108 protein-coding genes, 3 tRNA genes and 1 riboswitch (2 of these 112 running past the window's edge) are annotated in these 112,182 nt (G+C 60.6%); of the genes, 48 read left to right on the top strand and 63 right to left on the bottom strand.

Features of this window, described 5'->3' with window-relative positions:
- Positions 1–640, top strand: partial view of a DMT family transporter gene (locus AC13F2_RS10320; RefSeq protein ID WP_482964554.1) — the 3' portion only. It extends 254 nt beyond the left edge of the window; the window shows 640 of its 894 coding nt (coding positions 255–894); its start codon lies off the left edge, out of view; its stop codon occupies positions 638–640.
- On the opposite strand, the gene AC13F2_RS10325 is transcribed toward AC13F2_RS10320, so the two are convergent.
- A complete protein-coding gene (locus tag AC13F2_RS10325) occupies positions 637–807 on the bottom strand; it encodes a hypothetical protein (protein WP_196847718.1) in 171 nt (56 codons plus the stop codon). The two genes, AC13F2_RS10320 and AC13F2_RS10325, sit on opposite strands and share 4 nt — an antisense overlap.
- A 215-nt stretch (positions 808–1,022) precedes the next feature.
- On the opposite strand from AC13F2_RS10325, the gene acnA reads away from it, so the two are divergent.
- From acnA to AC13F2_RS10345, 4 genes are read left to right on the top strand one after another with little or no spacing between them, the layout of a single operon-like run.
- Positions 1,023–3,698, top strand: coding sequence for an aconitate hydratase AcnA (gene acnA, locus AC13F2_RS10330; protein ID WP_397489841.1), 2,676 nt, complete (start codon positions 1,023–1,025; stop codon positions 3,696–3,698).
- Positions 3,695–4,114: a rhodanese-like domain-containing protein gene (locus AC13F2_RS10335; RefSeq protein ID WP_482964555.1), complete on the top strand. Its 420-nt coding sequence runs from the start codon at positions 3,695–3,697 to the stop codon at positions 4,112–4,114. The genes acnA and AC13F2_RS10335 overlap by 4 nt, the downstream gene beginning before the upstream one ends.
- A gap of 17 nt (positions 4,115–4,131) precedes the next feature.
- On the top strand, positions 4,132–4,851 hold the full coding sequence (locus tag AC13F2_RS10340) for a prolyl hydroxylase family protein (protein ID WP_482964556.1): 720 nt from the start codon (positions 4,132–4,134) through the stop codon (positions 4,849–4,851).
- A gap of 60 nt (positions 4,852–4,911) precedes the next feature.
- Complete coding sequence (locus tag AC13F2_RS10345; protein WP_482964557.1) at positions 4,912–5,433, top strand: hypothetical protein; 522 nt, start codon at positions 4,912–4,914, stop codon at positions 5,431–5,433.
- A 592-nt stretch (positions 5,434–6,025) separates the two neighbouring features.
- On the opposite strand, the gene ruvB is transcribed toward AC13F2_RS10345, so the two are convergent.
- The 3 genes from ruvB to ruvA are packed head-to-tail and all read right to left on the bottom strand — an operon-like array spanning position 6,026 to position 8,044.
- The gene (gene ruvB / locus AC13F2_RS10350) at positions 6,026–7,051 is read right to left on the bottom strand and encodes a Holliday junction branch migration DNA helicase RuvB (RefSeq protein WP_196847713.1); all 1,026 of its coding nucleotides are present in this window, start codon (positions 7,049–7,051) and stop codon (positions 6,026–6,028) included.
- A complete protein-coding gene (locus AC13F2_RS10355) occupies positions 7,044–7,442 on the bottom strand; it encodes a GFA family protein (RefSeq protein WP_482964558.1) in 399 nt (132 codons plus the stop codon). The genes ruvB and AC13F2_RS10355 overlap by 8 nt, the downstream gene beginning before the upstream one ends.
- Positions 7,439–8,044, bottom strand: coding sequence for a Holliday junction branch migration protein RuvA (ruvA, locus tag AC13F2_RS10360; protein ID WP_482964559.1), 606 nt, complete (start codon positions 8,042–8,044; stop codon positions 7,439–7,441). The genes AC13F2_RS10355 and ruvA overlap by 4 nt, the downstream gene beginning before the upstream one ends.
- A gap of 295 nt (positions 8,045–8,339) precedes the next feature.
- Between ruvA and aroC the strand changes: the two genes are divergently transcribed.
- The 4 genes from aroC to katG all read left to right on the top strand — a co-directional run bounded on the left by aroC (position 8,340) and on the right by katG (position 14,361).
- Positions 8,340–9,407, top strand: a complete 1,068-nt coding sequence (gene aroC, locus AC13F2_RS10365; protein WP_482964560.1) for a chorismate synthase — start codon at positions 8,340–8,342, stop codon at positions 9,405–9,407.
- Between the two features lie 240 nt (positions 9,408–9,647).
- Positions 9,648–10,214, top strand: a complete 567-nt coding sequence (ahpC, locus tag AC13F2_RS10370; protein ID WP_103024527.1) for an alkyl hydroperoxide reductase subunit C — start codon at positions 9,648–9,650, stop codon at positions 10,212–10,214.
- Positions 10,215–10,383: 169 nt separating this feature from the next.
- On the top strand, positions 10,384–11,973 hold the full coding sequence (gene ahpF, locus AC13F2_RS10375; RefSeq protein WP_482964561.1) for an alkyl hydroperoxide reductase subunit F: 1,590 nt from the start codon (positions 10,384–10,386) through the stop codon (positions 11,971–11,973).
- Between the two features lie 195 nt (positions 11,974–12,168).
- Entirely contained in the window at positions 12,169–14,361 is a 2,193-nt protein-coding gene (katG, locus tag AC13F2_RS10380; protein ID WP_482964562.1) for a catalase/peroxidase HPI, read from the top strand.
- A 99-nt stretch (positions 14,362–14,460) separates the two neighbouring features.
- Here the strand turns inward: katG and AC13F2_RS10385 are convergent, their stop codons facing one another.
- Genes AC13F2_RS10385 through AC13F2_RS10395 form a run of 3 tightly spaced genes read right to left on the bottom strand, consistent with a single transcriptional unit; the run spans position 14,461 to position 16,890 of the window.
- Entirely contained in the window at positions 14,461–15,021 is a 561-nt protein-coding gene (locus tag AC13F2_RS10385) for a Smr/MutS family protein (RefSeq protein WP_482964563.1), read from the bottom strand.
- Entirely contained in the window at positions 15,018–16,211 is a 1,194-nt protein-coding gene (mltA, locus tag AC13F2_RS10390) for a murein transglycosylase A (protein WP_482964564.1), read from the bottom strand. Before mltA ends, AC13F2_RS10385 begins: the two co-directional genes overlap by 4 nt.
- 25 nt (positions 16,212–16,236) lie before the next feature.
- Positions 16,237–16,890: a Tim44/TimA family putative adaptor protein gene (locus tag AC13F2_RS10395; RefSeq protein WP_482964565.1), complete on the bottom strand. Its 654-nt coding sequence runs from the start codon at positions 16,888–16,890 to the stop codon at positions 16,237–16,239.
- Between the two features lie 253 nt (positions 16,891–17,143).
- Between AC13F2_RS10395 and secB the strand changes: the two genes are divergently transcribed.
- The 4 genes from secB (at position 17,144) to AC13F2_RS10415 (ending at position 21,201) form a co-directional block, all read left to right on the top strand.
- Positions 17,144–17,677 (top strand): protein-export chaperone SecB, encoded by a 534-nt coding sequence (gene secB, locus AC13F2_RS10400; protein WP_103024521.1) that lies wholly within the window; start codon positions 17,144–17,146, stop codon positions 17,675–17,677.
- A 30-nt stretch (positions 17,678–17,707) separates the two neighbouring features.
- Complete coding sequence (murJ, locus tag AC13F2_RS10405; RefSeq protein WP_482964566.1) at positions 17,708–19,318, top strand: murein biosynthesis integral membrane protein MurJ; 1,611 nt, start codon at positions 17,708–17,710, stop codon at positions 19,316–19,318.
- 10 nt (positions 19,319–19,328) lie between these two features.
- A complete protein-coding gene (gene trpS, locus AC13F2_RS10410) occupies positions 19,329–20,342 on the top strand; it encodes a tryptophan--tRNA ligase (RefSeq protein WP_482964567.1) in 1,014 nt (337 codons plus the stop codon).
- A 166-nt stretch (positions 20,343–20,508) separates the two neighbouring features.
- Positions 20,509–21,201, top strand: a complete 693-nt coding sequence (locus AC13F2_RS10415) for a DUF4136 domain-containing protein (RefSeq protein ID WP_482964568.1) — start codon at positions 20,509–20,511, stop codon at positions 21,199–21,201.
- Between the two features lie 127 nt (positions 21,202–21,328).
- On the opposite strand, the gene dut is transcribed toward AC13F2_RS10415, so the two are convergent.
- Positions 21,329–21,814, bottom strand: a complete 486-nt coding sequence (gene dut / locus AC13F2_RS10420; RefSeq protein ID WP_482964569.1) for a dUTP diphosphatase — start codon at positions 21,812–21,814, stop codon at positions 21,329–21,331.
- A 306-nt stretch (positions 21,815–22,120) separates the two neighbouring features.
- Between dut and AC13F2_RS10425 the strand changes: the two genes are divergently transcribed.
- Positions 22,121–22,435 (top strand): hypothetical protein, encoded by a 315-nt coding sequence (locus AC13F2_RS10425; RefSeq protein ID WP_482964570.1) that lies wholly within the window; start codon positions 22,121–22,123, stop codon positions 22,433–22,435.
- A gap of 9 nt (positions 22,436–22,444) precedes the next feature.
- Here the strand turns inward: AC13F2_RS10425 and AC13F2_RS10430 are convergent, their stop codons facing one another.
- Together AC13F2_RS10430 and kdsA are read right to left on the bottom strand one after the other, a co-directional pair.
- On the bottom strand, positions 22,445–23,488 hold the full coding sequence (locus AC13F2_RS10430; protein ID WP_482964571.1) for a phytanoyl-CoA dioxygenase family protein: 1,044 nt from the start codon (positions 23,486–23,488) through the stop codon (positions 22,445–22,447).
- A 13-nt stretch (positions 23,489–23,501) separates the two neighbouring features.
- A complete protein-coding gene (gene kdsA / locus AC13F2_RS10435; protein WP_482964572.1) occupies positions 23,502–24,347 on the bottom strand; it encodes a 3-deoxy-8-phosphooctulonate synthase in 846 nt (281 codons plus the stop codon).
- Between the two features lie 215 nt (positions 24,348–24,562).
- On the opposite strand from kdsA, the gene AC13F2_RS10440 reads away from it, so the two are divergent.
- From AC13F2_RS10440 to AC13F2_RS10460, 5 genes are read left to right on the top strand one after another with little or no spacing between them, the layout of a single operon-like run.
- Positions 24,563–25,549 (top strand): KpsF/GutQ family sugar-phosphate isomerase, encoded by a 987-nt coding sequence (locus AC13F2_RS10440; protein ID WP_482964573.1) that lies wholly within the window; start codon positions 24,563–24,565, stop codon positions 25,547–25,549.
- A 44-nt stretch (positions 25,550–25,593) separates the two neighbouring features.
- A complete protein-coding gene (locus tag AC13F2_RS10445; protein WP_482964574.1) occupies positions 25,594–26,403 on the top strand; it encodes a 3-deoxy-manno-octulosonate cytidylyltransferase in 810 nt (269 codons plus the stop codon).
- A gap of 45 nt (positions 26,404–26,448) precedes the next feature.
- Positions 26,449–27,057, top strand: a complete 609-nt coding sequence (locus tag AC13F2_RS10450; RefSeq protein WP_482964575.1) for a histidine phosphatase family protein — start codon at positions 26,449–26,451, stop codon at positions 27,055–27,057.
- Positions 27,054–28,763, top strand: a complete 1,710-nt coding sequence (locus tag AC13F2_RS10455) for a capsular polysaccharide export protein, LipB/KpsS family (RefSeq protein WP_482964576.1) — start codon at positions 27,054–27,056, stop codon at positions 28,761–28,763. The genes AC13F2_RS10450 and AC13F2_RS10455 overlap by 4 nt, the downstream gene beginning before the upstream one ends.
- Positions 28,760–29,977 carry a glycosyltransferase family 4 protein gene (locus AC13F2_RS10460; protein ID WP_482964577.1) on the top strand — a complete coding sequence of 406 codons (1,218 nt, stop codon included), beginning with the start codon at positions 28,760–28,762 and terminating at the stop codon, positions 29,975–29,977. Before AC13F2_RS10455 ends, AC13F2_RS10460 begins: the two co-directional genes overlap by 4 nt.
- On the opposite strand, the gene AC13F2_RS10465 is transcribed toward AC13F2_RS10460, so the two are convergent.
- Positions 29,962–30,618 carry a sterol desaturase family protein gene (locus tag AC13F2_RS10465; RefSeq protein WP_482964578.1) on the bottom strand — a complete coding sequence of 219 codons (657 nt, stop codon included), beginning with the start codon at positions 30,616–30,618 and terminating at the stop codon, positions 29,962–29,964. The two genes, AC13F2_RS10460 and AC13F2_RS10465, sit on opposite strands and share 16 nt — an antisense overlap.
- A 125-nt stretch (positions 30,619–30,743) precedes the next feature.
- Here AC13F2_RS10465 and AC13F2_RS10470 point away from each other — a divergent pair, with 125 nt between their 5' ends.
- On the top strand, positions 30,744–31,496 hold the full coding sequence (locus AC13F2_RS10470; RefSeq protein WP_482964579.1) for an SDR family NAD(P)-dependent oxidoreductase: 753 nt from the start codon (positions 30,744–30,746) through the stop codon (positions 31,494–31,496).
- Between the two features lie 6 nt (positions 31,497–31,502).
- Here AC13F2_RS10470 and AC13F2_RS10475 read toward each other — a convergent pair whose 3' ends face one another.
- Entirely contained in the window at positions 31,503–32,990 is a 1,488-nt protein-coding gene (locus AC13F2_RS10475) for an LTA synthase family protein (RefSeq protein WP_482970468.1), read from the bottom strand.
- A 231-nt stretch (positions 32,991–33,221) separates the two neighbouring features.
- Here AC13F2_RS10475 and AC13F2_RS10480 point away from each other — a divergent pair, with 231 nt between their 5' ends.
- The gene (locus AC13F2_RS10480) at positions 33,222–34,475 is read left to right on the top strand and encodes a capsule biosynthesis protein (RefSeq protein WP_482964581.1); all 1,254 of its coding nucleotides are present in this window, start codon (positions 33,222–33,224) and stop codon (positions 34,473–34,475) included.
- Positions 34,476–34,502: 27 nt separating this feature from the next.
- Here the strand turns inward: AC13F2_RS10480 and AC13F2_RS10485 are convergent, their stop codons facing one another.
- The gene (locus AC13F2_RS10485; RefSeq protein WP_482964582.1) at positions 34,503–36,197 is read right to left on the bottom strand and encodes a bifunctional phosphopantothenoylcysteine decarboxylase/phosphopantothenate synthase; all 1,695 of its coding nucleotides are present in this window, start codon (positions 36,195–36,197) and stop codon (positions 34,503–34,505) included.
- Between the two features lie 185 nt (positions 36,198–36,382).
- Between AC13F2_RS10485 and AC13F2_RS10490 the strand changes: the two genes are divergently transcribed.
- Positions 36,383–36,772, top strand: a complete 390-nt coding sequence (locus tag AC13F2_RS10490) for a hypothetical protein (protein ID WP_103024509.1) — start codon at positions 36,383–36,385, stop codon at positions 36,770–36,772.
- Here the strand turns inward: AC13F2_RS10490 and AC13F2_RS10495 are convergent.
- Genes AC13F2_RS10495 through AC13F2_RS10510 form a run of 4 tightly spaced genes read right to left on the bottom strand, consistent with a single transcriptional unit; the run spans position 36,735 to position 41,221 of the window.
- Complete coding sequence (locus AC13F2_RS10495; RefSeq protein ID WP_482964583.1) at positions 36,735–37,820, bottom strand: hypothetical protein; 1,086 nt, start codon at positions 37,818–37,820, stop codon at positions 36,735–36,737. The two genes, AC13F2_RS10490 and AC13F2_RS10495, sit on opposite strands and share 38 nt — an antisense overlap.
- A complete protein-coding gene (locus tag AC13F2_RS10500) occupies positions 37,817–38,950 on the bottom strand; it encodes a hypothetical protein (protein WP_482964584.1) in 1,134 nt (377 codons plus the stop codon). Before AC13F2_RS10500 ends, AC13F2_RS10495 begins: the two co-directional genes overlap by 4 nt.
- The gene (ubiB, locus tag AC13F2_RS10505) at positions 38,917–40,485 is read right to left on the bottom strand and encodes a 2-polyprenylphenol 6-hydroxylase (RefSeq protein WP_482964585.1); all 1,569 of its coding nucleotides are present in this window, start codon (positions 40,483–40,485) and stop codon (positions 38,917–38,919) included. Before ubiB ends, AC13F2_RS10500 begins: the two co-directional genes overlap by 34 nt.
- A gap of 4 nt (positions 40,486–40,489) precedes the next feature.
- Positions 40,490–41,221, bottom strand: a complete 732-nt coding sequence (locus AC13F2_RS10510) for a class I SAM-dependent methyltransferase (RefSeq protein ID WP_375246989.1) — start codon at positions 41,219–41,221, stop codon at positions 40,490–40,492.
- 56 nt (positions 41,222–41,277) lie between these two features.
- On the opposite strand from AC13F2_RS10510, the gene mutM reads away from it, so the two are divergent.
- Positions 41,278–42,093, top strand: a complete 816-nt coding sequence (gene mutM / locus AC13F2_RS10515) for a bifunctional DNA-formamidopyrimidine glycosylase/DNA-(apurinic or apyrimidinic site) lyase (RefSeq protein ID WP_482964586.1) — start codon at positions 41,278–41,280, stop codon at positions 42,091–42,093.
- Positions 42,094–42,137: 44 nt separating this feature from the next.
- Here the strand turns inward: mutM and AC13F2_RS10520 are convergent, their stop codons facing one another.
- Complete coding sequence (locus tag AC13F2_RS10520) at positions 42,138–42,809, bottom strand: glutathione S-transferase family protein (protein ID WP_397489793.1); 672 nt, start codon at positions 42,807–42,809, stop codon at positions 42,138–42,140.
- A 264-nt stretch (positions 42,810–43,073) separates the two neighbouring features.
- The gene (locus AC13F2_RS10525; RefSeq protein WP_482964587.1) at positions 43,074–43,727 is read right to left on the bottom strand and encodes a Crp/Fnr family transcriptional regulator; all 654 of its coding nucleotides are present in this window, start codon (positions 43,725–43,727) and stop codon (positions 43,074–43,076) included.
- Positions 43,728–43,966: 239 nt separating this feature from the next.
- Here AC13F2_RS10525 and AC13F2_RS10530 point away from each other — a divergent pair, with 239 nt between their 5' ends.
- Positions 43,967–44,758: a response regulator gene (locus AC13F2_RS10530; protein ID WP_103024502.1), complete on the top strand. Its 792-nt coding sequence runs from the start codon at positions 43,967–43,969 to the stop codon at positions 44,756–44,758.
- A 64-nt stretch (positions 44,759–44,822) separates the two neighbouring features.
- Here AC13F2_RS10530 and AC13F2_RS10535 read toward each other — a convergent pair whose 3' ends face one another.
- Positions 44,823–46,433, bottom strand: coding sequence for a CHASE domain-containing protein (locus AC13F2_RS10535; RefSeq protein ID WP_482964588.1), 1,611 nt, complete (start codon positions 46,431–46,433; stop codon positions 44,823–44,825).
- A 262-nt stretch (positions 46,434–46,695) separates the two neighbouring features.
- Between AC13F2_RS10535 and AC13F2_RS10540 the strand changes: the two genes are divergently transcribed.
- The 3 genes from AC13F2_RS10540 to AC13F2_RS10550 are packed head-to-tail and all read left to right on the top strand — an operon-like array spanning position 46,696 to position 48,729.
- Entirely contained in the window at positions 46,696–46,887 is a 192-nt protein-coding gene (locus tag AC13F2_RS10540; protein ID WP_103024500.1) for a NepR family anti-sigma factor, read from the top strand.
- Positions 46,887–47,492, top strand: a complete 606-nt coding sequence (locus AC13F2_RS10545; protein ID WP_103024499.1) for a sigma-70 family RNA polymerase sigma factor — start codon at positions 46,887–46,889, stop codon at positions 47,490–47,492. The genes AC13F2_RS10540 and AC13F2_RS10545 overlap by 1 nt, the downstream gene beginning before the upstream one ends.
- Before the next feature lie 58 nt (positions 47,493–47,550).
- A complete protein-coding gene (locus AC13F2_RS10550; RefSeq protein ID WP_196847670.1) occupies positions 47,551–48,729 on the top strand; it encodes an AI-2E family transporter in 1,179 nt (392 codons plus the stop codon).
- 55 nt (positions 48,730–48,784) lie between these two features.
- Here AC13F2_RS10550 and AC13F2_RS10555 read toward each other — a convergent pair whose 3' ends face one another.
- Positions 48,785–49,396 carry a superoxide dismutase gene (locus AC13F2_RS10555; protein ID WP_482964589.1) on the bottom strand — a complete coding sequence of 204 codons (612 nt, stop codon included), beginning with the start codon at positions 49,394–49,396 and terminating at the stop codon, positions 48,785–48,787.
- Positions 49,397–49,570: 174 nt separating this feature from the next.
- Here AC13F2_RS10555 and glmM point away from each other — a divergent pair, with 174 nt between their 5' ends.
- Genes glmM through thiD form a run of 3 tightly spaced genes read left to right on the top strand, consistent with a single transcriptional unit; the run spans position 49,571 to position 51,977 of the window.
- Positions 49,571–50,908: a phosphoglucosamine mutase gene (gene glmM, locus AC13F2_RS10560; protein ID WP_482964590.1), complete on the top strand. Its 1,338-nt coding sequence runs from the start codon at positions 49,571–49,573 to the stop codon at positions 50,906–50,908.
- The gene (locus AC13F2_RS10565) at positions 50,908–51,147 is read left to right on the top strand and encodes a DUF1272 domain-containing protein (protein ID WP_482964591.1); all 240 of its coding nucleotides are present in this window, start codon (positions 50,908–50,910) and stop codon (positions 51,145–51,147) included. Before glmM ends, AC13F2_RS10565 begins: the two co-directional genes overlap by 1 nt.
- A complete protein-coding gene (thiD, locus tag AC13F2_RS10570) occupies positions 51,144–51,977 on the top strand; it encodes a bifunctional hydroxymethylpyrimidine kinase/phosphomethylpyrimidine kinase (protein ID WP_482964592.1) in 834 nt (277 codons plus the stop codon). Before AC13F2_RS10565 ends, thiD begins: the two co-directional genes overlap by 4 nt.
- On the opposite strand, the gene AC13F2_RS10575 is transcribed toward thiD, so the two are convergent.
- On the bottom strand, positions 51,974–52,849 hold the full coding sequence (locus tag AC13F2_RS10575; RefSeq protein ID WP_103024493.1) for an LOG family protein: 876 nt from the start codon (positions 52,847–52,849) through the stop codon (positions 51,974–51,976). The genes thiD and AC13F2_RS10575 overlap by 4 nt on opposite strands.
- Before the next feature lie 55 nt (positions 52,850–52,904).
- Positions 52,905–52,980 (bottom strand) — tRNA-Trp (locus AC13F2_RS10580).
- 85 nt (positions 52,981–53,065) lie between these two features.
- On the opposite strand from AC13F2_RS10580, the gene aat reads away from it, so the two are divergent.
- Complete coding sequence (aat, locus tag AC13F2_RS10585; protein WP_482964593.1) at positions 53,066–53,749, top strand: leucyl/phenylalanyl-tRNA--protein transferase; 684 nt, start codon at positions 53,066–53,068, stop codon at positions 53,747–53,749.
- Here the strand turns inward: aat and AC13F2_RS10590 are convergent.
- The 4 genes from AC13F2_RS10590 to AC13F2_RS10605 are packed head-to-tail and all read right to left on the bottom strand — an operon-like array spanning position 53,653 to position 55,720.
- Positions 53,653–54,186 carry a DUF2155 domain-containing protein gene (locus AC13F2_RS10590; protein WP_103024590.1) on the bottom strand — a complete coding sequence of 178 codons (534 nt, stop codon included), beginning with the start codon at positions 54,184–54,186 and terminating at the stop codon, positions 53,653–53,655. The two genes, aat and AC13F2_RS10590, sit on opposite strands and share 97 nt — an antisense overlap.
- Positions 54,187–54,188: 2 nt before the next feature.
- On the bottom strand, positions 54,189–54,587 hold the full coding sequence (locus tag AC13F2_RS10595; protein ID WP_103024491.1) for an NADH:ubiquinone oxidoreductase subunit NDUFA12: 399 nt from the start codon (positions 54,585–54,587) through the stop codon (positions 54,189–54,191).
- 48 nt (positions 54,588–54,635) lie between these two features.
- Positions 54,636–55,169: a DUF192 domain-containing protein gene (locus AC13F2_RS10600; RefSeq protein WP_482964594.1), complete on the bottom strand. Its 534-nt coding sequence runs from the start codon at positions 55,167–55,169 to the stop codon at positions 54,636–54,638.
- Positions 55,136–55,720, bottom strand: a complete 585-nt coding sequence (locus AC13F2_RS10605) for a regulatory protein RecX (RefSeq protein ID WP_482964595.1) — start codon at positions 55,718–55,720, stop codon at positions 55,136–55,138. Before AC13F2_RS10605 ends, AC13F2_RS10600 begins: the two co-directional genes overlap by 34 nt.
- 130 nt (positions 55,721–55,850) lie before the next feature.
- Here AC13F2_RS10605 and AC13F2_RS10610 point away from each other — a divergent pair, with 130 nt between their 5' ends.
- The 6 genes from AC13F2_RS10610 to AC13F2_RS10635 all read left to right on the top strand — a co-directional run bounded on the left by AC13F2_RS10610 (position 55,851) and on the right by AC13F2_RS10635 (position 63,253).
- Positions 55,851–57,584 carry a fatty acyl-AMP ligase gene (locus tag AC13F2_RS10610; protein ID WP_196847661.1) on the top strand — a complete coding sequence of 578 codons (1,734 nt, stop codon included), beginning with the start codon at positions 55,851–55,853 and terminating at the stop codon, positions 57,582–57,584.
- 138 nt (positions 57,585–57,722) lie between these two features.
- Positions 57,723–58,931, top strand: coding sequence for a toxic anion resistance protein (locus tag AC13F2_RS10615; protein ID WP_103024487.1), 1,209 nt, complete (start codon positions 57,723–57,725; stop codon positions 58,929–58,931).
- Between the two features lie 10 nt (positions 58,932–58,941).
- Positions 58,942–59,700, top strand: coding sequence for a conjugal transfer protein TraF (locus AC13F2_RS10620; protein ID WP_221597264.1), 759 nt, complete (start codon positions 58,942–58,944; stop codon positions 59,698–59,700).
- Positions 59,700–60,002: a polyhydroxyalkanoic acid system family protein gene (locus AC13F2_RS10625; RefSeq protein ID WP_196847659.1), complete on the top strand. Its 303-nt coding sequence runs from the start codon at positions 59,700–59,702 to the stop codon at positions 60,000–60,002. Before AC13F2_RS10620 ends, AC13F2_RS10625 begins: the two co-directional genes overlap by 1 nt.
- 156 nt (positions 60,003–60,158) lie before the next feature.
- Positions 60,159–60,713 (top strand): biliverdin-producing heme oxygenase, encoded by a 555-nt coding sequence (locus AC13F2_RS10630; RefSeq protein ID WP_482964596.1) that lies wholly within the window; start codon positions 60,159–60,161, stop codon positions 60,711–60,713.
- Entirely contained in the window at positions 60,710–63,253 is a 2,544-nt protein-coding gene (locus AC13F2_RS10635) for an HWE histidine kinase domain-containing protein (protein WP_482964597.1), read from the top strand. The genes AC13F2_RS10630 and AC13F2_RS10635 overlap by 4 nt, the downstream gene beginning before the upstream one ends.
- Before the next feature lie 17 nt (positions 63,254–63,270).
- On the opposite strand, the gene AC13F2_RS10640 is transcribed toward AC13F2_RS10635, so the two are convergent.
- The 4 genes from AC13F2_RS10640 to AC13F2_RS10655 all read right to left on the bottom strand — a co-directional run bounded on the left by AC13F2_RS10640 (position 63,271) and on the right by AC13F2_RS10655 (position 69,103).
- Entirely contained in the window at positions 63,271–63,993 is a 723-nt protein-coding gene (locus AC13F2_RS10640; protein WP_482964598.1) for an energy transducer TonB, read from the bottom strand.
- Positions 63,994–64,106: 113 nt separating this feature from the next.
- Positions 64,107–66,578, bottom strand: a complete 2,472-nt coding sequence (locus AC13F2_RS10645) for a TonB-dependent receptor (protein ID WP_482964599.1) — start codon at positions 66,576–66,578, stop codon at positions 64,107–64,109.
- 258 nt (positions 66,579–66,836) lie between these two features.
- Complete coding sequence (locus AC13F2_RS10650; protein WP_482964600.1) at positions 66,837–67,778, bottom strand: isopenicillin N synthase family dioxygenase; 942 nt, start codon at positions 67,776–67,778, stop codon at positions 66,837–66,839.
- 11 nt (positions 67,779–67,789) lie between these two features.
- Positions 67,790–69,103, bottom strand: a complete 1,314-nt coding sequence (locus tag AC13F2_RS10655; RefSeq protein WP_397489777.1) for a NupC/NupG family nucleoside CNT transporter — start codon at positions 69,101–69,103, stop codon at positions 67,790–67,792.
- Between the two features lie 126 nt (positions 69,104–69,229).
- On the opposite strand from AC13F2_RS10655, the gene AC13F2_RS10660 reads away from it, so the two are divergent.
- Positions 69,230–69,913: a queuosine precursor transporter gene (locus AC13F2_RS10660; protein WP_103024478.1), complete on the top strand. Its 684-nt coding sequence runs from the start codon at positions 69,230–69,232 to the stop codon at positions 69,911–69,913.
- Here AC13F2_RS10660 and AC13F2_RS10665 read toward each other — a convergent pair.
- From AC13F2_RS10665 to folK, 10 genes are all read right to left on the bottom strand, one after another.
- Positions 69,910–70,425: a DUF421 domain-containing protein gene (locus AC13F2_RS10665; protein ID WP_482964601.1), complete on the bottom strand. Its 516-nt coding sequence runs from the start codon at positions 70,423–70,425 to the stop codon at positions 69,910–69,912. The genes AC13F2_RS10660 and AC13F2_RS10665 overlap by 4 nt on opposite strands.
- Positions 70,426–70,469: 44 nt before the next feature.
- Positions 70,470–71,861, bottom strand: coding sequence for an HlyD family type I secretion periplasmic adaptor subunit (locus AC13F2_RS10670; protein ID WP_482964602.1), 1,392 nt, complete (start codon positions 71,859–71,861; stop codon positions 70,470–70,472).
- On the bottom strand, positions 71,858–73,609 hold the full coding sequence (locus tag AC13F2_RS10675; protein WP_482964603.1) for a type I secretion system permease/ATPase: 1,752 nt from the start codon (positions 73,607–73,609) through the stop codon (positions 71,858–71,860). The genes AC13F2_RS10670 and AC13F2_RS10675 overlap by 4 nt, the downstream gene beginning before the upstream one ends.
- Positions 73,602–75,062 carry a TolC family protein gene (locus tag AC13F2_RS10680; RefSeq protein WP_482964604.1) on the bottom strand — a complete coding sequence of 487 codons (1,461 nt, stop codon included), beginning with the start codon at positions 75,060–75,062 and terminating at the stop codon, positions 73,602–73,604. Before AC13F2_RS10680 ends, AC13F2_RS10675 begins: the two co-directional genes overlap by 8 nt.
- A 76-nt stretch (positions 75,063–75,138) precedes the next feature.
- Entirely contained in the window at positions 75,139–75,996 is an 858-nt protein-coding gene (gene fghA, locus AC13F2_RS10685; protein ID WP_482964605.1) for an S-formylglutathione hydrolase, read from the bottom strand.
- Between the two features lie 2 nt (positions 75,997–75,998).
- Positions 75,999–76,640 carry a CoA transferase subunit B gene (locus AC13F2_RS10690; protein WP_482964606.1) on the bottom strand — a complete coding sequence of 214 codons (642 nt, stop codon included), beginning with the start codon at positions 76,638–76,640 and terminating at the stop codon, positions 75,999–76,001.
- Positions 76,640–77,350, bottom strand: coding sequence for a CoA transferase subunit A (locus tag AC13F2_RS10695; RefSeq protein ID WP_301641749.1), 711 nt, complete (start codon positions 77,348–77,350; stop codon positions 76,640–76,642). The genes AC13F2_RS10690 and AC13F2_RS10695 overlap by 1 nt, the downstream gene beginning before the upstream one ends.
- The gene (locus AC13F2_RS10700) at positions 77,350–78,462 is read right to left on the bottom strand and encodes an S-(hydroxymethyl)glutathione dehydrogenase/class III alcohol dehydrogenase (protein WP_196847646.1); all 1,113 of its coding nucleotides are present in this window, start codon (positions 78,460–78,462) and stop codon (positions 77,350–77,352) included. Before AC13F2_RS10700 ends, AC13F2_RS10695 begins: the two co-directional genes overlap by 1 nt.
- Positions 78,463–78,518: 56 nt before the next feature.
- Positions 78,519–78,594 (bottom strand) — tRNA-Lys (locus tag AC13F2_RS10705).
- Positions 78,595–78,662: 68 nt separating this feature from the next.
- The gene (folK, locus tag AC13F2_RS10710; protein ID WP_482964607.1) at positions 78,663–79,148 is read right to left on the bottom strand and encodes a 2-amino-4-hydroxy-6-hydroxymethyldihydropteridine diphosphokinase; all 486 of its coding nucleotides are present in this window, start codon (positions 79,146–79,148) and stop codon (positions 78,663–78,665) included.
- A 53-nt stretch (positions 79,149–79,201) separates the two neighbouring features.
- Here folK and AC13F2_RS10715 point away from each other — a divergent pair, with 53 nt between their 5' ends.
- Positions 79,202–80,623, top strand: a complete 1,422-nt coding sequence (locus tag AC13F2_RS10715; protein WP_482964608.1) for a M20/M25/M40 family metallo-hydrolase — start codon at positions 79,202–79,204, stop codon at positions 80,621–80,623.
- A 21-nt stretch (positions 80,624–80,644) separates the two neighbouring features.
- Here AC13F2_RS10715 and aguB read toward each other — a convergent pair whose 3' ends face one another.
- Together aguB and AC13F2_RS10725 are read right to left on the bottom strand one after the other, a co-directional pair.
- On the bottom strand, positions 80,645–81,508 hold the full coding sequence (gene aguB / locus AC13F2_RS10720; protein WP_482964609.1) for an N-carbamoylputrescine amidase: 864 nt from the start codon (positions 81,506–81,508) through the stop codon (positions 80,645–80,647).
- A gap of 38 nt (positions 81,509–81,546) precedes the next feature.
- Positions 81,547–82,398 carry a class I SAM-dependent methyltransferase gene (locus AC13F2_RS10725; RefSeq protein ID WP_301641753.1) on the bottom strand — a complete coding sequence of 284 codons (852 nt, stop codon included), beginning with the start codon at positions 82,396–82,398 and terminating at the stop codon, positions 81,547–81,549.
- 105 nt (positions 82,399–82,503) lie between these two features.
- On the opposite strand from AC13F2_RS10725, the gene msrA reads away from it, so the two are divergent.
- Positions 82,504–83,040: a peptide-methionine (S)-S-oxide reductase MsrA gene (msrA, locus tag AC13F2_RS10730; protein WP_482964610.1), complete on the top strand. Its 537-nt coding sequence runs from the start codon at positions 82,504–82,506 to the stop codon at positions 83,038–83,040.
- 244 nt (positions 83,041–83,284) lie between these two features.
- A riboswitch (yybP-ykoY riboswitch) is annotated at positions 83,285–83,471 on the top strand.
- A 2-nt stretch (positions 83,472–83,473) separates the two neighbouring features.
- Entirely contained in the window at positions 83,474–84,052 is a 579-nt protein-coding gene (locus tag AC13F2_RS10735; protein WP_482964611.1) for a TMEM165/GDT1 family protein, read from the top strand.
- Between the two features lie 80 nt (positions 84,053–84,132).
- Here the strand turns inward: AC13F2_RS10735 and AC13F2_RS10740 are convergent, their stop codons facing one another.
- The 11 genes from AC13F2_RS10740 to AC13F2_RS10790 form a co-directional block, all read right to left on the bottom strand.
- Positions 84,133–86,610 carry a fimbria/pilus outer membrane usher protein gene (locus tag AC13F2_RS10740; protein ID WP_482964612.1) on the bottom strand — a complete coding sequence of 826 codons (2,478 nt, stop codon included), beginning with the start codon at positions 86,608–86,610 and terminating at the stop codon, positions 84,133–84,135.
- Positions 86,611–86,625: 15 nt separating this feature from the next.
- Positions 86,626–87,381: a fimbria/pilus periplasmic chaperone gene (locus tag AC13F2_RS10745; protein WP_482964613.1), complete on the bottom strand. Its 756-nt coding sequence runs from the start codon at positions 87,379–87,381 to the stop codon at positions 86,626–86,628.
- A gap of 119 nt (positions 87,382–87,500) precedes the next feature.
- On the bottom strand, positions 87,501–87,674 hold the full coding sequence (locus AC13F2_RS10750; protein WP_158246650.1) for a hypothetical protein: 174 nt from the start codon (positions 87,672–87,674) through the stop codon (positions 87,501–87,503).
- Between the two features lie 56 nt (positions 87,675–87,730).
- On the bottom strand, positions 87,731–88,288 hold the full coding sequence (locus tag AC13F2_RS10755; RefSeq protein ID WP_482964614.1) for a hypothetical protein: 558 nt from the start codon (positions 88,286–88,288) through the stop codon (positions 87,731–87,733).
- A gap of 151 nt (positions 88,289–88,439) precedes the next feature.
- Entirely contained in the window at positions 88,440–89,471 is a 1,032-nt protein-coding gene (locus AC13F2_RS10760) for a hypothetical protein (RefSeq protein ID WP_482964615.1), read from the bottom strand.
- Positions 89,468–89,722 carry a hypothetical protein gene (locus tag AC13F2_RS10765; RefSeq protein ID WP_482964616.1) on the bottom strand — a complete coding sequence of 85 codons (255 nt, stop codon included), beginning with the start codon at positions 89,720–89,722 and terminating at the stop codon, positions 89,468–89,470. Before AC13F2_RS10765 ends, AC13F2_RS10760 begins: the two co-directional genes overlap by 4 nt.
- Positions 89,723–89,895: 173 nt before the next feature.
- The gene (locus AC13F2_RS10770; protein ID WP_103024460.1) at positions 89,896–90,504 is read right to left on the bottom strand and encodes a hypothetical protein; all 609 of its coding nucleotides are present in this window, start codon (positions 90,502–90,504) and stop codon (positions 89,896–89,898) included.
- Positions 90,505–90,642: 138 nt separating this feature from the next.
- Positions 90,643–91,269, bottom strand: coding sequence for a response regulator transcription factor (locus AC13F2_RS10775; RefSeq protein WP_103024459.1), 627 nt, complete (start codon positions 91,267–91,269; stop codon positions 90,643–90,645).
- Between the two features lie 84 nt (positions 91,270–91,353).
- Complete coding sequence (locus tag AC13F2_RS10780; protein WP_482964617.1) at positions 91,354–91,647, bottom strand: Hpt domain-containing protein; 294 nt, start codon at positions 91,645–91,647, stop codon at positions 91,354–91,356.
- Positions 91,640–92,011 (bottom strand): response regulator, encoded by a 372-nt coding sequence (locus AC13F2_RS10785; protein ID WP_196847633.1) that lies wholly within the window; start codon positions 92,009–92,011, stop codon positions 91,640–91,642. The genes AC13F2_RS10780 and AC13F2_RS10785 overlap by 8 nt, the downstream gene beginning before the upstream one ends.
- Positions 92,008–94,173 (bottom strand): ATP-binding protein, encoded by a 2,166-nt coding sequence (locus AC13F2_RS10790; RefSeq protein ID WP_482964618.1) that lies wholly within the window; start codon positions 94,171–94,173, stop codon positions 92,008–92,010. The genes AC13F2_RS10785 and AC13F2_RS10790 overlap by 4 nt, the downstream gene beginning before the upstream one ends.
- A 237-nt stretch (positions 94,174–94,410) precedes the next feature.
- Between AC13F2_RS10790 and AC13F2_RS10795 the strand changes: the two genes are divergently transcribed.
- Together AC13F2_RS10795 and AC13F2_RS10800 are read left to right on the top strand one after the other, a co-directional pair.
- Entirely contained in the window at positions 94,411–94,839 is a 429-nt protein-coding gene (locus tag AC13F2_RS10795; protein WP_482964619.1) for a DUF2231 domain-containing protein, read from the top strand.
- Complete coding sequence (locus AC13F2_RS10800) at positions 94,836–96,167, top strand: PQQ-dependent sugar dehydrogenase (RefSeq protein WP_482964620.1); 1,332 nt, start codon at positions 94,836–94,838, stop codon at positions 96,165–96,167. The genes AC13F2_RS10795 and AC13F2_RS10800 overlap by 4 nt, the downstream gene beginning before the upstream one ends.
- 9 nt (positions 96,168–96,176) lie before the next feature.
- Here AC13F2_RS10800 and AC13F2_RS10805 read toward each other — a convergent pair whose 3' ends face one another.
- Genes AC13F2_RS10805 through AC13F2_RS10815 form a run of 3 tightly spaced genes read right to left on the bottom strand, consistent with a single transcriptional unit; the run spans position 96,177 to position 99,606 of the window.
- Complete coding sequence (locus AC13F2_RS10805) at positions 96,177–96,488, bottom strand: hypothetical protein (protein WP_482599247.1); 312 nt, start codon at positions 96,486–96,488, stop codon at positions 96,177–96,179.
- A complete protein-coding gene (gene ctaD / locus AC13F2_RS10810; protein WP_482964621.1) occupies positions 96,485–98,962 on the bottom strand; it encodes a cytochrome c oxidase subunit I in 2,478 nt (825 codons plus the stop codon). Before ctaD ends, AC13F2_RS10805 begins: the two co-directional genes overlap by 4 nt.
- The gene (locus tag AC13F2_RS10815) at positions 98,959–99,606 is read right to left on the bottom strand and encodes a cytochrome c oxidase subunit II (protein WP_482964622.1); all 648 of its coding nucleotides are present in this window, start codon (positions 99,604–99,606) and stop codon (positions 98,959–98,961) included. The genes ctaD and AC13F2_RS10815 overlap by 4 nt, the downstream gene beginning before the upstream one ends.
- Positions 99,607–99,648: 42 nt before the next feature.
- On the opposite strand from AC13F2_RS10815, the gene AC13F2_RS10820 reads away from it, so the two are divergent.
- Positions 99,649–100,197, top strand: a complete 549-nt coding sequence (locus tag AC13F2_RS10820) for a DUF2231 domain-containing protein (RefSeq protein WP_234003226.1) — start codon at positions 99,649–99,651, stop codon at positions 100,195–100,197.
- On the opposite strand, the gene AC13F2_RS10825 is transcribed toward AC13F2_RS10820, so the two are convergent.
- Both AC13F2_RS10825 and AC13F2_RS10830 read right to left on the bottom strand, forming a co-directional pair.
- Positions 100,164–100,655: a CopD family protein gene (locus AC13F2_RS10825; RefSeq protein WP_103024449.1), complete on the bottom strand. Its 492-nt coding sequence runs from the start codon at positions 100,653–100,655 to the stop codon at positions 100,164–100,166. The two genes, AC13F2_RS10820 and AC13F2_RS10825, sit on opposite strands and share 34 nt — an antisense overlap.
- Before the next feature lies 1 nt (position 100,656).
- Positions 100,657–101,418, bottom strand: coding sequence for a cytochrome c oxidase assembly protein (locus tag AC13F2_RS10830; protein ID WP_482964623.1), 762 nt, complete (start codon positions 101,416–101,418; stop codon positions 100,657–100,659).
- 157 nt (positions 101,419–101,575) lie between these two features.
- Here AC13F2_RS10830 and AC13F2_RS10835 point away from each other — a divergent pair, with 157 nt between their 5' ends.
- Positions 101,576–102,277 (top strand): NAD(P)-dependent oxidoreductase, encoded by a 702-nt coding sequence (locus tag AC13F2_RS10835; protein WP_248284442.1) that lies wholly within the window; start codon positions 101,576–101,578, stop codon positions 102,275–102,277.
- A gap of 44 nt (positions 102,278–102,321) precedes the next feature.
- Here the strand turns inward: AC13F2_RS10835 and AC13F2_RS10840 are convergent.
- Positions 102,322–102,412: transfer RNA gene (locus AC13F2_RS10840), tRNA-Ser, on the bottom strand.
- A 242-nt stretch (positions 102,413–102,654) separates the two neighbouring features.
- Between AC13F2_RS10840 and AC13F2_RS10845 the strand changes: the two genes are divergently transcribed.
- Entirely contained in the window at positions 102,655–103,707 is a 1,053-nt protein-coding gene (locus AC13F2_RS10845) for a peptidylprolyl isomerase (RefSeq protein ID WP_482964624.1), read from the top strand.
- A gap of 77 nt (positions 103,708–103,784) precedes the next feature.
- On the opposite strand, the gene AC13F2_RS10850 is transcribed toward AC13F2_RS10845, so the two are convergent.
- From AC13F2_RS10850 to AC13F2_RS10860, 3 genes are all read right to left on the bottom strand, one after another.
- Complete coding sequence (locus tag AC13F2_RS10850) at positions 103,785–104,150, bottom strand: VOC family protein (RefSeq protein ID WP_196847603.1); 366 nt, start codon at positions 104,148–104,150, stop codon at positions 103,785–103,787.
- On the bottom strand, positions 104,147–106,237 hold the full coding sequence (locus AC13F2_RS10855) for a RelA/SpoT family protein (RefSeq protein ID WP_103025131.1): 2,091 nt from the start codon (positions 106,235–106,237) through the stop codon (positions 104,147–104,149). The genes AC13F2_RS10850 and AC13F2_RS10855 overlap by 4 nt, the downstream gene beginning before the upstream one ends.
- Positions 106,238–106,298: 61 nt before the next feature.
- Positions 106,299–107,282, bottom strand: a complete 984-nt coding sequence (locus AC13F2_RS10860; protein ID WP_482964625.1) for a hypothetical protein — start codon at positions 107,280–107,282, stop codon at positions 106,299–106,301.
- Between the two features lie 169 nt (positions 107,283–107,451).
- Here AC13F2_RS10860 and fumC point away from each other — a divergent pair, with 169 nt between their 5' ends.
- Entirely contained in the window at positions 107,452–108,837 is a 1,386-nt protein-coding gene (gene fumC / locus AC13F2_RS10865) for a class II fumarate hydratase (protein WP_482964626.1), read from the top strand.
- A gap of 39 nt (positions 108,838–108,876) precedes the next feature.
- Positions 108,877–112,182: the 5' portion of a hydantoinase B/oxoprolinase family protein gene (locus AC13F2_RS10870; protein WP_482964627.1), read on the top strand. Its footprint extends 261 nt past the window's final position; the window shows 3,306 of its 3,567 coding nt (coding positions 1–3,306); the start codon lies at positions 108,877–108,879; the stop codon falls past the right edge of the window.

Below are 112,182 nucleotides of genomic sequence, written 5' to 3' on the forward strand. Positions count from 1 at the left end.
GTTCTTTTACGCGATCACCAAACTGCCGCTGGCCGAAGCGATTGCGATCAGTTTCGTGGCACCGCTGATCGCGCTCTATCTTGCGCGCGTAATGCTGGGCGAGGCGATCCGGCGAGAGGCAATCTATGCCTCCATACTGGGCTTTATCGGCACACTGATCATTATCGGCGGCAAGATCGGCCAGGCGGATTTCGATGCCGACACGGCGCTGGGGCTCACATCGATCCTGGCGTCCGCTTTGCTCTATGCCTACAGTTTCATACTGATCCGGCGGCAATCGCAGGTTGCCGGGCCAGCCGAAATCGCGACCTTCCATTCCGGGGTATCGGTAATCATCCTGGGGCTGGCGGCGCCGTTCCTGTACGAAATGCCAAACCTGGAAATACTGGGCGATCTGGCCGCTGCTGCCTTCCTGACCGTGGCCGGGGCGATGGGTCTTGCCTGGGCTTATGCGCGCGCCGAAGCGCAGGTGCTGGTGCCGCTGGAATATTCGGGCTTCTTGTGGGCATCGCTGTTCGGCTGGCTGTTCTTCGCCGAACCGCTGACCATGCCGACGACCATCGGCACCGCAATCATCATCACATCATGTTGGGTAGCGACCCGGAAACGTCGCGTCGCGATCGTGCCAGAGGTTCCCTAGCGGCTTGGTCGCTGTTCGGTAGATCGCTCGGTCTCGCCAGCCTGGGCGGGCCCGTCTGCAAAAGTGAAAGCAGCAGCAAAGCAACCGACAATGCCAAGCGCGGCAGCGATTACTGCAAAACGAAGCGGACCACGTGAGCGTTCGCCCGCATCCGATAGCGGAGACATGTGAAACTCCCTCATTCAGCCTTTTGGCCAATACGGCCTTATTGCCATGATTTAGCCTTAATAACCAGAGAAAGCTGCGCGAAGTTCCGTCAAAGCCGCACACCACCCTGCCGCGCACTTGATTTTTGCGCAGGTTCAGCGCAGGTGCGCGGCACATTCTGCCGCTCTGTCCATTGGTCAGATGACGGCTCTCAACTGAAAGGACAGACGCGCGCATGACTCAGGTCGGCAAGGACACGCTCGGAACCCGCTCAACCCTCACCGTGAACGGCAAGGATTACGCCTATTACTCCTTCGCCAAGGCGGAGAAGACAATCGGCGACGTGTCGAAGCTGCCCTTCAGCCTGAAGGTCCTGCTCGAGAACATGCTCCGCTTCGAGGATGGCGGCTTCACCGTATCCACCGACGATGCGCAAGCGATCGCGGACTGGCAGAAGAACCCGGCCACCGGCAAGGAAATCCAGTATCGCCCGGCACGCGTGCTGCTGCAGGATTTCACCGGCGTCCCCTGCGTGGTGGACCTTGCCGCAATGCGTGACGCCATCAGCAAGCTGGGCGGCGAAACGTCCAAGATCAATCCGCAGGTTCCGGTCAATCTGGTGATCGACCACTCGGTCATGGTCGACGAATTCGGCCACCCCAAGGCGTTCGAAAAGAACGTCGAACTCGAATACGCCCGTAACGCGGAACGCTACGACTTCCTCAAATGGGGTTCGAAGAGCTTCCGGAACTTTACCGCAGTGCCCCCGGGTACCGGCATCTGCCACCAGGTGAACCTGGAATATCTGGGCAAGGGCGTGTGGTCGTCCGAAGGCGATGATGGCAAGCTGGTCGCCTATCCCGACACCTGCGTCGGCACCGACAGCCACACCACCATGATCAACGGTCTCGGTGTGCTGGGCTGGGGCGTCGGCGGTATCGAAGCCGAAGCCGGCATGCTCGGCCAGCCGGTATCCATGCTCATCCCCGAAGTCGTCGGCTTCAAGCTGACCGGCGCCATGGCGGAAGGCGTGACCGCCACCGACCTGGTGCTGACCTGCGTTCAGATGCTGCGCGAAGTCGGCGTGGTCGGCCGGTTCGTGGAATTCTACGGCGAAGGCGTCGCTAACCTCACGCTCGCCGATCGCGCGACGATCGCCAACATGGCGCCCGAATACGGCGCAACCTGCGGCTTCTTCGGCATCGACGAGAAGACCCTCGAATACATGCGCCTGACCGGCCGCGACGAAGAAACGATCGCGCTGGTCGAAGCCTATTCGAAAGAACAGGGCATGTGGTTCACCCCCGAGAACGAGCCGGTCTTCACCAAGACGCTCGAACTCGACATCGCGAAGGTCGTGCCCAGCCTTGCCGGGCCCAAGCGCCCGCAGGATCGCGTGGCGCTGCCGCAGGTGGACGAGCTGTTCAACAGCGATCTCGCCACGGTGTACAAGAAGGACAAGCCGGCGCGTGTCGAGGTCGACGGCAAGGACCATGACATCGGCGACGGCGACGTTGTCATCGCCGCCATCACCAGCTGCACCAACACATCGAACCCCGATGTGCTGATCGCTGCGGGGCTGGTTGCCAAGAAAGCCAACGAAAAGGGCCTGAAGCCGAAGCCCTGGGTCAAGACCTCGCTGGCTCCCGGATCGCAGGTCGTCACCGACTATCTCGAAAAGAGCGGACTGCAGACCGATCTCGACGCGCTCGGGTTCGATCTCGTCGGTTATGGTTGCACCACCTGCATCGGCAATTCGGGCCCGCTCGCTCCGCCGATCTCCAAGGCGATCAACGGCAACGACATCGTTGCGGCGTCGGTCCTTTCGGGCAACCGCAATTTCGAAGGCCGCGTATCGCCAGACGTGCGCGCGAACTTCCTTGCCAGCCCGCCGCTCGTGGTCGCTTACGCCCTCAAGGGCACGGTGACGGAAGACATCACCGACACGCCGATCGGCCAGGATCAGAACGGCAATGACGTGATGCTGGCCGACATCTGGCCGACCAACGAAGAGGTGCGCGAGCATCGCGCGGCCAATATCGACCGCGAAATGTTCGTCACCCGCTATGCCGACGTCTACAAGGGCGACGAGCACTGGCAGGCGATCAATGTCGAGGCGTCGGATACCTACAGCTGGAACCCGACCAGCACCTATGTAGCGAGCCCGCCGTACTTCGAAGGCATGGGCATGGAGCCTGCGCCGGTCACGGATATCGCCGGTGCGAAACCGCTGGCGATCCTCGGGGATTCGGTAACGACCGATCACATCTCGCCTGCTGGTTCAATCAAGGAAGACAGCCCGGCCGGCGAATACCTGAAGAGCCATCAGGTCTCGAAGCAGGACTTCAACTCCTACGGTTCGCGTCGCGGCAATCACGACGTGATGATGCGCGGCACCTTTGCCAACATCCGTATCAAGAACGAAATGGTTCCGGGCGTCGAAGGTGGTTACACCACCTACAATGGCGAGCAGATGGCGATCTACGACGCCGCCATGAAGCACAAGGCCGACGGAACGCCTCTGGTAGTCATCGCCGGCAAGGAATATGGCACTGGCTCAAGCCGCGACTGGGCGGCCAAAGGCACCATCCTTCTGGGCGTTCGCGCGGTTATCGTCGAAAGTTTCGAGCGCATCCACCGTTCGAACCTCGTCGGCATGGGCGTGCTTCCGGTGCAGTTCAAGGATGGCGAAACCCGCGCTTCGCTCGGCCTGACTGCGACGGACAGCTTCTCGATCACAGGGCTGGCCGATCTGAAGCCGGGCCAGGATATCGAAGTCGATGTGACCCGTGAAGACGGATCGACATTCACCTTCACCGCGCTGTGCCGCATCGATACGGCGAACGAGATGGAATATTACCGCAACGGCGGTATCCTGCAGTACGTCCTGCGCAACCTGGCTGCGGCTTGATCGCACGGTCACTCCTCGCAGTAACGGCGGCGGGCTTGCTCGCCGCCTGCTCTGCGGGCGCACCAACCGATGCAGACGCCGGATCAACCCAGGACCAGGCCGGCGTTCTCCTGATCGCGCCCAAGGCGCTCGCCCTGCGGCTTGATGCCGGCGACGCCATTCAGCTTATCGACGTGCGCACGCCGGAAGAGTTTGCGGATGGCCACATCGAAGGTGCGATCAATATTCCGGTCGATCAATTCGATCCAGCCACCCTGCCCGATCCGCAAGGTGCCGAGCGCATCCTCTACTGCCAGTCCGACCGTCGTTCCGGTATCGCGGCAGAGAAGCTGGCGGCAAATGGCGAGACGGCCGTGCATATGAAGGGTGGCATCCGGGCCTGGGAAGGCAACCACCTGCCGGTAACGCGTGACTGAGCGGCCAAGTATCTGACATGGCGATCCTTGGCCGCCTGTCCCGGCTATTGAGGCGCGAGCCTGTTGATGAAAGGGCCGATCCGGCGATCCTTGCTGCGATCGGAACCGAGGTTCGCGAGAGGGTGCAGGCCCATCCGAAAATCGAGGACATGGGCGGCGACAAGGCCGATCTGTTCCTGCTTCCGGAGCTGTTGTCTCCCAGGCAATGCCGCAAACTCATCGCAATCATCGACAGTCGCATCCAGCCGTCGGTTCTCTTTTCGGAAACAGTCGCGCCGAGGGGGCGCACCAGTTCCACGCATTTCTTCTCGCAGGATCTGCCGGAAACGAGGGCACTTGCCACCAAAATCAGCGAGATAACGGGTATCGGTTCACACCATGCCGAGCCGCTGCAGGGGCAGCGGTATCGTTTGGGCGAGGAGTATCGCCATCATCGCGATCACTTCCGGATCGACAAGCCGCATTGGCAGATCGAGCGGCGGCGCGGTGGCCAGCGCACATGGACCGCCATGGTCTACCTCAACGCGGTCGAGGAAGGCGGTGAAACCGACTTTCCCGAACTGGATTTGAAGATCGCACCCGAGCCCGGCTTACTGGTGTTATGGGACAATATGGACCGCCAGGGCATGCCCAATCCTGCAACGCGGCATGCCGCCCTGCCGGTTCTGGCGGGACGCAAGCATGTGGTGACGCAGTGGTATCGTCAGGGCGAATGGAGCATGCAACAGCGCGGCTGACACCGCCGCCGGGCGAAGTGTCAGCTGGCGCGCTTGATCCGAAACCTGCGGCGGCCGAGAATGGCTGCAGCGGCCATACCGAAGAGAGCCATCATCGGCGGTGCCGGAACATCGGTACCGCTCGTTGTTCCACTGGTCGTACCCGAACTGGTCGAGGTGCTGGTCGACGAGCTGCCCGACGTCGACGAACTGGTCGATGAACTGGTGCTGCTGCTCGTGCTACTGCTGGTCGACGAGCTCGTCGAACTGCTGCTGCTCGTGCTGCTGGTGATATTGCCTGAGGTCGACGTGCTGGTCGACACATCGCCGGAGGTCGAGCTGGTCGAGCTGACTTCGCCGGTGGACGTGGAGGACGACGTCGTGGTGCTTACTTCACCGCTGGAGGACGACGAAGAGCTGCCGCCACTCGAGGTCGAGCTCGAACTGCCCCCGGTAGAGGTGGATGTCCCGCCGCTCGAAGTCGAAGTCGAGCTTCCCGAGGTGGTCGAAGTGACGACGACGCTGCCGCCGCCGCTGGAGCCGCTGAAGAAGCCGCCGAAGAACCCGCCGCCAAAGCCGCCGCCGAAACCGCCACCACCATAGCCACCGCCCGGAATGGAGCGCGCGGAGCCGCCGCCGCCGATCGGTGCCGCTGCAGGCAACGGCGGTACCGGTACAGGTACCATCGCCTGACGATAGACGGGCGGACAGATGTTATTGGGATCGTAGGCCGCCTGCGGAGAATCTGCGGGCACGCATTCAGCCTGCCGCGGAGGAATGGTGCGAGCGCGCGGCACGGTCGGCCGGGGGACGGCGCGCGGCTTCTGCTTCACATATTTGGCCTGCTTGACCGACTTGGTCTTGTATTGCGGACTGTTGGAAATCGGCTTCTCGGCAACGTGGACCGCGCCGCCTGCAAGCAGGGCGCCGCCCGCTGCAGTGGCCGATAGTTTGGCAAGAGCTGACTTGACCGACATCGCTTCGAATTCCTTTTACGACCGGGCCAGGATGTTTGGGAAGCCCCCATCCCCGCCGCGATCCTATAGTGTTTTCGTGAATCCCCCCGGGTCTTCACGCATAATTATTGATCGCTATTGCGCCCAGAAAGTGAATTTTCTCGACAAATGCGAGGCTTGAAGACGACCCGTCCCGTTTCGGGACCGAATCCACCCCTTGGTTAAAACCGCCGATGCGCTCACTTGTCGAACATGTCGGACTGCGGTTTCGATGGTGCCGCGAGGCCCAGGTGCAACCATCCGCCATCGTTGAGGCAGCGCCCCCGCGCCGTGCGAGCAATGAGGCCGAGCTGGATGAGATAGGGTTCGATCACCTCCTCCACCGTATCGCGCGGTTCGGAGAGGCCCGCCGCCAGCGTCTCGACGCCGACCGGCCCGCCCTTGTAGGTCGTTGCGATCATGGTGAGATATCGCCGGTCCATCGCGTCGAGGCCGAGACTGTCTACCTCGAGCCTGGTCAGTGCCTCGTCGGCCACTCTGGTGGTTACGACCGGCTCTTTAAGAACTGATGCGAAGTCACGCACGCGTCGCATAAGGCGGCCTGCCACGCGCGGCGTGCCGCGCGATCGGCGGGCGATTTCACGGGCGCCGCCTTCGTCGATGGCCATGCCCAGCAATCCTGCCCCGCGGCTGACGACCTTGAGCAGTTCGTCTTCAGTATAAAAATTGAGCCTGACGGGAATGCCGAACCGGTCGCGCAAGGGAGTGGTCAGCAAGCCCTGACGCGTGGTCGCCCCCACGAGCGTGAACGGGGGCAAGTCGATCCGCACGCTGCGCGCGCTCGGCCCTTCGCCGATGATGATATCGAGCGCGCGGTCTTCCATCGCCGGATAGAGCACCTCCTCGACCACCGGATTGAGCCGGTGAATTTCGTCGATGAACAGTACATCGTTGGGTTCGAGATTGGTCAACAGAGCCGCAAGATCGCCGGCCTTGGCAATCACCGGGCCGCTGGTGGCGCGAAAGCCCACGCCGAGTTCCTTGGAGACGATCTGCGCCAGCGTGGTCTTGCCTAGTCCCGGCGGCCCAAAGAAGAGCACATGGTCCATCGCTTCGCCGCGCCCGCGAGCCGCCTCGATGAACACACGAAGGTTCTCGCGCGCCGCTTTCTGGCCGACGAACTCGCTGAGCGACTTGGGCCGCAGCGCCGCGTCCGGATCTTCCGGCTGCCGCTCGGGCGAATGCAGGGGGACGGGTTCAGTCAAAATGTTCGGTACCCTCGCTGGTGATCGCTACCCAGCCGTGCTTGCGTTCTTCGTAAACGGAATATTCCGGCGGCGGAAATGAAGGATCGGCAAAGCGCCCGATCGGAATCGCCATCATGTCGGTAAAGGGCTGCGCGATATACCAAAGTTCCGACCCGCAGACCGGGCAGAAATGATGTTCGCTAGTTCGGCCGCTTTCGGCTTTCCGGGTGAACATCCGAGCCTTGCCGGACGTCGTCACCCTGTCCGCCGGAAACCGGGCCTGAGCGGCAAAGGACGATCCGCTGCGCTTCTGGCAATCTAGGCAATGGCATACGGAAATGCGGAACGGCTCACCATCGCAGGCCGCGGTAAGCTGACCACACATGCAAGTGGCGGTGCGGACGCTCATCCGGCTGCCTTTTTCAAAGCGACGCGGATCAATTCGCCCTCGCCAGCGCCCTCGCCCAATTCGCCCTGAGCTGCGGCGACTGCACGGGCAGCTACAGCCGGTTTGAAGCCGAGGTTTTCAAGCGCGCTCACCGCGTCGGCGTTGGCGCCGCCAGCAGGGGTTGGTGCCAGGGCGGCGCTTCCCATGCCGCCGCCGGGCAAGGCCCCTGCCTTGTCCTTGAGTTCGTTCACGATGCGGCCCGCCAGCTTGGGCCCAACCCCCTGGGCCCTTGCGACCATGGCAGCATCGCCATTGGCGCAGGCCTGCTGCACCTCGCCCGTGGAGAGTGCGGAAAGGATCGCCAGTGCGACCTTGCTGCCGACCCCCTGCACCTGCGTGAGAAGGCGAAACCAGTCCCGCTCTGCCGCCTCGGCAAAGCCGAGCAAGCGCATGTCGTTTTCCGACACCTGAAGATCGGTATAGACCGTGCACGCTTCGCCCACATTGCCGAGTGCGTTCAGGGTCCTGGCCGAGCAATGTACAAGATAGCCGACGCCGGAGACGTCGATCACCGCCCAGTCGACACCGGTTTCGTCCAGCAGGCCCTTCAGCTTAGCAATCATGTTTTGTTCCTGCCGAATCGCCACCAATTTGGCTAGCCCTGCCGCGCATTTGTACGCGGCATAGTGTCTGGCGATTGTTCAGATCCCTGCACGTGGAGCCGAGACATGGACCACGTGTTACACTGTACAAGGCGAAAAAACTCCGCTGGCGTGAAAGCCCTTTCGCGCGATGATACCGAAGGACGAATGGTGCGACGAGGAAGGCATGGCGGCATCATGCCAGGTTGACGGGATGTAGGAAAATCTTCGCTGCTCCACCGCTCGACAGCGGCCACACTTGCGCTAAGACAACCGCATGAGCTGGAACACCTTCGGACGCGTGCTGCGCTTCACCACCTGGGGCGAAAGCCACGGCCCCGCCATCGGAGCGGTGGTCGACGGGTGCCCCCCCGGCATCGCGCTGGCTGAAAGCGACATCCAGCCCTTCCTCGATGCGCGCAAACCCGGGCAGAACAAGTTCACGACCCAGCGTCAGGAACCCGATGCGGTCCGGATCCTGTCGGGCGTCTTCGACGGCCAGACGACGGGCACGCCGATCAGCCTGATGATCGAGAACACCGATCAGCGGTCGAAAGACTATTCGGAGATCGCCAACACCTATCGCCCGGGCCATGCCGATTATGCCTATGACGCGAAATACGGCTTTCGCGACTATCGCGGCGGCGGACGCAGCAGCGCGCGCGAAACCGCAATGCGCGTGGCGGCGGGCGCGGTGGCCCGCAAGGTCATCGGCGAAGTTTCGATCATTGCCTATGTCGCGGAGATCGGCGGTGACGCGATCGATCCGGCCAATTTCGATGCGCAGGAAATCCAGCGCAATCCCTTCTGGTGCCCGGATGCGCACGCGGCCAAGCGCTGGGAAGCGCTGGTCGACAATGCGCGCAAGGCCGGGTCATCGCTTGGCGCGGTAGTGGAATGCGTGGCAACGGGTGTCCCGGCAGGATGGGGCGCGCCGATCTATGCCAAGCTCGATGCCGATCTTGCTGCTGGCATGATGAGCATCAACGCCGTCAAGGGCGTGGAGATCGGCGACGGCTTTGCCGCTGCACGCCTGACCGGCGAACAGAATGCCGACCCAATGCGGCCCGGTAACGACGGGCCGCGGTTTGAAGCCAATCACGCCGGCGGCATTGCAGGAGGCATCTCCACCGGACAGCCCGTGACCTGCCGCGTAGCGTTCAAGCCAACCAGTTCGATTTTGACGCCCGTCGAGAGCGTGACGCGCGAGGGCGAGGCGACCGAAGTGCGAACCAAGGGCCGGCACGATCCCTGTGTGGGCATTCGGGGTACTCCAGTGGTGGAAGCCATGATGGCGCTGGTACTGGCGGATCACAAAATCCTGCATCGCGCGCAATGCGGGTGACCAACGTCTAAGCCATGAAGCGAGAGAGACGGTAAAAAGCGCGATAAAAGACCGCAGAAACCGCACGGTTGATTGCGCTAGACGCAACTGAATATCGGAAAGCTTGCGCTTTATGAAAGTTCCATCGGATTGATCGATTATTCCGATGCTCGCAATCGCAACATATCGCTTTTGTGCATCGCAACACACCCTATCTGTGGTTCGAGAGTTTCAACCCGAACACACGGAGAATCAGATACTATGGGTATTATCGGAAGCCAGATTAAACCGTTCACCGCCACCGCGTTCAAGGCCGGCGAAGACTTTTACGACGTCACCGACGAAGACGTGAAGGGCAAGTGGGCGGTATTCTTCTTCTATCCTGCCGACTTCACCTTCGTCTGCCCGACCGAACTCGAAAATCTTGGCGAGCAGTACAGCATGCTCCAGAAGATGGACGTCGAGGTCTATGCCGTCTCGACCGACACGCATTTCAGCCACAAGGCATGGCACGATACGTCGGAAAAGATCGGCAAGCTCAACTTCCCGTTCCTGGGCGACCAGAACCACGTTCTTGCCCGCAACTTCGACGTGCTGCGTGAAGGCGTGGGGCTTGCCGACCGTGCGACCTTCGTGGTCGATCCCGATGGCGTGATCCAGATCATGGAGCAGACCTGCGAAGGCGTTGGCCGTAATGCCAACGAACTGGCCCGCAAGATCAAGGCTGCCCAGTACGTCCGCGCCAACCCTGGCCAGGTCTGCCCGGCAGCATGGGAAGAAGGCAGCGACACGCTTGCTCCTTCGCTCGACCTCGTCGGCAAGATCTAAGCGTTAATTCGCCAGACAGATCGGAAGGCCTAGCGGCCTTCCGTACAAAAACCCGAGCCTGACTCGGGTCGCTGGAAGGCCCGGGGCATCCCCCTCCCCCCCCGCCCCGGGCCTTTTCACTCTCCCCAATTTTCAAATCCATTGTCCATCCGACACCCGGAGTCCGCCCATGCTCGATGCAACGATGACCCAGCAGCTCAAGACCTATCTGGCCAATTTGCGCGAGCCGGTCGAACTGGTCGCCTCGCTCGGCGAAGACGCCAAGAGCGTTCAGACGCGCGAACTGCTCGAGGAAATTGCGCAACTGCACGACCTCGTCAGCGCCAGCTTCGACGGGACTGATGCACGCAAGCCCAGTTTCGTGATCCGCCGCGCGAGTGATGCGGAAAAATGGGTGCGCTTTGCCGGTCTGCCAATGGGCCATGAATTCACCAGCCTGGTGCTTGCGCTGCTGTGGGCCGGTGGACATCCGCCGAAAGTCGATGCCGATCTGCTCGAACAGGTCCGCGGGCTGGAAGGCGATTTCAATTTCGAGATGTATTTCTCGCTCAGCTGCCACAACTGCCCGGATGTGGTGCAGGCCCTGACGCTGATGGCGCTGGAAAATCCGCGCATAACAGCGACGCTGATCGAAGGCGGCACGTTTCAGGACGAGGTCGACGAGCGCGAGGTGATGGCCGTGCCCGCCACGTTCCTGAATGGCGAGCCGTTTTACAACGGCAAGATGGAACTGGCCGAGATCCTCGCCAAGATCGACACCGGAAGCGAAGAGAAAGCGGCAGAAAAGCTTTCGGCCAAGGAGCCCTTCGAAGTTCTCGTCGTCGGCGGCGGCCCTGCGGGCGCGGCGACGGCTATCTACACCGCGCGCAAGGGCTTCAGCACGGGTATCGCGGCGGAACGGTTCGGCGGGCAGCTGCACGACACGCTCGGCATCGAAAACCTTCCGGGCACTCCCTACACCGAAGGCCCGAAGCTTGCGGGCGAATTGAAGCGACATGTCGGCGAATACGACATCGATCTGATGGATCTCGCCAAGGCGGTGAAGCTCGTTCCTGCGAAGGAAGAAGGCGGGCTGCACACGGTCGAATTCGGCAATGGTGCCAGCCTCAAGGCCCGCAGCCTGATCCTCGCGACCGGTGCGCGCTGGCGCAATCTGGGCGTTCCGGGCGAAGCGGAATACCGCAACAAAGGGGTTGCCTATTGCCCTCACTGCGACGGTCCGCTGTTCAAGGGCAAGCGTATCGCGGTTGTCGGCGGCGGTAACTCCGGCGTTGAAGCGGCGATCGACCTGGCGAAGATCGTCGGCCACGTCACGCTGATCGAATATGACGAGAAGCTGCGTGCCGACGAAGTGCTGCAGAAAAAGCTTCGCAGCATGAGCAATGTCGATATCGTCACCAGCGGACAGACCACGGAAATCACTGGCAAGGACGGCAAGGTAAACGGCCTTGTCCTGAAGGACCGGAAGAGCGGCGAAGAACGCCGGGTCGAGCTGGAAGGCGTGTTCATCCAGATCGGACTGGTCCCGAACACCGAATGGCTGAAGGATTCCGGCCTCGAGCTGACCAAATTCGGCGAGATCGCAACGGACGAGGAAGGGCGCACCAGCCTGCCGGGCGTATTCGGCGCCGGCGATGTGACCGATGTGCCTTACAAGCAGATTGTCGTCGCCATGGGCGAAGGGTCGAAAGCGGGCCTGTCGGCGTTCGACTATCTCATCCGCACCGAACCGGTCGAGGATATCGCGCAAGCCGCGTGACCCGTCATCCAACGGCCATGAAAGCGTCGCCAATCCATGTGGATGGCGGCGCTTTTCGCATGTGGAGCACTACTGGCCGCTTCATCGCTTAAGGCTATCAATTCGACGCATTTAATCGATTGGACGCATTAGCACCGAGGGCGCATCCTTTCTCCACAATATCACCCTGAGTCTTGTAGAGTGGAGAGACGAACGATGGATGCGAAGACAGGCGAAATGAGCGGTTGCCCGATGCATGGCGACGGCGGGATGCGGGCGCTTCTGGGACGTACCAACAAGGATTGGTGGCCCGAGATGCTGGCAACCGAAATCCTCAACCCCAATGGTCCGTCGAACCCGATGGGCGACGACTTCGATTATGCCGAGGCCTTCAATGCGCTCGATTACAAGGCGCTGAAAGAGGATCTCCACGCGCTGATGACCGACAGCCAGCCATGGTGGCCGGCAGATTACGGCCATTACGGTCCGTTCTTCATTCGCATGGCATGGCATGCGGCAGGCACTTATCGCACCGCCGACGGCCGCGGCGGCGCCAATAGCGGGCAGCAGCGCTTCGCCCCGCTGGACAGCTGGCCGGATAACGGCAATCTCGACAAGGCGCGCCGCCTGTTGTGGCCGGTAAAGCAGAAGTACGGCCAGCACATCAGCTGGGCCGACCTGTTCATCCTGGCAGGCAATGTCGCGATCGAAAGCATGGGCGGACCGATCTTCGGCTTTGGCGGTGGCCGTGCCGACGTGTTCGAACCGGAACGCGACATCTACTGGGGAAGCGAAGACAAATGGGTCAACGAAGGCGTGCAGACACGCATTGCCCCTGAACACGGTTTCGAACAGATCGAAGGGCCGCTCGCCGCGATCCAGATGGGTCTCATCTACGTCAATCCCGAAGGCCCGGGCGGCAACCCGCATGACGATGAAGGCGCTGCGCGCGACCTTCGCGAAACCTTCAAACGCATGGCCATGAACGACGAGGAAATCGTCGCCCTGACCGCCGGAGGACACACATTCGGCAAGGCCCACGGCAATGGCGATGCATCGACGCTGGGCGCGGCACCTGCGGGCGGAGATCTTGCAGCGCAAGGCTTCGGCTGGGTTTCGGGCGAGGAGCACGGCGGCATCGGCGAGCATACCGTGACCAGCGGTATCGAGGGCGCCTGGACGAACACTCCCGACAGGTGGAGCGAGAATTACTTCCGCCTGCTGCTCGATTACGATTACGAGCTCGTGCAATCGCCTGCCGGCGCGAACCAGTGGCAGCCGATCGACCAGAAGGAAGAGGACATGGCCCCCGCGGCCTGGGATTCTTCCAAGAAGGTCCCCACCATGATGACCACTGCCGACATGCAGATGAAGCGCGATCCGGGCTTCCGCAAGATCAGCGAGAAGTTCCGCAACGATCACGAAGCATTCCGGGATGCCTTTGCCCGCGCGTGGTTCAAGCTGACCCACCGCGATATGGGCCCCAAGATCCGCTATCTCGGCCCGGAAGTGCCGCAGGAAGACCTGATCTGGCAGGATCCCGTGCCCGAGGGCACCATGCCATCGGACAGCCTCATCTCCGAAGTGAAGGCCAAGATCGCCGATAGCGGCCTGACCGTGAGCCAGTTGATCAAGACGGCCTGGGCGTCTGCAAGCACATACCGCAAGTCCGATCATCGCGGCGGCGCCAATGGCGCGCGGATTGCTCTCAGCCCGCAGAAGGACTGGGACGTGAACGAGCCTGCGAACCTGCAAAAGGTTCTCAGCACGCTCGATAGACTGCGCGGCGACATGAGCCTTGCCGATGCGATCGTTCTGGGCGGTGTGGTTGCGCTGGAAAAGGCTGGCGCCACGGATGTGCCTTTCACCGGCGGGCGCGGCGATGCAACGCAGGAACAGACCGACGTCGAAAGCTTCGACTGGATGGAGCCGGAAGCCGATGCCTTCCGCAATTACCGTCCGAAGAAGATGGGCGTGAAGACCGAGGAAATGATGCTCGATCGCGCCAGCCTGCTGGGTCTTTCAGTACCTGAAATGACGGTATTGATCGGCGGCCTTCGCGTACTTGGTGCCAACCACGGCGAACGCGGCCATGGGCACCTCACCGAACGTTCCGGTCAACTTACCAACGACTTCTTCGTCCATCTCTACGACATGACGAATGTCTGGAAATCGACTGACGACAGCGACGAGGAATATGTCGCAACCGACCGGGCTGAAGGCCGCGAAAAGTGGCACGCGACCCGTGCCGATCTGGTCTTCGGTTCGAACGCCGAACTCCGTGCGGTGGGCGAAGTATATGCCCAGAAAGGCGGCGAAGAGAAATTCGAGAAGGATTTCGTCAAAGCCTGGACCAAGGTGATGGACGCCGACCGTTTTGACATTTCCTACCGGAAATATCATAGTTAATTCCTAGACGGCCTGATTGGTCGACCACCGAGGAGCCCCCGACACCGCGTCGGGGGCTTTTCTGTTCCAGAACCTACCCGCAAGCCGATCCGACCCGGGTCAGCGTTCGCGTTTGAGGACGATATAAAGGGCGCCGTCACCGCCATGGCGCTGATGCGCGCGCCGGACTGCCGCGATCGCGGAATGGTGACTGGAGGCGGCCAGCCAGTCCAAGACCTTGGCACGAATTGCGCCGCGCTTCGCCCCTCTATCGGCAGCTTCGACAGGGCGCGGCTTGCCCGTCACCAGGAGAATGGTTCGTGCACCGATCGCGCGTGCCTGTGCGACGCCGCTCATCAGGCGGTCGTATGCTGCATCGAGATTGTGGCCATGAAGATCAAGCGTGACCTCCGGCTGCAACTGGCCTGCCTTGAGCCGGCGATCCCAATGCGAGTCCAGCCCTCGATCCTGCACGGGCACGGCCTTGGGAGGTGATGGCTTCGCGACACGCGTCACGCGCGCTGGCGCGGCGATTTTCGCTGGTGAAGAGCGGACCGGCGGGGTGGGCCGATGACCGGGTTTCGGCTGGATAGGCTTGAGCGGGTGCAAGCGCTTCACCGTTGCGGCGAGCTTGTCCCATGCCTCGACTTCATCGGCAGACAGGCCCCGCGGCGCGTTCACCTGCCCGTTTCATGACGCTGGACGGTGCCCTTGGGGACGAGAATGAGAGCCGACCCGCGCGAACTCATGCCTCCAGCGATCCGGCGTGCATCCTCACCATTGCCCCAGAAGGTGTCGAACCGATTGGCCCCCTTGATTGCCCCGCCAGTATCCTGCGCGATCCACAGGCCATCTGCCACATCATGTTCGAGATCCAGATAGACAGGCGCACCGTAGGGTACATAATTGGGATCGACCGCGACCGAGGATTCCCGGCGAACCGGTACACCGAGCGACCCGAGCGGACCGTCGGTGTCCAGGGGGCGGAAGAAAATCCAGCTCTTGTTGAGGCGCATCACTTCCTGTCCCTGGACGGGATTATCGCGAATATACGCCATGATGCCCTGCATCGAAGTGGCGTAGGGGGTGCCGGGACCGATCATTCCGCGTTCCCGCATGACGCTCCCGATCCCGACATATTCACGCCCGTTCTGCCCGGCATAACCGATCCGCATCAGCGAATTGTCTGGTAGCCGGAGCAAGCCGGACCCCTGAATCTGCAGGAAGAAGAATTCCACCGGATCCGCCGCCCAGGCGATCTCCAGTCCGCGATTGGCGAGCGCCCCCTGTTCGATCTCCGCCCGCTCGTAAAACATTACGAATTTGCCGCTCGCGTCACGGCGCCCGAGCGGAGGACGGCCCGTGCGTTCACTCTGGGCCATGTCGTCCGGCCAGTCGCGCACGAGTTCGGGAGGCATTGCATAAACGGGAACGTCGTAACCCGGTGCGCGCGTGCGGCTGCCACGGATTTCCGGCTCGAAGTAGCCAGTAGCGAAGGCCGCTCCATCGCCGACCCGCGCCGTTTCGAAATAGCTCGTGAAAAAGCGCCGCGCGTCTGAGACGGGCCAGGAAGTCACGGCCTGACATGCTGGGCGCCAATCATCGGTACGGGTCAGCCCGCTCTGATCTTCGCGCTTCAGGATGACAGGACAGGATTCGCGAAATGATGCAAGCGCCGTGGTGGCATCATTGGCGCCGATCCCGAGCGAGCCGATTTCCGGCCCACGCGAAAGCCGCGCCAACGAGGCGCTCGGCACGGTCGTGGTGGGGGGAGGAACGGGAACCGTGCTTTGTGGAGGGCGGGCATCGGGCACGACCCGGCCACATGCGGCAAGAGCGATCGTTGCCGCAACCACGAGCAGATAACGCATATTCCCTCCCGGAATGCGAAAGGCGTCAGCCTTCGTCGGTTTCGTCGAGTATCCAGTTGGGATCGGAAGAACCGACATTACGGGTGAATGTCCACACGTCGCGGCTTTCGATCGCATCGTCGAGCGATCCGGCAATGACATTGCCTTCCGCATCGCGAGTGACCGCTGCGATATCGGCAACGAATAGCACGGCGATGCGCGCGGTCCGTCCATCGAGTTCTGCCGAACGAACGGTCGCATCCTCGATCCGGATCAAACGGTTTTCAAGCGTTTCGCCCGCTTTGTCGCGTGCGTCGATCGCCCCTGCAAAGCTCTGATACACATCGTCATCGGCCAATTCGCGCAGCGTTTCCCGGTCGCCTTTCCAGAAAGCTTCGAGAACCATGGCATACGCGCCCTTGGCCCCTTCGAGGAAGCCAAGCAGATCGAAGCTCTGGTCCGCCGCAGCGATGGCGCGAATGCCGGTTTCGTTGGCGGGCGCGCGATCGTCACCCGAACGCAGGACCACCGGCTGCCGTACAGCCTGCGGTGCATTGTCCGACTGCGGCGGTGTCTCACTACGTTCGAAACGGCGCGGCACGATTTCTTCCTCGTGCTCCGAACGACGCCCGAGCACAGAATAGAGGCGCAGTCCCAGAAAGGCTGCGATCATGGCAAGGATGACGATCTCGGTGATCACTTAAATAACCTGCTTCCCGACTTGATTTGCAGAGGGGCAATCCGCCCCGACAGTCCAATCTGCGTCCTGCCCTAGATAGGGAAGAATTACAAACCGACAATGTTCCTGCGATGAACGATGTCGATGACGGGGGCGGGATGCACGGCGCATTGATACGCGTGCCCGACAGTGCTAGGCGCGCGCCGCACTGGTCCCGCGCTTCATCAATAACGCGCAGGTCCATCGAATTCGGAAATTTGGAAAGCGACTGCACATGGCCGACGAAGGCGACGTTCTCACCGACATCAACCCCGATCCCGCAGCCGGAGCCAATGGCGCCGACAATCTGCCGAGCGCCGGTGTGATTTCGCAGTACATCAAGGATCTCTCGGTCGAGAATCCCAACGCACCGCAGTGCTTCCAGTGGAACGAGCAGCCGCAGCTCGACGTGCAGGTCAATATCGCTTCCGAGAAGGTGTCGGACGAAGTGCATGAAGTGACCCTGAAGGTCACCTGCGCCGCCAAGACCAGCCAGGGCAGCCTTTATCTCATCGATCTGGACTATTGCGGCCTGATGGGCATGCGCAACCTGCCCGACGAGCACGCACACGCGTTTCTGTTCGCCGAAGCGCCGCGCATTCTATTCCCCTTCGCGCGCCGCGTAATCGCCGATGCCAGCCGCGATGCAGGCTTCCCTCCGCTGATGCTCGACCCGATGGATTTCGGCGCTCTCTACCAGCAACAGCTGGCGGCCCGCGCTCAGGAACGGCAGCAAGGCGAGGGTTCGCCCCCCGCTGGCGAAGCCTGAGTTAACGACATGCAGCAAAGGCTCTGACAGATGAGCCTGGTCAAGAATGTCGGCACCATCGGCGGACTGACTGCAGTCAGCCGCGTGTTCGGCTTCGTTCGCGACATGCTGCTGGCCCGCGTCCTCGGCGCGGGTCTGGCGGCCGACGCCTGGCAATTGGCCTTTACCCTGCCGAACACGTTTCGCCGCCTGTTCGCAGAAGGCGCATTCAGCGTTGCCTTCGTGCCGATGTACACGCGGAGGCTGCATGCCGAGGAAGATGGCGGCGACGAAGCCGCCGACCGGTTTGCCAGCGATGTACTCTCGGTATTCGTATGGGTCCTGCTGGGTTTTTCGGCGCTGTGCATGATCGCCATGCCAGGGATCGTCTGGCTCCTAGCGCGCGAGTACCAGGATGTCCCGGGCAAGTTCGAATTGTCGGTCATGCTCAGCCGGGTGACTTTCCCCTATCTCGCACTGGTAAGCCTGGTGGCCATGCTGTCGGGCGTGCTCAACGCCCGCTCGAAGTTTGCTCCAGGCGCAGTGGTGCCGGTGCTGCTCAACATCGTAATGATCGGCGGCATCCTGACCGGATGGTATTTGCGCGGAAATAGCGCAGACGACCTGCCCGTGGCCTGGGCGCTGGCGATATCGCTGGCGCTCGCTGGCGTGGCTCAATTGATCTACATGTGGTGGGCAACCCGGCGCTCCGGCGTGAAGCTGCAGATCAAGATGCCGAAGATCACGCCCGACGTAAAACGCTTGATGATGCTGATGCTACCGGCAACCTTCGGAGCCGGAATTTACCAGATCAGCCAGCTGGTCGACACCTTCTTTGCCACCAGTCTGCCGCAAGGATCGCTCACGCTGTTGAAGCTGGCCGACCGCCTGAACCAGATGCCGCTCGGCATCTTCGGGATTGCACTGGGCACCGCGATCCTGCCCATGCTGGCGCGCCATATCCAGTCGGACAACCACCGCGAAGCGCAGCGCCTGCAGGGCAATGCGGTCGAGATAGCCATGCTGCTTTGCCTGCCGTGTGCCGTGGCACTTTCGATCTGCGCAGAAGCATTCACCGCCGGTATATTCCAAGGTGGACGCATGGCGCCCGAAGACACCGCGATCATGGGCAATATCGTAATTGCGCTGGTTTGCGGCCTGCCCGCCTATGTGCTTGTGAAAGTGTTCCAGCCGGCATTTTTCAGCCGTGAAGATACTCGCACTCCGGTGTTCGTTGCGGCCGGTGCACTGGCGATCAACATCGCGCTGAATTTCTATGTCGTGCCTCGTTATGGCATCGTGGGCCTGGCGGCAGCGACAGCGATCACCGCGACGCTCAATGTGCTGACGCTTTACGCCATTCTCCAAATCCGCGGCTGGTTTCATGTGACCGGCAAGCTGGCCGGAAGGATCGTGCGCCAGATAATCGCAACGGCAGTGATGGGCGCTCTGCTGTGGTGGATGACACCGGCGTTGGAATCATACTGGCGGGGCGGCGCATTCGACCGTATCTGGTCGCTTGCAGCGCTCGTTATTGCCGGTGCGGCCGTATTCTTCGCCACGGCCTATGTGGTTGGCGCCCTCGACAAGGACCTTATTGCGCAGCTACGGCGCAAACGCGCGGTGCCGGCGAGCGACGGACCGCCAAATCTTTCGGAATAAGTGAGTAAACATGCGCGTAGTGTCCGGCATTCAGCCCACCGGCAATCTTCACCTCGGTAATTATCTCGGTGCGATCCGAAACTGGGTGCGCATGCAGGATGAGATGGCCGAGGGGCAGGAATGCCTGTTCTTCCTTGCCGATCTCCATGCGATTTCCATGCCGCACGATCCGGCCGAACTAAAGCGGGCGACGCTGGAAATGACCGCGGCGCTGGTGGCCTGCGGAATAGATGCGCAGAAAAGCGTGCTGTTCAATCAGGCACAGGTTCCCCACCACGCAGAGCTGCAATGGCTGCTGAACGGCACGGCGCGGATGGGCTGGCTGAACCGCATGACGCAGTTCAAGGACAAGAGCGGCAAAAACCGCGAGGGCGCCAGCGTGGGCCTGTTTACCTACCCGGTTCTTCAGGCTGCCGACGTGCTGCTGTATCAGACCACGCATGTGCCAGTGGGTGAAGACCAGAAGCAGCATTTAGAGCTTGCCCGCGATATCGCTCAGAAGTTCAACAACGACTTCGCATCCGATGACGCTCCCGTCTTCACCCTGCCCGAACCGATCAGCCCGCCGCAGGCGGCGCGCATCATGAGCCTGCGCGACGGATCGAAGAAAATGAGCAAATCGGATCCGTCCGAAATGAGCCGCATCGAACTGGTAGATGATGCCGACACGGTAATGAAGAAGGTCAAGAAGGCGAAGACCGACCCCGAACCTCTCCCCAGCGAGAGTGCCGGACTTGTAGGCCGACCCGAAGCCCTGAACCTCGTCACCATCTACGCCGCCGTTTCCGATATCACCGTAGATGACGTGCTGCGCGAATATGGCGGCGAAGGGTTCGGCAAATTCAAGCCGGCATTGGCCGAATTGCTCGCCGAAACGCTTCGACCGATATCGTCGCGTTTCAATGAATTGCTGACCGATCGCGAAGCACTCGACGCAATCCTTGCCCGCGGTGCTTCGCGGGCGCGCGAACTCGGCCGACCTACTCTCGACGCCACCTACGCGGCGCTCGGGTTTGTCAGATAACCCTTTCCGAACTTGCAACAAATGTGAATCTAGATATTCAATCCGGGTTCATCCCCGTTCGTCTAAAAAAGCGCACAGTAACTGGCAGTATGCCTCAGGGGGGCGGTAGGCTGCATGATTCGGTGTAAGCATGATATGCACGCCGATGTTCGAAAAAGGACTGAGCATGACCGACCGCAAAAAAGGTTGGGGGCGCAAACTTAAGCTCGCCTCCGTACCGATAGTACTAGCTAGCCTCGCTGCCTGCGCGACACCTTTCAACGCTGATGTGTCGCGTTTCCAGACGCAGCTTCCGGCCCCGCAGGGCGAAAGCTATTTCGTCGTCGCAGACGATCCGGCCCTGGCTGGTGGGCTCGAATTCGCGCAATATGCCGATCTCGTGGAAGCACAAATGTCGCGCGTCGGCTATGCGCAGGCTGCCTCGGCTGAAAACGCATCGCTGCTGGTCCGTTTCGATTACGGCGTCAGCACTGGGCGCGAACGGGTACGGACCACCGGTTTCCGCGATCCTTTCTACGATCCGTGGTTCGGATCGCGCTGGGGACGGTCGCGCTTCGGCTATGGACGCCCTTTCTACGGGAGTCGCTGGGGCTTCGGTTTCTACGATCCCTGGTTCGGCGGTCCGGACGTTCGCAGCTACACGGTGTATACCAGTGGGATCGACATGAAAATCGATCGCGCGGCAACCGGAGAGCGACTGTTCGAAGGCAAGGCACAGGCCATTTCCACCTCGAACCGTCTGCAATATCTGGTGCCCAATCTCGTCGAGGCGATGTTTACCGATTTCCCTGGTAATTCGGGTGAAACGCTTCGCATTTCGATCGCACCGGAAAAAACCACGGTACGCCGCGTCGATTAATCGCGCGCTTCCGAGCGGTATGATGTTTAAGGGCGGCTCCGGATCGGGCCGCCCTTTTTCTTGTTCGGCCAAATCCAAGCCAGATTAAGACCAGTCCCTGCTGATGGGCTGACTTTGCATCGCGCCCTTAGCTGTCCTTGCCGGAGACGCCGGTAGAGCCGAAACCGCCCTTGCCGCGTCCGGTATCCGCTGAAAACTCGGAGACGACATCGAATGCCGGTCGCAGGATCGGCACGAAGACCAGCTGCGCGATCCGGTCTCCCGGGTTGATCGTCAAGCTGTCACTTCCCGGCGGGTTTCGGAGCCACGCGCTGATGAAAATTTCGTTTGTATAATCGGCATCGATCGTGCCCACCGATTGCCCGAGGATCAGGCCTTTCTTATGGCCCAGCCCCGATCGAGCGAGCAAAAATCCGACCATGTGAGGGTCGTTCATCAACAGCGCGATACCGGATCGCACCAGAACGGCCGGCGCCTGCGGCTCAAGAACCAGTGGTTCGTCCAAGCAAGCATAGAGATCGATGCCAGCGGACAATTCCGTCTGATAACGGGGCAGCCCCCAGTCATGCAGTCGCTCATCGAGTATTTTAAGTTCGATTTTATTTGTGGGCAAACGATGGGTCCTTCTTGGTTAAGACGTAATAATTGAAAATGTGGCTGGTGGAAATCAGATGACTGCTCAACCGTCAGACCTAGCGCTAGCGCAAACGTTACGAGCTCGTAAAAACATTTACACGGTGCGCCCAAAAATTATTAAACATGTTCTTGTAAGCCCTTCGATGGTTGCTAATTGGCTCGAAAGCAATCAACCCCGCAAGCTTATCCAGACGATCGGTCAGCTGTTCTCGCCGATTGTCACTGCGACCGTGGTCGCGAATAACGTGAATAATTAAGGGATAATTAGGGACCAAAGGGAGGCTTGCGCATCGAATTCGCCGAACATGCATTGGTGGCGCTCGCGATACAAATCATCGTCGGGCTCTGGACCCGGAACTGGTGGGCGGGAGCGTTGCTCGCTTGTGGATATTTCATTGGGCGGGAATTGGCGCAGGCGGAATATCGGTGGATCGAGCAATTCGGACATGGCCTCCGAGCCAACGCTCCTTGGTGGGCAGCTTTCGATCTCAAGGTTTGGACTAAAGCCGACCAGTTCGCCGATATTATAGGCCCAATTATTGCAACGTCTGCGCTGACCTGGGTGATGCTAAGGCGTAAAAGACGCCCGCGAACCTAGTCGGTTCATTTAGTCGGTAGGACTATCGTCCATTGGTCTACGCCTGCCCACATCCTGCCACGGCTGTCCGATGGTCTTTTCGAAGCGGTCGCGGAAGGACCAGAGCCAACCTACGCGCTTCTCGGCGATTCCGGGAATGCTCAGGGGATCCCCGCCCAGCCAAGGCAAGAACGGATTGCGTCGCGCATAAGACCAAATCTCGACCCGCTCCCCTGTCTTCTCTGCTGCGCCGCGAGCGTGGAAACCGCCGGTATCTGCTACGACGAGCGTGTTCTCCGGCAGTGCCAGAGCCTCTGCCGGGGGCAATCCCATTTGCGACAGGCCCGACGCATCGACGCGTGGCGAACCGCGGGCAGACAAGCGATCAATTGACCGAGGATCAACGAGGCTCCTTTCGTGCTCCCACTCCATGCGTTTCGGCGTAAAGCGGTGCGAACCACGGACATAGGTAAAGGGTCCGTCTTCTTTCGCGACCGGATTGAGGAACAGCCATGCCTTCATGGACGCGTGAAAGCTGTCGGCATGGAGGACCTGCTGCGGATCGGTGCCCCCGCCGACTAGGTTGGAAACGATCGTCTGAACGTAATGGAGCGGCGTAATGCGAAAGCTCGCCACGTAGTGGAAGAGGGCGTTGATATCTTTTCGTGCCAAGAACCGCCTTAGGTCCGGAGCCGCCTGGAGCATTTCGGTATCGATTGCGATGCGACGCGTGATGGCATCGCCCTGGCGCATCTCCCGGGCGGGCCATTCGGAGTGCAGGATGGCCTCGCGGAGCTTTCTGAATTCCGCCGCTGGAACCACGTTTTCGATTACGACGAACCCGTCACGATCGAATGCTTCGCGCCAGTCGGCACGCACATGTTTTGCAAGACGGCGCCTGCGCCACCCGCACATCGTATCCGCAATGCGTACGCGAGCGCGGTGAAGGCCCAACTGATTGAGGCGCTGCGACCCGATCAGGGGATGGTCGAGAAAGCTCTTCGCCGAGGTCCCCAATTGAAGAACGTGGATCGGCGCCAGCGCGATGGCCTTGGCTTTGTTGATCAAACTCATGCGGGGAAAGCCCTTACACCTCGGCCCGCAGCGCATCTTTGGCGATCTCGTCGATGGCCATGAGTTGGGACACGAGGGATTCGAACCTCTCAAGCGGCAGCGCATTCGGGCCGTCCGAGAGCGCCGAAGCCGGATCAGGGTGCGTCTCCATGAATACACCGGAGACGCCGGCCGCAACGGCAGCGCGGGCCAGGAGGGGCACATACTGGCTTTGCCCCCCCGAGCGAGAACCCAGCCCACCGGGCTGTTGAACCGAATGGGTCGCATCGAATATCACCGGGCAGCCTGTTTCCGCCATGATCGAGAGGCCGCGCATGTCAGATACAAGCGTGTTGTATCCGAACGACGTGCCTCTGTCGCAAAGCATGAAATTGTCGGTTTCCTTCCCCGCTGCAGCCGCCGCCTTGCGGGCTTTTGTTACGACATTCTGCATGTCGCCTGGCGCCATGAACTGTGCCTTCTTGATGTTGACCGGCTTTCCGCTGGCGGCAACGGCGCCGATGAAGTCGGTCTGTCTAGCGAGAAAGGCAGGAGTCTGGAGAACATCAACGACTTCGGCCACGGGTTCGGCCTGATTCGCTTCATGTACATCGGTGAGGACCGGCAGCCCGGTTTCGGCACGAACTTTTTCGAGAATGCGAAGCCCCTCGTCCAAGCCAGGCCCGCGAAACGAGGCGCCCGACGTACGGTTGGCCTTGTCGAAGGAACTTTTAAAAATCAGCTGCACATCAAGGCGCCGGGCAATGGCGGACAAGGTATCCGCGACATGAAGAGAATGTTGTTCGCTTTCGATCACGCACGGCCCGGCAATCACGAATAGCGGGGTTTCTGCCGTTATCTTGCGACCACACAGTATCATTTGTTCAAATCCATTCTCATCGACCGCTCTTTGAGGTGTTTTTACAACGCCCTACCGTAAATCTTGTAGAGTCCGCCCCAAAAATACATGCTGCTAGAAGTGACCGCTTGACATCACCAGCACCAAGAGGTGAACGAGCCGTTACGGGCGCCAAAGCGGTTTCAAGATACGCGCCCCCTACATCGTTTTCCAGAGTTGCGCAGAAATTCCTTTCTATGATCAACGATACAATAGCCTCCGACCACATGGTCTCCGCCCTCAAAACGCTCGAGATCGAAATCGGTGGCCTGGAAGATCTGAAAAGTGCTTTCGAGCAGACCGGCCTTGGGGATGCTTTCGAACAGGCAGTGAACGCTTTCGCATCTGCGAAGGGCAGGATCATTGTCACCGGGATCGGGAAAAGCGGCCACATCGCCCGCAAGATCGCGGCAACTTTCTGTTCGACCGGCACCTCGGCACTTTACCTGCATCCGGGAGAAGCCAGCCACGGCGATCTCGGCGCGATTTCGCGCGATGATGTAGTCTTCGCGATTACATGGTCGGGCACGACACGCGAACTCGGCGACATCGTCAATTATTGCAGCATGTATCGACTGCCACTGATCGTGGCGACCGCGAACGGTTCGAGCTGGGTCGGTGAAGCGGCCGATATCTGTCTGACCCTACCCGTCGTGCGGGAAGCGTGTCCGAACGAGCTTGCACCGACATCATCGACGACCATGCAACTGGTTCTTGGCGATGCGCTTGCTGTCGCCCTGATCGAGGCTCGTGGTTTTTCGTCCCACAGTTTCGGTCTGTTTCATCCCGGCGGTCGCCTGGGTGCGCAGTTGACGACGCTCGATAAGGTCATGGGTACGGACGAGGCTTTGCCGCGAGTCAGCCTCGATGCCACTCTGCGCAGTGCAACGATCGAGATGAGCCGCAAACGCTATGGCTGCACCGCCGTGATCGATGCCGACGAGAAGCTTGTGGGCGCATTTACCGATGGCGATTTGCGCCGCTGTATCGCAATTCACGATCTCGACGATCCGATCGGGAGCCATATGTCACCGCGTCCGGTCACCGCCGAGCCGTCCATGCCGGCAGCACAGGCTCTGACCTTGATGAACGATAACGCCGTTTCGGTCCTGTTCGTAACGGACAGCGAAAAGCTGGTCGGCATCGTCCACATGCACGATCTGGTTCGACTGGGCATCGGTTGAATTTTCCGTCAGCCGGAGCCGCGGTGCTGGCTGAAAGGATGAGGATGGAAAGCCGCGATCTCATAGTCATACCGGCGCGGTACGGATCAACCCGGCTGCCCGGAAAGCCGTTGTTGGCATTGGCCGGGCGCACTCTGCTAGAGCGAGTGATTGCCAATGCCCGCGAAGCCGCCGACCTTTGCGGCAATTGCGATTTTGTCGTGGCGACCGACGATGAACGAATTGCAGAACACGCCAATGCGCTGGACGCGAGATCCGTCCTGACCGATGCGGCGCTGGATTCCGGAACGGCCCGGGCACACGCCGCGGCGCTGAAATCGGGTAAGCCGGAGCGCGTGATTTGCCTGCAGGGTGATGCTCCTTTCATTGCGCCGCAGACTATTGCATCGTTGATACAAATATTACGCGAAGGCAACGCGTCGGTTGCGACGCCGGTATATCAACTGGACTGGGCGAGGCTCGATCGGCTGAGGGCACATAAGCAGACCGCTCCCTTCAGCGGTACTACCTGTGTGAGGGATTCAGAGGGTCATGCTCTCTGGTTTTCCAAATCCATTCTGCCAGCAATGCGCAACGAGGCCGATCTGCGCAAAATGGATACATCGCCCGTCTGGCAGCACATGGGTCTATATGCGTACACGATTGAGGCGCTGGACTGGTTTGTCGGAAATTCGCCCGGAACTTACGAGATCCTGGAAGGGCTCGAACAATTGCGATTTCTCGAACATGGTTGGAAAATTGCGACTGTGCCCGTTGCACCGCCCGAGCACGCGCTGTCGGGTATCGACACTGCAGCGGACCTTGCCCTCGCGGAAGAAGCGATTGCAAAACTGGGCGACCCTTTCCCCGCGTAAGCGGGATGGTTGCGGCACCGGCGGCAAGCGCTAGAAGCCAGCACCATGTTCGTCATCGTTCGCCACGGCAACACATTTGAAACCGGCGATCAGCCGCGCAGGATCGGGGCCCGTACCGATCTGCCCCTAACGGGGCAGGGCATTGAGCAGGCCCGGGCGCTCGGCAGTCATTTCGCCAACATGGGATGGCAGTTTTCGCGCGTACTCGTTTCTCCGCTCAAGCGGACCCGGCAGACGGCTGGCGAAATCCTCTCGACGCAGGCGAATGCGCCCGAGCAAGAGTCAGCCGAATTCCTGCGTGAAATCGATCATGGTCCGGACGAGGACCAGCCCGAAGAGGTAGTCCTTGCCAGAATTGGAGAGGACGCACTCAGAGCATGGGAAACTGGCGCGGTGCCGCCCACGGGATGGAGCGTTGATCGCGAAGGGCGAATTGCCGCCTGGCGCGACCTTTTCGAAGACGCCGATCCCGGCGAGGCGACATTGCTCGTGACCAGCAATGGTGCGGCGCGGTTTGCATTGATGGCGGCGCAAGGTCTTAGCGATGCAGCCAGCACACTACCTTCCCTCAAACTTCCGACGGGCGGCTATGGCGTCATTGGCTGCAGCGATTTGGGGCAATTACAGCTCGTAGCCTGGGGAGTGCGCCCATGACGCCCCTTCCCACCCCTGCCGCGTCCAGATTGCTGCGTGCCCCCCCCTTCCCCGGCCTGGCGAATGCCATGCACATGTTTTCACCACCGCCCGAGGTGGATGCTCCGACCGGCGACACGCGGACGGCCTTGTTCAGATCCGTCAGCAACGCGCGTGTCGGGGGATCTTACTGGAGCGAGCCAATCGCTCCACTTGCTATCGACATGGCCATCAGGCCTCGTTCCGCGTCCGAGGCAGCGGAACTGCGCGCGCGTTTCGGGGCAGAGAAGACGATCTGCATCGGACACCCGCATGCATCCCCGCTGAGAAGCGTCGCGCTCGATTACGGCGCAGATATCGATCCCTGGGCTGTCCTGTCGCAGACGGGGAAATTGGTTGCTCATGGTGATGATGAATGGGTCGCACTGGCCACCATCGCCGGTATTCACGTTCAAGTTTTATCGCCAGGCCGTTATGGCGAGCCGGGCGACGATGGGGAGACACTGGAGTATAGGGCTGCGATGGCATTGGCCGAGCCAATGCGCGATCCGTTTTCAGATGGCTGGCTCGAACCGGCAAAGGCTATCGAACTGCTGGCAGACTGGCGCAGAGTGATCGATGCCAATCGCGGCACCGCGGGGCAGACCATAGTCGCGGCATGCGGGATCAGCTGGTGGAAGCGCGAAGAAATCCGCCGGTTCCTTTGGGTACCGGGCGAACCTTTGAAAATTGCGCGCACTTCAGCGGGCGCCCTGGCCGCTGCCGAGGCGCGTGGTGGTGCATTGGCTGTGTGGCCATCGCGCATCTCAAAATCCCTCCTCGCAAATGCAGAAAAGCGAGGGGTACCGATCGTGCGCGTCGAGGATGGCTTCGTGCGATCGGTTGGCCTTGGCAGCAATCTGGTGCCTCCATCATCCGTGATTGTGGACCGGCGTGGTATCCATTTCGACCCCGGCCATCCGAGCGATCTCGAGACGATTTTGCAGAATGAGGAATTCTCGCACGACCTGATCGAGCGTGCGCGCCTGCTGCGGAAGACGATCGTGGACACGGGCATCAGCAAATATGCGCGAGCAGCGAAGCGAATGGCCGCGCAGGTCATCGGGACGCGCGAAGGAAGGATCGTTCTGGTACCCGGACAGGTGGAAGACGACATGTCGGTGCTGGCCGGCGGCGGCGGGCTGACATCCAACCTCGAACTGCTGCGCCGCGTCCGCACCGAAGAACCCGAAGCACAGATCTGGTGGCGCCCTCATCCCGATGTCGATGCAGGCCACCGCAATGGCCAGGTCGTGGATGCAGATGCCCTGCGATATGCCGACCGCATCGTGCGTGAAGAAGCGATGGTTGACCTACTCGATGCGGTAGATGCGGTTCATGTACTTACCTCGCTTTCCGGTTTCGAAGCGCTGCTGCGTGGCAGGGAAGTCATCTGCCATGGCATCCCGTTTTACGCGGGTTGGGGGCTCACACGTGATATGGCGACCACGCCGCCGCGCAGGTCGCGCAAGCTCTCCCTAGACGAGCTCGTTGCTGGTGTGCTGTTGCTCTATCCCCGTTATCTGGACCCGGTGACAGGCATACCGTGCCCGCCCGAAGTGCTCGTGAAACGCATGGGTCAACAACAGATGCCCAACCGTCTTGGATGGATCGAACCGGTTCGCCGGTTCCAGGGACGGGTCATGGCGCGCCACCGCTCACGCGGGCAGAAGAAGGTTCGCCGATGACCCGTGCGGTTCTGGATATATCGCGGCTGATTTCGCGTGTGCGGCATTCCGGCCCTTCCGGCGTAGACCGCGTAGAGATGGCCTATGCGCGTGGACTGCTTCGCCTGTACGGGCCCAAGCTTGCTTTCGCCGCTGTCCATCCGACAGGCCTCTATGGGAGGATTCCTCGCGAAACGGCCATCGCTTATCTGGACGAACTCGACAGGCGCTGGACAGCGACCGATCGATCTTCAGGGCAGCGAACTCTCGCATCGGTCCTCCCATGGATGGCACGGCTGCTTCCGCGGCGTGCGGGAATCGGGTCCGCCGACGTTCTGGTGCAGGTTTCGCCGCACCACCTCACGCACGCCGCCAAGATGCGGCGCATTCTGCAACGCGAAGAAGCCAGGTTCGTCTGCATGGTGCATGACCTGATACCGATCGAGTATCCGGAATATGCCCGGCCCGGTGGATCGGCGCTTCATGAAAAGCGGATGAGCACGGTGGCAGAGCTGGCCGATGCGGTGATCGTCAATTCGGCCGCTACGGGTGCCTCCTTAACGAGATGGGTCGAAAGCAAAGGCGGGATCCCGCCGCCGATCCACGTGGCGCTTCTTGGCACAGAGCCAATCGCGAAAGCGGCACCACGCGTTTATCCCGATGGGAAGCTCTATTTCGTGTGTCTCGGCACCATCGAACCACGCAAGAACCATCTACTGCTGCTTCACCTGTGGCGCAAAATGGCTGAAACGCTGCCTTTGGACGATGTGCCACGCTTGCTCGTGATCGGGCGCCGGGGGTGGGAGAATGAGCAGATTGTCGACATGCTCGAACGCTGCCCTTCGCTCGGCCCGGTGCTGGAGGAAGTGAACGGTTGCGGCGACAGCGACCTGGCTGCGGCCATCCGCGGCGCCCGCGCGCTGCTGATGCCATCGTTTACCGAAGGGTTCGGCATGCCGATTGCCGAGGCCCTGTCGGTCGGCACGCCGGTCATCGCGAGCGATATCGAAGCCCATCGCGAAATCGGCGGAAATGCTCCCGACTATCTGGATCCTCTCGACGGGCCGGGTTGGGAGCGGACGGTACTGGACCATACCCACGATGGCCCGATGCGACATGCGCAATTAACGCGCGTTGCCGCCTGGCAAGAGCCGGACTGGGATTCTCATATGGAGATCGCCGCGAAGGTGATCGAGGACGTCGCGCTTCGACCGAAAAATCATTCTGCGGAATGAACGGGCAACTCGCGCATGGCTTTGGCCGAAACTCGACCGGCGGAGCTAATTCGCGTGTCGAGCACATGGTCCCACAGCGGCGTCGTAACACCGAAGTTGCCGTCTTCACCCATGAAGTGATGACGCATGTGATGCTTCTTGATGATTTTCCCTATGCGCCCGCGCATGGACCATTGATGGCAGGCGTAATGGGTCAGATCGTACAGGACGTAGCCGACCAGGAATCCGAAGACGAACCAGGTGCCGGCATTGCCCGCCAGAGCGTAGCAGAGCGCCCATATGACCCCGGCGACGGGAAGGCTAACGATCGGCGGCATGAGATTGCGCAGATGATCGGTCGGCTGGGCATGGTGGTTGCCGTGGATCGCGAATACGAGCTGGCGCGCGGGAAGCCATTGCGGCTCCCAATGAAACAGGTGGCGATGGGCGATATATTCGAACAGGCTCCACATCAGCAGCCCGCCAAGGCTCAGGCCGACGGCCGTCGAAACGGAAACCGTGCCCCAGCCGACAAAGGCGATAAGCGGCAGGACGACGATCCAGACTGCTGCAAACAGCCAAATGGACGCGAGCGTAAGCATCTCGAGAAACGGATTCTCGAAAAGAACGAGGCGCTTTTCTTTGGTAGTCGGACCCTTCATCACACGAATATCCCGATAGAAAAGGCACCCGATTGTCAACAAACAAGCGGTGAAACGCAGCTAATTGAGGATTTGAGGATACTCCAATGTGGCACAAGGGTCACGAAATGACGAAAGATGCATCCGTGACCAGAATTTTGTGCACCGGCGCTTCGGGAGCGCTCGGAGGCGCGCTGGCATCACTGCATGCAGCTCCGGGGGTACACCTTAGCCTTTGGGGGCGCGACCGGACGAGACTCGGCCTGATAGCCGAAAAGGTCCGCCACGCAGGGGCAGAAGCGCAGGCGTTCTGCCTGGACCTGACGGATGGACAGGCGGCCATTGACGCCGTGCTGAGCCAGGACAAGGAAGCACCATTCGATCTGGCCTATCTCGTCGCTGGCATCGGCGATACGCGCGCCAAGGGCGATCTGGTCGAAAATCCCGAGCTGGTCCTTCGCGCAGCCCAAGTTAATTTTGCCACACCAGCTGCAATGGCGGCAGCCATCGCGGGAAGGATGGCCGAGCGTGGTCATGGCCGGATAGTGGTGATCGGCTCTGCGGCGGGCCATCATTCTTTGCCATTTGCTGCCGGCTATTCCGGATCGAAGGCGGGATTGGCAAGGTTTACGGACGCGTTGCGCATTGCCGTAGAGCCTTACGGCGTGGGCGTGACCCTGGCAGCCCCCGGGTTCATCGACACCCCCTCCACCCGCAATGCCTCATCAAGCCGGCCGATTGAATTAAGCGTGGAAGAGGCCGCGCGGCGCATTATCGAAGCGGGCAGAAAGGGTATGCGCCATTACGTGACGCCTTGGCAATTCTCGGCTCTGCGGATGGTGGACGCACTGTTGCCCGCCCGCCTTCGCGATCGGCTTTTATCCAAGCTCAAACCCTGAGTTGGCCTAACCCTTTTTCCGCCATTGGTTGCTCAGTGACAGGATCGCATGATGCAATTGCGCAGGCGTGAGGTCTTTGCGTTGGTTGCCACCAGAAATGACCCTTCCAGCGGCATCGAAGCGCAGAACCGCATATGGGGTATGTCGATCGCCGCCCGGCATGCTTGCCCCTGGTATGCTTGGGCGGTGATCTCCAAAAAAGGCCAGCAGCGCTGGCTTTCCCAGCGCAGCGATGCCGTCGCGCAATTGGCCGAGCATGGAATCCCCGGCTTGAACCAGCCGATTATAGTGGGCGACGAGTGGCTCTCCCTCGCTGGACCATGGACCATGGTTTTCGATCGTCACCGCGTAAATGAAAGTCCGCTCCGTCGCGATCTGAGCAACCTCCAGTATTTTTGCCGCGAGGGCTGCATCCGAAATGTAGCGACCGTCGCCAGACGAAGGCCGATCGAACGCGCTGTCATCGATCAATTGGGAGAACCCAGCCTCAGGAAGTATCCGGTGGCGGCTGTAGAAACGCATGTCGTGAGGATGCACGAACACGCTCCGCCACCGATCGCCCCCCAATCTGTTTGGTAGCGCCAGCGCGCCATCCTTCAATGCCGTCAAATACGGATCGTAGCGGCGAAAGCCTAAGTCATCTTCCTCGCGCCCGAATAGAACCCCATATTCGGTTCGCATGGTGTAAGCTCCGAACCCGCTAACCAACAGGTTCCCCCAAAGGACCGCATCCATTTTTGCAGCTTTGTGGTTTGACAGTTCGACACCCCGTTTTCCGAACAGTTCGATCGGATCGGCGAAGGATTCGCACTGGATCACGAAGATGATCTCGGGTTCGGCGTTGGGTGAGCATTCCGAGGCATCTATCAAGTCCGAAACGTATGGGTCCGTTGCCGACGACGTGCCTTTTTCGGCATCGCCTCGCCACCGAATCCAATACAACAACAAGGTGCTCGCAAGCCCAAGCTTGGCAACATCTGCATCCGCATCGGGCTCTGATGCCAGCGCTCTAAAGGTCTTCGTCTCCAGAGAGATGCGCATGAGAATGGCGGTAGTCAGACTGATACCCAAGCCAATCAGTCGAGTGACCAGATTTGCTTCGAACAACCAAACGAACGCCGCAACGAGCACGGCCAGAGCGACAAGGCCGAGTAGTTTTTGAGATCGCTCCAGAGCAGAGAGATAGAACTGTGGATGCCTGAACACCGCACCGATCAAGGCCAGATCGGAAAATAACAAGGGTTCGCCCAGCATGTCGTTCTTTGCATTGGAAGCGACTACGAACAGAAGATTTACTGCCAGAACGAGGACTGCTGCCAAAACAGCATTACCGCTTATAAAAAGCAGAATGCCGAAGATGAACAAAGCAACCTGGACCAGCAGGAAGGAGCCTTGAGCAGAGCGCAGGCGTTTTACGCTTCTTGGACGCGCACAAATATCGACCAGCAGTGCGACAGGTGCGACCACTAACAGGGAAACCACGAGATGCATCATGCCAAACTCACGCCATCCGGTTAGGGCGAGTGAACGCAAGTGACAATTCATGAGATGTCAGTTTCAAGACTCTAGCCTGTTCATGTTCATAACAAGTCCGATAAGCGTCGCGTTTCACACCAAGTGTCCTATGAAGGGGCGCAAGGATTGACGGTAGTGGTTGTTCAGAATTTCAAACATTTCAATGGTGATGCCCACCATGCAAGTGGCTCAGGCAATGAGCCCGAACCAATGACGGCGCGCGAACCGGATGAGGACCGAAAGCCGGATTCTCCGCGAACGGTACTTTTGCTGCAAGGCTTGATGGGCCGGGTATTTCGCCGCCTTGGTCAACAGCTCATCAAATCCGGCCACAAAGTCTATAAGGTCAATTTCAACGGTGGCGACCGGCTCTTCTGGCGACTTCCGGGTGGTATCGAATACCGCAAGTCGCTTGACGAATGGCCAGATACGCTACGGACTATCATCGCTGAGAAAGGGGTCACCGACGTTGTCCTGTTCGGCGATTGCCGCCCCCATCATCTGGTTGCCACCGCGGTATGCCGGGAACTGGACGTTCCGGTTCACGTGTTCGAAGAAGGTTACATCCGTCCGGACTGGGTCACTCTGGAACTGGGTGGTGTAAACGGGCATTCGTCCCTGCCGCGCGATCCGGCCTGGTATCGGCAGATTGCTGCAGAGTTGCCGCCTGTCCCTGAACATCGCCAAGTGCCGTCATCCTTTCGTCGTCGGGCCACGGAAGGACTTCTATTCAACGTCGCGGACATTTTCAGCCGCTGGTACTATCCGCATTGGGCCAATCATCGCCCCTGGCACCCCGTCATCGAGGGTATGGGATGGGCTCGCAAGCTCACTCGCGGGAAAGAGCGCCGCAAAGAGGCTGTAGCGCTGACGGAAAGATTGCTGACTTCCGAGGCACCATACTTCCTTTTCCCGTTGCAGCTTGCGTCCGATGCCCAGATTCGTCTGCATTCACCATTTGCGAGCATGACCGATGCACTGATGTTGGTCATTCGATCCTTTGCCGAGCATGCACCCAAGGACGCGCGTCTCGTAGTCAAGGAACATCCGCTGGATAACGGGGTGTTCGACTGGCTTGAAGAGACCAGTTCGATCGCTGCCTTGCTCGGCGTGTCCGACCGGGTGGATTATATGGCCTGGGGCGACATCGTGCCGGTAGCCGAGCGAGCGAAGGGGATGGTCACCATCAACAGCACGAGCGGTACGCTGGCGCTGGCCAAGGGAGTCCCGGTCATTGCGCTGGGGCATGCCGTTTACGACATTCCCGATATCACCTTTCAGGATGGGATTGACCGGTTCTGGCGCGAAGCGAGCGCGCCCGACATGGAAGCATTCGGTGCATTTCGCCGTGTCCTGATCGAGCGGTGCCTGATTCCGGGCGGCTTCTTCTCCGAAGAGGCGTTGGACAAGGTCGTACGCCATGCCGTTGCCCGGTTCGAGGGCAAGGGATTGCTGCCCGAATAGCAGGCCAACGGCCTGAGAATCTTTGGGTCAGTCAGCGTCGTCCTCTACGGGGAAAAGTGCGGCTGCCGCGCGGCGCACAAGCTCGCGCGCCACATCCTCCTTCGGCATTTCCGGCAAGCTTTCGACCCCGTTAGACGTGACGATGTGCACCTGATTAAGGTCACCGCCCATCACGCTATCGCCTTCGGCGCCTGAAACATTGTTTGCGATAATCCAGTCGGCGCCCTTGCGTTTGCGCTTGGACTTGGCATTTTCGACTACGTTCTCGGTTTCAGCGGCGAACCCGATCAAAAGTGCAGGTCGTTTACGACCGGCCGCTGTGCTGGCCAGAATATCCGGGTTTTCTGCCAGGATCAGCGCAGGCGGGGCAGAGCCGCGCTTTTTCATTTTTTCTCCTGCCACATGCCGACTTTTCCAGTCGGCAACTGCGGCCACCATGAAAGCCACGTCTACCGGAAGTGCGCGGCGCACTTCTTCTGCCATGTCGTCCGCAGTTTCCACGTCGATGCGATCGACCCCGACCGGCGTGGGCAAATGTACCGGGCCGGCGACCAGCGTGACACGCGCACCGGCCGCGGCAGCCATTGCAGCGATGGCGAATCCCTGTTTACCGCTGGACCGATTGGCAATGTAACGGACCGGATCGATAGGTTCGCGCGTGGGACCGGCAGTCACCAGAACGTGCTTACCAAACAGAGGTCGGTGATCGGGATCGGGGTCGAACTCCGCCTGACCGGCAAGCGGCGAATCTTCGAAAGCAATACCCGACGTCTGTGCTTCCTCAACGCCCGGTTGCGGCATGGCACGCATGTCCTGCCGTGCCACTTCGTGATTGAGCGCAGCAGGATCAGTCGGTGGTGCGGAAGATGCCTTCCCTTTGCTCGCCAGAAGCGGGCCGCCATCCGCGATCGGCTCTTTCACTTCACCAAGACTTTCAGCTCCGAGCATGTCGGGCTCGGGCAGATCGTCCAATTCCGCTTCGATCTGGTCATGGCTGCGTTGCGTAGTCGAACGGGGAATTATCATCGACAAGAGGCCCCCAAGGCCACCGCCACTTTTTACGACTTCCTCTTCGTCCTCTGGCTCGAGCGGTTCGTCCAGATCGTATTCGGCTTCTTCCCGGGGCGCGGGAGCCGAAAGCTGTGCCTGCTTGAATACAGCCAGTTCGGGCACCTCTATATCGAGGTCGAGTTCCTGACCGATGCGCGCAAGGATCGCAGGTGGCTCGGGCATGCGCCCGGGGCCGAATTCGCCGCAAGCCATTGGCCCTTCGTCCGGATCCATAACTGCAACGCCGGCCTGGCGTAACCAATCTGCGTTTCGCTGGGTTGCCGAATGTTCCCACATCTTCACGTTCATGGCCGGAACAGCAAGGACCGGCTTATCGGTGGCGAGGATGAGCGTGGTCGCAAGATCATCGGCGATGCCTGCCGCCATCTTGGCAAGCAGGTCCGCTGTGGCCGGGCAAACGACCACGAGATCGGCTTCGCGACTGAGTTGGATATGGCCCATTTCCACCTCGTCCTTGAGATCGAAAAGCGATGAATAGACCTTGCTCTCACTAAGAGCGGCCAACGCCATAGGCGTAACGAACTGCTGGCCGCCTTGCGTCAATACACAGGTGACAGTGCCGCCAGCCTTGCGGATCAGGCGGACGAGCTCGCAGGATTTGTAAGCTGCAATGCCGCCACCGATGACGAGCAGGATTCGCGGCCCGCTCATGCGAGGCGTTCCTGCTCTTGCATCATGTCCGTGCGTTGCCACTCGAACCGGCGAATGCATTCCCATAAAGCCATTGATGCGCTTGCTAGCGCCCCCCGTACATCAATGCCAGCGTTCAGCACTGGCGTTTTTCAATATTCACCCTAACGTCACATGGTGAAAAAAGAGGAAACGGGGAGGTCTTCATGCATGTCATCCTGAGCGCGATCCTGCTTGCACTGGCAATACTCGATCTGGTGATTGGTACCGGGTTTCTGATCGACCCTGGTAGTTCTGGCGCCGATTTCGGCCTTGCCATCGTCTCGATGCACGGGGAATCCACCCTCAGGGGCGACATGACCGCATTCTTCTACGTGACGGCACTGTCACTTGCATGGGGTGGCTGGAAGCGGCGGGGCGATGTCCTGTTACCTGCTCTCGGACTGTTCGGCATCGCTCTGATTGGGCGCATAATCAATCTGGTCGTTGAGGGACCCTACCAAGGTTGGATGGTCCCAATGAGCGTCGAGGCGCTTCACTGCATTGTCATCATAATCGCTATGCGTGCGTGGGGGTGGCCGGCGACGCGGACCTGATGGCAAGAAATAGATCGGTCACTGCACGCGGCGCAAAGGCCAGGCCTACCCCGTATGCGGGGACAAAAAGTCCCATCCAGTAAAAGTTTTCCTGCCGCGCAAAGATGGCAACGGCAGCGATGAAACCGGCAAACCAGGCGCTGGCGAAAACTCCCAGCCTTCCGCCTACGGCCAACCAGCCCAGCAGCGGCAGCACACCGAGCGGACCTGCCAGCCAGACTGGTAATGTTTGCAGCAATGTTGTGACATGTATGCCGTACAAAGCGAGCGCCGGCCCGACCATTCCGCTCCACCCCGGAGAGACAAGGTCCCCGGGTTCACGTACACCGGCAACGGCGAACGCATGAAACGCAAATCCCAAGGCAATTAGCATCAGCGTTCCGCAGATAGAGAAGACTTTCACGCGTTCGCCTGCCAGTAATGCAGCGCTGCCCCACGCAAGGAGAAACGGCAACGCCAGTTCGCGCAGCGCAATGGCGCATGCCGCCAGGATTAGACCGCTGATCCACAAACGGCCCACCGATAGGGCAAGTGCGAGCGATAACATCAGGCCAGCAAGGAGTTCGTGACTGAAAGGGATGTCCGGGATGAATGCGACCATTCCGAACAATGCTGCCAACCCCGCGCCGACAGCTGCTTCCATGCGCCCCCTCCCGCGCAAAGCCGCATACCAGGCAAGAACGTTGGCACCCCACATAAATGCTGCGATTGCACGCCACTTGTCGCTACCCCACAGCGCACTTGTCCAAGCCAGGACAGGAGTTCTTATCGTAACGAAAGGGCTGGTCGGCATGCCGAACTCACGGTGTTCTTTAGCCGCCGCTTCGTAATAATTCTCGCCCGCCGCGACCCGAGCATCGATAGCGCGATAGAGGTCCATATCGACGCGCTCCCCAAGTGCGAGCCTATGCTCTATATCTGCCTCATGCGCAGAATTGCGCGCTTCCAGCGCGCGCACGTTCCAAACACACGCAAGCATCGTCACAATCAGAAGCGCTGCTGCGCCCCAGCGTGGTAAAGCCGCGAGGGGACGGTCGGGCAAATTCATGCCTTCCCTCGCGCCGCACGGACCAGTGAGGGTAGCGCCATAGGCAGGAAAGCCAGGCCGATGAACATCGCCGGTGCGACGACTGCGCCCCAGTAGAAGTTGTTTGCCCGGCCCGCGAGCATGAATGCGAGACCATAGCCCAGATACAAAAAGGTACCCATCGTGCCAGCGGACGATCTCCATCCGGCCCAACCCAACGCCATCAGTATGACTACAGGACTGGCCAGTTCATGTGGAAGCAAACGCAGGTTTGAACTCAGAACGATATTCCCGAGCCATCCCGAAAGGCCGCGCAGGACAAGCCAGTTCGGCCCTACTGGATCGGAAGGCACCTCCTGCACAGCTATCAACGACAGATGCCAAGCCATGATCGCTGCGAATACAGCAACCAGCATGATCCAAGCCGTTGCTTCGCGCCAATCCTTGCGCCACGCCGCCATCGCCGCCATCAACAATACGAAGGGCAAAACCAGTTCGCGCAATGCCAGCGCCAGCGCAGCGACAAAGAGCGCCGCCCCCCAACGCCCCGGTCGATGAAGACCGAACGCCAAGGCGATCAGCATCCCCGCCCAAAGCTCATGCAGCACGAAGAAAGACCGATTGAGGCCGAGCGAACCGCCCATTGCCATCAGCGCCGTGCCGAGCAGGCGGAAGGGCGCACCGCCAGGCTCCTCGCCCAACCGTTTCCACCATGCCCAGATGCATGCGAAGAGCAGAGCGATCGCAAGGGCGATCATTGCAGGCTCGCCCAGCGAGGCATGGATCCAGGCGAGCGTCGGCAGGCGCACGGCGAGACCGGGGCGCACCGGGTAATGGCGCGCCCGTTGCTCTTCCACGATGAAGTCGTAATAGTTCTCGCCGTGACCGACCCGCTCGATCACATGATCGTAGAACGCAAGATCGTCGTCACGCTCGGATTCAGTCTGCCCGTCCGGCGGCCCATCGCCGATGAGCGATGGAACTTCCGATGGCTTTCCATCCAAACTCGCGCTGAGAGGCGCGATAGCGGCAAGAACAAGAAGCGCTGCCACGACCAACAGCAGTATACGTGCGGGCCACCTGTCCCAGCCGGCGAAGCGATCCCACGGCGCCGCCTTTAGTTGATCCAGCCCTGCATTATCGCTGCCCATACTGCGAGCCCCCCTGCCACCGCTGCTATCGTATAGCCCATCCAGCCGCGACCTGGTTCGGTGCGGCGCCGTCTTTCCCACATCAATTCGACATCGGGGAGGGGCGGTAGCTCCGGCGCGCCGCCCTTGGGCGGGAATCTATCCTCGATCCTGCGAACGAGTTCTGGGATGCCCAGCAAAGTCTGGGTGTCTTCGCGGATGCGATCGGCAATGGCTGCTTCCGGACCCAGTTCATCGCGGATCCAACTCCGAACGTATGGCGCGCTGACATCCCACATGTTGATTTTGGGATTGAGTTGCGTGGCAATGCCTTCGACCATGACCATGGTCTTTTGCAAGAGCAGAAGATGTGGCTGCGTCTGCATGTCGAAATCGCGCGTAATCGCGAACAGCCCGTCGAGCATCTGGCCAACGGAAAGCTCACTAACCGGTTTACCGCGCATCGGCTCGCCAACAGCCCTCAACGCGGTCGCGAACTCGTCCACGTTGTGATAGCTTGGGACATACTGCGCCTCGAAGTGAATCTCCGCAACGCGGCGATAGTTGCCCGTGGTCAGCCCATAGAGAATTTCCGCGAGCCACATGCGCGCGCGTCGATCGATCCGGCCCATGATGCCGAAATCAATGGCAGCGATGGTCCCATCCGCTTTCACGAACAGATTCCCTTGGTGCATGTCGGCATGAAAGAACCCGGCGGCAATGGCCTGCTTCAGGAAAGCGAGGACAAGCCTGCTGGCTATTTCGTCGGTATCGTGGCCCGCGGCCTTCAGCGCCTCGGTATTGCTGATTTTAATGCCATCGATCCAGTCGACGGTCATCACACGCCCATTGGTACGATCCCAGTCGATACCCGGAATTTCGTATCCTTCGGTCCCGACCATATGCTCGGCGAGTTCAGAAGCGCTGGCTGCTTCGCGCCGCAAATCGAGTTCCCGATTGGTCCAGCGCTTGAAGTTGGCAATGACGAGTCTGGGGCGAAGGCGGGCAGCTTCCACACCGAAACTCTCCAGATGAGCTGCCGCCCATTCATAGGTATCTATGTCACGCGCGAACCGTTCGCGAACGCCGGGCCGCAGGACCTTTACGGCAACCTGCCTGCCGTCGGTGGTTGTTGCGCGGTGGACCTGGGCGATGGAGGCTGCGCCGATCGGCACCGGATCGAATTCCGACCAGAGAGCTTCAAGCGGTTGCTCGAAACTGGCTTCGATGCTTGCCCTGATCTTTTCGAAGGGAACTGGCGGCAGATCGTCCTGCAATTTCAGCAAATTGCGCGCCGGCTCTTCGCCAACAAGATCTGGCCGCGTGGCGAGGGTCTGGCCCAGCTTGATAGCAGCAGGCCCGATGTCCCGGAAAGCCCCCGCGTAATCGCGCTCCCCACTGGTGCCTGTGAAAGATACCCAGCGGGCGAGCTTCGCCATGCGGCGCACGGGACCCGGTGCGTTGGGATCGTGTTCGATCCCTACCAGCGCGCGGTGTCGTGCAAGGGTGATGCCCCACTTGAAGAGCCGCCAGATATGCGTTGCTGGTCGCGTCACCAGGTCAGACTTTCCATCCCGAATGGATGGCGACCAGGCCGCCCATGATCGGTTCCACGCGCGTGTTTTCGAAACCTGCAGAGCGAATCATACATTCGAAATCGGCCATGTTCGGAAAGCGCCGGATCGATTCGATCAGATAACGATAGCTATCCTCGTCGCCTGCAATGGCCTTGCCGATCTGTGGCACCAGCTTGTGCGAATAGAGATCATAGGCTTCTTTGAAGCCGGGCCATTCAACGCTGGAAAATTCCAGACAGTAGAACCGCCCGCCGAATTTCAGCACACGATGCGCCTCGCTCAGGGCCTTTTCGATATGCGTCACGTTCCGGATACCGAACGCGATAGTGTAGGCATCGAAGATGCGATTGGAAAAGCTCAGCTCTTCGGCATTCTGGCGGCTCCACACCAGACCGTCGATCCCGCGCTCCACGGCACGTTCAAGGCCGACATCGAGCATATCCTGGTTGATGTCCGACACCGTGACGCTGGCGCCACGGTCCGCCATGCGGAACGCGATGTCACCAGTCCCCCCAGCCATGTCGAGTATTGTTTCTCCATGCTGAGGCTTGACCCGAGCAACGAAGCGGTTCTTCCATAAACGGTGCATGCCGCCTGACATTGCATCGTTCATGATGTCGTATTTTGAGGCGACGTTCGAAAAGACTTCGCCTACGCGGCCGGTTTTTTCGGACGCATCGATGTCTTCGTAGCCGAAGGAAACGGTATCATTCATGGCTGGGTGCCTTAGGGGTAATTGTGTGCCGGGCAAAGAGTGTTAGAGCGCACGACATGCCGGAGCTACCTGAAGTCGAAACCACAGTGCGTGGGCTCGCCCGCTTTCTAGATGGCGAACAGATCGTCAGTGTCCGGGTGAACCGGCCCGATATGCGCCGCCCCTTCCCTCCCGGACTCGTTCAGGCGATGACAGGAGCGACGATTTCTGGCCTCTCGCGGCGGGCCAAATACGGCTTGCTCCACACCGATCGCGACCAAACGCTGGTTTTTCACCTCGGCATGAGCGGGCGCTGGCGTATTGATCCCGAAGAAGCCGACAAGCATGACCACCTCGTTCTGGCGACGCGCGATCATGTGTTTGCCCTCAACGACCCCCGCCGGTTCGGTTCGGTTGACCTCCTGCTAGCGCCAGAGCTCGACCTGTGGCCACCTTTTGCCGCGCTCGGACCTGAACCGCTGGGTGAAATGCTTACACCCGAGCATCTGCGGGAAGCCACGCGCGGACGCAAACAGGCCATCAAGCTGCTTCTACTCGACCAGAGTGTCGTCGCGGGACTCGGAAATATCTATGTTTGTGAAGCTTTATGGCAGGCGGGGGTCAACCCCCGCAAAGCGGGGGGCAAGATCACGATGCCGCAATTGCGCCGTCTTGTGCCGGCGATCAAGGATGTGCTGGAACGCTCAATCCGAGACGGCGGCTCCACCTTACGCGATTTTGCGCAACCCGATGGCAATCTTGGCTATTTTGCCACGCGCTTTCATGTTTACGGACGAGAGAGCCAAGTCTGCCATCATGAAGATGGGGGCACGATCCGGCGTATCGTACAGGGTGGGCGAAGTACGTGGTTCTGCCCGGTCTGCCAAAAGTAGCCGCTCTGCTCGGCGTCAGCCCCGACGACCGAGTCGCCTCCGCCCTATAAATCCAGCGAAGCGTATTCGCGAGGCGGCGGTATGCCTTCCATCTTTTCACTTAGCAGCGGCCTGAAGCTGGGACGGCTTTTCACGACCATATACCAGCCTTGGGTCTGCTCGTGTCCCTTCCAGTCGATCGCGCCCAGATATTCGACGACCGAAAGATGCGCGGCGCATGTGAGATCGGCCAGACTTAGCTGAGGTCCTGCAAGCCACTGCCGCGTGTCGACCAGCCAATCGATGTAATCGAGATGTCCGTGCAGCATTCGGCCGAGCTGGCGCAAAACCTGCGCATCTGGGGACTGGCGCAAGACTATGCGTTTCTTCATCTTTTCGTGAAGAGCAGGTTCGGTCACATCGGCGAAAAAATTATCATCGAACAGCGCGACCAGCCTGCGAATTTCCGCACGCTGCAGAGCCGACCCGTTGATCATCGGATTACGATCTACCGTTTCTTCCAGATATTCACAGATAGCCTGACTATCCGATAGCGCGGTACCCCGCCCCGCATCATGCAGAACAGGTGTGCGCCCGGCAGGGTTGAGGTGCCAGAATTCGTCTCGCCCTTCCCATGGATTTTCCCGAACCAGTTCGTATGCAACGTTCTTTTCGCCCATCAGCAAGCGCAGTTTGCGGCTGAAGGGACAAAGAGGAAATTGGTATAGCTGCCACATGGGTTATTTGCCTTGGCACAAGCTTAGGGGGCGCGTCTACTAGCGCAGGAATGCTCGGGTAACTTTTAAGATTTCCGACGGACCACGATTATTGACTTGGAATTAGAAAAAAAGGCCCCCGTTGATTTCAACGGGGGCCTTTCGGGATCGTATCACCAGCCGCTTGGACGGGAGGGGGGGTCTCGGCGGTGACATAGGGAATACGCGCCTTCTCAAGTAGAGTTCCCGGCCGCAATGAATTTTTTTAGCTGCCGAAAATGCCAGTCATAAGAACGGCCTGCTCTTTTCACGAGAGCGATCGAACTGTGCGAAATCAGCCGCCTTCGCAAGATCAGGCACATGGATTTTTCGGGACTTCCATTCCACCAGCCCTTCGCGCTGCAACTGGCGCAGTGTTCGGTTGGTATGGACAAGAGATAGACCAAGCATATCTGCAATTTGCGACTGCGTAATCGGCAACGCGAGAACATTGCTTTCATCTGCCAAGCACGTGGATTGTGCTCGATCGATAAGCCAAACCGCAAGGTAAGTGACGCGTTCGCGTGCGTTGCGTTGCCCAAGCGACAGAATATGCCCCTCAAGAGCGGTCTCCTCCTTCGCGGCCAGCCACGTGATATCGTATGCCAGACCAGGATTCTTCGAAACGAAACCTGCGAAGTCGCCACGCTTGAACCGACACAGACGGGCGTCGATCAGCGCTTCGATAGTGTGGCTCGACGGCTCGTTGAACGCTCCCTGAAGACCGATCAGATCCCCCGGAAACATGAAGTTCAGTATTTGACGCCGCCCGTCCTCGAGCGATTGCGATCGGATCAGCACCCCTTCCAGAAGCGTGTACAGGCGATCGTAAGAAGCCCCTTCGTCGATCAGCACGTCGCCCCGATCGAGCCTAATCTCGCCGGCCTTGAATTCCTGCATGTAGGAAAGCTGCGTTTCGTCCAGCGGCCGCAGCCCCGGCCAGGATTGCAATGGGCATGCAGCACACGGAATGGGATCGGTTACTTCGTGCAAGACAATCGTTTCCCCGTTTAACGATATTTCGGCGTGCGCATGCGCTGGGAAAAGCGCGCTTGTCAAACCGCGGGTTGCGAGCCCGCAGCTCGGAACCTAAGCGGTTTCGGGACGTTAGAAGCGCGCACCTTAAGGAAGGGGTCTAAATGTCACTAGGTGATCAGATTGCTCGTAACTTGCCGTATCTGCGCCGCTATGCGCGCGCATTGACCGGCTCACAGGCCACGGGAGACGCGTTCGTCCGTGCCACGCTCGAAGCCGCATTGGCCGACAGTGAACTCAAACAATCGCTCGAAGGTGGCCGCGTGCCCCTCTATCGCGCATTCAACAAGGTCTGGTCGAGCGCCTACCTTGATGTGCCTGAAACCGTTGGTGGCGACGGGCACGAAGATGCGGCCCAGCACCGGCTCAAGTCGGTCACACCGCTCAATCGCCAGGCATTGCTTCTGACGACACTCGAAGATTTCTCGTCCGACCAGGCCGGTGAAATCATGGACATGTCGCCCGAAGATATCGAGCAGCTGGCGCAGGAAGCCATCTCGGAGATCGACAAGGAATCCGCGACCAGCGTTCTGATCATCGAAGACGAGCCCCTGATCTCGATGCAATTGGAAGATCTCGTGACCTCACTTGGCCACGAAGTCTGCGGCACTGCCGCAACGCGTACGCAGGCGCAGGAAGTTGTCGCGGAAAAGACACCAGGTCTCGTGCTTGCCGACATTCAGTTGGCAGACGGCTCGTCGGGCCTCGACGCAGTCGACGATATCCTTGCGATCAGCAGCGTCCCCGTCATCTTCATCACAGCCTATCCCGAACGCCTCCTGACCGGAGACCGTCCGGAACCGACGTATCTCGTGACCAAGCCGTTCCAGGAACAGACCGTACGGGCTGCCATCAGCCAGGCACTGTTCTTCGGATCGAGCCGCCCTCTCGGCTGATCCGAGCGGAAACAATATGAAATGAGAAACCCGGGCTTCGGCCCGGGTTTTTTAATGTCTTGTTTTAGTGACCGCGGCCGCGACCGCTGGGCCCCTTCTTCCGCAATTCGAACTCGCTCGGCTTGCGAACTGGCACCAGCAAGGTGCAGCGTACGCCTTCCGGAGCGAAATCAAGCTCAACCGGATGCCTCAGTTCGTGCGCCACGATCTTCTCGATAAGGTCGGTCCCAAAACCGCGGCGCATGGGTTTCGACACGGAAGGGCCGCCACTTTCCACCCATTCAATCTTGGCCAGCGTTTCGTTCATCTGGCTCCAGCGCACGGTCACGCAGCCGCCCGGTACGCTAAGCGACCCATATTTCGCCGCATTGGTCGCCAACTCGTGAATCGCCAACCCGAGAGAAAGAGCATCGTTTGGAGCAAGTTCGGTGTGCGGGCCGACCAATTCCAGCTTCTGTTCCTCGTCGCGGGCATAGGGCGCAAGTTCGACATCGACGACAGAACGGATCGGGGTAGTGCCCCACTCCGATTGCGTCAAAAGATCATGAGTGGCCGACAGAGCCCTGATACGGCCATCGAGCCCTTCGGCGAACTCATCCAGACTTCCCGAACGACGCCTCGTCAAAGAGACAATCGAAAGGACGTTGGCGAGTGTGTTCTTGACCCTGTGGTTGAGTTCGCGGGTCAGCGAGTTTCGAATGGAGTTCTGCTCTTCGAACCAGATGATCGCCCGGCGGTCTTCCAGGGTCTGCTGTGTCAGAAGGCGGGATACCAGCATTAACAGGCTCGCCACGGCAAGACCGAATAGCAAGGTGATCATCGACATCGAGGAAAGGCCTTCCACGCGTGTGGACTGCACCTCGAGCAGCATGCGCCGGTTGGCCAGGCTGACTTCGCGCGTCACAGCGGAGCGGCCATCGATCCACCCATCGCTCTGCGCAAGTATCGGCTCACCTTGGGCTTCACCATCTCTCAACCGGGCGCCGACAGATTCGTAGCTGACAAGATTTGCGGCCGATCCCAGGAATTGCGATGCATTGAATGGGCTGAAAATGAAGCCCTTGAGGTTACGCGCCATGCTCAGACCTTCGAAGACCGGCATGTAGATAAGAAAGCCGGCTGCATCGCCCCCGCCTTCCTGCACCAGCACGACAGGTCCACTGGCCGTGGGGCGATCATTGGCCGCTGCCAGATCCATCGCGGTACGGCGCACGGGTTGCGAATACATGTCGTATCCCAACGCCCTGCGATTACGCGCCGTATCGGGCTGCATATAGAGGATCGGGGTGAGGATTTCGCGAGGCTGCTCTTGCAGGGTCGGCCTGACCATCTTGTCGCTGATACGCTCGGCGTTCAGCCGTCCTTCGAAAGACCGCAACTGACTGGCCGCGACTACGGGCGCCCATCCAATGCCTTCCGCACCCCGGTAATTGGAATCGAGCCTGAGTTCGGAAACAAACCGGCGGAATACTGCTGGGGTCACGTCAGCCTGGGTGGAAAACAAGGCCGCCCCCGCACGTAAGTATGCAGAGCTCGTATAGGCACGGCGCTCGATCGCCGACGTCATGGCCTGCGCCTTGCGCGATACGTCTGCCGCATCGCGTTCGACCTCGCCGCGTTCGATAGAGAACACGCTAAGGACTGTTATCGCCGTCACGAGAACGAATATCAGCACCGGGATACCGCGCGGATAATCGATCAGCCAACGCCTGCGGCGACCCTTGCGTTGGAGTTCTTCCGTGACCAGCTTCCTGCCCCTGACGATTTACCCGGCGATATAGTATGCTGCGCACGCCATTTGGTTCCGAAATGAAATGGGTGGGAACACTGTGCTGTCATGTGCGTTGTGCGAAGCACGTTCGGGATCGAATTTTTCCGCTGCTGCGTCTGTTCAGAGGCCCTGGCGGGAATTCTAAGAGGGCAATATCTTTTAAGCCATGACATCACACACGCCGAGAAATCCGCAGCGGCAACCCGCCAGCGGTTCACCTGCCGCTTCCAGCGGGTCCGGAAAAGAAAAAGACCCTGACTGGGCCAACGGCCTCAAGCAGCTCTACGACTCGGTAGTCGAAGAGCCGCTGCCTGACAGCTTTCAGGATCTGATCGACAAGCTGGATTCCAATAGCTGATGCCGCCCGAAGAACGGACGGCCTCCGAAAAAGCCGATTTCAAGCGTGAACTGACCGACGTCGTGCCCCACCTTCGTGCGTTTGCACGCGGTCTTTGCGGGCGCGCCGACATGGCGGACGACCTGGTGCAGGAGACGCTGCTGAAGGCGTGGGCCGCACAGGAGCGTTTTCAGCCCGGTACAAGCATGCGGGCCTGGACCTTCGTCATTCTGCGCAACGCCTATCTGACAGATATGCGCCGCAACCGTTTTCGCGGGGAGTATGACGAAACCGTTGCAGAGCGCGTGCTGACAGCGCCTGCCGGACAGGAAGAACCCATCCATTTGTCGGATATGCACAGGGCGTTGCTTACCCTTCCACCGGAACGGCGCGAAGCGCTGCTGTTGGTTGGCGCCGGCGGTTTTTCCTACGAAGAAGCAGCGACTATCTGCGACTGCGCGGTCGGCACGATCAAGAGCCGTGTGGGACGAGCGCGCGCTGCACTCAATGCGATGCTGGCGGATGGAAACATTCCCAAGCGGTCGATCGGGGATGATGCCGCCCACCGCGCAATTCTCGAAGAATTGGACGATGTGGCCGCAGGGCAGGGTTCCAGCCGTAGCTAGATTATCTTTGCCTTCGGGCCGCTTGTCACATCTTGCAGCGCGAGGCAGATAGTCTGTTATGAACGAGACGGAGTCACCTCAGCAAGGCGATGCGCCGGCGATACCACGCCGGTCGCGTCGTCGTGCTTTTGCCGAGCAGGAACTGCGCCTTATTTCCTCGCTCGTCTTGCTGATCGGGTTAGGTCTTTTCTTTGCCTTGCCATTCGTCCTTTCGATCGGCTCCGTGGTTTTTCTGCCGGTGGTAACCGCGCTGGTCCTTACGGTTATTCTGTCGCCACTGGCGGACAAACTCAACGGCTGGGGCCTTCCCAACGCCCTTGCCTCATTTGCCGCTCTCATCATCTTTTTCGCAATTCTGGTGCTGGCACTGGCAACGATCCTGCAGCCGGCAATCGCGCTGTTCGACGATGTTCCGGCCATGGCCCAGCAGGTAATGGCCCGCTTCGGCGAAGTTCGCGAGCAATTTGCCTGGGTCGCCTCGCTGAATAAACAGCTGGCGACATTCATGAACACCGACAGCACGCGCGAAGTGGTACTGGCGGCACCCAGCCTGCTGGAGCAGGTGGCGTTCGCCACCCCAAGTGTGGTTCTCGAAGTGGTGCTGACGCTCCTGATGGCATATTTCATGATTGAGGCACGGGTGCGCCTTCGTCAGCGGCTACTGTTCGGTCGTGCGAGTTTCGGTACCAGCATTAAGGCAGCGCGCGTCATTCGCGAAGTGCAGGACCGCGTCGCTGCGTACATTCTGACGGTCGGCTGGATCAACGCTGTGGTCGGTGTCATAGTAGCCTTGGGCGCCTGGGCCCTAGACATAGACGCGCCGATCATGTGGGGCGGTCTTGCGGCGCTGCTTAATTTCCTCCCCTATGTCGGCCCCATTGTGATGATTGCATTGCTGGGGCTTTTCGGGATCGGGACTTCGGATACAATTTTGCTGGGCCTTGTGCCGGCTCTTGCTTACCTTGCGCTACACACCGTTGAAGCAAATCTAGTAACTCCTTCCATACTCGGTGCTCGCTTCACGATGAATCCGGTCATGATCCTCATTGCGCTATCCTACTTCACGTGGATATGGGGGGTATTTGGGGCGCTGCTGTCCGTTCCGATCCTGTTGATGCTGACCGCGTTATTTGACCATATCGGCAGGCCCAATCTGGTTGGCTTTATTTTTGGCGAACCGTTATTCACTGCCAATCTTTTCGACGAAGAAGACACCGCGGAACAGGGCGCAGAATAGAAAACCCGCCGCCATTTCTGGCGACGGGCTTTAAAAACTTCACATGAAGCCTTGATCAGCCGGGATATTTCCAGGTCGTTCCGCGCGCAAGGTTTTCACTTGCGAACTTCCAGTTCAGCTTGCCGTTGACTGCATCAAGATAGGCTGGACGCGCGTTTTGATGATCCAGATAATATGCGTGTTCCCACAGGTCGATCACAAGAAGCGGATTGAATTCACCCTGATCTGCGAGCGTATCGCCATCATGGGTTTCTTCGATGCTCAGCTTGCCGCCCTTCACGGCGAGCCACACCCAGCCACTAGCGAAATGTCCGGCTCCGCGCTCGGCAAGCTTTTCCTTCAAACCGTCGGCAGACCCAAAGGCATCATCGATCATGCTCTTCAGCTCGTCGGAAGCGCCGGTTTCCTCGGCTGCCATCGAATGCCAGTAGAAACCGTGGTTCCAGCTTTGTGCCGAGTTGTTGAAGAGGCCTGCATTGCTGCCACGAGCGGCAGCAATGACGTCTTCTAGGCTCTTGTCTGCCAGATCGCCGCCTTCGATCGCCGCGTTGGTCTTGTCGATATACGCCTTGTGATGCTTACCATGATGGAACGACAGGGTCTTTGCCGATACGGCAGGCTCCAGCGCGGTGTCTTCGTAAGGCAGTTCGATCAGCTCAAAAGCCATTGATTTTCCCCTCTTGGGTTGGTGTGAAAGAATTTCGTACTCGCGTCCCTAACGTATTGGCGCGCGCGTGGTTGCACATAGCCACGATATTACGCGCGAAAAGGGGGACGGTCGGTCTTTTATTCATGCTCCAATCGGGCCATGGGTTAATCGGCAAAAGGGGATCGCGGATAGATGGCACGCAAATTTTTCGGTACCGATGGCATTCGCGGTCGCACGAACGAAGGAGCAATGACGGCCGCTACTGTCATGCGCGTCGGGCAGGCTGCCGGCACCCATTTCCTGCGCGGCGAACATCGCCACCGTGTGGTCATTGGCAAGGACACACGCTTGTCGGGTTACATGATGGAAAGCGCCCTGGTCGCAGGTTTCACCAGCGTGGGAATGGACGTCATCATGACAGGACCATTACCCACACCTGCGATCGCACTGCTGACGCGCGAAATGCGCGCCGACCTGGGCGTGATGATTTCCGCCAGCCACAATCCGTTCGAGGATAATGGCATCAAGTTGTTCGGACCGGACGGATACAAACTTTCGGACGACGCTGAAGCCGCAATCGAACTCCTGTTGGAACAGCAACCGCTGCTGGTTCAACCTGACCGCATCGGTCGTGCCCGCCGGATCGACGACGCAAGCGGGCGGTATATTCATGCCGTAAAGCAATCCATATCCTCGGAGATACGTTTCGATGGGCTCAAGGTCGTCGTCGATTGCGCTCACGGCGCAGCATACGAAGTAGCCCCTAGTGCCATATGGGAACTGGGCGCGAACGTGATCGCAATCGGCGTTTCCCCCAATGGCACCAACATCAACGATGGGGTCGGCTCGACCTCCCTCGACGCCATGCGTGAGCGCGTTGTCGAAGAAGGTGCCGATATCGGCATCGCACTGGATGGGGACGCGGACAGGCTGATAGTTATCGACGAGAAAGGCAACACCGTTGATGGGGATCAGATCATGGGTCTGATCGCTACCCGCCTTCACGATCAAGGCGCACTAAGGGGTGGCGGTGTCGTCGCCACCGTCATGTCGAACCTTGGTCTCGAACGATATTTGCAAAGCATGGGCCTGGCGCTTGAGCGCACCAAGGTAGGCGATCGTTACGTACTTGAACGCATGCGTGCTGGAGGTTTCAACCTTGGCGGCGAGCAATCGGGACATATGATCCTGACCGACCATGCCACGACTGGCGATGGGACCATGGCCGCGCTCAGCGTACTGGCAAGTTTGGTGCGCACGGGCAAACCAGCCAGCGAATTGCTTCATGTCTTCGATCCGGTACCACAGCTTCTCAAGAACGTCCGCTACTCTGGCAGCACACCTCTGGAGAATGCAGTGGTCAAACAGACGATCTCCGATGCCGAAAACGAACTGGCGGGCAAGGGCCGCCTTGTCATTCGTGCGTCCGGTACCGAGCCGGTCATCCGTGTCATGGCCGAAGGTGACGATGCAGCTCAGGTCGAGGCGGTAGTCGACCGGATTTGCGAAGCCGTAAAGGCTGCCGCCTGATGCTTGAGATGCGACCCGAATGCGAGCGGTGCGGCACTGGACTGCCTGCCGAAGGCGCCGGAGCCTTCATCTGCAGTTTAGAATGCACCTTTTGCGCGACATGTGCTGACGAACTCGATGACATCTGCCCCAATTGCAAGGGTGAGCTCATGGACCGACCGACACGCCCCAAGAGGCTTCACGATAAATTCCCCCCAACCATCCTGCGCGCTCAGGGCACTTCGACAGGCGCCGGATGAGCGAGAACGCTCCCCCTCCCCCCCGCATATTGTCCATAGCCGGCTCGGACAGCTCAGGCGGCGCCGGCATTCAGGCAGACATCAAGACGATCACGATGCTGGGCGGTTATGCCATGACCGCCATCACCGCTGTAACGGCGCAAAACACCTGTGGTGTCGTGGGCGTGGAAGCGCTTTCGCCCCAGTACGTTCTCGATCAGGTGGAAAGCTGCCTGTCCGACATCGGTGCTGATGCAATCAAGATCGGTATGCTTGGTTCGCCCGAGACAGCAACCTTGCTTGCTGAGCGGCTCGATACCTTTGCAGGACCTATCGTTTTCGATCCGGTCATGGTCGCCACCAGCGGGTCGATCCTGGCCGATGAAGACACCATCGCCAGCTTCGCGGCGCTGATGGACATCGCCACTGTCGTCACCCCCAACCTGCCCGAACTGGGCGTGCTGGCCGGGCGGGATGCGATCGCCGATGACGAGGTGTTCGATGCGGCAGCAGCGCTCGCCAGCCGTTTCGGGGTCCAAGTGCTGGCGAAGGGCGGCCATGCGGGCGACGAAACGCAGGTCGTCGACCGGATCGTGTCGCCCACCGGCAAGTTAGCCAGCTTCGCCCATGCGCGGATCCAGACGCGGCATACGCATGGGACGGGGTGTACGCTGTCTTCGGCGCTGGCGACCATGCTTGGATATCGCCAGCCGCTGGTCAACGCCGTGCGCATTGCGCGCGCCTTCACCTATGCCGCGATAGAGAATGCGCCCGGCTTCGGAGAGGGATCGGGCCCGATGGGACATCAGGCGGTCCGCAAGTTGGAACCGCCCGAAGAAATCCCTCGCTAGAGTTCGTAGAAGGCGCTGATGTGATCCCAGGCTTCCTGGGCATCTTCGCACCAGCGGAACAGATCGAGATCCTTCCTGGATATCGTTCCTTCGTCGGCCAGCGCCTCGAAATCGATGACGCGCGTCCAGAAATCCTTGCCGAACAGGAGGATCGGCATCGGCTTCATCTTGCCGGTCTGGATAAGCGTGAGAAGTTCGAAAAATTCATCGAACGTGCCGAAGCCGCCCGGGAAGACCGCAACCGCCTTGGCGCGCAGGAGGAAATGCATCTTGCGCAGCGCAAAGTAGTGGAAGTTCAGCGATAGATACGGCGTCACATACTGGTTCGGCGCCTGTTCGTGCGGCAGGATTATGTTGAGCCCGACGCTTTCGGCACCCGCATCGCTGGCGCCCTTGTTGGCCGCTTCCATGATCGACGGACCGCCGCCAGAGCACACCACGAACTGGCGCTTCCCATTTTCGATGATCGAACGTTCGGAAGCGATCCGCGCCAGCTTGTACGCTTCGGTGTAATACTTGCTCTTCTTGACGAGGTTTTCGACGACCCGCCGTTCGTCTTCTGGCAGGTCCTTGGCCCCTTCGAGCGCCGCTTCGCAGGCATCTTCGGGAGGAATGCGCGCGCTGCCGTACATCACCAGCGTGGAGCCCACGCCCGCTTCGTCGAGCAGCATTTCCGGCTTCAGCAGTTCGAGCTGAAATCGCACCGGGCGCAATTCATCGCGCAGGAGAAAGTCCGTATCCTGAAATGCCAGTTTATAGGCAGGATGGGCCGTCTGCGGCGTTTGCAGCTGCGTTTTTTCGAATTCGGCTTCTTTGTCGGCCGGATAGAACTTGCGATCAGACAGATCGCGTTCGCTTTTCTTGTCGGTCATGGGCAGCGCGATAGGGCGCAGGCAAGCTGCGCACAAGCGCTGAAGGACAAGGAAATGGCAGGGGTGACAGGATTCGAACCCGTGGCCCTCGGTTTTGGAGACCGATGCTCTACCAGCTGAGCTACACCCCTGCAGGAAGGGCGCGCATTAGTATGGCCGCCGACACTTGGCAAGGCGCATATCGCTTGTTGAGATGAAGTGCTATTATTCCAGCCTATGCATGCTCCCGTTTCGCCCCCAATTCCGATCGAACTTCTGCTGCGCGCCTATCGTGGCGGCGTTTTCCCAATGGCCGACCACCGCAGCGATCCCGAAGTCTACTGGGTGGAGCCGCGGGAGCGAGCGATCATTCCGCTAGACGGGTTTCGTCTTTCGAAAAGCCTGAAGAAAGTGCTGCGGCAAGATCGCTTTCACGTCACTTGCGACACCCGTTTCGCCGATGTGATTGGCGAATGCGCCGCCCCGCGCGAGGAACATGCCGAAAGCTGGATCAGCCACAGGATCGAGGCGAGCTACCGCGCGCTGCATGCAGCCGGACACGCCCATTCCATCGAATGCTGGCAGGACGGAGAGCTGGTCGGCGGGCTCTACGGCGTCAGTTTCGAGCGGGTATTTTGCGGCGAAAGCATGTTCAGCCGCACCGCCGATGCCAGCAAAGTCGCTCTGGCATGGCTTGTCGCGGCGATGCGTCAGGCAGGTTTTGTCCTGCTCGACTGCCAGTTCATGACCGATCATCTGGCCACCATGGGGGCCGTCGCCGTACCGCAATCGCGGTATATGGACATGCTGATCGCCGCAGACGGCTATCCCGCAGCGTCGCTACCCGACGCCGTCGCGCGATTCGCAGCCTCTTCTTCGCCCGGGAAATCCATCGCACAGTCCTTGACCCAGACGTCGTAGATCGGGTGTTCCACGACATTCAGGCTGGGCGAATTCTTGAACAGCCAGCCTGAAAAGACTTTCGCGAACTGGTCTTCGGTGCCGCGTTGCCTGACGAGCAGTTGCACGAATGCGCCCGTTTCCTTCGGCATTTCCCAGGGAGCCGTACGCTCGCACGCCTGAAGGCGGACTATGACGTCGCCGATGCGCTGTTCTTCGCCGGGACGCATTTCGAGATCCTGGCTGACATTGTTGCGTTTGTTGAGGAGGCCGAGCGTCGCGACCCGTTCCGCCATGGGTGTGCCGATATTCGCTTCGTCGGCAGGCTGCACAGGCGTTTCCGCCTGCTGCACGCTTTCCGGGATCGTCGTCCGGATGGCATCTTCGGGTTCGGCAGTTTCCTGCCCGCAGGCCGCAAGAGCCGCCGTCGCAGCGACAAGGGCGAATGCCCTGCGCATGGTCACGCCTCTGGCGACCAGGCTTCGTAGTCGCCTGTAGCCTTGGCCCGCTTGCCACCCATTTCCAGCGCACCGGCAGGGCGGTAGGCGCCTACCGTGCCAGTGGCATTCGGAGTATAATCGGCTTCCCAGATACGAGCAGGCGGAAGATTGCTTTCCGGTATGTCGTCGAACGCCCCATGGAGCCAGCCGTGCCATTCACTCGGAACGCGGCTTGCGTCATTGGTGCCTTCGTAAATGACCCAGCGACGTTCCCGGCCGTCACCGGTCTTCTTCTTCGAACGATAATAGCGGTTGCCCTGCACATCTGTGCCGACATGCTCCCCATTGCGTGAGGACCACAGGAGAGTGCCGATCGTGGCGCCGTCCCACCAGGTGAAAATCTTGCCGAGGAAGTTCATGGTCGCGCGGTTAGCGGATTCGCACGCGGTGGCCAAGCCATTCGATGATCACCATTCCACCAAATCGCCCGGCTCTATGCCAAGTTCCTGTGCCCGGCCGCCGCGCAATTCGAGCACACCGAGCACCGGACCGACGGAATAGACCGATTCGAGCGAATAAGGCTCTGCCATCGCGGCGATGTTGGAAATCCGCCGATCCGGACCGATGAAGATGATGTCGAGCGGCAGCGGCGTGTTCTTCATCCAGAAGCTCTGCGCCGTCACCCCGCCATAGGGGAAGATCATGCCTTCGAAATCACCGAGTTCGGTGCGAAACATCAGTCCCCGCGCCTGAGATTCGGGCGTATCGGCGACTTCGACCTTGAAGCCGATTCGTTCGTCCCCACTCGTCACGGTCAGCGGCACCACCCGCAAACCGGATATCGGATGATTGGCAGCCGCCGCGGTGCCAGCGGCAGTCGGCCCCTTGTCCGCCGAGGCTTCGGCCTGGGTCTGGGGCGAGCAGGCGCCCAGCGCGGCCAGCATGGCGAGAGCGCAGCCCGATCCCCTCAGCCGAGTTCGTCCGAAGCTTCCGTGACCCATTCTTCCAGTTCCTCGACCGTGGACGCTTCTATGACGCGCCGTGCCATGTCGAAATCATGGCCCGCCCTGACCACTGCGGCAAGCTGCTTTTCACGAAGTTTGCGGGCGTCTTCGGCGCCCGCTTCGCCCAATCGGCCGAACGGCCCGAACCGGCGTTTGCGGGCGAGAACCACAACCGCCTGTCGCATGCGGGCTTCGTCCGGTTGCAGGGCTTCGCGAAGATCCTCCGCGATGCCGGCGGACCGCAGGGTCTGTTCGACACGCCGCCCGCCATAGCCGCGGGCGACCAGATCGTTGGCCTTGGCGCGGCCATAGGCTTCGTCGTCGACATAGCCCTTGTCCACGAAGCTGGAAATCAGCGTTTCGATGTCGGGTTCTTCGCCATCGACAAATCCGCGCTCGTGCAATTTACGCCTGAGGTAGGTCCGCAGCTTGCCCGCGCTCGTCGCAAATCGCGCCACATAGGCGAGCGCCAATTCTTCCAGTCGATTGCGATCAAGCGGTTTTGCGCGGCGGCGAGTGTGACCAGATGTTGCGCGTTCATCATTCATCGGCCATATTCCTGCCACAGTCCTTTAAGAATGGGAAACGTGGGAGAGTGCGCAGCCGCCGGTTTGCGCATTAACAGCGCAATGAGGTAAGCCGTAAGGCACCAGCTATTCACGGGTATCGCCGAAAATTATGACCGACGCCGAAATTTCGCCGACGCCGAACGATTGCGACCTGCCGCGTCGCCGTTCGGATTTCGCGACCTTCAACGAAGCCATCGACTACGCTGCGCGGAGTGCGAAGGGTCTCAACTTCCATGACATGCGTGGCACGCTGGAATGCAGTTACCCCTATGTGCAGATGCGCGAGGATGCGATCCAGGGTGCATACCGCCTGGTTGCGATGGGCATCGAAAAGGAAGACCGCGTCGCAATCGTCGCGGAAACCAGCCCGGAATTCGCGGCGCTTTTCTGCGCCTGTACCCTGATGGGGGCATGGCCGGTTCCGCTGCCGCTGCCGACCACCTTCGGCGGCAAGGAAAGCTATATCGACCAGCTTTCCGTTCAGTTGCAGAGTTCCGATCCCAAAATCCTGATTTATCCGGGCGAGATCGCGGACATGGCCAAGGCCGCCGCCGATCGCCAGGGCTGCGCGGGCGAAAGCTGGGAAGATTTCAACCAGCGCCCTGCGCCCCAGGCCGAGCTTCCCGAAGCGAAGCCGGAAGACATCTGCTATCTGCAATATTCATCCGGATCGACCCGCTTTCCCACAGGCGTTGCGGTAACCCACGAAGCGCTGCTGCACAATCTGCGCGGCCATGCGGAATCGATGGAAATCGGCACGAACGACCGCGTGGTCAGCTGGCTGCCGTGGTATCACGACATGGGCCTGGTGGGCTGTTTCCTGTCGCTGATCGCCAACCAGGTTTCGGTCGATTATCTCAAGACCGAACATTTTGCGCGCCGCCCGCTTGCATGGCTCGATCTGATCAGCCGCAACAAGGGCACCACGCTGAGCTATTCGCCGACATTCGGTTACGACATCTGCGCACGCCGCATTTCGAGCCAGACGCATGTCGAGGATCGGTTCGACCTGTCGCGCTGGCGGGTTGCAGGCAACGGGGCCGACATGATCCGCCCCGACGTGATGCAGAACTTCGTCAACGCCTTTGCGGATGCAGGCTTTCAGGCGAGCAGTTTCAATCCCAGCTACGGCCTGGCCGAGGCGACGCTTGCCGTTACCGTCATGCCCCCGGGCGAAGGCATCCGGGTCGAACTGGTCGAGGAAGAGCGCCTGTCGGGGCGCCCGCGCGACCTGTCAAAGCCCGCGCGGTATCGCGCCATCGTGAACTGCGGCAAGCCGATCCCGGGCATGGAAGTCGAAATCCGCGGGGAGAACGACCAGATTCGCGGCGATCACCAGATCGGCAAGGTCTGGTGCCGCGGCAAGAGCGTTATGCATTCCTATTTCCGCAACGAGGAAGCCACCAACGACTGCCTGGTCGATGGCTGGCTGGACACGGGCGACATGGGATACATGGCCGACAATTACCTGTTCATCGTGGGCCGTGCGAAGGACATGATCATCATCAACGGCAAGAACCTGTGGCCGCAGGACATCGAATGGGCGGTCGAGCAATTGCCGGGCTTCAACCACGGCGACATCGCGGCCTTTTCCATCGATACCGAAGGCGGTGAAGAAGCGCCTGCCGTGCTGGTCCACTGCCGGGTGTCCGACCCCGAGGAACGGATCAAGCTGCGCGACCAGATCGCGGACAAGGTGCGCGGCGTGACCGGCATGAGCTGCGTTGTCGAACTGGTCCCCCCGCGCACCCTGCCCCGCACCAGTTCCGGCAAGCTGAGCCGGGCGAAAGCGAAGAAGCAGTACCTGTCAGGAGAGATCACCCCGCTCGACCTGGCTGCCTGAGGATTTTCCGGCAGCAGAATTGCCTTGCGCTTGCCCGCCAGGGCGCGGCACTATCGCCGCGCCGGGTGACAGTGCGCTTGAAGATCGTGTATTGCCACCCTAATACAGGATCATAGCCGCTTGGAGAGACCTGCGCCCATGAGCGATACGAAAACGCAGACTGCCACCGAAACCGCGTTCGACCTGACGCCCCCCGATCCGGTGCCCGAGGTCAAGCCGGAGAAGGCTGCCGGGCTGGTGCCGGTTTCGGACGAGGTGAAGAGCAAGCTGGAAACCAAGGTCGACGGCTTCGTCGAAGACCTGATTTCGCAGGATGCGAATTCGCCGGAGTTCGGCAAGAAGGTCGACCAGCTCACCAATATGGGCCGCAAGGAAATCATGGCTGCGGCCGGTATGTCCAACCGTTTCCTGGACCGCCCGGTGCGGGCCATGGACAAGGACGAAGGCGTCGGCGCCAATCTGGCCGAATTGCGCCGGGTCGTCGAAGATCTCGATCCGGGCAAGCGCGGCAAGCTGGCCGGCCCGCGCAAGATCCTCGGCATCATTCCGTTCGGCAACAAGCTGACCAATTATTTCCGCAGCTACCAGAGCGCGCAGACGCATATCCAGTCGATCCTCAACAACCTTGCCAGCGGCAAGGACGAGCTGATCATGGACAATGCCGCGATCGACGTGGAGCGGCAGAAGCTGTGGGAGGCGATGGGCAATCTGGAACAGATGATCCATATCTCCAACACGCTGGACCAGAAGCTGGAAGACAAGGCCGCCGAACTCGACGCGACCGATCCGGCCAAGGCCAAGGCGGTTCGCGAAACCGCGCTGTTCTATGTCCGCCAGCGCACGCAGGACCTGCTCACGCAGATGGCGGTCAGCGTGCAGGGTTATCTCGCGCTCGACCTCGTGAAGAAGAACAATGTCGAGCTGGTCAAAGGGGTGGACCGCGCCAGCACCACGACCGTGGGTGCGCTGCGCACCGCGGTAACCGTGGCCGAAGCGATGACGAACCAGCGCCTGGTGCTGGGACAGATCACGGCCCTGAACGAAACGACTGCGGGCATCATCGATTCCACCAGCACTCTGCTGCGCGACCAGACCGGCAAGATTCACGAACAGGCCGCCGCGAGCACGATCCCGCTGGAAACGCTGCAGCGCGCGTTCCAGAACATCTACGACACGATGGACGAGGTCGACAGCTTCAAGCTGCGCGCGCTCGACAGCATGAAGCAGACGGTTACGCTGCTGACCGACGAGGTCGAGAAGTCGAAGGGCTATATCGCACGCGCCGAAGGCCAGGCGCAGGCCCAGAAGCAGGTTGCCGAAAGCGGCCTGCTGAGCATCGAGGGCTGAGGGCGGCATCGTGAACGACCTCACCCGCGACAGCGACCGGATATTGTCCGAAAGCAAGGCGCTGGTGCGCGACAACCGCGAAGGCGGCCGCCACCGGCGCGCGCCCTCGATCGGGCAGGGCTCGGCCAAGGCCAAGCGCGATCATCTGCTGAAGAAGGTCCGCAACGTCGTGATCGCGGTGTTTGCGATCTGGCTGGCAAGCGGTGTCGCCGGAGCGATCTTCAGCGGCATCGGTTTCTGGGGCGTGATGGGTGTGCTGGTGGCCAGCATCATCGCGATTGCGGTGTTTTCCAGCTATCCGAAAATGGGCACGCCCAAGCGGGCGGACATCAACAAGGGCAACGTCCGGCAGATGGTCGGCCGCACCGAATTGTGGCTCGAAGCGCAGCGCCCCGCCCTCCCTGCGCCAGCCGCGCGGATAATCGACGACATGGGCGTGCAGCTCGATGCGCTGGGCCTGCAGCTCGAAGGGCTCGACCAGAACCACCCCAAGGCACGCGAAGTGCGCAGTCTGGTGGGAGAACAGCTGCCCGAGATGATCGACAGCTACCGCCGCATCCCTGCCCATCTGCGCAACGAACAGCGCGCCGGTTCTACGCCGGACGAGCAATTGACCGACAGCCTCGGCAAGATCAGCGGCGAAATCGATTCCATCACCCGGCAGCTTGCGGAAGGCTCGCTCGACGATCTCGCGATCAAGCACCGCTATCTGGATTACAAATTCGGCGAAGGGGCCCAGACGAGCCCGCAATTGGAGAACAAGAGCTGATGCGCGTTCCTATTCCCCACGACATCGGCAAGGAAGAGGTGCGGCGGCGCCTCCACGCACGCAGCCATGAAATCGGCCAGTTCGTTCCCGGGGGCGTGGCGGATGTGCAGACGGCCTGGCCGAACGAGGACCGGATGGACTTGTCGGTCAAGGCCATGGGTCAGGGCATCGACGGCAGCGTCATCATCGAGGATGCGCAGGTTATCTTCGAAGTAAACCTGCCCCCGGCGCTTTCGTTCGTCGAACCCATGGTAGCGAGTGCTATCCGCCAGCAAGGGCAAAAGCTGATCGCGCCGAAGTAACCAGGCGCGCTGCACAGTCGAAATTTCGTTTCTCAGGAACCATTTGCAACCCCGTTCGCTTTGCGTCGAGGAAGGGCGTGCATTCGGCCATCGATTGTTTATTGCATCCGCTTCCGTGGGCGCAGCGGTAGGGAAAGCGAGGCCGAGCGAATGCCGATGTCTAGGGCAGTGGGTCGCACCACTAGGGATTATCTCAGGGAAGCAACTGCGGACAGCCATGAACGGCTGGATCTGCTAATGGGCGAGCTCGTTGTCGATGACGAGGCAGCTTATGCAGAGTTCCTTCAAATCCAATGGCATGCCCGCGTCGGTGTCGAGAACTGGCTTCAGGAACTCCAAGTCGAGGCCATGCCTCCGCACCAGACGGACCTGATCGCGCGCGATCTGGCGGCGCTGCGCTGCGCACTGCCGGACAACCCGCCTGCCTTCGCCCCGTCGGCAGACGCCGATCCCATGGGCACGGTCTGGGTGCTGGCCGGTTCTTCGCTAGGTAATCGTTCGCTTTTGAAGCGGTTGAAGAAGACAGGCACTGCGCTTCCGACCGCGTTCCTCTCCGATCCCCGGATGGTGCAGTTCTGGCAAGATCTGCGACCCGCACTGGAAAGGCCACATAGTATGCCGGACGACCAGGCGGTCCTAATGGCAGCGCAAGCGACATTCGCGCATTTTCAGCAAGTAGCCATGAATACTCGGGTAATTGAGCCAGCATGACGAACCCATCCAATGTCACGCTGTCCAATTGCGATCGTGAACCAATCCACCAGCTTGGCCAGATTCAGGCTTTCGGTGCATTGATCGCCGTCAACTCGGATTGGTTTGTCGCGCATCGATCAACCAATCTGGAGGACATCTTCGGGCGTGGACGCACCGTCGAGATAGGGGCCAGCCTGACGCGATTGATGACGCCAGGCGCGATGGATCTGCTGCGCAGTGCGGCGGCGAACCTGGCCATTCCCGATCAGGTCGAACGACTTTTCGGGGTAGCCTTGTTCGGTACGGACGATCTGTTCGACTGCGCGCTGCATTCGTCAGGTGCGAACACGATAATCGAAATCGAGCCTCACGCGGTGGGCGATCTCAACCGCCAGCTTGCCGTCCTGCGGCCAATCATGAGCCGCCTCGAGAAGCACGCGGATTTGCTCCCACTCGTCGAGGAGGCTGCCCGGCAGCTTCGTCACACGCTGCAAATCGACCGGGTCATGGTCTATCGCTTCCGCGACGATCTTTCAGGAGAGGTCATCGCCGAAGCAGCCCGGGAAGATCTCGAGAAATTCCGCGGCCTGCGTTATCCCAAATCGGATATTCCGACGCAGGCCCGCGCCCTTTATGTGCGTAATCGCTTTCGGATCATCGCCGATGTCGAAGCTGAACCCGTGTCGATCGAGCCCGGCATTTCGCTCGAAGGTGAACCGCTCGATCTTAGCATGAGCGCACTACGTGCGGTCTCACCGATCCATATCGAATATCTGCACAATATGGGCGTGGGAGCCTCGCTCTCCATCTCGATCATAGTCGGTGGCAAGCTTTGGGGGCTCTTCGCCTGTCATCATTATGGCCCCAAACTGCTGCCTTACACGCAGCGAACGGCGGCGGAGCTTTTCTCCGAACTGTTCTCACTGGTACTGGACCGCACCTTATCGCGCCAGATCGCCAACCGGCGCGATCTGGGGCGCGATATCCACACGCGTCTGATGCGTGACGTGGCAGCAGGGACGCCCCTGTCTTCCAGTCTTCCCATGATCGAACCGGTCATCCAGCAGGTCATTCCCCATGACGGCGTGAGTATCTTCGTCGAGGATATTTACGATTCACGTGGGTCTGCCCCAAACGAGGAAGAATTCCGCGCCATCGTACCCGGTCTCAATGCCGCTGCGACGAGCCGGCTGCTGGCAAGCGAACAGATCGCGGAAAGAATGCCGCGGGCGACGCGGTTTGCCGATCGCGCGGCGGGGGCATTGATTATTCCCGTATCGCGCACCCCGCGCGATTATCTGGTCCTCTGGCGCAAGCCGCTTACCCAAACGGTCGTATGGGCGGGCAATCCGGAAAAACCGGTCGAAACAGGTCCGAATGGCGATCGCCTCACGCCACGAAAGAGCTTCGAAGCGTGGCAGGAAACCGTAGAGGGCCGTGCGGAGAAATGGTCGGAAGCAGAACTGGACATCGCTGAGGGCCTGCGCGTCACCCTGCTCGAAATCATTCTTCGTTTGACCGACGAGGCCGTCGCAGAGCGGGCCAAGGCCCAGCAACAGCAGGAACTGCTCATAGCGGAGCTGAACCACCGGGTTCGCAATATCCTCAATCTGATCCGTGGCCTGATCAACCAATCGAAACACGATGCGCCCGATATCGACACTTTCGCTCAGATCGTTGGTGGCCGGATCAGTTCACTCGCATCGGCCCATGACAATATCACCAAGGGCAACTGGTCTCACGCCCCGTTTTCGGAACTCATCGAAACCGAAGCCAATGCCTATCTGACAGGCAAGAAGGACCGCTTGGATGTGCAGGGGCCCGAGGCCATGATCGCGCCGGAAGCCTATACGGTGATGGCGCTCGTCATTCACGAGATGATGACAAATTCCGCCAAATACGGCTCGCTCAGCGATCAGTCCGGTCAGCTGGAAGTGATCGTCAGCCGCGATGACGACGACAATTTCTGTGCAACCTGGCGCGAGAGCGCGGGACCACCGGTCAAGCCGCCCAAGCGGCGGGGCTTTGGCAGCACCATCATCGAGCGCTCCATCCCTTATGAACTCAAGGGCACTGCAGAAATCGATTACCGGCTGGAAGGGGTAGAGGCGCGCTTCTGCATCCCTGCCCGCTTCGTCGAATGGCGTGCGCGCGAAACTGCCGGCGCGGCTGCCCAGGCAAAGCAACGAAAGGCAACAGCGTTGGATAATCTTCCCGAAAGCGTACTGCTGGTTGAAGACAGCATGATTATCGCTCTCGATGCGGAAGACTGTCTGAAGGAGATGGGCATCACGAAGGTTCGCATAGAAAGCTCCGTCGCCGGCGCTCTGGATGCGCTGGCGAAGTCTCCTCCCGCCATGGCCATTCTCGATTACAATCTTGGACGGGAGAACAGCGAGCCGGTGGCCCGCAAGCTGCAGGAACTGGGCATACCTTTCTGGCTAGCAACCGGGTACGGCGAAATGCAGGACCGTGTGGAAGAGCTTGGAGCCTCGGGCCTCCTTACCAAACCCTACGGCAAGGATGAGCTTGTCGAAATGGTCGGCAGTCTGTCCTGATCCAAAGAGCTAGCTTCTTAATTGAAGAAGCGTTGCTGGTAGAAGAAAGTCGCACTGACTGCATTGCCGGCAAAGTCCCTCGCCGGTTCGAACCGTAGCTGATCCAATGCCAACCGGCATACGGTTGAGTCGGTTTCCGGAAAGGGGCTTGGACGGTAGATGCTACACTGCGTCGCGCGCCCTTCCGCCGAGACGGTCAGGCGGACAATGACCGATTGACCAATGCGGGCTTGCCTCCCCCCGGGAGGGACTGGAAAGGCACTGGCGTTGGTAATCGCCCGAGTCAGGACTGGCTTGGTTGCGATCCCGCCGCCGTGACCGTTACCGCCCGTACCGCTCCCCGTGCCGCCGCCTTCACCGGCGCGACCAGTGCCTGCCCCGTCGTCTGTATTTCCCGATGTTTCCGCTGTGCCGGTCGACGACGCGCGGGGTGCAGGGGGGGCTTCAGGTCTGCGAATGGGCGGTTCGGGTGCAGTAACGGGTTGCGGCACCGCTTCGCGACCCGGGTCACCCTGTGCGCCCGCAGGCTCAGGTTCATCGGGTTGTGGCTCCGGCCCGGGAGTCGCGACCGTCACGGTAAAGGCAGATACGACCTTCTGTTCGACCTGCGAGACCGCGGACGGCGCAAAGCTGCGTATCAGGAGATAGAAAATGGCGACATGAAGGAGCACGATCAGCGCGATCACCCATGGGTTGGGTTTTCGCCGGGTCTGGGAGTAGCGAGTGATTTGCTCGTTCATTTCTGAACAACCGCATAGCTCCAGTGCCCGTTCCGGTCACCATCGATCCACACGAAAAAGGGCGGCCCTCCAAGCAGGAGAGCCGCCCTACATTCCTTACTCGAACTGGAAGCTTAGAAGCCCCAGATCAGCGATGCCGTGAATGCACGCGGTGCGCCGATATTCACGAATTCGCCCGAGGTGGTCAGACCGGTCGGAGCCGAGCCGATATAGACTTCGTCGAGGAGATTGACGACGTTGATCTGGATGAACGCCTTGTCGAAGTCCTCGTTGAAGTAGCCAAGCGACAGGCGGGCATCGAGATCGGCCACCGTATATCCCGGCAGTTCGATAGTGTTGATGTCGTTCAAGAAGCGCGAACCGGTGCGCTTGACCTGCACGCCCAGTTCGAGCGGTCCAAGATCAGCCTGTGCGCGAGCGCCCAGCGTGTAACGCGGAGCACCTGCTTCACGCTTCCCAGCAGTCGGAGCAAAGGTAGTCTCGCCCGTCTGCACGTCTTCATCTATTTCGGATTTCAGGTAAGAGCCGAAAACATACAGCAGGAACGGATCGGACGGCTTCCAGGCAATGCTGCCATCGACACCGTATTTCTCGACCTTGCCGAGATTGCGCGTGATAGCGCGGTCCAAGATCGGATCATACGCCGTCGCAAGACGGTCATTGTACTGATTGTACCAACCGGTGACCTGAGCCTGGATGTTGCCAGTTTGGTAGCGAACACCGAGATCAAACGAATCGGAGGTTTCCGGAACAGGCGCAACGCCGACAAACAACGAACCGTAAAGTGGGTCCGTACCCGGAACCGACAGGTTCTTGGCATAGCTGGCGAAAATGCTGGCCGACGGGGTGATGTCGTAGTTCAGGCCGATATTCGGCAGCAGCTTGTCATACTTGTAAGTAGCCGAAGTCGGCGCCACGAAGCCCGGGTTTGCAGCCACGTAGTCGGCGATCGCTGCATCGCCGTTGATGCAGTTGACGTTGCCCGAGGCGTCGGTCGTCACGCAGTACTGGTTGAGCTCACGTTCGAAGAACGGTGCGCGCACACCCAGCGTAGCAGTCAGATCGCCGAACTGTCCGCGATATTCGCCAGAAATCTGGTTGAGGATCGCAAACGATTTCCGGTTGCGCTTCTGCGGAGCGATGCCGTCCGCATCGAGAAGCGGATCGTTGGCAGGGAAGACGTCGAACGGCTCTGCATTCTGACGCAGCAGTCCAGCCGTACCCGTCTGGCGGTGACGCGCGTGGTCGAGCGTATAAGCGAGACGTACACGGTGGTCCGGATTGATGTCGTAGATGAGGTTGGCGATCACACCATAGCGGTTGGTACGCGTGTGGCTCGGCGACAGTATCGTGACATAGTCGAGAGTGTCACCGTCGCCGTTGAGATCGACTCCGCCGAAGTAATAGTACTGCGTGGAGCGAGTAGGGCGAGCAGCGTTTCGTGCATCGGTTGTAAACAGGCCGCCTGTAAAGCCATCTACGGAAGCCCCCTCAAAACCCACCGAGGTACCACCGCCGTTCGCCTTGACGTATTGGAAGCTAGGATCCACGGTCAGCGTTAGCTTGTCGCTCAGCGTGAAGAGCGAATTGATGCGAACATTGCCTGTATTCGAAGGATTGTAACGACGCTCAAACGGCGTACCGCAGGTATTATACGTATCCGGGGCGCCTGTTACGCCGGTCACAACCGTGCAAGGCGTACCGTCAGAAAGGTCGTAAAAGCGATCCTCAGGCTCTGCGATCGGATTAGAAGTGCCGTCGAACCGGAAGGGCGAACCGTTGAAGTTGTTGCGGTTCACATTGTAGTGGGCAGCGATCGAGATGAAGTCGCCATTGTCGCCCAGCGGCTGGAAGATCTTGCCGTTATACTGCTGCTTGTTGACGCCGCCATAATTCGAGAAAGTAGATTCGTTCTCGGTGGTCGAAGCGCTGAAAAAGGCCTTGAGGCCGCCCGGGGTAAGCTCGCCGGTTTCGACCTTGCCGAAGAAGCGGTACATCATGCGATCGCCCGGATTACCGCGCGAAATGATGTTGCCGTAGGTGGTGGCAGTGTACACGCCGAACTCATCGTCCGGAACCTTCGTACGAATATTGATCGTGCCACCGGCGGCCGCAGCGGTCGGGCTGTCAACATCGGTCGAGCCGAGCGTAACAGTGGCCGCTTCGATGATTTCAGGATCAACCATCTGGTTGGTGTAAAGAGCGTAGTTGCCCGAATCGTTCAGCGGAATGCCGTCGAACGTCTGCGAAATACGATCCGAGTTGAAGCCGCGGATGGTGAAGCTGCCACCGAGCGAACCGAAGGGATCGTTGTTGGTGAAGCTGACGCCGGGGACGAGGTTCAACGTGTCGTTGATCGTCTGGCCGGGTGCCTGGCGCAGGATCAGTTCGGAATCGAGCTGAACCTTGGCCTTCGGCGAATCGGGTATATCGACCCCGCCAACATCGGTGCTGCGCGCACCCGACACGACGATGACATCGTCGTCGAAGTTGAGCGAGCCGGTCGACTGCGCGGCGGCAGGAACGGCGACCATGGCGCTGGCAGTGCTGACCACCGATGCGGCCAGGAGAAACTTGAATTTCATCAGAGTAGACCCCTTCAGTCTCTTGATGCGGGATTGCAATGCGAGAGGTGAGCCCCCGCTAGGCGGGACACGTTTCCGCAAAGCGATGGAAATGTGACAGAGTCAAGACAACCGTGATACTTCTGCCGAGAGTTCAGGTGCCCCGCCAAAATTGCACTTAAGGAACAACACGTTGATGGTGTTGCAATCAGGCCACGAGTCTGAAATTTTCCTGATTATGGTTTTTTTGCAACGCACAAATTGGTGCACCGCACCAGATCACGCGAGATTGATCTCGCGCAGGCGCTGCATGAGGAATTCATGGCTGGAGATTGCATCGGGTCGATTCTCCGGATGCTCCGGATCGATGCACGAAGGCAGCGTCTCGATGACATAATCGGGGCGGAAATGCAGGAAAAACGGCATCGAATACCGCGCGCGATACGCCGCTTCGCCTCGCGGATTGACCACCCGGTGCTTGGTCGAACGCAGTCGGCCATTGGTCAATCTTTCAAGCATATCGCCGATATTGACCACCAGCGCACCCTCCGGCGGGGCGACGGCTTTCCATTCGCCTTGCGAGGTGAGGAGTTCCAGACCGGCCTCTTCCGCACCAAGCAGCAATGTGATCGTGTTGATATCGCCATGCGCTGCTGCGCGGATGGCACCTTCCGCCTCCGCGCCTTCGAGTGGAGGATACCGCAAAAGCCGCATGACGGAATTGCCGTCCTCTACCGTAGGAGCAAAGAACTGGCGCGGTAGCCCCAGATGAAGCGCGATGCCCTCCAGCACCCGGCCGCCGGCTTCTTCGAATGCTGCGTAAAGTTCGAGGAAGGTTTCGCGAAATCCGTCGATCTCGGCCGGCCAGATATTGTCCGGCATATATTCCGCCAGATCATGGCCCTCCGGCAGCTGGCGACCGACGTGCCAGAATTCCTTGAGGTCATGGACCTTGGCATCCTTGGCTTTTTCGGTCCCGAACGGCGTGTACCCGCGAGCCCCGCCGCCACCAGGCGTGTGATACGCCTTCTTCACGTCATCGGGGAGCGCGAAGAATTCCTTGGACAGCGCCTCGGCGCGATCGATCAGGTCCTGCGGGATGCCGTGATCGCGGATGACGGCGAAACCGTACTGCTCAAAACTACGGCCAAGCTCATCGGCTATGCTGTCCAATGGCTGTGCCAGCGACACTACCGCGATATCGGTATTCGAATCGGTCATGGCGAAGCCCTTTAATACGGTAGGAAAAGACCCGCCAGCGCGGCGCTCATAAGGTTGGCGAGAGAACCGGCGGCAAGCGCTCGCAAACCAAGCCTGGCGATGACCGGCCGCTGGTTGGGAGCGAGCCCGCCGGTCACTGCCATCTGAATGGCTATCGAACTGAAATTGGCGAAACCGCACAAGGCGAACGTAATAATAGCGCGACTGCGTTCCGTCAGGACCTCGGGGCCGATCGTCCCGAGCTCGATGAATGCGACAAACTCGTTCAGCACGATCTTCGTCCCGAACAGTCCGCCCGCAGCGCCAGCCTGATCCCACGGAATGCCGATCAGATACATCATGGGAGCGAAGACGAAGCCGAGCAGCTTCTGGAAGCTGAGGTCCGAATAGCCGAACCATCCGCCAACACCCGCCAGAAGACCATTGGCCAGGGCTACCAGCGCGACGAATGCAAGGACCATCGCGCCAACGGCGACCGCAAGTTTGACCCCGGTTTGCGCGCCCTGCGCGGCGGCTTCGATGACATTGGCCGGACGCTCGCCCTCCTCGAAGGTCTCTGCGATCTCCACTTCCCTCTCGCTCTCGGTAAGCGCGGCAGGTCCTTCGCCGCTGATCCGGCCACGCGGCAACGGCAACTCACCCTCCGCTTCAGGAGACGGCTCGCCGTCATCCGGCATGATGATCTTCGCCATCAATATGCCTCCAGGGGCCGACATGAATGCGGCGGCCAGGAGAAAGGGCAGATAGGCATTGCCGAGCAGCCCGGCATAAGCGGCAAGGATCGTGCCGGCAACGCCGGCCATCCCCACCGCCATGAGCGTAAACAGCCGAGAGGGCGCAAGTGCAGCGAGGTACGGGCGTACGACAAGCGGGCTTTCGGATTGGCCGACAAAAATGTTCGCCGCGGCCCCTAGCGATTCGACCTTCGATATCCCCGTCACCCAGCCGATTGCACCGCCGACCCAGCGCACGACACGCTGCATGATGCCGAGATAATAGAGGATCGAGACCAAGGCTGCGAAAAAGATGATCACCGGCAACGCGCCCAGTGCAAAGGTGTTCGCCAACGGGTTCGTCTCGTTCGGGCCGAAAAGAAACTGCGTTCCCTGGTCCGCATAGGAAAGGAGGGCGGCCACCCCATTTGCCATGCCTTGGATCACGGCACGCCCGCCGCTCGTGGCCAGTACAAGAAAAGCCATCAGAGTCTGCAGCGCGAAGGCTGCACCGACGACCCTGAGTTTGATCCTCCGTTTGCCGGTCGACAGCAAGAATGCGACCAGCAAAATCGCCAGAATGCCGATAATATTGATAAGGATGGGCGACATCGGCTTCCCTTCGGACGCTACAAGTTGCGGATGAAATTAGCCGCTGTCTTGCTTGCACCGTCCCATTAGTCAATTTTCACTGCTCACCGATGGCCAAGCCGTCCCCGAATTCCACGAGATCCACCCATGACAGAACCCGCCAACGAAATCCGGCCTGCCGCTGCCGCCATGCCGCTCGGCCTGTTCGTTTACACTCTGATCTACGGGGGAATGACCGTCTTGGCAGGCGTTCTCGCGTACAAGCAGGTTCAGCTGTGGCCGACCGAACTGGCCGTGGAATCCGGCATCTTCGCCTTTCTGCTACTGGTCGTGATATCGAGCACCATCGCACAGCTGTACGGCGAAAAGCTTGCCAATAGGATCGTTTGGTGGGGTTTCATTCCGCTGCTCATCGCTTCGCTACTGATGCAACTAGTACTGAATCTTCCTGCTTCAGTAGAGATGGTCGAGTTTCGCGGCGAGGACCTCGCAGCTTTCGAGCGCGTCCATGCTACGTTGTGGCGCGTATGGATGGCCGGGCCCGCGGCTTACATCGTATCGCTGCTACTCAATGTCTGGATTTTTTCGCGTCTACGCGGCTCATCGCAGAGTACCTCAACCGTCTCGTTGATGATGCGCGGCGCAATTGCTTCCGCACTCAGCCAAGCTATCGATTCGGTCATCTTCATCACGCTCGCCTTTTACGGGCAATTCGAGATAACCAATCTGCTCATCGGGCAAGTCATCGCCAAGGTGGCGCTCAGCTTCGTGCTTGTGCCGTTTCTGATTACGGGCGGCGTGGCTTTTGCACGCTGGCTGGACCGGCGCTAGAGACGCCGGACATCCCCGATCAGGGTTTCGTCCAGAGCGTCACCATGCAGTACGGAAACGTCGCCCGTGGTTTCCAGAACCACCGCGCGTACGCACGAAAGGTCGAGCGCGTTCGCCTCGCGCAGTTTTGCGATCAGATCGCTTTTCGACACCCGGGTTTTGCGTAACGCGTCCTCCAAGAATTTGCCGTTGCGCATCAGAAAGACCGGCTCGTTCTGCATGATTGCTTCGGCGGCATCCGACGTCTTGCGGATGTAAGCAGCGATAAACTGGACCAGAAACAGGCCGAGCATTCCGGCCGATGCCTGGGCGAACCCGTTCCAACTGCTGGCTTGTGCCGCCCCAGCCACCAAGCTGCCCAAGGCAACGGTCATGACGAAATCGAAATTCGTCATCTTGGACAAGGATCGCAAACCGTTGATGCGGATCAGGATGACGACCCAAACAATGGCTCCCGCAGACAGAATGATGCCGCGCGCAGCGATATCCAGCACCGTGTTTTCCAGTATCATGCCCGTTCAACGCCTGAAGCACGATAAGCTATCCGAGAACTTCACTATTCGCGGAAAACTCTGCTGGAAAAGCGGTTGAGCGGAGTAAGGATATACTCCAGCACGGTACGTTTATCCCCTAGTAGGCTGACATCGGCGACCATGCCGGTTCCGATTCTAAGATCTCCGCGGGTTGTTTCAATTTCCTCGGCCTGCGTCCTTACGCGGACCAGATAATATATTCCGCCGTCTCTTTCATCGACGATCGAATCTGGCGAGATCGATTCCACTTTTCCGTCGAAACTGCCGTAGACCGCTTGATCATAGGCCGTGATACCAACCTTCGCTGGCTGGCCGATATAGACAGTTGCAATATCTTGCGGACGGATCCGCACTTCCACCAGAAGCGCATCGTCCGATGGTGCGATCTCAACCAATTCCTGACCCGATCCGACCGCACTCCCACGTGTGGTAACCAGAACACGGTTTACTGTTCCGGCAACGGGAGCGCGAACCGCCGTTCGTTCGCGGCGTTCCTCCAAAGCAGGTAAAGTAGCTTCGTTCGCGCCCAATTCGGCCTGTGCTGCAGCGAGTTCGTCGCCCGCGCGTGAGCGCCAATCCTGCAGCGTCCGCGCCAAATTGGCCTCGGCTTCAGCGACATTGGCCCGTGCCCGTTCGATAGCAGCAAGAGCGCCGGAATAATCGGCTTCTGCGCTAATTGCCTGACTTTCCGCCCGCACAAGAGAGAGGCGGGGTTCGATGCCGCTATCAACCAGCGGCCGCAGCATTTCTGCCTCGTCCCTGGCCGCACGACCGGCGCTGGCCAAGGAATCCGCGCGTCGTTCGGCTTCCGCAACTGACTGGCGCGCGCTGGCGACCGCTGCGCGCGCTGCGCTGGTGGCGCTGACTAGATTGGCCTGTCGGGATGCGAACAACGCACGCTCGATCTCACGCTGGCGCGCAGCTTCCTCGTCCGCTGGCGCCGGAAAACGAGGCGACCCGCCAGAGACTTCAGCGCGCAATCGTGCGACCTTCATTTCCAGCGCAGTTGCCGTGGCGGATGTACTGCCGAGATTTGCCTCGCTTTCCGTTGGGTCAAGACGAAGCAGTTCCTGCCCTGCAGACACCGATTGTCCCTGCCTGACGAAGATGTCCTCGACGACACCGCCCCCAAGGGTGGAGACGACTTGCAGCTCGCTGCTAGAGATCACCCTGCCCTGCCCGCGCACGGTGCGGTCTATTTCGGCGAACGCCGCCCACAAAAACAGGAGGGTGAAGAAGCCGAGAATTCCCCAAAAGAGGATACGGGAAACCACCGAAGGTTCGAGACCCTCGATGATCTTCTCGATACCCTGCAATTCTTCAGTTTCCCGATTACTTGGCTCGATCGGACGGTCGTCCTCGTGATCAGGGGCGGGTGAATGGGGCGAGCCAGATTCGCCAGCACGCGCAGTCACGATTTTTTCTCCACGGCGCGAGCTTGCTGATTTCCCTGAGCCAGTTGAGCCAACACTTCGTCGCGCGGTCCGTCGGCTCGTATTTTGCCATCAGCGACGATGATCACTCGATCGACGAGGGCCAGCAACGGCTGTCGATGGGTGACTGCGATCAACGTGCGACCTTTAAGTTCGTCCTTCAAACGGTCTATCAGGTCAGCTTCGGTCTGGGCATCCATCGCACTGGTCGGCTCGTCCATGACGAGGACCGGAGGTTTGCCAGCAAGAGCGCGGGCGATGGCGATCGACTGCCGTTGCCCACCAGACAATCCCTCCCCTCTGTCGACGAGCCTCATGTCGTATCCCCGGGGAATTCGACTTGCGAAAAGATCCGTTCCTGAAATTCTGGCGGACCTCAGCATTTCTTCGTCATCGACCTTGGGTCTGCCCAAGGCAATATTTTCCCGGATTGTGCCTGAAAACAGCGACGGTTCCTGCAGCACGGAAGATACCGATTTACGCAGGGAATTGGGATCAAGCTGAGCGATATCCAAGCCGTCGAGCAGGACCATGCCGTCCTGCGGGGGATAAAGGCCGAGCACCATCCGAGCGAGCGTCGATTTGCCCGAGCCGACGCGGCCGATGAGGGCCACGTGTTCACCCGGCTTTATCGCCAAGCTTACTCCATCGAGCGCCTTTGTCGCCGCACCGGGATATTGGAAACTGACATTGCGCAATTCGATTGCGCCGAGCGGATTGGCCAGTTCGATAGGATTTGTATCCGGCCCTTCGGGCGGACGCTCCATAAGCTCACGCACCTGGCGATACGCGGTCCGCGTTGCGGTTATTCGCGAAACAAGCTGCGATATCTGCGTCAACGGAGCGATCGCCCTGCCAGCGAGTATCGAGCAGGCGATCAGACCACCCAGCGTCAGCCGATTGTCGGCCACGGCGAACACGCCCACTATCACCACCCCCGCATAGCTGATGGTCGCCGCAGATGTGGCGAAGGTTGTGCCGACGGAGGCAATCAGACGCTGCCTCAAAGACACGTGCGCATGCCCATCGACCGCGCGGTTCCAGCGCTGTTCGAACAGATGGCGCGCCCCCGCAGTCTTGACAGCCTCGATACTGCCGACCGTTTCGACCAGTACCGACTGCTTCTGCAGCCCTTCCTCCATGGCGCGGGCAGAAAGCCGCTGCAGCGCAGGTTGAGCCGAGAGGCCGACGAGAATGACGATCGGCACCATGATTGCCGGTACCAGGACGACCCAGCCCCCAATCAATGCCACCACGATCAGGGTGATAATGATGAACGGCACATCGACAACGGCCGCCAAAGTGGCAGATGCGAAGAAATCACGCATCGTTTCCAGTTCGCGCATGAGCCCGGTAAGCTGGCCGGTCGACCCCTTACGCAGTTCGAGCCTCATTTCGATCAGGCGCCCAAAGACCTTTTCGCCGACTTCGCGGTCGATATTCATGCCAGCGTGATCGACGAAATACGCCCGCAGCAGCTTCAAGCCGAAGTCGAAAATGACGATGATGGCGAGCCCGATCGACAACGCCGCCAATGAAGAGAACGCGGCGTTCGGCACAACCCTGTCATAAACCGTCATCGTGAAGAGGGCTGTGACAAGACCGAACAGATTGATCAAAGTCGCCGCCAACGCGACCTTGGAATATGTACGCCAGTTGGCGCGGATCGGATCGGCGAGCCAGTCGGCCAGTCTCTTGCCGGGAACCTGCACCATTGGTTCGTCAGCCATCAACCATCACCCCGTTCTCCAAATCGTCCACGTCGAAGGCTTCCAGCAACCGGCCGGTACGGGCAAGCAGCAGGTAACGAGCGGCATCGAGCTGGGACAATCCCTCGATGTAGGCCACCGCGGCCTGAAGATATGCGCTTTCGGCTTCGGTAACATCGAACAACGAACCGCGCAGCGCGCCGAAGCGCGTGACAACGACATCACGCGTCTGACGCGAGGATTTATAAGCAGCATCTAGGGCGATCAGCTGGTCTTCCAGCGCACGCACATCGGCCCACGTCACTGCAGCGTCGCGTTCGGCCTCCTGTCGCACTCTATCTGCAGCGGCATCGGCTGCATCCGCCCGTGCACGAGCGGCACTCAGTCGCGCATTTCCTCCGCCGCCGAACAGGCGGTAGCGAAGGTTGATGCTACCGCGAACGTCGTAATCGCCATCGTTCTCGTAAACCCCGTACCTTCCGGCATCGAGACGTGCTGCCACGCGCGGTTGATTGGCGCCTTCGGTCGCTTTCGCCTCCGACTGAGCTGCCCTGGCCTGCGCTTCCGCACTGCGCACCTCGGGTATCGCCTGGGCCGCGTTGATAGCGTAGTCGCGGCTGATTATGCCATCGACCAGTTGCGGCGCCCGAAGAAGGCGCGCGGGCGGCGCAATCCCACTAAGTTCTTCGAACCTCGCTTCTGCACTCGCAAGTTGACGGCGAAACTGCGCAAGACGGATTTCGCCTTGCGCTCTGAGCGAAGCGACGCGAGCGAGGTCGCTGCGGGCGGAAGCGCCCTGCGCGATCCGGCGCTCGACCGCATCCTGTATGTCGGCCTGCGAAGATACGAAGCTCTCACCAAGTCTGACCAGAGATTGATATGCGAACACGGCGTACCAGACGGACACGAACTGCGTAATCGTCCCAGAAACTGCCGCTTCCCGCTCATGCCCAGTGGCAGTGAGACGGGCTTGGGCCGCGGCGATACCGTAGTAGGTGGCGCCGAAGTCGAGCAGCACGTACTCGACCTCGCCCAATACATCGGTACGGCGCGTCGCCCTCGAGCGTTCGATGATGTTGAAGGGGTCGTCGCTGAAATTACGAGCGATTGTCCGGTAGGAGCTGACCGTGACATCGCCGGTGGGCAACCGGCCGGCTTCCGCCTCGTCAAGTTGTGCAGACGCCACGGCGACGTTGGCATCGGCTTCACGACTGGAAGCGTTTTGTTCAACGGCTGCGACTACGATGCGGCGAAACTGCCCCGGATCGGCAGAGGACGAGCCAAGTGCCAGAATTGGGTCTGAACTGAAGTCGACATCGAGGGGGTCGGCGACCGGTGAGGGCAAATCGGTTGCGGTGCTGTAAGCCGGGATATCTTCGCCAGCCTCCTGGGCACGAGACGGCGACGCACAGGCGAACAGTGCCAGGGCAGCCGTCCCGCCAAACGTTCCGATGATGCCTCCCACAGATCCCATCGCGCCATGTCTAGCAGGGAAATCCCGCAAAGCGACAGTCATCGGGCGCGGCAGAGCTTTTATGCCGTGGGAAGTGCTACTCGGCGCCGCTCGGTTTCAAATATCCCGCATGCCAGGCCACGTGTTCGGCCATGAATGTCGATATGAAGTAGTACGAATGATCGTATCCATCCTGGAACCGGATATTTGCGGGCATGCCGGCTTTCTCGCAGATTTCAATCAGCAGTCCGGTCTTGAGCTGTTCTTCGAGAAAGCCATCGGCCGTGCCTTGATCCACCAGGAGCGCAGGCAATCTCGCACCGTCTTCTATCAGTGCGGAGGCGTCATATTCCCGCCAAGCCTGGCGATCCGCCCCGAGATATCCGCCGAGCGACTTTTCTCCCCAAGGACATGCAAGCGGACTTGCGATCGGCGAGAATGCACTGACCGAACGAAAGCGGTCCGCGTTGCGGAGTGCGATAGTCAGCGCGCCGTGACCACCCATCGAATGGCCCGTGATGCTCTGACGTTCCATATCGATGGGGAAGTGCTCGCCAAGCAGCTCCGGCAATTCCTTTTCGATATAGCTGCGCATGCGGAAATGCCCTGCCCACGGGTCCTGCGTTGCGTCGACATAAAACCCAGCGCCTTGGCCGAAATCATATGCTTCATCATCGGGCACGTTCTCGCCGCGCGGTGAGGTATCCGGCGCAATAAAGACGATCCCATGTTCGGCGCATGCAGCACGAAACTCGCCCTTGTCGGTGACGTTGGCTTGGGTGCACGTAAGCCCGGAAAGGAACCACAGGACCGGCAGCTTCGTGCCTTCTTCGTGTTCGGGTACAAACACGGAGAACGTCATGTCGGTGCCGGTACTGGAAGAGGTGTGGCGATAGACGCCTTGAATGCCGCCGTGGCTACGGTGCTCCTCGACTGTTTCCAACGCGGTAGCCATCCCTAGAGAGCGACTTCGTACTGCGCGGTCGTCTTTTCGGCTACTTCTTCGGCGGTCACGCCCGGCGCCAGTTCGATCAAACGAAATGCGCTGTCATGGTCGGGCCGCTGGAATACGGCGAGATCCGTCACGATCATGTCGACCACGTTCTGCCCTGTCAGAGGCAGCGTACATTCGGAGATGAACTTCGGGCTTCCGTCCTTGGCGGTGTGCTCCATAACAACGATGATCTTCTTGACGCCGGCCACAAGATCCATCGCGCCGCCCATGCCCTTGATCATCTTGCCGGGGATCATCCAGTTCGCGATATCGCCATTTTGAGCGACTTCCATCGCACCGAGCACAGTCAGATCGATGTGCCCGCCGCGGATCATGGCAAAACTGGCAGCACTATCGAAATAGGCACTATGTGAAAGTTCGCTGATGGTCTGCTTACCAGCATTGATCAGATCGGCATCTTCCTCACCGGCGTAAGGGAATGGTCCGATGCCGAGCATGCCGTTCTCGCTCTGCAGCGTTACATGCATGCCGTCAGGAATGTGGTTGGCCACCAGCGTCGGGATACCGATGCCGAGGTTGACGTAATATCCGTCTTCCAGTTCCTTGGCCGCGCGGGCGGCCATCTGGTTGCGATCCCAGCCCATTACGCGGCCTCCCTTTCGCGGGTCGTCACAAATTCGATCTTCTTGTCATAAGGTGATCCAACGATCATGCGCTGGACGTAGACCCCGGGCAAATGAATGCAGTCGGGATCGAGGCTACCGGTCGGCACGATTTCCTCGACTTCGACGACGCAGACCTTGCCGCACGTTGCGGCGGGGAGATTGAAGTTACGAGCGGTCTTTCGGAAAACGAGATTGCCCGTTTCGTCGGCCTTCCATGCCTTCACGATTGCGAGGTCGGCGAAAATCCCATGTTCGAGGATATAGGTTTCGCCGTCGAAATCCTTGTGCTCCTTGCCTTCAGCGACCTGTGTGCCGACGCCGGTCTTGGTGTAGAAACCGGGAATGCCCGCCCCACCTGCCCGCATGCGTTCGGCCAGCGTGCCCTGCGGGCAGAACTCGACCTCCAGCTCGCCGGAAAGGAATTGCCGCTCGAATTCCTTGTTCTCGCCAACATAGGAAGAAATCATCTTCTTCACCTGCTGGGTGCGCAACAGCATACCGATGCCTTCATTGTCGATGCCGGCGTTGTTGCTGCAGAAAGTGAGCCCCTTGACCCCGCTATCACGAATAGCGGTGAGCAGGCGCTCCGGAATTCCGCAGAGGCCAAAGCCACCGCTTGCGATAAGCATGTCGTCGCGCAGCACCCCGTCGAGCGCCGCGGCGGCGTCAGAATAGATCTTGCCGGCCATCAGAACACCACCACGCTGCGGATGCTTTCACCTGCATGCATAAGGTCAAACCCCTTGTTGATGTCCTCTAGGCTGAGAACGTGAGTGATCATCGGGTCGATCTCGATCTTCCCGTCCATGTACCAATCGACGATTTTCGGAACATCGGTGCGGCCCTTGGCTCCGCCGAACGCCGTGCCGCGCCAGTTGCGACCGGTCACCAGTTGGAAGGGCCGGGTGGAGATTTCCTTGCCCGCTTCGGCAACGCCAATGACGATGGATGTACCCCAGCCGCGATGGCAAGCCTCCAGGGCCGTGCGCATCACCTCCGTATTACCCGTACAGTCGAAGGTGTAATCGGCTCCTCCGTCCGTCATCTCGACGACCTTGGCCACCACTTCGTCCCGGCTCATACCCTTGGTATTGAGGAAATGGGTCATTCCGAACTTGCGGCCCCATTCTTCGCGATCAGAATTGATGTCGATGCCGATGATCATGCCGGCGCCGGCGAGCCGCGCACCCTGAATGACATTGAGACCGATCCCGCCCAGGCCGAAGACCACGACATTGTCACCAACCTGGACCTTGGCCGTATTGGTCACTGCGCCGACGCCCGTTGTGACACCGCAGCCGATATAGCAGCTCGTCTTGAAGGGGGCATCCTCACGAATCTTGGCGACCGCGATTTCGGGCAGGACAGTGAAGTTCGAGAAGGTTGAGCAGCCCATATAATGGAAAATCGGTTCGCCCTTGTAGGAAAAGCGCGTCGTACCATCGGGCATCAAGCCCTTACCCTGAGTGGCCCTGATCGCGGTACAAAGGTTCGTCTTTCCGCTCAGGCACGATTTGCACTGGCGGCATTCGGGGGTGTAGAGCGGAATGACGTGGTCGCCGGGCGAGACGCTCGTGACGCCGGCGCCGACTTCACGCACGATTCCTGCGCCCTCATGACCCAAGACACTGGGAAAGATCCCCTCGCTGTCCAATCCATCGAGCGTATACGCATCCGTGTGGCAGAGACCGGTAGCCATGATCTCGACCAGCACTTCGCCCGCTTTTGGTCCCTCCAGGTCTAACTCAACGATTTCGAGTGGTTGCTTGGGGGCGAAAGCGACGGCGGCGCGGGTTTTCATGGGAATGTCGGCTCCGGTAGTTGGTGCCGGCACTCCGGCCTCGGTGCGGATAGTGGTGGTGAGCCGTGCTGGGTTCGAACCAGCGACCTACTGATTAAAAGTCAGTTGCTCTACCGACTGAGCTAACGGCCCGACCACGGCGTGCCACCTAGGGGCGCCTTTGCGGGCGGTCAAGCGGGTCATGCGAGATTTGGCGCAGGTCAGCGGAAACTTCGCCTGGCGAGCTGACGCAGGGTGTTGCCCGAGACAGGGTCTCGCCAATCCGCTGCAATTTCGGCCGCCGGGCGCAACACAAATTCACGTTCTCGAAACAGGGGATGCGGGATCGAAAGAGTCGTCGAATGCCAGGCCCCGCCACTCCAAAGAACGATGTCGAGATCGAGTGTGCGCGCTCGCCACCTCTGCCCACGCCGCTCGCGTCCGAACTTTTCCTCAATTGATTGAAGGTGTTCCAGCGTCTCGGTGGGATCGAGATCGCCACTGATTACGACAGCGCCATTTGCATATTGCCGCTGCGAAGGGCCGATGGGCGCGCTGTCCACCCAAGGCGAGACGGCTTCGACCTCCCACCCGTCCTCGGCCAGTTCTGCCACCGCCGCATCAAGCACTGCACGCGGAGCACCGATCTGGGGTACGCGCCGGTTCGATCCCAGTGCAATCAGGTAGCGATGCTTGCTTGCCTCCATGAATGCTCCGTCCTAGCGTCCCGTCGCGTGATAGCCAACTGGAGGGGCAGGCGATGAGGATAAAGGCATTTCTTCTGGCGGGCGCGCTGGCTTCGGCGGGGCCAATTGCGGCCCAGGATACCGAAACGCGTCAACTGACCGATCACCAGCAGACGGTTCATGACATCTATCGCGACATAATAGGCTTTCGCACGGCGCGCGGTCATCAGCAGGTGGATGACATGGTCGCGTACCTCACGAAGCGTCTATCCAATGCTGGCTTCGCGCAAGAAGACCTGATGGTCACTGACTACGACAGCGACGGCGAGCCGACGCAGGGGCTTATCGTGCGATATCGCGGTGACGGTTCCTCCGGCGACAAGCCCATCGTGATGCTGGCTCATATGGACGTGGTGGATGCTCTGCCTGAGGATTGGGATCGCGATCCCTTCACTCTGACCGAAGAAGACGGATATTTCTTCGGACGCGGGACGATGGACAATAAGTACGGCGTCGCCAATCTCGTAGGCACTTTCATACGGCTGAAAGATGAAGGTTGGACGCCCAACCGGGATCTCTATCTGGCTTTCTCTGGTGATGAGGAAACCGGCATGGTCTCCACTCGCGCACAGGCGAAGTGGATCGCAGAGAACGTCGACCCTGCTTTCGTGCTGAATTCCGATGCTGGCGGAACGGCGCTGGACGACGAGTTCAAGCCGCTGGCCATGCGTGTTCAGGCTGCAGAAAAAACGTTTGCGACGTTCGAGCTTACCGTGACCAATCCAGGCGGCCACTCTTCGCGGCCGCGATCCGACAATGCCATCTATGAGCTTTCGGCAGCGCTTCTGAAATTAGCCGATCACAAGTTTGCAGTTCAGGTGACACCGCTCACCCGAAGCTATTTTGCCGCTCTTGGCCAAAGCGTGCCGGGCGAACTGGGCGATGCCATGCGGGCCTTTGCGGAAAACCCAGAAGATCCGGCAGCCGTCGCCACGCTTCAGTCGAACCCCGAGACGGTAGGTACGCTCGGCACGACTTGCGTTGCGACGATGCTCCGCGCCGGGCATGCGGAAAACGCCTTGCCGCAGAGCGCGACGGCGACCGTGAACTGCCGCATTTTCCCCGGCATCGGGGTGGAGAAGACCCAGGCCGAACTGGCCCGCGTCATCGGCAACGACAATGTTTCGTTCAAGCTGATGGCAGAGGTGACGGAAAGCCCCGTCTCTGTTCTCCGGGACGATGTCCGGGCAGCGGTGGCAAAAAGCCTCGCCGCACGATACGGCAAGGACATACCCATCATTCCCTATATGGAATCGGGCGGTACCGACGGGATGCATTACCGCACGTTAGGCTACGATACGGTCGCCGTAAGCGGAGGAGCCAGCCGATCGCAGGACATGTATGCGCATGGCCTCAACGAGCGGGCGAGTGTCGATTCATTCTACGCCGGCCTCGATCACTGGACGATCATACTCAAGGAACTGGCAGGCGGATAACGCGGGGCGCACAGCCTGCCGTCAGATATCCTCGCAGATGCGCCCGTAAAGCTGGGGACGTCGATCGCGAAAGAAGCCCATGCCCGCACGATGTTTTCGTGCGCGGTCGAGGTCGAGCGTTGCGACGAGGACGCCCTGTGACGAACCGCCGAATTCCTCGACCAGATCGCCCCATTCATCGCTGATGAAACTGTGGCCATAGAAGCTCTGCCGACGATCCGCGGGACCTTCGTGTCCGATACGATTGGCCGCGCAGACGGGCATGCAATTGGACACCGCATGGCCAATCATCGCACGACGCCACATGCGGCTGGTATCGAGATCTGCATCGTAAGGTTCGGAGCCGATGGCAGTCGGATAAAACAGTACTTCGGCGCCCTTCAGCGCCATGACGCGAGCACATTCAGGATACCATTGATCCCAGCAGATGCCGATGCCGATACGCGCGCCGAATACATCCCATACCTTGAACCCGTCGTTGCCGGGGCGGAAGTAGTATTTCTCTTCGTAGCCCGGTCCGTCAGGAATATGGCTTTTGCGATATGTCCCCATGATTTCGCCATCCGGGCCGATCATGGCGAGCGTGTTGTAGTAATGCTGGCCGTCACGTTCGAAGAAGCTTGTCGGAATGGCCACCAGTAATCTGGCGGCGAGTTCCTGCATGGCGAGAACGCTGGGGCTTTCGCCGGTCGGGTGAGCAAGAGCAAAGAGGTCCTCCTCCTCCTCCCGGCAGAAATATTCCCCCGCGAACAGTTCGGGCGGCAGGATGATCTGTGCGCCCTTGGCCGCCGCGTCTTCCACCAGTTTCGAGACGGCGGCGATATTGTCTGCCGCATCGGGACGGGCGAGCGGCAGTTGCAGGACGGCAACGGTCAGTTCTCTCATGGGCGCCAGATAAGCAACCGTCGCGCGTCAGGCAATGATCAGTCCCGCTTGCGGAACAGCAACGTCATGCGATCGCTTTCACCCAGATCGCGGGTTTGCGCGTCCATCGCATCATCGCCCCCGAGGCTTGGCGGCATCATCCATACGCCGTCTTCCCAATTCGCCGGATCGCGCGGATTGGCGTTCACCTCGCTGCTGCCGACGAATTCGAAGCCCAGGGCCTCTACGAAGCCGACGACATCGTCCTGTCGCAGATAGCCTTTCGAGCCGTTGGCATAGTCGGCGCTTGCATCTTCGGGCGCGCGATGCTGGACGATGCCAAGCATCCCGCCTGGTTTGAGCAGGCCGCGCATGGTCTTGATTTCACTGTCGGCATTGTTCCAGCGCATCATGTTGTGGAGCATGCGAATGACGAGGATGCGATCGAACGTGCCCGCTTCGCCTTCCGGCACGGCATCAAGCGTCATGGCCGAGAAATGTTCTGCCGGAAGCCCGGTGAATTCGGCGGCTTCGGCAGGAAAACCGGCGGCCCCGGCGCGGATGCGCTGCTGCGCTTCGGCGTCGAAGGGACCGCTGGTGGGATCGTAATACAATCCGACGAGCTGCCCCTCACCGCCCAGATAATGCCCGAGCACGCGCGTGTACCAGCCGCCGCCGGGCGCATATTCACCGACTTTCATGTCCGGGGCGACGCGGAAGAATGCGAGGGTTTCGGAAGGGTGACGATACTGATCACGCGCGCGATCTTCGGCGCGGCTGGGATGATTGATCGCGCCGGATATGGCTTCGGCATGAGTCGCTGCGAAGGCCGCGGGATCGGGCAATTTCTGATCGTCGGCAACGGCAGGAACGCCGAATGCCAGCGCTGTGGCGGCGAGCAGGTAACGCATCTGATCTCTCCCTCGAATGGATCGGTGATGTCCTGCACGTGCAACTGCACGATGACAAGCGCGGGACGGATTCCTATCTTGGTATCCAACAAGGAGTTTGATGACATGGCAGAACAGCAGGCGATCATTGCCGGCGGGTGCTTCTGGTGCACCGAAGCGGTGATGAAGGACGTGATCGGCGTCAGCGAAGTAGAGAGCGGTTATATCGGCGGGCATCAGGCGAACCCGAGCTACAAGGAGGTCTGCACGGGCAATACCGGCCATGCCGAAGGTGTGCGTGTCACATTCGATGACGAGCAGATCACGCTGGCCCAGCTTTACGACGTCTTTCTGGGCACGCATGATCCGACCCAGCTGAACCGGCAGGGCAACGATGTCGGCACCCAGTATCGCAGTGCGATCTTCCCGCTCGAAGGGCAGGAAGAGGAAGCCAGGGCCGCCATTGCGCGTTGGAACGACGAACACGAGGGGCAGGAGGCCGTCACCACCATCGAGAGCGGCGAATGGTACCCGGCGGAGGATTACCATCAGGAATACTGGGATGGCGAAGGCCAGCGGAATCCGTACTGCCTTGCAGTTATCCCGCCCAAGCTGATGAAACTGCGCAAAAGCTTCCAGAAGTATCTCAAGGAAGACGCCTGATTCGAACGCCCGGCTGCTCAGCCTTTCAGCCGCAAAGCTGAGACATGGACCGGGTGTTACACAGTCCAAGAGCAAAAAAACCACCGCCGGATAATTCTCGTCCGGCGGTGGTTTTTTGCGATTCTGGCAGGGCGGGATAGGCATGGAGAATACGCTGGCACGTGGGGCAGCGAGTAGGAAAGCCGAGAAGGACGCGAGCTCTGTACCGGCCGGCCTTGCGCGCCGGATGGGTCGCTGCTAGCCAACCACCGTCATCTGGGGAGTAGCCCGCCGCATTCAGTGCGGTTCCCTCGCGTCAACATACTCGGCCGAGAGGTCGTGGCGCAGGGGTTCGAGCATCCGTTCGGGCAAGACCAATGGCACCTGACTTTCGTCCGGCCGGGCGGAAGGTCCGGTGTCGTTGAAGTCTTGAAGCCCGGCCCGGAGATACCCTGTGGAAGCCATTCTCACTTCGACCGCCGTGGTTGCGCTCGCCGAAATCGGCGACAAGACCATGCTCCTTGCCATCGTGCTTGCAACGCGATTTCGCAAACCCCTGCCGATCGTTTTCGGCATCCTGGTCGCCACTCTGGCAAACCATGGGATTGCAGCTTTCGTGGGCCAATCCGTCGCCAGCCTGCTGGAAGGTCCGTGGTTTCGCTATGCCGTTGGAGCAAGCTTCATCGCAATGGCCCTGTGGACGCTTGTGCCAGACAAGCTGGACGACGATGAACAACCCAAGCCCCCGCGGTTCGGGGCCTTCCTGACAACCACCATCGCGTTCTTCATTGTCGAAATCGGAGACAAGACGCAGGTTGCCACCATTGCCCTGGGGGCGCAGTTCCAGAGCGTCCTTCTGGTAACGCTGGGCACGACGCTTGGCATGATGCTGGCCAATGTGCCGGCGGTCTATTTCGGCAATGCCATCGTAGAGCGCGTTTCGCTGAAAGCGGTACGGATTATTGCGGCGCTGCTATTCCTTGCGATAAGCCTGTGGGTCATCGCGGCCGCGGCGCTGCCGGGCATCTCCTGATTGGAGCTTGCGATTCATTTTGCAGTGGTGGCGATGCCAAGGAAACGCCCGCGCAGCCTTAACCGGTTTCCTGTGCCATCCTATTCGGCGGGCACCAAATCGCCGAGCGCGACCGTCTGATCGACGTCTTCGGCGATGGTGAAGGTGAAGGTCGTCTGGTCGGCATCGTTCAGTACGATCGTCCAGCGGCCGGGAGCAAGGCCGGTCGCACCAAAACGGCCGGCCGAGTTGGTGAATAGCGCAACGGGTTCCCGTTCGGGATGGGCCTCCTCGATCGCGACGCCTGACAGGAGCGAAATCGGTTCGCCATCGCTGTTAAGCAAACGCCCGACCACGCTCGCCATATAGTCCGAGCCGACAGTCAGGCGATATCCTCCGCGGTAGGGCGGAAGGAGCCGGAAGGAGCCTTCACCAAGATCCGTATTCAGGGGCGCATCGGGAGCAGTTATCAGCAGGTTACGTTCGCTGTAGCTGCTCAGGCTGGGCTGCAGGGCGGTACCCAATGCGCCGCTGTTTGCCGCGGCCGAGCGCCCGGTCGGTTCGATCAGTATGTCGGTTCCACGCAGCGAGGCATGTGGACTGACGATGGCAAAACTGTCCTGGATGGGCCGTCCGACCGAAAATGCACCGTCTGCGACAGCCAGGGCAGTGCCGAACCGAAGGGATGTCCTCTGGCTCGTCGATCCGCCGAGGTCGCCTTCGAACGCGCCAAAATGACTAAAGCCAAGCTCGGCCCGGTTGCTGAACAGCGTGCCATTGGCGCCGGTCACTATGCCGACGTCGCTGTGTTCGATATCGGCGCTGAAATTATAGGCCCCGGTCCCCGTCCCGTGGTACGTCTGGTAGGTCAGGCGTTTGCGGTCGCCGCGGCTGTCGTAATCGGCGCGCAGGCTTGAACTGCGATCGAAACGGAAGACGAGCGAGAAGAACGCGCTGAGCCGGTTTTGCCCGCCCACCCGGTCATAACCGAAATCGCCAGTCAGGTTCAGCCGGGGCGAGATCTGCCAACCACCGGTGGCGCGCAGACTGCCGACATCGGGTTCGTCATCCCGGCCGCGCGAATAGCGCGCATCCAAGCCGGCATAGACCGTGTCGCTGATCGTGGCGCTGTAGCTTGCCCCGGCGATGTAGCGATAGGGATTGAACGGCAAGCCGGTACCGATCGGGGAGAAGTTCCGGCTTCGTGTTTCGATGGAGGCTGACAGAACGTCAGCCCCGCCGGCAGTATTGCGCGCGATAGTCCGCTGAAACGTAAGGATCGATGCCCAACCCGAGCCGGCGCCTTCGCTGTGCGAGGCGGAAGCGAACCCGCCGAGAGATCCGATTGGAGTTGCAACAACCGCTTCGACACCGCCCATCCAACCGTCGGGATCTGCCTGCGCATTCGCGCCAAGTGTCAACCGGTCGTTGACACCGCGCCGATAGAAGCCGCTGAAGGCGAGGTCGTCGCTATACACGGGACCGCGCCCACCCAATGGTGCGAGCACGCCGGCATAAAGCCCGAATTCGCTAAGACCTTCGGCAAGCTGTGCCTGATCGAGGAAAATGTCGAAATCGACGGTTTCGCTGCGTCCGGTATCATCGGTTATGGTCAGCTCGACGTCATTGGAGCCCTGGGCAAAAGGGAAATCGGTCAGGTCGAACGTGCCCGGATCGAGTTCCAGCCGCCGAACGAGCTGTCCGTTCACCCGCACTTCCACTTGTGAACGACGATCCAGACGAAAACTGCGGCTGCCGCGCGGACGGATGATCCGTTGCGGATCGAGGAGGGAGTAAAAGCGCGACACCGCAAGACCGCTGATCTCCGGTGCGGCCTGAAATCCGCGGGCCAATGTGCGCAGGTCCCCGGCCGATGCGCGCAGGAGATTGCGTCGATCATCGTAGACCAGCCGCGTTCCGCGGCGCTGAAAATCCGGCCCTGGCGCGCTGGCCTGCCAATTGGCCTCACTTTCCAGGACTACACCGCCCAGCCTCGCTGCCCCGTCGAGAAAGGTGATGGGCGGCGCCAGCCCTTCGTCGCTACCCTGCTGAACCCAGTCCAGCGAACCGCGAATGTTGAGATAGGCACTGAAATCGGCTGGCGCGACATAGTTGACCACCCCGCGCTCGTCTTCGTTGCCCAACGTCAGCGACCGGCTCGCCCGGCTTGCAGGGGCGATATCAAGGATCAGTTGCAGCGATTGCGGATCATAGCGGATCGCGATGCCGACAGCTTCGAGATCGGATCGCCCTATCTGACCCTGCTGGGCCAACCGGGAGCGCAACCGTTCGACGAGCTGCGGTGCGATGCGCGGCTCCAGCAGCGCCAGCAGGCGTTCTGCCGCGAAGCTTGCCTGCCCGCCCGGCTCGAGCGTTAGGGTCGTGTCGCCAATATAGGTTTCGCCATCGAGCAGGGGCGCCGTCAGGACGACAGTTCGCCCGGTAGGATTGACCTGATCGCCATCGGGGCCCGGATCGATCACCACGCGAGCGCGCACCGGGGCAGCGGGCTGCGCATTCCCCACATGGGGAACGAGGCAACCGGCAAGCAGGACAGCAGCGAGTATCTGGCGGTTCATACGAACCTGGAGCCCTTAAGCGTCGGGCGTGAACTGCACTTCGACACGCCCATCCGTTTGCGGCAGGACCACAGGCAGCGTCAGGCGCCGCGTCTGGCCCCCGCCAATCAGACCATAGCCCAGCGTCTGCTGCAGCTCCGGGCCTGAAATTTCCTTGCGGAACACCTCGCGGCCGTCGGCGCCGGTCTGGACGACCCGCAGCCGTCCGCGCGATAGATAGCCGTGCGCAGCCGAATCATTGGTTACGGTAATGATAGGGGCTGGTCGCCCCTCGGCATCGGTGCCGATCTCTGCAGAGGCGATCGACAAGGAAGGTTTCACGCCATCGGGCGAGACGCTGACGAGAATCTGGAAGTTGTACAGGAGCTGCACGTTCGAAGTCGTATCGCTGGTTTCAACCGGCAGCTGCGCGGCCGTGACGAAATAGTGCTTGCTGCGCGCAAGGTCGGGATCGCCGACATACTGTACGCGAAAGCTCTGCCGCTGGCCGGGAGGGATAAGCGCCTGGGGCGGAAAGGCCACCAGTTCGCCGGGATCGACCCCGGTCGGGGTCACGCCGTCGCTGTTCAGTTCCAGCGCCTCGATCCGCATTTCGACCGGCAGCGGTTTGTCGAAGGTATTCTCGACAGTCACGACATCGCTCATACCGCGGCCAGCTGTCGTCAAGTCGATGACTACGGGCTGGACGATCATCGCATAGGCGGCGACTGAGCCGACCACCCCAAGAACCGTAACCAGCAGCGCGACCGCAATTTTTCTAAGTGACTGCAATGGATACTCCTTGCGAGACAGCCTTATCGGGCGACCATGGACCGACCCACCCCGGTTCGCCAAGGACGAATTGCCGCGAACCGCCGGATAGGCCCAGGGGTGTTTCCCTGCGACAGCACTTACTTCGGAATGGCGACTCCGCGCCATTCGGGGCGCGCTGCCAGGCCGGTTTCCTGCGCCATGCGTTCATATTCGATCGCGAGGTACAGCAGCTCGTTACGCTCCTCGCCCTCGGCATCCTGCGCCCTTAAGCGCAGTTCGGTCGCGAGATCGGCCGGATTATGTGTGACCATGAAGAATTCCAAAAATTTCCGGCAGGCTGCCCCCGCGCCTGCCGGAACCCCCCCTGTCAGGCGGTCGGTGCGATGGTGACTTCCACCTTGCCGGCATAGGTACCGGCATCGAGGATCGCAGCCGGATCCGCAGTAAGCCCGCTGCCGATCGTCAGCGTGATATTGTTGGACGTGGCGGCCAGACGGTCACCGACCTGGGCCGAGGTGGCACCTGCGGTCAGAGACTGGTCGGCAACCGGAGTGGTTCCGCCCTTGGCACCGGTGGCAACCAGCGTCGCGGTGTAGTGGACGGTGTTGGTGTAGCCCGCAGGTACGTTCGTTGCAGCGGCATTGATCAGCGGCTTGGCATCGACCGAGATCTTCGGGTTGGAGCCATTGCACTTCACGGTGAAGTTGCGGGTAAGGCCGCCGGTGTTGCCGGCAAAGCTCGGGTCGACGGTGCCGTCGGTCTTCGCAAGTTCGCCAAGGGTGATGTTGCCGCTGATGGGCGAAACGGCGAGGCAGCGTGCTGTAACCGAACCCGTGACGTCAACCGATCCGGTTGCCTGGGCGAAGGCAGGGGTAGCGCCGAGTGCTGAACCGAGAACCAGGACGGAAAGAACCAGCTTTTTCATTTCGTATCTCCAATCAGAATTTCAGAGGGGCTCGTCACCCCGATGAGTTGGAAATAGCCGGGAATCGCCGGTCGCCCCATTTAGCGGGTGGCGAAAACGGCGCTAACTTTGAGCGTTATTCGCTATACCCTTGGGTATAGGTTGCGGGCGGTCAGAGCCCGGCGCAATTGCTGGCAGACGCAGCCGTGACCACCGGCGTGAAAGTGATGCTGATCACGTCGCTGTAGTTGGGGGCCGGCGTCTTGGCCGCCCCGCCTTCCTTCAAGGTCGCGCGCAATGGCAGAACCCCTGCGCTTCCGTCCATGCCCGCACGTGCACAGGTCCGCGTTCCGAAAGAGGCATTGGAGGTCACCTCCTGCCCCAGAAAGCGCGCACTGTAGCGGATCGCCTGCGACGCATCGCCGAGGTTGCCCCCCGGATAGGTAAGGCGGAAATCGTTCTGCGAGCGCATCCTTACCTCGAACGGGCCGGAGCTGCGCACGCGCAGCGAATTTCCTGCGGGCGTCGTGTAGCGTTCGGGCGCGGCCAGTACCGCCGTCGTACTGGCATCACCGACTTCGCCGAAGTCGAGGGGGGAACCGGCATAATAAGCCTGAAGCGCGCTAACCGTGTTGACGTTGATCCGAATGGTGCCCGGTTCGCGAACGGGAGCTGGTAAGCTCCCCAGTCCGCCGATGCCGGAACAGATGTAAAGCAGGTCGAGGACAATAGGTTCGCCGGCCGACAGATCGGTACCAGGCGGCACGGTCACGCGCAGGTTGAGCGGATTGGACAAATCCGAGCTCAGAATGCCGCCGAAATTGTATCGTATTTCACCTGCCGAACCGGCGCCGTTGTCGCGCGAATCCAGCGATCGGGGACGACCCGCCGTCGATCCTTCGGGATAAATCACCCGGAAACCGCGATAGGTCACGTCGAGCGGCGGCGAGCCGGTAGGAGCGACAATGACGAGACTGACCTCATCCGTGCGGCCGAGGAGGATACCGCGATTGCGCCGCAGGATCAGCGGGATGGTCACTTCCGAAAGGCCGCCGGGCGAGAACGGATCATAAGTGATGCTGGCCGGTGCGGTAGCCGTACCGGTAACGCCGCAAACCGACGAAATCTGCGATTGAGCCTGTGCGGGCGATGTTATCGCGAAAGCCGCGGCGGCGGCTGCAAAACCTACTGTCCAACGCCTCATACCTGAGGCGATACGACGATCTCCAGTGCAGCGCGAGAAGAGAATTCTGCCGATTGAACCGGTATCGGCCTGAGCGGGCCGCGCGGCTGCCTCTGCAGCTTCGCCATGACGGTCCAGTTTTCCGACACCGATCGAGCGACGGAATGATTGCAGACCGCACGGCGAGCGTTGGCCGCCGGGGTGGACGTCACGACCACAGCCTTCGGATCGGAAACCCAGCAGCGCGGCGCCACGTGACCGGTAATGTCCACTTCTGCCGCGCTTTGTGCCGCCGATGGAACTGAACAGAACACAGCTGCAATACATGTCGACTGCGCGGCAATCGCGCGAATTCTGGCCGAACGGATTATATGCAGTTTCGTCACACCGTCGGAGGTATAGGCGAGTTTCTAACAAAGGGCGAATCTTGTTCGTTACCATGGCGTTAGGGACTCACGCTGACAGTGACCGAAAGTGTGTCAGCGTACCGGCCCGATACGAGCGTGTCGCTTCCGGTATAGGCGGGTGCGCTGACACGAAGATACGATCCGTTTACCTTCGTCGAGGCTCCGGCAAGGCGGAGCCCCTGGGCTGCGGTCGCGGTCCCTGCAAAGCTGCACGAGCCACCCGCCGACAGCGTGGCCGCATCGCAGGTGGCCGAAGCATTCGTACCGTTGTCGGCCACCATATAGAGGGCCACACGGTAAGGTGCCTTGGTCTGATATCCAGAGCCGCCCGCTGCCTGGCTGGCCATCCCGCCATTGAGCGAGGACACGGCAATGCGCGAGGCGCCCGTGCAGTTGAGCTGGATTGCGAAATCGCGGCTGAAGCCGTTCACATCGAAATCGGCCTGATCGATCGTGCCCGAAGGTGCGCCCGACGTTGCAAAACCGCAGCGGCCGGTGACCGAGGCGCGAACCTCTACGCCCACTTCGATGCTGTTTACCGCACCTTGGCCGGCCGCATAGGCGGTGGTCTGCGCGCGCACGGGCTGGCCGGCGATCGCGAAGATCGCAACCAGCATCGCCATTCCGAGCGCGTGAAGAGTTTTCATTATCCGCCTGTTGCAGCCGGCGACCCCATGTCGCCGATATGCCAGACAGATGCGTCATTGGTTGACTACGAGCCATTCACCCGACGGAGACAAACGCCCTCACCTTCGGCGAAAAGCGCCTATAACTTTCGATATAACTCAGTCGCCACGTTCTTGCGCAAGGAGGATCAATTCGGTTCTTCCGCGGATGCCGAGCTTGTCGAAAACCTTGTGAAGATGGACCTTCACCGTCCCTTCGGTGAGGCCCAGTTCGCTGGCGACTTCCTTGTTGCGTAGCCCGCGCTGGACCAGCGATGCGACAGCGCGTTCCCGCGCGCTCAGCGCGTCGAAGGGATCGCGCGGCGCATCGGGCGACATGGCCTGTTCCATCACCCGCTGCATGACTTCCTGATCGATCCACCGACGCCCCTGGACGACGCTTTCGAGGCAGACCAGCAGGTCGCGAGGCGCCGTGGACTTGATGACGATGCCGTTGACCGACAATTTCACCGCCTCTCGGGCAAGCTCGTCATTGAGCCGGCTGGTGAGCAGAACCACCGGGCGATCGTCGCCCTTGCTGCGTAGCGTGCGCAGAACATCCAGCCCGCTTCTTTCGGGCATATCGTTGTCGAGGATCAGAAGTTCGGGCCGCGCGCCGGGAAGTGCATCCAGCACCGCGGCGCCTGTGTTTACCGTCGCAACCACGGTGAAATTGGTTTTGTCGAGCAGTGTCGTGATGCCCGCCATTGTCAACGGATCGTCGTCGGCTACGAGTACCTTGGTCATTCTGTTGCACCGGTCAAATCATGGGGGCCGACAGGCCTAACACCCTCATCGAGCGCCGGTCCACCCCGCTTCAGCTCCGCTGCGTTATTGGTGCACTCGTGCATGGACCACCCTGAGCTGGGCCGTCAGCCCGTCGATTGCAGCGGACAGGCTTTGTGGCGACTGTCCTGCTTCCAGCGCTTGCTCGATACGGCTAGCAGTTTCGCCCAACGCCGCTTCGCCGAACATGCCCGCGCGCCCCGCCAGACTGTGACACAATTGCTGGAGCCTCTGCACGTCGCCCGTGTTCGACGCATTTTCGATCGCTTCGGCACTGGCGCCGGCCTGCTCCGCGAACAGCCTGGAAAAGGCCGCGAGGCGTTCGTCGATGTCATCCATCGAGAAAGCTCCGCACTTGTTCGGCCAGTGTCATGGGATCAAATGGCTTGGCGATAACGCCCCGCGCACCGAGTTGCTTCAGGTGGGCGATCTCCTGCTCCTGCGTGCGGGCGGTGATGAAAACAACGGGCACGGATGCGGTAACCGGATCGTCTTGCAAAAGGCTCAACACGCCTGGTCCATCCAATCCGGGCATCATGACATCGAGCAACATCAGATCTGGCGGAGACTGCCGGGCTTGCTCGAAACCTTCCTGGCCTGATCCGCAAGTGCGCACGATCAACGATGGGTCCAGGCCAATGGCCATTTCTGCAATCTCGCGGATATCGGCCTCGTCATCGACGTAGAGGATTTCGCTGGTCACGGGCCTATTCCCTTATTTTTGCGCGCCTCGATCAGGTCGATGGTTTGATCGACCAGCGTATCCAGGCTGGCGCGAGATTTTACCAAGACGAGATCGATACCATTACGTGCTGCCGGTTCGACTTCCTGTGCGGTGAACAGCATGATCGGCACGGTGGGTGAACGCTCGCGCAGTGGAGCGACCAGGTCCGTGCCACATCCATCGAGCATGCCGACATCGAGAATTGCTGCATCATATTTACTGCGACGGATAAACGCTCGCGCCTGAGACATGCTCTGCGTAGAATGAAGAAGCGCCTTGCCTTCGAAGGCGCTTTCCACGACGGCGAGCATGTCCGGATCATCGTCGACATGGAGAATCGTCGGCAGCGATGGTTCGGGTTCGCGGCGCTCCAGCGGCCGTGCTTCGATCGCAACCGGCTCATGGAGCTCGGCCGCGGGCAGGTCGACGTGGAACACGGTTCCCCTGCCTTCCACAGTATCGAAGCTGATCGAACCGCCGAGGCGTGTAACGATTTCCTTCACGATGCTGAGCCCAAGCCCGGTACCGCCCTTCTGCCGGGAATCCGATGCATCGGCCTGGGCAAATTTCTGAAAAATGCGCGCGCGAAAGACTTCCGAAATCCCCTCACCGCAATCGGTCACGCTGATCCGATATCGACGATCGAGCGGCCGTACGGTCACGGTAACCGTTTCTCCGCGCCGCGAAAACTTGATCGCGTTCGACAGCAGGTTCGTCATCACCTGCATCAAGCGGTCCTCGTCGGCCAGCACTCCGGCATTGGGCGGGAACGGCTCTATACGGAGCGCTATATCGTATTGACCCGCGAAGCCGGCCGCCTGATGCACAGCCGCATCGAGCAATGGTGCGAGTGCGAGCGGCCGAATATCGAATTGCATCCGCCCCGCCTCGATCTTTTCGATATCGAGAATGTCGTTGATCAGCCTGACAAGCCGGGCTGCGTTACTATGCGCAATTTCGATCAGTCGCCCGACTTTGGGCGACACCTCGCCCGCTGCGCCACCATTTATCAGGCCGAGCGAGCCGGCAATCGACGTAAGCGGCGTGCGAAGCTCGTGGCTGACGGTGGCGACAAATTCGCTCTTCATCTGCTCGACTTCGCGGCGTTCGCTTACGTCGCGCAACACCGCTACAAAGCTGGTCCGGTCGGCGAGATCGACCGGGCTGACCGAGACTTCCAGGGGAAAAATCGTTCCATCGCTGCGTCGGCCGAAAAATTCCTGAATACGGCCCTTGTTCTCGCTACGCTTGGCCTTGAGCCTGGAGAGGAAAGTCTCGATCTGTCCACGATCTGGCGCGACTTCGAACAGGATGCCGATATCGCGCCGCAGGAGAGAACTCGCGCTAGCGCCGAACATGGATGCCGCAGCGGGATTTATGCTTTCGATACTGCCGCTGGGGTTGAGCACGATCATGCCATCCATCGAGCTGTCGAAAATCGCTTCCTGACGCGCCGCCATATCGCTGGCCCGGCGCAGAGCCGATTGCCTGCTCAACTGGCTGCGCAAGACCAGCAGACCGGCCAGTGTCAGCAAGAGGATCAGCCCGATTTCAAGCCCCAGCGTCCGCCCTTGGAGCTTCTGCCGATCGGTTTCCGCATTGGCGGTGCTCCGATCCAGCATCAGCCGTTCGACTTCGGATAGTTCTTCGACCAATCCGCGAACGCGGTCCATCAGCACTTTGCCGGCTCCGGTCGCTATCAGTCGCTGGGCTTCGCCGCGCCGACCGTCGTCGACCAGAGCGATCGTGCGTTTGGCAAAATCTCGCTTGTCGCGGGACGCCTGCCTGAGCTGCGCAACAAGCTGCGTCGAGCCGATCTTGCTCGTTCGTGCGGCGACTGCATTCAGCTGGCCTTCGACTTGCGCTTCGGCAACCCGATATGGTGCGAGGAACGCGGTATCACCGGTGATGGCATAACCTCGCTGACCTATCTCGATATCCTGATGCAGGGTCATCAACTCCTGCAGCGCCGACCTTGCGTCATATGAGTCGGTTACGAGATGCCGAAGCCGGTCGTTTTCCTCGAAACCACGATTTGTCGAGATCGTCAGAAAGGCGAGAATGATCAGCGTACCGATACATGAGGCGACCAGGACCCACCCGACGAGCCCGATGCGCAATCTTTGCGCTGAAAGTTTCAAGAAAAGGACATTCTAGTAGCTGAGTAGCCGCCGCTTCTTCACGATGCTTCGAGCCCCGTTCGCTAGGAAATCGAGGTTAACAAAACGTAAAGAAAGCAGGCTCCGGCGTGCCTGCCGGAACGGGAACCGAGCAAGACACAGCTTCCGTCAGCGGTACTAAAATGCAGCAGGCACCGGCACCATTTTTCCCACGGGGGGTTAGCGTTGAGGAGTGCATGACAATCGGAGGAAATTTACATGGCTGAAACGCTTGCTCGAACCAGGTCATTCACCAACCCGATACATGCGATCCTGCTTGCTTTTCCCGTTGCGCTGTACCCCGCCGCACTCTTGTCCGACATCACCTATCTCAACACGGCGGTCATCCAGTGGACCAATTTTTCATCCTGGCTGATTGCCGGGGCCGATGTATTTGCGGGACTTGTTCTTGCCTGGGCCCTTGTCAGCCAGTTCCTTGGCCGCACGAGGCAGCGCGGGTGGGCATATGTGATGGTGGTCGCGCTGATGTTCGTTGCCGGCGTCCTCAACGCTTTCCAGCATGCGCGTGACGGCTGGCATTCGGTCGGCACCTTCGGTCTTATCCTCTCGATCCTCTGTACGATCCTGGCCTTTGTCGCAGCCTTCCTCGCCTATGGCCAAACCCAGGTTAAGGAGTATCGGGCATGAAACGGATCGTCCTTCTCGCTCTCGCCGCTTCGCTCGCCGCGTGCCAATCGCAAAGCGATCCCGATCTGGATCAGACAGGCGAACGGCCCGACCTTCCTCAGCAAAGCGATACGCTCTTGCCCGCCATGAAAATTCCCACGCCCAAAGGCTGGGACGGCGAACTTCCGACCGTGCCCGAAGGTTTCACGGTAACTGCGATTGCGAAAGACCTTAAAATCCCGCGGCAGATGCTGCTTCTGCCCAATGGCGACATACTGGTTGCCGAAGGATCGGGTGGACACGCCCCGGCTGTCCGTCCGAAGGACGTCATCGCCGGAATGATTAAGAAGCGCGGCAAAAGCTCGGTCGAAGGTGGCAACCGCATCACCCTGCTGCGCGATCGCGACGGCGATGGGCAGACCGATCTGCAGACCACCTTCATCGACGGACTCGATGCTCCGTACGGATTGGCTTTCGTCGACGGGAAAATCTACGTCGCCAATCAGGGGAATCTGGTCAGCTTCGATTACACCGAAGGCGCTACGCGTATCGATGGCCCGGGCACCGAGGTGACCAAGCTGCCATCGGTGATCAACCATCACTGGACCAAGGCCATGACCGCCAGCCCGGACGGCTCGAAGCTGTATGTCGGCATAGGCTCGAACAGCAATGTCGGTGAGCGCGGCATGGATGTGGAAGAAGACCGCGCGGTGATCTGGGAAATCGACCGCCAGACCGGTGCCAACCGCATCTTCGCCTCCGGCATCCGCAACCCGACTGCCCTGTCCATTAATCCCTGGACCGAGCAATTGTGGGCGGTGGTCAATGAGCGGGACGAACTCGGGCCGCAGCTGGTGCCCGACTATCTTACATCCGTTCGCCAGGGCGCCTTCTATGGCTGGCCCTATAGCTATTATGGTCAACACGTTGATCCCCGCGTTCGCCCGCAGCGGCCTGATCTGGTGCGCAAGGCGATAGCGCCCGATTATGCTCTTGGTTCGCACGTCGCCGCGTTGGGACTGGATTTCACCACGAACGGGGGCCTTGGGGGTCCCTTCTCCGAAGGCGCATTCGTCGGTGAACACGGCAGTTGGAACCGCAGCGATCCGTCGGGTTACAAGGTTACTTTCGTGCCGTTCCGAAACGGGCGCCCTTCGGGAAAGCCTATCGACCTTGCTACCGGCTTCCTGAAGGATGGGCACGCCCGCGGACGCCCTGTCGGAGTACTGTTCGACGAGCAGCGCCGGGCATTGCTGATAGCGGATGACGTTTCAAACACCGTTTGGCGTGTCGCTTTGCAAGGCGGTTCGGCTGTACCGGCTGGCGAACCGCGCCAGTCGTCGCGCTAAGAGCGTACGTCAGAAGCAGGTCGATATTGCCAGGATCGGCAGCCCCGTTATGACGGTAGCGCCGAGGCCGATCCACCCGATCGCTATGCCGATGCGCTCCATCTGCGTATCGCGCCGTCGCATCAGCCAAAGCAGCAGGACGACCTGTGAGGCAATCAGCCCCGCCCAGACCGCAAGCAGAACCGCCTTCGTCTGCGTAAGGCCGAATACGGCCGGTTCGGTCCAGCCTCGTGCACAGCCCAGTCCTTGTAGTGCATAAAGCACTGCGAAAGCGATGCTCCACAAGACAAGGCCGGAGATCATGCGGATCAGCGCCGTCATAGCGATGCACTCGACAGCGACAGTATCCAGGCGACAGCCAGTGCGACGGCGGCCCCGTAATCACTCCACACCGCAGCGATGCGCAATTCATGGGGGCGGTCGGAGGTCGTATGCCCGCTCGCGATTCGGCGGGTTATGAATACCTGCGCGAGCAGCCCGACAATTGCCGAGAAGACCGCGTAGCTTGTCAGTGTCCAGCCGACGGCGGCGAACGAATGCTCGCCGGGGCCCGGCAAGTGGCGAATTGCACCGATGAGAAGACCGGCAATGGCCAATGCGAGACCACAAGCAGATATCATGGCGCCATTTCTCGATCGTGCAAAATCGCGCGCCCCGATCCGCGCTGCGACCAGAGCAAGGAGTGAACCTGCTGTCACCAGCGCAGGTTCGAGGAAATATGCGCCGAAGTCGCCGGGCGGAGGCCAGTTGAGGGCAACGACCCAAAGGAAGAAATGGCCGAACACCAGCGAGGCGAACAGCGTTGCGCTCGCCGCGATTGCCAGCACACTGCCCCAGTAGCCCACGCTGCCGCGCACCGCGAAACTGGTGGGTAATCGATCACCATGTCCGGTATCGACAGGCCCGTCGTCCTCGGTTGTTCCAGTCGTCGCAGTCCAGCGCCAGACCATGACCGCCGTACCGAGAATGAAAACCGGCGCCAGCCAATACAGGCTCAACAGCATCGACAGGAAGAAGCCGCCGATGACCAGAGCGGTCTGGAAGGGAACGATGCTCGGCCCGGGCAGGATGGCGACATGCTCCGGCGCGCCAGTAACCATGTCCACGGCAAGCGTCTCTCGGCGGTGGCCGATCGTACGGCCCAGCAACCCCCTGCCGGCAGCGAGGCCCGCGCCCAGCAGGCGATCGCGGGTAAGCGGTTCGCGGCAGTCGACCGTGGGCAGGCTGGCAAAATTATACTGCGGCGGCGGGGTGGGCATCGCCCACTCCAGGGTTTCGGCATTCCACGGGTCACGCCGCGAACGATTGCCGACCCGGCGCTGCAATGCGATGTCGATTGCGAAGAGGCCGAAACCAAAGGCCTGCATGAAACTGCCGACGGAGGATATCAGGTTGAGCCAGGTCCATCCCGCTTCCGCAGGATAGGTGTACATGCGACGCGGCATGCCCAGCAGACCCGTCAGATGCATATGCAGGAACGTCAGATTGAAACCGATGAAGATCAGCCAGAAGGCGGCGATGCCCAATCGCATCACGCGCGTCCGCCCTGTGGCGTGCGGCATCCAGTAGTAAGCCGCTGCCAGCATCGGGAATACGAACCCACCGACAAGCACGTAATGCAGGTGAGCGGTTACGAAGGCAGTATCGTGTGCCTGCTGGTCGAAGGGCACGATCGCAAGCATCACGCCCGTCAGGCCGCCCAGCACGAAGACGATGAAAAAACCGACTATGTAATACATCGGCAGCGTGAATTTCGGTCGCCCTGCCCAGATCGTACCGATCCAGGCGAATATCTGGACGGCAGTCGGTATCGCCACCAGCACCGATGCGGCAGAGAAGAAGCCCAGCGCCATGTGCGGAATGCCGGTGGTGAACATGTGGTGGACCCACAAGCCAAAGCTGAGAAAGGCGAGCGCCATGACCGCGGTCACGATCGCGCCGTACCCGATGAGCGGTGTGCGTGCCATGACCGGAATGATGGTGGACAGCGCACCGGCCGCCGGCAGGAAGATGATATAGACTTCCGGATGGCCGAACAGCCAGAACAGGTGCTGCCACAGGAGCGGCGACCCGCCGAGTTCGGGCTGGAAGAACGGCCAGCCGAACGCGCGTTCGAGTTCCAGCAGGATCGACCCGAGGATCAGCGGCGGAAAGCCGAAGATCATCATTCCAGCCGTTGCCAACAGATACCACGCCATGATCGGCATTCTGGTCAACGACATGTTCGCTGCGCGGAACTTCAGGATAGTCACCACGATTTCGATCGCGGCGCACATGGCCGAAATCTCGACGAAGGTAATGCCCAATAGCCAGACATCCGAATTGACGCCGGGCGTAAACTCCTTGCCCGACAGCGGCGGATAGAGGAACCAGCCCGCATCGGGCGCCACGCCGCCCAGCAGCGCCAGTATCATGATCGAACCGCCGAACAGGTAACACCACCAGCCAAGAGCAGTCAGCCGCGGATAGGCGAGATCGCGCGCGCCAAGAATCTTGGGCAGCAGATAGATGGCAAGCCCTTCCAGCATGGGAATGGCGAACAGGAACATCATGATACTGCCGTGCATCGTGAAGATCTGTCCGTAGACCTCCGGCCCGGCGAAGGCGCTCTCGGGCGTCGCAAGTTGAGCCCGGATAAGCATGGCGAGCACGCCCCCGATCCCAAAGAAAACAGCTGCTGCAATGATGAAGCGCTTGCCCAGATCGGTGTGGCTGACGCTCGTGAGAACGCCGCGCCAGCCCGGCTCGCCTTCCCAGATGCGCGTCAGATCGCGGTGGAGCTGGATTGCTTTCATCGTGCCGCCTCCAGTGCGTCCGCCGTATCGCCAATGTCGTACGCCTGGACCACAAAACGATGATCGGCGTGGCCTATGCCGCAATATTCCGCGCAGATGGCCTCGTAACGCCCCGGCGCTTCGGCTTCGATCCTGAGGCGGTTAACCTGGCCGGGGATCGCATCCATCTTGCCTGCCAGTCGGGGTATCCAGAGGCTGTGGATCACGTCGGTGGCCGTTATGTCGATGTCCACCGGGCGTGCGGCTGGAATGCGCATCACCCCTTCCGAACAGCTTCCATCTTCGTAACAGAATGTCCAACCGTAATTGTAGGCGGTAGCCTCGACCCGCACTGCTGCGGTGCCAGTGGGCAGGCTGCGCTCGCCCACCCAAAGGGCGTAAACGAGCAGAACCGAAAGAACGCCGATTGGCATGGCCAGGCCTAGCCAACCGATCCACACACCCTTTCGATCCGGCTTCTGGCGGTCTGCGATACCGCGCCTGAACAGAGCCATGAACAGAAGGGTAAAGACCAGGGCCGACAACAACAGGGACCCACCAAGCATCCACCACCACAGGTCTGCCACCCGCAAGGCGGACGGTCCGGCAGGATCGATTGTGGACAATGACCCGTTGCAGGCCGCAAGAGGGGCAAGCGCGGACATCGCGCTCGCCGCACGCACCCGATTACGCAGAGGATGAAACCATTGACCGACACGTTGCACGAAGAGGTTGCCGAAAAGGAACTGGTCGAGGGGAACCCCGACGAGCTGGTCGATCCGGTCGAGCAGCAGCCCAATTTTCATCGCCTTGAATCGCGCATCGCTCTGGCCGGTCATCCGATTCATGCGATGCTGGTTGCTTTCCCGATTGCGCTGACTGCCTGCGTTCTTGGTGCGGACATATTCTATTGGTGGACCGGCGACATTTTCTGGGCGCGCGCCGGGTTGTGGGCGGCCGGCATGGCGTTTCTGTTCGGCGTTCTCGCCGGGGTGACCGGCACGATCGAGCTGCTCAGTGTGCCCGGTATCCGCCAGCGCGCCGCCAGCTGGACGCATTTCATCATCGCCGTGATGCTGCTGTCCATTCTGGGAATGAACTGGGGTTTCAGACTGCTCGGGTACGAACAGGCCGTGCTGCCATTTGGCATCATGATCTCCGCCTTCGCCGTCGCCTTCACCGGGTTTACCGGATGGCACGGGGGCAAGCTTGTTTTCGAATATCAAATCGGGGTCTCGTCGACCGGGAGTTCATGACCGAGCGGGTGGTCCAGCCAGGCCGGGGCGAAGCTGTCCAGTGTCGGTTTGCCCAGTACCAGAAACAGGATCGCCACCATCGCAACGACGATCGGCAGGAGCGTGGGCAGCGCACTTCGCGGAACGAAGCTGCCCCTCCTCTCGCTCATCAGGATCACCAGATGCCCGATCCAAGCGTGTAGCGAAACCAGAACGCCGACGACCAGCAGCTTCACGAACATCCACAGGGTGAAGGCGCCAGCCAGGAAAATCAGTGCGGTGCCTGCGGTAATGGCAACGATGGCAGCAGGGGTGACGAAATAGGAATACGCGCGATGGGTCAGCAGACGCAGCTGGGCATAGCTGCCTTGACCCTCCCCGATTTCGTGCTTGCTGAGCATGAGCGGCAGACCCACCAGGCCAGCGCACCATATGATGAGAGCGGCGATGTGGACCGCCTTGACGAGGGATAGGATCATCTCAGGCCGGGTTCCGGACAATGCCGGCGACGGGCATGATGTCGTCCTGACGCAACCACGCCTTACGAGCGATCACGGCTGCGCCGATCGCGAAAGGCGCCATCCCGCCGATCCACATGATGAGCCCGGACAATTGCTGGTCGGCCAACGCCGAAATTCCCCACGATGGCGCAGCGACGATATGGACCAGATAGAACGGTCGCGCCGCAAATGTCAGCAGTGCGCCCAGAAAACCCATCTGCACCATGCCGCCCAGCAGCCCGCCAACTGCACCTACCGCGCCGGCCCGGCGAACCGCATGCCAGAATGCGAAGGACGTCGCGAGGATCGACAGCTGCATCGCCCAGTACACCAGCATGTTGGAGAGCGCAGCATCGTAGAGCGCCGGCACATGCCAGCCCCATAGCACGACGGTCATGACAATCGCTGCAGGGCCAACCGGGATGTGAAGGCCGGACAGCGCACGCACGATACGGTTCGACGCGCCGCTGTCACGGACCGCCATCGCAAAGGCCAGCGAAGCCGCGATCAGAAAAAGATGATGGACCGAGCGGGCCGAAAACAGCGTAACACTCGCAGCACAGAGCGGCGAAACGAAAGCGACCGCAAGCAGCGCGACCCCGGAGGCTGCCAACCGGTTGCGTGCCCGCAACGCCAAGGCCAGCCCGCATGCCAGGACAGCGATCAGTGCCGGGTCGAAATTCCACCGCATGGCGATTTCGTGGAGGCCCGGTGGGCTTCCGCAATAACTGCCGGCAAACATTCGCATCACTCCCGGATAAATGGATCGACCCCGCCGAGGCAGCCTGAAACTGGATAATTCCCTGCGTGTACGAGGGAACATAGCGGTCGGAATTGCGGTTTGGAAACGGTCAATTGCAACAATTTATCCCGGCAAACGGGATGCGGGAGTATCGAATTTGAGCCAGAAACGGATTGCAGTGTTCGGCGCCAGCGGCGCAACCGGTCGCGAAGTTGTCAGACATGCCTTGCGTGCCGGGCTCGAGGTCGTGGCTATCGACCGCTCGCAGCCGGATGAGGAGGACCGCCTCGAAGGTGTGACCTATCGCCAGGCAGACGTGCTCGAAGACGATCTCGCCGACGCAATGGAAGGCTGCGATGCGGTAATTTCGACGCTGGGTGTCGCCTTCTCGCCAAGCAATGCCATGTCCCCTCCCCCGCTCTACACCAAGGGCACCGGCAATATTCTGGACGGCATGCAGCGTGCTGGCATCGACCGGATCGTGGTGATCTCTGCGGCCTTCGTCGCCGATCAGCCCAGCTTGCCGAAGTGGTTCAAACTCACGGTCGTCCCGGCGCTGCACAACATCTTGGAACAGATGAAGGAAATGGAGGCGTCTCTGGAAGAGGCAGCAAATCTCGAATGGACCGCCGTGCGTCCCGCCTGGCTCATCGAAAAGCCGGCCAACGGCGAATTGCTGGTTGATGAAGAACACCTGCCCCAGGAAGCCTTCCGCTGCCGCATAGGAGATCTCGGCGCCTTCATGGTCGATTGCGTGAAGAACGAGAAACACGTGCGCGCCAAACCCGCCGTAGGCGCACCCGAGGACGAAAAGTTTGAAAGCCCCCTCGCCCTGGGCGAAGAATTCGTCGGATTATAGGGAGCCTCGGCGCCCCGCCCACATGTTCGCATAAGACAGGAAAATGGCGGAGCAGGAGGGATTCGAACCCTCGATACGGGGTTACCGTATACACACTTTCCAGGCGTGCGCCTTCGACCACTCGGCCACTGCTCCGCATTCCCCGCCCGGACATGCCAAGCAAGGAAGGCGCGCCTCTAGCGGCGAGGCGATGATTCCGCAAGCCGGGACGGGATGCGTGTTATTGGCATTTGCATAAATGGGAGTAGGATACGGGCTGCGACGGAGCTGCGCGGATCAGGCATACCCTGCGAACTCCGTCTCGAAGCCCCCTCCTGCCCCTACAATGCGCAGGTGGGGGCTTTTGTTTTCCCGCGCACGGTGGCACGCAATGCGCGATGACGAGACCGCTGATTTCCCTCGCCGCGCTGCTTGCGCTTGCTTCCCCCTCCTTCGCGCAGGAAGCAGCGCCTGCGCCGCCCTCGCCTGCGGAGATCGTCGATCAGGCCCCCGCGGACGAATGGGTCGTCATCCCGCCCGAAGATCTGCTGGTGATGACCCTGGCGCCTGCCGCGGACGGATCGGAACGCAAGGTGGTGATCCAGCTCATGCCGGCGCCCTTCAGCCAGGACTGGGTCGCAAACATTCGCACGTTCGCGCGTGCCGGCTGGTTCGACGACATCACCGTCAACCGCGTGCAGGACAATTATGTCGCCCAGTGGGGCGATGCCAATTACGACAATCCCGAAAGCACGGGCGAGGCCAAGGCTCTGCCCGATGGCCTGATCGCGACGGACGAGCGGAACTACACGGCGCCTGGCGAGGCGATCGGCCTGTCCACCCTCCTGGCGGATTCGACCCGCGATCTTGCGCTGAAAACCGGCCATGTGCTTTCGACGAGCGACGAAACGGCCGGCGTGATCATCGCCAACGGCCTCGTCGATTCCTACGCGCAGCTTTCGCTGTTCGATCGCGGGTGGCCGCTGGCATCCAATATCGGCGCCGACGACGAAAGCGAGCCTGCAGCCGTCTGGCCGATCCATTGCTACGGCATGGTGGGCGTCGGACGGAACATGTCCCCGGATGCGGGGACGGGGGCGGAACTCTACACGGTCATCGGGCACGCGCCGCGTCATCTCGACCGCAATATCGCGCTCGTCGGCAGGGTGGTCGAAGGGATGGAGCATCTGTCCAGCCTGCCGCGCGGCAAAGGCCAGCTCGGCTTCTACGAAGACGAAGCGATGCGCACACCGATCCTCACCGTCCGGGTGGCTGCCGATCTTCCCGCATCCGAGCGTCCCTCGTTCGAATATCTCGCGACAGACGGCGCCAGTTTCGCCCGCTATGCCGAAGCGCGCGCCAATCGCCGCGACCCCTTCTTCATCGTGCCGGCGGGCGGCGCGGATGTCTGCAATATTCCGGTGCCGGTCCGGCGCACGGGCAGTCAATGACGCCGCATCGATGGCGCGAGACATGAGCTGATTGGCAAGCGCCCGCCGTCCGATCGGATGCGCGGCCTCGCCCTCCGTCAGACCTTCTGCATCAATTCGATGCGATTGCCGAAGGGGTCGGCGATATCGCCGCGCCGATAGCCTTCCAGATCCTTGCCCGGCTTGTAGCGGATCCCCGCCTTGCCCAGCTTCGCCACCAGGCCAGCCAGATCGTCGACCAGCAATGCCGGATGCGCCCGGCGCGACGGGAGGAAACCTTCCTCCACCCCGCAGTGGATGGCAATGCCGGCGCCTTCGAACCAGCAGCCGCCGTTGACGGCCAGATGTGCGGGCTTTGCCACCTCGGCAAGCCCCATGACATCGACCCAGAAACGCCGTGCATGCGGCTCGCCCCCATGGGGCATGGCCAGTTGCACGTGGTCGATGCCGATGACGGCGGTCATACCCGCTCCGCCTGAGCGATGGAATCGCTGGCGCGCAGGGCACTGAGAATACGGTTGAGGTGGGGTACGTCCTGTACTTCCAGATCGATTTCGTAGGTGGTGAACGGATGGTCGAGCTGGGTCTGGTCGAGGCTCGTCACGTTGACGTGGTTCTGCGCGAAGATACCCGCCATCTCGGCCAGCGTGCCCGGTCGGTCGTACAGCGTCACCCGCAGGCGCCCCGTTGCCCCGCGCGACCGCTTGCCCCACGACAGGTCGAGCCAGTCACTATCGATACCGCTGGCAAGGTGATGGCAGTCGATCGTGTGCACTTCGACGCCTTCATTGGGCTTGCGCAGCCCGACAATCCGATCGCCGGGCACCGGGTGGCAGCATTCCGCCAGCTTGAAGCCGACGCCCGGCGTCAGCCCGCGGATCGACAGGGCCTTGCCGCTCTTCGCCCAGTCGGGCTCGTCCTCCAGCTCGGCCGTGCTTCCCGGAACCAGCGCCTCCATCACCTCGCGATCGGAAATCTTGGCCGATCCGATGGCGTAATAGAGGTCCTCTTCCTCGTCCATTTCCAGTCGCCGCAACGCCTCGCGCTGGGCTTTCTTGCCGATCTTTGCCGGCACCCGCAAAGCGATTTCGTCGAACAGCTTCTTGCCGATTTCTGCCACTTCGGCGCGTTCCTTCAGGCGCACTGCGCGGCGGATGGAAGCACGGGCCTTGCCGGTGACGACAAAGCCCAGCCAGCTCATCTGCGGATCGGCCTGCGCGCTCTTGATGATCTCGACCACGTCGCCATTGTTCAGCTGGGTGCGCAGCGGCATGTGCCGCCCGTTGATCTTGGCGCCCACCGTCTGCGCGCCCAGATCGGTGTGAACGGCGAATGCGAAATCGACCGGCGTCGCCCCCTTGGGCAGCTGGAACAGCGCGCCCTTGGGCGTGAAAGCGAAGATGCGATCCTGATAAATGGCCAGCCGCGTGTGCTCCAGCAGCTCTTCGGGATCGTGGCTCGCATCCACGATCTCGATCAGATCGCGCAGCCAGGCAACCTGCCCGTCGGGGCGATTGCCCTGCTTGTAGGCCCAGTGCGCGGCAAAGCCGAATTCGTTGATCCGGTGCATTTCGCGGGTGCGCAGCTGCACCTCGACCCGCATGGATTTGCCATAGATCAGCGAGGTATGGAGCGAACGATACCCGTTGTTCTTCGGGGTCGAGATATAGTCCTTGAACTTGCCGGGCAGGAACTGCCACGTCGTATGCAGCACACCCAAAGCGCGGTAGCAGTCCGACACTTCCTCGCAGATGATGCGGAAGGCCATGATGTCCGTCACCTGTTCGAAGCTCACATGGCGCTCGGCCATCTTGCGCCAGATCGAATAGGGGTGCTTTTCGCGGCCCGATACTTCGGTGGTTATCCCGGCTTCCGCCAGCGCGTGTTTCATGTCGAGCGCGATGGCATCGACCTGCCCGCCATCCTCGCTGCGGATCTGGTCCAGCCTCTGGGTGATGGTCCGGAAGGCTTCGGGTTCCAGCTGTTCGAACGCGAGCATCTGCATCTCGCGCATGTATTCGTACAGCCCGATCCGCTCTGCCAGCGGGGCATAGATGTCCATCGTCTCGCGCGAGATGCGCTGGCGCTTTTCCGGGTTCTTGATGAAATGCAGCGTGCGCATGTTGTGCAGCCGGTCGCCCAGCTTCACCAGCAGCACGCGGATATCCTCGCTCATGGCCAGCAGGAACTTGCGCAGGTTTTCCGCCGCGCGCTCGTTCTCGGGCATCTGCTCGATCTTGGACAGCTTGGTCACGCCGTCCACCAGCCGCGCGACATCGGTGCCGAAATTCGCCTCGATGTCGTCGATCGTCGCCAGCGTGTCTTCCACCGTGTCGTGCAGCAGCGCGGTAGCGATGGTTTCCTGGTCGAGTTTCAGATCGGTCATCAGCCCGGCGACTTCGACCGGGTGGCTGAAATAGGGATCGCCGCTCGCCCGGGTCTGCGTGCCGTGCTTCTGCACCGTATATACATAGGCACGGTTGAGCATCGCCTCATCGGCGTCGGGGTCGTATTCCTTGACCCGCTCTACGAGTTCGTATTGGCGCAGCATTCTGTTCTGACGATGTGGGCAAACCCTACCGCAATGCAACGCAAAAGTGCCTCGGGTCCGACTAAATACGTTCGCGCAGCGCGGTGAGGAACAGCTCTGGCTCGTCGACCCGGAATGCCACCCGCTCGACCGTCCGTGTTTTACCAAAAAGCCCGCGATGCCGGATCGGCCTTCTCAACCGCAAGATAATGTTCGGATGCGCCAGAATGGCGGCATGTAGAACGTCGCTGCGTTTGGTGTCTTCCATTGAAATGGCCGCATCGACGCCTGCAATCTCGCAATGCGGCACCGCGAAGTCGGTCAGCGTTCCTGCCCGCACACGCACTATGTTTTCGTCCATCAGCACGGGATAAATCCGGAACGCCTTCATCAGTGCAATGGTGAAAAGCAAACCCCAGACGCCCAGCGCAAACAGTATCCATGCTGCCATGGCGCTCCAGTGGCTGACCAGCAGATGCATCACTCCAATCTCGATCAGCTGAAGTACCAGCAAAGTGGCAATCATCGGATTGACTATGCGGTGACAGCTGAAGCTCTGCGTTTTCGCAGGGACATCGGGCTGTGCGCCCCAGCTGAACAGCGCCAGGCGAAGCATGGTGAATTCATACGCTGCCATTCGCACAAGCAATTCGGGCAGCACCTGCTGCGCAGCCTGCGCGATGGACCCGGTCCGCCCAAAGACGCGTATGGCCCGCCACAGGCTCCACCCGGCATAGGTGGCCACGGTCAGAGCCATCGCCAGAACTACGGCGTGCATGTCGAGCAGCGCAGCGCGAACCGGATCGGCAGCGCCCAGGGTCGCGACCAGAAAACCCGTCGCGATTGCGCCCAGCACGGCGCGCAGTTGCGGCCGGTTGCGCGGCGCCTTTGCGATGAGCGCCAACGTTAGGCTGTCGGCGGCAATCCATAGAAAGCACAAGGCGGCAGTGCGCGGATAGCGAGCGGCAATTTCACTGTGAGTGGCCATGCGCGCGGCAAAGATTACCAAGAGCGGCGCAAGAAGCAGAAGTATCGGGCGAAGCCGGTTCGGGAGTGAATACAGCACAGGCCATCTCCTTCATTTGCGTCCTAACCTGCCCCCGCGAACACAACAATTGTCCGCGGCGCAACGACATATGCAAGAAATGGAAGGTGGGTCGGCGGCCCACGGGTGGCCAGCGCGATCATAGCACCCTAATCGGGTCGACGTCTGCGCGAGTATCAGGAGCGACACCATGACCGACACGAGAACCGAAACCGACTCCATCGGACCGATCGATGTGGCGAGCAGCGCCTATTGGGGGGCGCAGACGCAGCGCAGTCTGGAAAACTTCCCTTTCCCCGCTCACCAGCGCATGCCGATCCAGATCGTCCATGCACAGGCCGCGGTGAAACAGGCCGCCGCGCGCATCAATCGCAAGCACGGGCTGGACGGGAAGCTGGCCGACGCCATCGAAGCCGCCGCAACGGCAATCCGCAAGGGCGACTATGACGAAGAGTTCCCGCTGACAATCTTCCAGACCGGCAGCGGCACCCAGACGAACATGAACGTCAACGAGGTGATCGCCGGAATTGCGAACGAACGGCTCGCCGGTACGCGCGGGGGGAAGGAGCCGGTCCATCCCAACGACCACGTCAACAAATCGCAAAGTTCGAACGACAGCTTCCCCACCGCGCTTCATGTAGCAACGGCGCTCGCCACCCGCGATGCGCTGCTGCCCGCGCTCGACCGGCTGACCTCCTCGCTCAATGCCAAGGTCGAAGCCTTCGCAGATATCGTGAAGATCGGGCGCACCCATACGCAGGATGCCACCCCGCTGACCCTGGGGCAGGAATTCTCCGGCTATGTGGCGCAGCTAACAAGCTGCAAGGCACGCATCGAGGGCGCTCTCAATGGCAATATCCGCAAGCTGGCCATTGGCGGAACTGCCGTCGGCACCGGGCTGAATGCGCCCGATGGCTGGGCCGAGGACATGAGCGGCGCGATTAGCGAGATCACCGGCTTCGAATTCGAACCTGCGCCGAACAAGTTCGAACAACTGGCGGCAAAGGATGGGCTCGTCTTTTTCTCCGGCGCGCTCAACACGCTGGCGGTGGCGCTCAACAAGATCGCCAACGACATCCGCTTTCTCGGCTCCGGTCCGCGCTCGGGCCTTGGCGAACTGTCGCTGCCCGCCAACGAGCCGGGCAGTTCGATCATGCCGGGCAAGGTCAATCCGACGCAGTGCGAGATGCTGACCATGGTTGCCGCGCAGGTGATCGGCAACAACCAGGCCGTGACCGTCGGCGGCATGCAGGGGCAGTTCGAACTCAACGTCTTCATGCCGCTGATCGGCTCGAACGTAATCCGCTCCATCGAACTGCTGGCGATCGGGATGGAGAGCTTCGCCGAACGCTGCGTGGACGGGATCGAAGCGAACAGGGACCAGATCGCCGCCCTGGTCGACAGGTCGCTCATGCTGGTCACCGCGCTCGCCCCCGAAATCGGTTACGACAACGCCGCGACGATCGCGAAACACGCGCACAAGAACGGCCAGACCCTCAAGGAAGCCGCGCTCGAACTGGAACTGGTCGATGCGGAAACATTCGACCGCCTGGTCCGTCCAGAGGACATGGTCTGAATTTCTGGACCGGTCACGAACAGACGGAGGGACAGCACAATGGCATCGCTCAACAAAAAGAGGGCATGGCACTTCGCTGTCGATCGCGGCGGCACCTTTACCGATGTCGTTGCCGTAACGCCCGATGGGGCGCTGGTGACCGACAAGCTGCTCTCGGAAAATCCCGGCCATTATGCGGATGCGGCGAGCGAAGCCGTGCGGCGCCTCATGGAGCGGCATGGGAATGGCGCCATCGCGGAACTGCGGATCGGGACAACGGTCGCGACGAATGCGCTGCTCGAACGCAAGGGCGAGCGGCTTGCCCTCGCCATCACCCGCGGCTTCGGGGATGCGCTGCGTATCGGCAACCAGGCACGGCCGGATATCTTCGCGCGGCATATCGTCCTGCCTGAACAGCTGGCCTCGCAGGTGGTGGAAATCGACGAGCGGGTTTCCGCCGATGGCGAGGTACTGACTGCCCTTGACGAGCAAGAGGCGCGTCGGGCTTTCGAAGGGCTGCGTGCCGACGGCGTCGATGCGCTCGCCATCGTGCTGATGCACGGCTGGAAATATCGCGATCACGAGGAACGGCTGGCCGCCATCGCGCGCGACATGGGCTTTGCGCAGATCAGCGTCAGTCACGAGGTTGCGCCGCTCATTCGCCTGATCCCGCGCGGCGACACGACCGTCGTCGATGCCTATCTCTCGCCGGTCCTGCGACGCTATACCGACACGCTTCAGGCCGGTCTGCCGGAAACCGACAGCCTGCGCTTCATGCAATCGAACGGCGGGCTGGCAGAAGTCGGCGCATTTCGCGGGAAGGATGCCATTCTGTCCGGTCCGGCGGGCGGCGTCGTCGGCATGGTCGCTGCGGGCAAGCCACTGGGCCATGACAAGCTCATCGGCTTCGACATGGGCGGGACCAGCACCGATGTCGCGCATTATGCGGGCGAATACGAGCTGACCGGCGATAGCGTGGTGGCCGGCGTGCGCGTCGCCGCCCCGATGATGCAGATCCACACCGTTGCCGCAGGGGGCGGATCGATCTGCCAGTTCGACGGCGGGCGGTTCACGGTCGGCCCGGAAAGCGCGGGCGCGGATCCGGGCCCCGCCTGCTATCGCAAGGGCGGCCCGCTGACAGTGACTGACTGCAACCTGTTTCTTGGCCGAATTGACCCTGCATTCTTCCCGAACGTCTTTGGTTCGGACGGCAATCAAACGCTTGATCCGCATGCATCCCACAACCGTCTGAAGGAAATCGCCGACGCGCTTCCACACCCCAGATCGCTGGAGGAAATCGCGGAAGGCTTCCTCGATATCGCGGTCGACAACATGGCGAATGCGATCCGCAAGATCAGTGTGGCGCGCGGGCACGATGTGACGACCTATGCCCTCGCCTGCTTCGGTGGAGCGGGCGGACAGCATGCCTGCAGGGTCGCCGACGCTCTCGGCATGGAAACCGTTCTCGTCCACCCGCTCGCCGGCATTCTCTCCGCCTACGGTATTGGCTTGGCCCCGGTGAAAGCCATCCGCGAAGTCAGTCTCGTCAGAAAGCTCGGTGAGAGCTTCGCCGCAGAGCTAGCGGACCTCGAGGCTCAGGCGCGCCGGGCCTTGCTGGACCAAGGTATCGAAAACAGCGAGATCGTGCTCGAAAGCCACGCCCGCCTGCGGTTCGAAGGCAGTGACAGCTTGCTGCCGATCGATTGCGGCGATGTCGCTACGATGGGCCGGACGTTCCGCGCCCTCCACCGCCAGCGGTTCGGCTATTCCGATGACCAAGCGCCGATCGTGGTCGAGGCTCTGAGCGTCGAAGCCAGCGGGATGACTGGCGGCCTCGGCAGTGCAGTGGCCCAGCCGGTTGCTGCCAGCGGCAAGCCCTCGGGCACATGGCAGACCATCGAGCGCGCGGCGATGCGCGCAGGCGACGTCGTGCATGGTCCGGTTCTGGTGATCGATCCGGCATCGACGACAGTCGTCGAAGGCGGATGGCAGGCCCGGCTCGCGGAAGAAGGCAGCCTCGTACTCACACGCAGCGAACCGCTTCAGCGCGACCGTGCGGCAGGGACCGAGGTAGACCCGGTCCGGCTCGAAATTTTCAACAATCTCTTCATGGCGATCGCAGAAGAGATGGGCGTCGTTCTCCAGTCGACGGCGACTTCGGTAAACATCAAGGAACGGCTCGATTTCTCCTGCGCCCTGTTCGACGGATCGGGCGAACTGATCGCCAATGCGCCGCACATTCCCGTCCATTTAGGTTCGATGGGCGACAGTATCGCCCGCGTTATCGAAGCGCGGGGCGACGCTCGCGACGGGCGCGGCTTCAGGCGGGGTGACGCCTATGTGCTCAACGATCCGCATCGCGGCGGAACTCACCTTCCCGACATCACCGTGATCGTCCCCGTTTTCTTCGACGACAATGCTTCGGAACCCGGCGCGTTCGTGGCGGCGCGCGGGCATCATTCGGATATTGGCGGGATTGCACCGGGATCGATGCCACCCGAAAGCCGGACTATCGAGGAAGAAGGCGTACTTATCGATAATGCCCTGCTGGTCGATGCCGGGCATTTCCGCGAGGCGGAAATGCGCGAGGTCCTCGCTGCGGCAACGCATCCTGCGCGCAATCCGGATCGCAACATCTCCGATCTGCGCGCGCAGCTTGCCGCATGCACCCGCGGGGAGTCACTGCTTCAGTCAGCCGCGCGCGATCAGGGAGCGGACGTGGTGGCCGCCTATATGAACCACGTTCTCGCCAATGCGGAGGAAAGCGTCAGGCGGCTGCTCGACCGGCTGGACGACGGCACATTCGCCTATCCGATGGACAACGGTGCGGTGGTGAAGGTAGCCATCCGGATCAACCGGGATGAGCGATCGGCGGTCTTCGATTTCACCGGCACCAGTGGACAATTGCCCGATAATTTCAACGCGCCCAAATCCATAACACGCGCAGCGGCACTCTATGTCGTGCGCACGCTGATCGACGATGCCATTCCCATGAACGATGGCTGCCTGCGTCCTGTCGAACTGGTTGTGCCGGAAGGATCGATGCTCAATCCGCGCCCGGGGGCTGCCGTGGTGGCAGGCAATGTCGAGACAAGTCAGGTCGTGACCGACGCGCTCTTCGCAGCGACCGGCAGACTGGCACCGAGCCAGGGCACGATGAACAATTTCACCTTCGGTGACGGCGCCGATCAATATTACGAAACGATCTGCGGCGGATCGGGCGCCGGCGTCGACCATGATGGGACCAGCGCCGTGCAGACCCATATGACCAATTCGCGGCTGACCGATCCGGAAATACTGGAAAGTCGACTATCGGTCCGTCTCGACACCTTCTCCATTCGGCGGGGGTCCGGCGGAAATGGCGAA

The organism is Qipengyuania sp. L-5Y (genome assembly GCF_056859455.1).

Excerpts from the sequence above, each read along its gene's own strand:
- AC13F2_RS10460 (WP_482964577.1), top strand. The coding sequence starts at position 28,760 with ATGACCCGTGCGGTTCTGGATATATCGCGGCTGATTTCGCGTGTGCGG.
- AC13F2_RS10495 (WP_482964583.1), bottom strand. The coding sequence starts at position 37,820 with ATGAATTTGCCCGACCGTCCCCTCGCGGCTTTACCACGCTGGGGCGCA.
- AC13F2_RS10575 (WP_103024493.1), bottom strand. The coding sequence starts at position 52,849 with ATGACCGACAAGAAAAGCGAACGCGATCTGTCTGATCGCAAGTTCTAT.
- mutM (WP_482964586.1), top strand. The coding sequence starts at position 41,278 with ATGCCGGAGCTACCTGAAGTCGAAACCACAGTGCGTGGGCTCGCCCGC.
- AC13F2_RS10325 (WP_196847718.1), bottom strand. The coding sequence starts at position 807 with ATGTCTCCGCTATCGGATGCGGGCGAACGCTCACGTGGTCCGCTTCGT.
- AC13F2_RS10655 (WP_397489777.1), bottom strand. The coding sequence starts at position 69,103 with ATGTCGCCCATCCTTATCAATATTATCGGCATTCTGGCGATTTTGCTG.
- AC13F2_RS10590 (WP_103024590.1), bottom strand. The coding sequence starts at position 54,186 with ATGCGCAGGGCATTCGCCCTTGTCGCTGCGACGGCGGCTCTTGCGGCC.
- acnA (WP_397489841.1), top strand. The coding sequence starts at position 1,023 with ATGACTCAGGTCGGCAAGGACACGCTCGGAACCCGCTCAACCCTCACC.
- AC13F2_RS10555 (WP_482964589.1), bottom strand. The coding sequence starts at position 49,396 with ATGGCTTTTGAGCTGATCGAACTGCCTTACGAAGACACCGCGCTGGAG.
- AC13F2_RS10525 (WP_482964587.1), bottom strand. The coding sequence starts at position 43,727 with ATGCAGGAATTCAAGGCCGGCGAGATTAGGCTCGATCGGGGCGACGTG.
- ctaD (WP_482964621.1), bottom strand. The coding sequence starts at position 98,962 with ATGAAAGCAATCCAGCTCCACCGCGATCTGACGCGCATCTGGGAAGGC.
- AC13F2_RS10465 (WP_482964578.1), bottom strand. The coding sequence starts at position 30,618 with ATGAAGGGTCCGACTACCAAAGAAAAGCGCCTCGTTCTTTTCGAGAAT.
- AC13F2_RS10565 (WP_482964591.1), top strand. The coding sequence starts at position 50,908 with ATGCTTGAGATGCGACCCGAATGCGAGCGGTGCGGCACTGGACTGCCT.
- trpS (WP_482964567.1), top strand. The coding sequence starts at position 19,329 with ATGCGCGTAGTGTCCGGCATTCAGCCCACCGGCAATCTTCACCTCGGT.
- AC13F2_RS10825 (WP_103024449.1), bottom strand. The coding sequence starts at position 100,655 with ATGATCCTATCCCTCGTCAAGGCGGTCCACATCGCCGCTCTCATCATA.
- AC13F2_RS10355 (WP_482964558.1), bottom strand. The coding sequence starts at position 7,442 with ATGAGCGTCCGCACCGCCACTTGCATGTGTGGTCAGCTTACCGCGGCC.
- ahpF (WP_482964561.1), top strand. The coding sequence starts at position 10,384 with ATGCTCGATGCAACGATGACCCAGCAGCTCAAGACCTATCTGGCCAAT.
- AC13F2_RS10430 (WP_482964571.1), bottom strand. The coding sequence starts at position 23,488 with ATGAGTTTGATCAACAAAGCCAAGGCCATCGCGCTGGCGCCGATCCAC.
- AC13F2_RS10520 (WP_397489793.1), bottom strand. The coding sequence starts at position 42,809 with ATGTGGCAGCTATACCAATTTCCTCTTTGTCCCTTCAGCCGCAAACTG.
- AC13F2_RS10695 (WP_301641749.1), bottom strand. The coding sequence starts at position 77,350 with ATGGCCGGCAAGATCTATTCTGACGCCGCCGCGGCGCTCGACGGGGTG.
- AC13F2_RS10780 (WP_482964617.1), bottom strand. The coding sequence starts at position 91,647 with ATGGATGACATCGACGAACGCCTCGCGGCCTTTTCCAGGCTGTTCGCG.
- AC13F2_RS10855 (WP_103025131.1), bottom strand. The coding sequence starts at position 106,237 with ATGCTGCGCCAATACGAACTCGTAGAGCGGGTCAAGGAATACGACCCC.
- AC13F2_RS10640 (WP_482964598.1), bottom strand. The coding sequence starts at position 63,993 with ATGAACGAGCAAATCACTCGCTACTCCCAGACCCGGCGAAAACCCAAC.
- AC13F2_RS10770 (WP_103024460.1), bottom strand. The coding sequence starts at position 90,504 with ATGAAAACTCTTCACGCGCTCGGAATGGCGATGCTGGTTGCGATCTTC.
- aguB (WP_482964609.1), bottom strand. The coding sequence starts at position 81,508 with ATGAGAGAACTGACCGTTGCCGTCCTGCAACTGCCGCTCGCCCGTCCC.
- aroC (WP_482964560.1), top strand. The coding sequence starts at position 8,340 with ATGAGCTGGAACACCTTCGGACGCGTGCTGCGCTTCACCACCTGGGGC.
- AC13F2_RS10750 (WP_158246650.1), bottom strand. The coding sequence starts at position 87,674 with ATGGTCACACATAATCCGGCCGATCTCGCGACCGAACTGCGCTTAAGG.
- AC13F2_RS10755 (WP_482964614.1), bottom strand. The coding sequence starts at position 88,288 with ATGAAAAAGCTGGTTCTTTCCGTCCTGGTTCTCGGTTCAGCACTCGGC.
- AC13F2_RS10805 (WP_482599247.1), bottom strand. The coding sequence starts at position 96,488 with ATGACGGCGCTGATCCGCATGATCTCCGGCCTTGTCTTGTGGAGCATC.
- AC13F2_RS10795 (WP_482964619.1), top strand. The coding sequence starts at position 94,411 with ATGGCTGAAACGCTTGCTCGAACCAGGTCATTCACCAACCCGATACAT.
- msrA (WP_482964610.1), top strand. The coding sequence starts at position 82,504 with ATGGCAGAACAGCAGGCGATCATTGCCGGCGGGTGCTTCTGGTGCACC.
- AC13F2_RS10680 (WP_482964604.1), bottom strand. The coding sequence starts at position 75,062 with ATGGGATCTGTGGGAGGCATCATCGGAACGTTTGGCGGGACGGCTGCC.
- AC13F2_RS10540 (WP_103024500.1), top strand. The coding sequence starts at position 46,696 with ATGACATCACACACGCCGAGAAATCCGCAGCGGCAACCCGCCAGCGGT.
- AC13F2_RS10550 (WP_196847670.1), top strand. The coding sequence starts at position 47,551 with ATGAACGAGACGGAGTCACCTCAGCAAGGCGATGCGCCGGCGATACCA.
- katG (WP_482964562.1), top strand. The coding sequence starts at position 12,169 with ATGGATGCGAAGACAGGCGAAATGAGCGGTTGCCCGATGCATGGCGAC.
- AC13F2_RS10530 (WP_103024502.1), top strand. The coding sequence starts at position 43,967 with ATGTCACTAGGTGATCAGATTGCTCGTAACTTGCCGTATCTGCGCCGC.
- AC13F2_RS10610 (WP_196847661.1), top strand. The coding sequence starts at position 55,851 with ATGACCGACGCCGAAATTTCGCCGACGCCGAACGATTGCGACCTGCCG.
- AC13F2_RS10625 (WP_196847659.1), top strand. The coding sequence starts at position 59,700 with ATGCGCGTTCCTATTCCCCACGACATCGGCAAGGAAGAGGTGCGGCGG.
- AC13F2_RS10455 (WP_482964576.1), top strand. The coding sequence starts at position 27,054 with ATGACGCCCCTTCCCACCCCTGCCGCGTCCAGATTGCTGCGTGCCCCC.
- kdsA (WP_482964572.1), bottom strand. The coding sequence starts at position 24,347 with ATGATACTGTGTGGTCGCAAGATAACGGCAGAAACCCCGCTATTCGTG.
- AC13F2_RS10345 (WP_482964557.1), top strand. The coding sequence starts at position 4,912 with ATGGCTGCAGCGGCCATACCGAAGAGAGCCATCATCGGCGGTGCCGGA.
- AC13F2_RS10775 (WP_103024459.1), bottom strand. The coding sequence starts at position 91,269 with ATGACCAAGGTACTCGTAGCCGACGACGATCCGTTGACAATGGCGGGC.
- AC13F2_RS10660 (WP_103024478.1), top strand. The coding sequence starts at position 69,230 with ATGACAGAACCCGCCAACGAAATCCGGCCTGCCGCTGCCGCCATGCCG.
- AC13F2_RS10760 (WP_482964615.1), bottom strand. The coding sequence starts at position 89,471 with ATGAGGCGTTGGACAGTAGGTTTTGCAGCCGCCGCCGCGGCTTTCGCG.
- AC13F2_RS10340 (WP_482964556.1), top strand. The coding sequence starts at position 4,132 with ATGGCGATCCTTGGCCGCCTGTCCCGGCTATTGAGGCGCGAGCCTGTT.
- AC13F2_RS10605 (WP_482964595.1), bottom strand. The coding sequence starts at position 55,720 with ATGAATGATGAACGCGCAACATCTGGTCACACTCGCCGCCGCGCAAAA.
- aat (WP_482964593.1), top strand. The coding sequence starts at position 53,066 with ATGCATGCTCCCGTTTCGCCCCCAATTCCGATCGAACTTCTGCTGCGC.
- AC13F2_RS10415 (WP_482964568.1), top strand. The coding sequence starts at position 20,509 with ATGACCGACCGCAAAAAAGGTTGGGGGCGCAAACTTAAGCTCGCCTCC.
- ruvA (WP_482964559.1), bottom strand. The coding sequence starts at position 8,044 with ATGATTGCTAAGCTGAAGGGCCTGCTGGACGAAACCGGTGTCGACTGG.
- AC13F2_RS10595 (WP_103024491.1), bottom strand. The coding sequence starts at position 54,587 with ATGAACTTCCTCGGCAAGATTTTCACCTGGTGGGACGGCGCCACGATC.
- AC13F2_RS10510 (WP_375246989.1), bottom strand. The coding sequence starts at position 41,221 with ATGAATGATACCGTTTCCTTCGGCTACGAAGACATCGATGCGTCCGAA.
- fghA (WP_482964605.1), bottom strand. The coding sequence starts at position 75,996 with ATGGCTACCGCGTTGGAAACAGTCGAGGAGCACCGTAGCCACGGCGGC.
- AC13F2_RS10440 (WP_482964573.1), top strand. The coding sequence starts at position 24,563 with ATGATCAACGATACAATAGCCTCCGACCACATGGTCTCCGCCCTCAAA.
- AC13F2_RS10690 (WP_482964606.1), bottom strand. The coding sequence starts at position 76,640 with ATGGGCTGGGATCGCAACCAGATGGCCGCCCGCGCGGCCAAGGAACTG.
- AC13F2_RS10845 (WP_482964624.1), top strand. The coding sequence starts at position 102,655 with ATGACGAGACCGCTGATTTCCCTCGCCGCGCTGCTTGCGCTTGCTTCC.
- murJ (WP_482964566.1), top strand. The coding sequence starts at position 17,708 with ATGAGCCTGGTCAAGAATGTCGGCACCATCGGCGGACTGACTGCAGTC.
- mltA (WP_482964564.1), bottom strand. The coding sequence starts at position 16,211 with ATGCGTTATCTGCTCGTGGTTGCGGCAACGATCGCTCTTGCCGCATGT.
- AC13F2_RS10715 (WP_482964608.1), top strand. The coding sequence starts at position 79,202 with ATGAGGATAAAGGCATTTCTTCTGGCGGGCGCGCTGGCTTCGGCGGGG.
- AC13F2_RS10635 (WP_482964597.1), top strand. The coding sequence starts at position 60,710 with ATGACGAACCCATCCAATGTCACGCTGTCCAATTGCGATCGTGAACCA.
- AC13F2_RS10600 (WP_482964594.1), bottom strand. The coding sequence starts at position 55,169 with ATGGGTCACGGAAGCTTCGGACGAACTCGGCTGAGGGGATCGGGCTGC.
- AC13F2_RS10480 (WP_482964581.1), top strand. The coding sequence starts at position 33,222 with ATGACGGCGCGCGAACCGGATGAGGACCGAAAGCCGGATTCTCCGCGA.
- AC13F2_RS10725 (WP_301641753.1), bottom strand. The coding sequence starts at position 82,398 with ATGCGTTACCTGCTCGCCGCCACAGCGCTGGCATTCGGCGTTCCTGCC.
- AC13F2_RS10740 (WP_482964612.1), bottom strand. The coding sequence starts at position 86,610 with ATGAACCGCCAGATACTCGCTGCTGTCCTGCTTGCCGGTTGCCTCGTT.
- AC13F2_RS10490 (WP_103024509.1), top strand. The coding sequence starts at position 36,383 with ATGCATGTCATCCTGAGCGCGATCCTGCTTGCACTGGCAATACTCGAT.
- folK (WP_482964607.1), bottom strand. The coding sequence starts at position 79,148 with ATGGAGGCAAGCAAGCATCGCTACCTGATTGCACTGGGATCGAACCGG.
- glmM (WP_482964590.1), top strand. The coding sequence starts at position 49,571 with ATGGCACGCAAATTTTTCGGTACCGATGGCATTCGCGGTCGCACGAAC.
- AC13F2_RS10450 (WP_482964575.1), top strand. The coding sequence starts at position 26,449 with ATGTTCGTCATCGTTCGCCACGGCAACACATTTGAAACCGGCGATCAG.
- AC13F2_RS10445 (WP_482964574.1), top strand. The coding sequence starts at position 25,594 with ATGGAAAGCCGCGATCTCATAGTCATACCGGCGCGGTACGGATCAACC.
- AC13F2_RS10645 (WP_482964599.1), bottom strand. The coding sequence starts at position 66,578 with ATGAAATTCAAGTTTCTCCTGGCCGCATCGGTGGTCAGCACTGCCAGC.
- AC13F2_RS10700 (WP_196847646.1), bottom strand. The coding sequence starts at position 78,462 with ATGAAAACCCGCGCCGCCGTCGCTTTCGCCCCCAAGCAACCACTCGAA.
- ahpC (WP_103024527.1), top strand. The coding sequence starts at position 9,648 with ATGGGTATTATCGGAAGCCAGATTAAACCGTTCACCGCCACCGCGTTC.
- AC13F2_RS10650 (WP_482964600.1), bottom strand. The coding sequence starts at position 67,778 with ATGACCGATTCGAATACCGATATCGCGGTAGTGTCGCTGGCACAGCCA.
- AC13F2_RS10485 (WP_482964582.1), bottom strand. The coding sequence starts at position 36,197 with ATGAGCGGGCCGCGAATCCTGCTCGTCATCGGTGGCGGCATTGCAGCT.
- AC13F2_RS10545 (WP_103024499.1), top strand. The coding sequence starts at position 46,887 with ATGCCGCCCGAAGAACGGACGGCCTCCGAAAAAGCCGATTTCAAGCGT.
- AC13F2_RS10815 (WP_482964622.1), bottom strand. The coding sequence starts at position 99,606 with ATGTCCGCGCTTGCCCCTCTTGCGGCCTGCAACGGGTCATTGTCCACA.
- AC13F2_RS10500 (WP_482964584.1), bottom strand. The coding sequence starts at position 38,950 with ATGGGCAGCGATAATGCAGGGCTGGATCAACTAAAGGCGGCGCCGTGG.
- AC13F2_RS10615 (WP_103024487.1), top strand. The coding sequence starts at position 57,723 with ATGAGCGATACGAAAACGCAGACTGCCACCGAAACCGCGTTCGACCTG.
- AC13F2_RS10830 (WP_482964623.1), bottom strand. The coding sequence starts at position 101,418 with ATGTTTGCCGGCAGTTATTGCGGAAGCCCACCGGGCCTCCACGAAATC.
- AC13F2_RS10665 (WP_482964601.1), bottom strand. The coding sequence starts at position 70,425 with ATGATACTGGAAAACACGGTGCTGGATATCGCTGCGCGCGGCATCATT.
- AC13F2_RS10800 (WP_482964620.1), top strand. The coding sequence starts at position 94,836 with ATGAAACGGATCGTCCTTCTCGCTCTCGCCGCTTCGCTCGCCGCGTGC.
- secB (WP_103024521.1), top strand. The coding sequence starts at position 17,144 with ATGGCCGACGAAGGCGACGTTCTCACCGACATCAACCCCGATCCCGCA.
- AC13F2_RS10630 (WP_482964596.1), top strand. The coding sequence starts at position 60,159 with ATGTCTAGGGCAGTGGGTCGCACCACTAGGGATTATCTCAGGGAAGCA.
- AC13F2_RS10850 (WP_196847603.1), bottom strand. The coding sequence starts at position 104,150 with ATGACCGCCGTCATCGGCATCGACCACGTGCAACTGGCCATGCCCCAT.
- fumC (WP_482964626.1), top strand. The coding sequence starts at position 107,452 with ATGACCGACACGAGAACCGAAACCGACTCCATCGGACCGATCGATGTG.
- thiD (WP_482964592.1), top strand. The coding sequence starts at position 51,144 with ATGAGCGAGAACGCTCCCCCTCCCCCCCGCATATTGTCCATAGCCGGC.
- AC13F2_RS10675 (WP_482964603.1), bottom strand. The coding sequence starts at position 73,609 with ATGGCTGACGAACCAATGGTGCAGGTTCCCGGCAAGAGACTGGCCGAC.
- AC13F2_RS10475 (WP_482970468.1), bottom strand. The coding sequence starts at position 32,990 with ATGATGCATCTCGTGGTTTCCCTGTTAGTGGTCGCACCTGTCGCACTG.